This is a genomic window from Paenibacillus sp. JT31N11 (assembly GCF_056269285.1).
Genome location: NZ_JBWDNQ010000007.1, coordinates 230,687 through 346,029 on the forward strand (window position 1 = coordinate 230,687; position 115,343 = coordinate 346,029).

97 protein-coding genes, 3 pseudogenes and 1 riboswitch (2 of these 101 running past the window's edge) are annotated in these 115,343 nt (G+C 51.3%); of the genes and pseudogenes, 33 read left to right on the forward strand and 67 right to left on the reverse strand.

The genetic code is table 11. The features are described 5' to 3' along the window. The 4 genes from AC0YNV_RS23620 to AC0YNV_RS23635 all read right to left on the reverse strand — a co-directional run. Positions 1-617 carry the beginning of a sensor histidine kinase gene (locus AC0YNV_RS23620; RefSeq protein WP_475770204.1) on the reverse strand. It extends 1,195 nt beyond the left edge of the window, so the window shows 617 of its 1,812 coding nt (coding positions 1-617); its start codon is at positions 615-617; the stop codon falls past the left edge of the window. A gap of 231 nt (positions 618-848) precedes the next feature. Further along, positions 849-1,865 (reverse strand): LLM class flavin-dependent oxidoreductase, encoded by a 1,017-nt coding sequence (locus AC0YNV_RS23625; protein WP_475770205.1) that lies wholly within the window; start codon positions 1,863-1,865, stop codon positions 849-851. 95 nt (positions 1,866-1,960) lie between these two features. Then, the gene (locus AC0YNV_RS23630) at positions 1,961-2,884 is read right to left on the reverse strand and encodes a S66 peptidase family protein (protein WP_475770206.1); all 924 of its coding nucleotides are present in this window, start codon (positions 2,882-2,884) and stop codon (positions 1,961-1,963) included. Between the two features lie 144 nt (positions 2,885-3,028). Further along, a complete protein-coding gene (locus AC0YNV_RS23635) occupies positions 3,029-3,316 on the reverse strand; it encodes a DUF6509 family protein (protein WP_210038717.1) in 288 nt (95 codons plus the stop codon). A gap of 199 nt (positions 3,317-3,515) precedes the next feature. On the opposite strand from AC0YNV_RS23635, the gene AC0YNV_RS23640 reads away from it, so the two are divergent. Beyond that, the gene (locus tag AC0YNV_RS23640; protein ID WP_475770207.1) at positions 3,516-4,049 is read left to right on the forward strand and encodes a GrpB family protein; all 534 of its coding nucleotides are present in this window, start codon (positions 3,516-3,518) and stop codon (positions 4,047-4,049) included. 122 nt (positions 4,050-4,171) lie between these two features. Here the strand turns inward: AC0YNV_RS23640 and AC0YNV_RS23645 are convergent, their stop codons facing one another. Then, positions 4,172-5,005, reverse strand: coding sequence for a sugar phosphate isomerase/epimerase family protein (locus AC0YNV_RS23645; protein WP_475770208.1), 834 nt, complete (start codon positions 5,003-5,005; stop codon positions 4,172-4,174). 212 nt (positions 5,006-5,217) lie between these two features. On the opposite strand from AC0YNV_RS23645, the gene AC0YNV_RS23650 reads away from it, so the two are divergent. From AC0YNV_RS23650 to AC0YNV_RS23665, 4 genes are all read left to right on the forward strand, one after another. Further along, positions 5,218-6,258 carry a LacI family DNA-binding transcriptional regulator gene (locus AC0YNV_RS23650; protein ID WP_475770209.1) on the forward strand — a complete coding sequence of 347 codons (1,041 nt, stop codon included), beginning with the start codon at positions 5,218-5,220 and terminating at the stop codon, positions 6,256-6,258. A gap of 80 nt (positions 6,259-6,338) precedes the next feature. Continuing rightward, positions 6,339-7,037 (forward strand): SDR family oxidoreductase, encoded by a 699-nt coding sequence (locus tag AC0YNV_RS23655; RefSeq protein ID WP_475770210.1) that lies wholly within the window; start codon positions 6,339-6,341, stop codon positions 7,035-7,037. Positions 7,038-7,624: 587 nt separating this feature from the next. Continuing rightward, the gene (locus AC0YNV_RS23660) at positions 7,625-8,005 is read left to right on the forward strand and encodes an SRPBCC domain-containing protein (protein ID WP_475770211.1); all 381 of its coding nucleotides are present in this window, start codon (positions 7,625-7,627) and stop codon (positions 8,003-8,005) included. Positions 8,006-8,040: 35 nt separating this feature from the next. Continuing rightward, positions 8,041-8,463, forward strand: a complete 423-nt coding sequence (locus tag AC0YNV_RS23665) for a DoxX family protein (RefSeq protein ID WP_475770212.1) — start codon at positions 8,041-8,043, stop codon at positions 8,461-8,463. Positions 8,464-8,608: 145 nt separating this feature from the next. Here AC0YNV_RS23665 and AC0YNV_RS23670 read toward each other — a convergent pair. Both AC0YNV_RS23670 and AC0YNV_RS23675 read right to left on the reverse strand, forming a co-directional pair. Next, positions 8,609-9,504, reverse strand: a pseudogene (locus AC0YNV_RS23670) (aldo/keto reductase). Positions 9,505-9,848: 344 nt separating this feature from the next. Next, positions 9,849-10,634 carry an arylamine N-acetyltransferase family protein gene (locus AC0YNV_RS23675; RefSeq protein ID WP_475770213.1) on the reverse strand — a complete coding sequence of 262 codons (786 nt, stop codon included), beginning with the start codon at positions 10,632-10,634 and terminating at the stop codon, positions 9,849-9,851. A 253-nt stretch (positions 10,635-10,887) separates the two neighbouring features. Between AC0YNV_RS23675 and AC0YNV_RS23680 the strand changes: the two genes are divergently transcribed. From AC0YNV_RS23680 to AC0YNV_RS23690, 3 genes are all read left to right on the forward strand, one after another. Then, positions 10,888-12,141 (forward strand): ABC transporter substrate-binding protein, encoded by a 1,254-nt coding sequence (locus AC0YNV_RS23680; protein ID WP_475770214.1) that lies wholly within the window; start codon positions 10,888-10,890, stop codon positions 12,139-12,141. Positions 12,142-12,280: 139 nt separating this feature from the next. After that, a complete protein-coding gene (locus tag AC0YNV_RS23685) occupies positions 12,281-13,240 on the forward strand; it encodes a carbohydrate ABC transporter permease (RefSeq protein WP_475770215.1) in 960 nt (319 codons plus the stop codon). 29 nt (positions 13,241-13,269) lie between these two features. After that, on the forward strand, positions 13,270-14,097 hold the full coding sequence (locus AC0YNV_RS23690; protein ID WP_210038707.1) for a carbohydrate ABC transporter permease: 828 nt from the start codon (positions 13,270-13,272) through the stop codon (positions 14,095-14,097). 173 nt (positions 14,098-14,270) lie between these two features. On the opposite strand, the gene AC0YNV_RS23695 is transcribed toward AC0YNV_RS23690, so the two are convergent. The 8 genes from AC0YNV_RS23695 to AC0YNV_RS23730 all read right to left on the reverse strand — a co-directional run bounded on the left by AC0YNV_RS23695 (position 14,271) and on the right by AC0YNV_RS23730 (position 22,657). Beyond that, the gene (locus AC0YNV_RS23695; protein ID WP_475770216.1) at positions 14,271-15,278 is read right to left on the reverse strand and encodes a PHP domain-containing protein; all 1,008 of its coding nucleotides are present in this window, start codon (positions 15,276-15,278) and stop codon (positions 14,271-14,273) included. After that, positions 15,275-16,120 carry an alkaline phosphatase family protein gene (locus AC0YNV_RS23700; protein ID WP_475770217.1) on the reverse strand — a complete coding sequence of 282 codons (846 nt, stop codon included), beginning with the start codon at positions 16,118-16,120 and terminating at the stop codon, positions 15,275-15,277. Before AC0YNV_RS23700 ends, AC0YNV_RS23695 begins: the two co-directional genes overlap by 4 nt. Positions 16,121-16,124: 4 nt before the next feature. Then, positions 16,125-16,934, reverse strand: a complete 810-nt coding sequence (locus AC0YNV_RS23705; protein WP_475770218.1) for a DeoR/GlpR family DNA-binding transcription regulator — start codon at positions 16,932-16,934, stop codon at positions 16,125-16,127. A gap of 73 nt (positions 16,935-17,007) precedes the next feature. Beyond that, positions 17,008-18,075, reverse strand: a complete 1,068-nt coding sequence (locus tag AC0YNV_RS23710; protein WP_475770219.1) for an ABC transporter ATP-binding protein — start codon at positions 18,073-18,075, stop codon at positions 17,008-17,010. Continuing rightward, positions 18,072-18,998, reverse strand: a complete 927-nt coding sequence (locus AC0YNV_RS23715; protein ID WP_475770220.1) for an ABC transporter permease — start codon at positions 18,996-18,998, stop codon at positions 18,072-18,074. The genes AC0YNV_RS23710 and AC0YNV_RS23715 overlap by 4 nt, the downstream gene beginning before the upstream one ends. Before the next feature lie 42 nt (positions 18,999-19,040). Next, entirely contained in the window at positions 19,041-19,925 is an 885-nt protein-coding gene (locus tag AC0YNV_RS23720; protein WP_475770221.1) for an ABC transporter permease, read from the reverse strand. A 116-nt stretch (positions 19,926-20,041) separates the two neighbouring features. After that, positions 20,042-21,190, reverse strand: a complete 1,149-nt coding sequence (locus AC0YNV_RS23725) for an ABC transporter substrate-binding protein (protein WP_475770222.1) — start codon at positions 21,188-21,190, stop codon at positions 20,042-20,044. Positions 21,191-22,138: 948 nt separating this feature from the next. Then, positions 22,139-22,657: a CcdC protein domain-containing protein gene (locus tag AC0YNV_RS23730; protein WP_475770223.1), complete on the reverse strand. Its 519-nt coding sequence runs from the start codon at positions 22,655-22,657 to the stop codon at positions 22,139-22,141. Between the two features lie 214 nt (positions 22,658-22,871). On the opposite strand from AC0YNV_RS23730, the gene AC0YNV_RS23735 reads away from it, so the two are divergent. Together AC0YNV_RS23735 and AC0YNV_RS23740 are read left to right on the forward strand one after the other, a co-directional pair. Next, entirely contained in the window at positions 22,872-24,032 is a 1,161-nt protein-coding gene (locus AC0YNV_RS23735; RefSeq protein WP_475770224.1) for a sensor histidine kinase, read from the forward strand. Between the two features lie 17 nt (positions 24,033-24,049). Next, positions 24,050-24,721, forward strand: a complete 672-nt coding sequence (locus AC0YNV_RS23740; protein WP_475770225.1) for a response regulator — start codon at positions 24,050-24,052, stop codon at positions 24,719-24,721. 8 nt (positions 24,722-24,729) lie between these two features. Here AC0YNV_RS23740 and AC0YNV_RS23745 read toward each other — a convergent pair whose 3' ends face one another. The 8 genes from AC0YNV_RS23745 to AC0YNV_RS23780 all read right to left on the reverse strand — a co-directional run bounded on the left by AC0YNV_RS23745 (position 24,730) and on the right by AC0YNV_RS23780 (position 31,157). Continuing rightward, positions 24,730-25,587: an alpha/beta fold hydrolase gene (locus AC0YNV_RS23745; RefSeq protein WP_475770226.1), complete on the reverse strand. Its 858-nt coding sequence runs from the start codon at positions 25,585-25,587 to the stop codon at positions 24,730-24,732. 121 nt (positions 25,588-25,708) lie between these two features. Continuing rightward, positions 25,709-27,184: a multicopper oxidase family protein gene (locus AC0YNV_RS23750; protein WP_475770227.1), complete on the reverse strand. Its 1,476-nt coding sequence runs from the start codon at positions 27,182-27,184 to the stop codon at positions 25,709-25,711. Beyond that, positions 27,184-27,519, reverse strand: a complete 336-nt coding sequence (locus tag AC0YNV_RS23755) for a hypothetical protein (protein ID WP_475770228.1) — start codon at positions 27,517-27,519, stop codon at positions 27,184-27,186. Before AC0YNV_RS23755 ends, AC0YNV_RS23750 begins: the two co-directional genes overlap by 1 nt. Before the next feature lie 249 nt (positions 27,520-27,768). Beyond that, positions 27,769-28,290: a TetR/AcrR family transcriptional regulator gene (locus AC0YNV_RS23760; protein ID WP_475770229.1), complete on the reverse strand. Its 522-nt coding sequence runs from the start codon at positions 28,288-28,290 to the stop codon at positions 27,769-27,771. A 171-nt stretch (positions 28,291-28,461) separates the two neighbouring features. After that, on the reverse strand, positions 28,462-29,325 hold the full coding sequence (gene sigJ, locus AC0YNV_RS23765; RefSeq protein ID WP_475770230.1) for an RNA polymerase sigma factor SigJ: 864 nt from the start codon (positions 29,323-29,325) through the stop codon (positions 28,462-28,464). 3 nt (positions 29,326-29,328) lie between these two features. After that, positions 29,329-29,847: a hypothetical protein gene (locus tag AC0YNV_RS23770; protein WP_475770231.1), complete on the reverse strand. Its 519-nt coding sequence runs from the start codon at positions 29,845-29,847 to the stop codon at positions 29,329-29,331. Next, entirely contained in the window at positions 29,834-30,337 is a 504-nt protein-coding gene (locus AC0YNV_RS23775) for an FAD-dependent oxidoreductase (protein ID WP_475770232.1), read from the reverse strand. The genes AC0YNV_RS23770 and AC0YNV_RS23775 overlap by 14 nt, the downstream gene beginning before the upstream one ends. Positions 30,338-30,599: 262 nt before the next feature. Continuing rightward, entirely contained in the window at positions 30,600-31,157 is a 558-nt protein-coding gene (locus AC0YNV_RS23780; RefSeq protein ID WP_475770233.1) for a GNAT family N-acetyltransferase, read from the reverse strand. Between the two features lie 476 nt (positions 31,158-31,633). On the opposite strand from AC0YNV_RS23780, the gene AC0YNV_RS23785 reads away from it, so the two are divergent. Beyond that, the gene (locus AC0YNV_RS23785; RefSeq protein WP_475770234.1) at positions 31,634-35,317 is read left to right on the forward strand and encodes a glucuronyl esterase domain-containing protein; all 3,684 of its coding nucleotides are present in this window, start codon (positions 31,634-31,636) and stop codon (positions 35,315-35,317) included. A gap of 109 nt (positions 35,318-35,426) precedes the next feature. On the opposite strand, the gene AC0YNV_RS23790 is transcribed toward AC0YNV_RS23785, so the two are convergent. The 3 genes from AC0YNV_RS23790 to AC0YNV_RS23800 all read right to left on the reverse strand — a co-directional run bounded on the left by AC0YNV_RS23790 (position 35,427) and on the right by AC0YNV_RS23800 (position 38,111). After that, positions 35,427-36,314 carry a fructose bisphosphate aldolase gene (locus AC0YNV_RS23790; RefSeq protein ID WP_475770235.1) on the reverse strand — a complete coding sequence of 296 codons (888 nt, stop codon included), beginning with the start codon at positions 36,312-36,314 and terminating at the stop codon, positions 35,427-35,429. Between the two features lie 316 nt (positions 36,315-36,630). Beyond that, a complete protein-coding gene (locus AC0YNV_RS23795) occupies positions 36,631-37,122 on the reverse strand; it encodes a DinB family protein (RefSeq protein WP_475770236.1) in 492 nt (163 codons plus the stop codon). Positions 37,123-37,247: 125 nt separating this feature from the next. Then, complete coding sequence (locus AC0YNV_RS23800) at positions 37,248-38,111, reverse strand: NADPH-dependent F420 reductase (RefSeq protein WP_475770237.1); 864 nt, start codon at positions 38,109-38,111, stop codon at positions 37,248-37,250. Between the two features lie 209 nt (positions 38,112-38,320). Here AC0YNV_RS23800 and AC0YNV_RS23805 point away from each other — a divergent pair, with 209 nt between their 5' ends. After that, positions 38,321-38,932, forward strand: coding sequence for a TetR/AcrR family transcriptional regulator (locus AC0YNV_RS23805; protein ID WP_475770238.1), 612 nt, complete (start codon positions 38,321-38,323; stop codon positions 38,930-38,932). A gap of 144 nt (positions 38,933-39,076) precedes the next feature. Here the strand turns inward: AC0YNV_RS23805 and AC0YNV_RS23810 are convergent, their stop codons facing one another. The 12 genes and pseudogenes from AC0YNV_RS23810 to AC0YNV_RS23865 form a co-directional block, all read right to left on the reverse strand. Beyond that, positions 39,077-39,736, reverse strand: coding sequence for an SDR family NAD(P)-dependent oxidoreductase (locus AC0YNV_RS23810; RefSeq protein WP_475770239.1), 660 nt, complete (start codon positions 39,734-39,736; stop codon positions 39,077-39,079). A gap of 290 nt (positions 39,737-40,026) precedes the next feature. Then, positions 40,027-40,683, reverse strand: coding sequence for a formylglycine-generating enzyme family protein (locus tag AC0YNV_RS23815; RefSeq protein WP_475770343.1), 657 nt, complete (start codon positions 40,681-40,683; stop codon positions 40,027-40,029). A gap of 59 nt (positions 40,684-40,742) precedes the next feature. Next, positions 40,743-41,111 carry a DUF4180 domain-containing protein gene (locus AC0YNV_RS23820; protein ID WP_475770240.1) on the reverse strand — a complete coding sequence of 123 codons (369 nt, stop codon included), beginning with the start codon at positions 41,109-41,111 and terminating at the stop codon, positions 40,743-40,745. A 27-nt stretch (positions 41,112-41,138) separates the two neighbouring features. Continuing rightward, positions 41,139-41,792, reverse strand: a complete 654-nt coding sequence (locus AC0YNV_RS23825) for a TetR/AcrR family transcriptional regulator (protein ID WP_475770241.1) — start codon at positions 41,790-41,792, stop codon at positions 41,139-41,141. A 128-nt stretch (positions 41,793-41,920) separates the two neighbouring features. After that, positions 41,921-43,369 carry an MFS transporter gene (locus AC0YNV_RS23830; RefSeq protein WP_475770242.1) on the reverse strand — a complete coding sequence of 483 codons (1,449 nt, stop codon included), beginning with the start codon at positions 43,367-43,369 and terminating at the stop codon, positions 41,921-41,923. Beyond that, positions 43,366-44,427, reverse strand: coding sequence for a bifunctional transcriptional activator/DNA repair enzyme AdaA (locus AC0YNV_RS23835; RefSeq protein ID WP_475770243.1), 1,062 nt, complete (start codon positions 44,425-44,427; stop codon positions 43,366-43,368). Before AC0YNV_RS23835 ends, AC0YNV_RS23830 begins: the two co-directional genes overlap by 4 nt. Positions 44,428-44,533: 106 nt before the next feature. Next, positions 44,534-45,031: pseudogene (locus AC0YNV_RS23840) on the reverse strand (FtsX-like permease family protein); the annotation flags it as partial. A 235-nt stretch (positions 45,032-45,266) separates the two neighbouring features. Beyond that, positions 45,267-45,830, reverse strand: coding sequence for a TetR/AcrR family transcriptional regulator (locus AC0YNV_RS23845; RefSeq protein ID WP_475770244.1), 564 nt, complete (start codon positions 45,828-45,830; stop codon positions 45,267-45,269). A 167-nt stretch (positions 45,831-45,997) separates the two neighbouring features. Then, positions 45,998-47,077 (reverse strand): efflux RND transporter periplasmic adaptor subunit, encoded by a 1,080-nt coding sequence (locus AC0YNV_RS23850; RefSeq protein ID WP_475770245.1) that lies wholly within the window; start codon positions 47,075-47,077, stop codon positions 45,998-46,000. 29 nt (positions 47,078-47,106) lie between these two features. Further along, positions 47,107-48,465: an ABC transporter permease gene (locus AC0YNV_RS23855; RefSeq protein WP_475770246.1), complete on the reverse strand. Its 1,359-nt coding sequence runs from the start codon at positions 48,463-48,465 to the stop codon at positions 47,107-47,109. Next, complete coding sequence (locus tag AC0YNV_RS23860; protein WP_475770247.1) at positions 48,462-49,172, reverse strand: ABC transporter ATP-binding protein; 711 nt, start codon at positions 49,170-49,172, stop codon at positions 48,462-48,464. The genes AC0YNV_RS23855 and AC0YNV_RS23860 overlap by 4 nt, the downstream gene beginning before the upstream one ends. A 202-nt stretch (positions 49,173-49,374) precedes the next feature. Further along, a complete protein-coding gene (locus AC0YNV_RS23865; RefSeq protein WP_475770248.1) occupies positions 49,375-50,652 on the reverse strand; it encodes a phytoene desaturase family protein in 1,278 nt (425 codons plus the stop codon). 200 nt (positions 50,653-50,852) lie between these two features. On the opposite strand from AC0YNV_RS23865, the gene AC0YNV_RS23870 reads away from it, so the two are divergent. Both AC0YNV_RS23870 and AC0YNV_RS23875 read left to right on the forward strand, forming a co-directional pair. Beyond that, the gene (locus AC0YNV_RS23870) at positions 50,853-51,629 is read left to right on the forward strand and encodes an ArsR/SmtB family transcription factor (RefSeq protein WP_475770249.1); all 777 of its coding nucleotides are present in this window, start codon (positions 50,853-50,855) and stop codon (positions 51,627-51,629) included. A 60-nt stretch (positions 51,630-51,689) separates the two neighbouring features. Beyond that, positions 51,690-52,103, forward strand: a complete 414-nt coding sequence (locus AC0YNV_RS23875) for a VOC family protein (RefSeq protein WP_475770250.1) — start codon at positions 51,690-51,692, stop codon at positions 52,101-52,103. 78 nt (positions 52,104-52,181) lie between these two features. On the opposite strand, the gene AC0YNV_RS23880 is transcribed toward AC0YNV_RS23875, so the two are convergent. From AC0YNV_RS23880 to AC0YNV_RS23890, 3 genes are all read right to left on the reverse strand, one after another. After that, positions 52,182-52,799, reverse strand: coding sequence for a hypothetical protein (locus tag AC0YNV_RS23880; protein ID WP_475770251.1), 618 nt, complete (start codon positions 52,797-52,799; stop codon positions 52,182-52,184). Further along, entirely contained in the window at positions 52,792-54,405 is a 1,614-nt protein-coding gene (locus tag AC0YNV_RS23885) for a sensor histidine kinase (RefSeq protein WP_475770252.1), read from the reverse strand. The genes AC0YNV_RS23880 and AC0YNV_RS23885 overlap by 8 nt, the downstream gene beginning before the upstream one ends. 140 nt (positions 54,406-54,545) lie before the next feature. Next, entirely contained in the window at positions 54,546-55,226 is a 681-nt protein-coding gene (locus tag AC0YNV_RS23890) for a response regulator transcription factor (protein WP_475770253.1), read from the reverse strand. A 426-nt stretch (positions 55,227-55,652) separates the two neighbouring features. Between AC0YNV_RS23890 and AC0YNV_RS23895 the strand changes: the two genes are divergently transcribed. The 11 genes from AC0YNV_RS23895 to AC0YNV_RS23945 all read left to right on the forward strand — a co-directional run bounded on the left by AC0YNV_RS23895 (position 55,653) and on the right by AC0YNV_RS23945 (position 68,840). After that, a complete protein-coding gene (locus AC0YNV_RS23895; RefSeq protein WP_475770254.1) occupies positions 55,653-57,260 on the forward strand; it encodes a gamma-glutamyltransferase family protein in 1,608 nt (535 codons plus the stop codon). A 348-nt stretch (positions 57,261-57,608) separates the two neighbouring features. Further along, a complete protein-coding gene (locus tag AC0YNV_RS23900) occupies positions 57,609-58,922 on the forward strand; it encodes an extracellular solute-binding protein (protein ID WP_210038674.1) in 1,314 nt (437 codons plus the stop codon). A gap of 49 nt (positions 58,923-58,971) precedes the next feature. After that, positions 58,972-59,787, forward strand: a complete 816-nt coding sequence (locus AC0YNV_RS23905; protein ID WP_475770255.1) for a sugar phosphate isomerase/epimerase family protein — start codon at positions 58,972-58,974, stop codon at positions 59,785-59,787. Between the two features lie 3 nt (positions 59,788-59,790). Next, a complete protein-coding gene (locus AC0YNV_RS23910; RefSeq protein WP_475770256.1) occupies positions 59,791-60,924 on the forward strand; it encodes a Gfo/Idh/MocA family protein in 1,134 nt (377 codons plus the stop codon). 104 nt (positions 60,925-61,028) lie between these two features. Further along, the gene (locus AC0YNV_RS23915; protein WP_475770257.1) at positions 61,029-61,901 is read left to right on the forward strand and encodes a carbohydrate ABC transporter permease; all 873 of its coding nucleotides are present in this window, start codon (positions 61,029-61,031) and stop codon (positions 61,899-61,901) included. 32 nt (positions 61,902-61,933) lie between these two features. Next, the gene (locus AC0YNV_RS23920; RefSeq protein WP_475770258.1) at positions 61,934-62,761 is read left to right on the forward strand and encodes a carbohydrate ABC transporter permease; all 828 of its coding nucleotides are present in this window, start codon (positions 61,934-61,936) and stop codon (positions 62,759-62,761) included. A 218-nt stretch (positions 62,762-62,979) separates the two neighbouring features. Then, on the forward strand, positions 62,980-64,770 hold the full coding sequence (locus tag AC0YNV_RS23925) for a sensor histidine kinase (RefSeq protein ID WP_475770259.1): 1,791 nt from the start codon (positions 62,980-62,982) through the stop codon (positions 64,768-64,770). Beyond that, positions 64,767-66,362, forward strand: coding sequence for a response regulator (locus AC0YNV_RS23930; RefSeq protein ID WP_475770260.1), 1,596 nt, complete (start codon positions 64,767-64,769; stop codon positions 66,360-66,362). Before AC0YNV_RS23925 ends, AC0YNV_RS23930 begins: the two co-directional genes overlap by 4 nt. A 9-nt stretch (positions 66,363-66,371) precedes the next feature. Next, the gene (locus tag AC0YNV_RS23935) at positions 66,372-67,586 is read left to right on the forward strand and encodes an MFS transporter (protein ID WP_475770261.1); all 1,215 of its coding nucleotides are present in this window, start codon (positions 66,372-66,374) and stop codon (positions 67,584-67,586) included. A 92-nt stretch (positions 67,587-67,678) separates the two neighbouring features. Beyond that, positions 67,679-67,758: riboswitch (ZMP/ZTP riboswitch) on the forward strand. Between the two features lie 67 nt (positions 67,759-67,825). Further along, positions 67,826-68,374 (forward strand): DJ-1/PfpI family protein, encoded by a 549-nt coding sequence (locus tag AC0YNV_RS23940; RefSeq protein WP_475770262.1) that lies wholly within the window; start codon positions 67,826-67,828, stop codon positions 68,372-68,374. A 148-nt stretch (positions 68,375-68,522) separates the two neighbouring features. Continuing rightward, on the forward strand, positions 68,523-68,840 hold the full coding sequence (locus AC0YNV_RS23945) for an NIPSNAP family protein (protein WP_475770263.1): 318 nt from the start codon (positions 68,523-68,525) through the stop codon (positions 68,838-68,840). Between the two features lie 152 nt (positions 68,841-68,992). Here AC0YNV_RS23945 and AC0YNV_RS23950 read toward each other — a convergent pair whose 3' ends face one another. From AC0YNV_RS23950 to AC0YNV_RS23975, 6 genes are all read right to left on the reverse strand, one after another. Continuing rightward, positions 68,993-69,799: a hypothetical protein gene (locus tag AC0YNV_RS23950; protein WP_475770264.1), complete on the reverse strand. Its 807-nt coding sequence runs from the start codon at positions 69,797-69,799 to the stop codon at positions 68,993-68,995. 105 nt (positions 69,800-69,904) lie between these two features. Beyond that, positions 69,905-71,344 carry a sensor histidine kinase gene (locus AC0YNV_RS23955; RefSeq protein WP_475770265.1) on the reverse strand — a complete coding sequence of 480 codons (1,440 nt, stop codon included), beginning with the start codon at positions 71,342-71,344 and terminating at the stop codon, positions 69,905-69,907. Next, the gene (locus AC0YNV_RS23960; protein WP_475770266.1) at positions 71,341-72,000 is read right to left on the reverse strand and encodes a response regulator transcription factor; all 660 of its coding nucleotides are present in this window, start codon (positions 71,998-72,000) and stop codon (positions 71,341-71,343) included. Before AC0YNV_RS23960 ends, AC0YNV_RS23955 begins: the two co-directional genes overlap by 4 nt. A 215-nt stretch (positions 72,001-72,215) precedes the next feature. Then, entirely contained in the window at positions 72,216-73,409 is a 1,194-nt protein-coding gene (locus AC0YNV_RS23965) for a HupE/UreJ family protein (protein WP_475770267.1), read from the reverse strand. A gap of 77 nt (positions 73,410-73,486) precedes the next feature. Further along, entirely contained in the window at positions 73,487-77,080 is a 3,594-nt protein-coding gene (locus AC0YNV_RS23970) for an Ig-like domain-containing protein (protein WP_475770268.1), read from the reverse strand. Between the two features lie 159 nt (positions 77,081-77,239). Continuing rightward, positions 77,240-78,319, reverse strand: a complete 1,080-nt coding sequence (locus AC0YNV_RS23975) for a HupE/UreJ family protein (protein WP_475770269.1) — start codon at positions 78,317-78,319, stop codon at positions 77,240-77,242. Positions 78,320-78,499: 180 nt separating this feature from the next. Between AC0YNV_RS23975 and AC0YNV_RS23980 the strand changes: the two genes are divergently transcribed. Next, a complete protein-coding gene (locus AC0YNV_RS23980; RefSeq protein ID WP_475770270.1) occupies positions 78,500-79,696 on the forward strand; it encodes a YibE/F family protein in 1,197 nt (398 codons plus the stop codon). 218 nt (positions 79,697-79,914) lie between these two features. Here the strand turns inward: AC0YNV_RS23980 and AC0YNV_RS23985 are convergent, their stop codons facing one another. From AC0YNV_RS23985 to AC0YNV_RS23995, 3 genes are all read right to left on the reverse strand, one after another. Next, positions 79,915-80,244 (reverse strand): hypothetical protein, encoded by a 330-nt coding sequence (locus tag AC0YNV_RS23985; RefSeq protein ID WP_475770271.1) that lies wholly within the window; start codon positions 80,242-80,244, stop codon positions 79,915-79,917. Further along, a complete protein-coding gene (locus AC0YNV_RS23990) occupies positions 80,244-82,469 on the reverse strand; it encodes a PrsW family intramembrane metalloprotease (RefSeq protein ID WP_475770272.1) in 2,226 nt (741 codons plus the stop codon). The genes AC0YNV_RS23985 and AC0YNV_RS23990 overlap by 1 nt, the downstream gene beginning before the upstream one ends. 155 nt (positions 82,470-82,624) lie before the next feature. Continuing rightward, positions 82,625-83,086, reverse strand: coding sequence for a hypothetical protein (locus AC0YNV_RS23995; RefSeq protein ID WP_475770273.1), 462 nt, complete (start codon positions 83,084-83,086; stop codon positions 82,625-82,627). Between the two features lie 169 nt (positions 83,087-83,255). Here AC0YNV_RS23995 and AC0YNV_RS24000 point away from each other — a divergent pair, with 169 nt between their 5' ends. Continuing rightward, positions 83,256-83,606: a helix-turn-helix domain-containing protein gene (locus tag AC0YNV_RS24000; RefSeq protein ID WP_210038655.1), complete on the forward strand. Its 351-nt coding sequence runs from the start codon at positions 83,256-83,258 to the stop codon at positions 83,604-83,606. A gap of 145 nt (positions 83,607-83,751) precedes the next feature. On the opposite strand, the gene AC0YNV_RS24005 is transcribed toward AC0YNV_RS24000, so the two are convergent. The 6 genes from AC0YNV_RS24005 to AC0YNV_RS24030 form a co-directional block, all read right to left on the reverse strand. Continuing rightward, on the reverse strand, positions 83,752-84,792 hold the full coding sequence (locus AC0YNV_RS24005) for a LacI family DNA-binding transcriptional regulator (protein WP_475770274.1): 1,041 nt from the start codon (positions 84,790-84,792) through the stop codon (positions 83,752-83,754). 258 nt (positions 84,793-85,050) lie between these two features. Further along, on the reverse strand, positions 85,051-86,418 hold the full coding sequence (locus tag AC0YNV_RS24010) for an ABC transporter substrate-binding protein (protein ID WP_475770275.1): 1,368 nt from the start codon (positions 86,416-86,418) through the stop codon (positions 85,051-85,053). A 52-nt stretch (positions 86,419-86,470) separates the two neighbouring features. Further along, positions 86,471-87,313 carry a carbohydrate ABC transporter permease gene (locus AC0YNV_RS24015; protein ID WP_475770276.1) on the reverse strand — a complete coding sequence of 281 codons (843 nt, stop codon included), beginning with the start codon at positions 87,311-87,313 and terminating at the stop codon, positions 86,471-86,473. A 12-nt stretch (positions 87,314-87,325) separates the two neighbouring features. Further along, positions 87,326-88,219, reverse strand: a complete 894-nt coding sequence (locus tag AC0YNV_RS24020; protein WP_475770277.1) for a carbohydrate ABC transporter permease — start codon at positions 88,217-88,219, stop codon at positions 87,326-87,328. 8 nt (positions 88,220-88,227) lie between these two features. Beyond that, a complete protein-coding gene (locus AC0YNV_RS24025; RefSeq protein WP_210038650.1) occupies positions 88,228-89,328 on the reverse strand; it encodes a Gfo/Idh/MocA family protein in 1,101 nt (366 codons plus the stop codon). A 672-nt stretch (positions 89,329-90,000) separates the two neighbouring features. Continuing rightward, positions 90,001-91,461 (reverse strand): amidase family protein, encoded by a 1,461-nt coding sequence (locus AC0YNV_RS24030; protein ID WP_475770278.1) that lies wholly within the window; start codon positions 91,459-91,461, stop codon positions 90,001-90,003. A 206-nt stretch (positions 91,462-91,667) separates the two neighbouring features. Between AC0YNV_RS24030 and AC0YNV_RS24035 the strand changes: the two genes are divergently transcribed. Further along, positions 91,668-94,808: a hybrid sensor histidine kinase/response regulator gene (locus AC0YNV_RS24035; protein ID WP_475770279.1), complete on the forward strand. Its 3,141-nt coding sequence runs from the start codon at positions 91,668-91,670 to the stop codon at positions 94,806-94,808. 372 nt (positions 94,809-95,180) lie between these two features. Here the strand turns inward: AC0YNV_RS24035 and AC0YNV_RS24040 are convergent, their stop codons facing one another. Next, a complete protein-coding gene (locus tag AC0YNV_RS24040) occupies positions 95,181-95,471 on the reverse strand; it encodes an ATP-binding protein (protein ID WP_475770344.1) in 291 nt (96 codons plus the stop codon). Next, entirely contained in the window at positions 95,405-96,394 is a 990-nt protein-coding gene (locus AC0YNV_RS24045; RefSeq protein WP_475770280.1) for an AlbA family DNA-binding domain-containing protein, read from the reverse strand. Before AC0YNV_RS24045 ends, AC0YNV_RS24040 begins: the two co-directional genes overlap by 67 nt. 1,030 nt (positions 96,395-97,424) lie before the next feature. Here AC0YNV_RS24045 and AC0YNV_RS24050 point away from each other — a divergent pair. Next, the gene (locus AC0YNV_RS24050) at positions 97,425-98,222 is read left to right on the forward strand and encodes an SDR family oxidoreductase (protein ID WP_475770281.1); all 798 of its coding nucleotides are present in this window, start codon (positions 97,425-97,427) and stop codon (positions 98,220-98,222) included. Between the two features lie 244 nt (positions 98,223-98,466). On the opposite strand, the gene AC0YNV_RS24055 is transcribed toward AC0YNV_RS24050, so the two are convergent. The 3 genes and pseudogenes from AC0YNV_RS24055 to uxaC all read right to left on the reverse strand — a co-directional run bounded on the left by AC0YNV_RS24055 (position 98,467) and on the right by uxaC (position 106,290). Then, the gene (locus AC0YNV_RS24055; protein WP_475770282.1) at positions 98,467-104,172 is read right to left on the reverse strand and encodes a choice-of-anchor I family protein; all 5,706 of its coding nucleotides are present in this window, start codon (positions 104,170-104,172) and stop codon (positions 98,467-98,469) included. A gap of 387 nt (positions 104,173-104,559) precedes the next feature. After that, positions 104,560-104,757 (reverse strand): annotated as a pseudogene (locus AC0YNV_RS24060) (NAD(P)-dependent alcohol dehydrogenase); the annotation flags it as partial. Between the two features lie 132 nt (positions 104,758-104,889). Further along, positions 104,890-106,290: a glucuronate isomerase gene (gene uxaC, locus AC0YNV_RS24065; protein ID WP_475770283.1), complete on the reverse strand. Its 1,401-nt coding sequence runs from the start codon at positions 106,288-106,290 to the stop codon at positions 104,890-104,892. Between the two features lie 106 nt (positions 106,291-106,396). Here uxaC and AC0YNV_RS24070 point away from each other — a divergent pair, with 106 nt between their 5' ends. The 4 genes from AC0YNV_RS24070 to AC0YNV_RS24085 all read left to right on the forward strand — a co-directional run bounded on the left by AC0YNV_RS24070 (position 106,397) and on the right by AC0YNV_RS24085 (position 110,128). After that, the gene (locus AC0YNV_RS24070) at positions 106,397-107,077 is read left to right on the forward strand and encodes a GntR family transcriptional regulator (protein ID WP_210038639.1); all 681 of its coding nucleotides are present in this window, start codon (positions 106,397-106,399) and stop codon (positions 107,075-107,077) included. A gap of 19 nt (positions 107,078-107,096) precedes the next feature. After that, positions 107,097-108,191 (forward strand): mannonate dehydratase, encoded by a 1,095-nt coding sequence (gene uxuA / locus AC0YNV_RS24075; protein ID WP_475770284.1) that lies wholly within the window; start codon positions 107,097-107,099, stop codon positions 108,189-108,191. Continuing rightward, a complete protein-coding gene (locus AC0YNV_RS24080) occupies positions 108,188-109,042 on the forward strand; it encodes an SDR family oxidoreductase (RefSeq protein ID WP_475770285.1) in 855 nt (284 codons plus the stop codon). Before uxuA ends, AC0YNV_RS24080 begins: the two co-directional genes overlap by 4 nt. Before the next feature lie 216 nt (positions 109,043-109,258). After that, positions 109,259-110,128, forward strand: coding sequence for a 3'-5' exonuclease (locus AC0YNV_RS24085; RefSeq protein WP_210038636.1), 870 nt, complete (start codon positions 109,259-109,261; stop codon positions 110,126-110,128). A gap of 85 nt (positions 110,129-110,213) precedes the next feature. Here the strand turns inward: AC0YNV_RS24085 and AC0YNV_RS24090 are convergent, their stop codons facing one another. From AC0YNV_RS24090 to AC0YNV_RS24115, 6 genes are all read right to left on the reverse strand, one after another. After that, positions 110,214-110,639, reverse strand: a complete 426-nt coding sequence (locus AC0YNV_RS24090) for an HD domain-containing protein (RefSeq protein ID WP_475770286.1) — start codon at positions 110,637-110,639, stop codon at positions 110,214-110,216. 66 nt (positions 110,640-110,705) lie between these two features. Beyond that, positions 110,706-111,413: an AIM24 family protein gene (locus AC0YNV_RS24095; protein ID WP_379113482.1), complete on the reverse strand. Its 708-nt coding sequence runs from the start codon at positions 111,411-111,413 to the stop codon at positions 110,706-110,708. A 12-nt stretch (positions 111,414-111,425) separates the two neighbouring features. Further along, positions 111,426-111,875: an SH3 domain-containing protein gene (locus tag AC0YNV_RS24100; RefSeq protein ID WP_475770287.1), complete on the reverse strand. Its 450-nt coding sequence runs from the start codon at positions 111,873-111,875 to the stop codon at positions 111,426-111,428. Positions 111,876-112,233: 358 nt separating this feature from the next. Then, a complete protein-coding gene (locus tag AC0YNV_RS24105; protein ID WP_210038633.1) occupies positions 112,234-113,211 on the reverse strand; it encodes a 3'-5' exoribonuclease YhaM family protein in 978 nt (325 codons plus the stop codon). A 176-nt stretch (positions 113,212-113,387) separates the two neighbouring features. Continuing rightward, the gene (locus tag AC0YNV_RS24110) at positions 113,388-114,314 is read right to left on the reverse strand and encodes a sugar-binding transcriptional regulator (protein ID WP_475770345.1); all 927 of its coding nucleotides are present in this window, start codon (positions 114,312-114,314) and stop codon (positions 113,388-113,390) included. A gap of 205 nt (positions 114,315-114,519) precedes the next feature. Then, positions 114,520-115,343, reverse strand: partial view of an ABC transporter permease gene (locus AC0YNV_RS24115; RefSeq protein ID WP_210038632.1) — the 3' portion only. 133 nt of this gene lie beyond the right edge of the window; 824 of the gene's 957 nt are visible here — the last part of the coding sequence; its start codon lies beyond the right edge, outside the window — the gene reads right to left on this strand; its stop codon occupies positions 114,520-114,522.

The following is a 115,343-nucleotide window of genomic DNA, read 5'->3' on the forward strand; positions in this document are numbered from 1 at the left end:
AAGTCAATCGTTTCTCCCTTGTTGTATACATAGACAAGATTAGAGAGCAAAGGGGCGGCCGCACCCAGAATAAGGACCATAATCTGTTTCCGCACAATAGGCAAAGACCGCAGATACATCGGGATAAACAGCAGCATTCCGCACACCATGATGCCATAATTGTAAAATCCGTGCACCCGATACCAGGGTCCCATAGTCATGCTGTACATGGGAACGGCTTCATCCGCCCTCAGTATGTATCCTTTATAAAAGAAATGATGCCAGTCATCGGTCAAATGGAAGAGAAAGGTCGCTGAAGGGATGATAAAAAGCAATAATACGTATCGTCTCCGGAGCCGGGATGCCGCGCCGGTAAATTGAATGACCAGCAGGAGCCAAAATGTCGCGACAAACGGTATGCCCAAATATTCGAACTGGAGGGAAAGCTTCACGTCGCGCAGGTTTGTGCTCAAAACCTCGAACGCGTAGCCAAATGAGTAACACGATGCTCCCAGCATAAGGCAAATCATCGTTCGCGCAACCTGCAGATGGCGTTTCCGATAGGACAGAAACGACACGAACAGCATCAGCGCCGTTGCAAAAAAAAGCAATATCGACATCCATTGTCTTGTATCCACAAAAGCCGCTCCTTACATCACTTACATGGTTAACCAACCCTGCAGACGATTTATCCAGCCTATACTGCAAGGTTTCATCCAGAATCCGGACTCTTCCCTCTCAAATTCGACAGAGTGTGCTAAAAATCCTTGTTTTATGCGGTTTTCAGTCATTCATTATATGAGCTTATTTAAGCTTCAAAAAAAAGACAGCTGCATCACAGCTGCCTGCCTTCGTTTCTCACAATTATTTTACTCCGCAGCCGGCAGCCCAAACGCCTCCGCCAGCAGCTTGAACGACATCCGCTTGGCTTCATAATCATGGACGATGGTCGCGACCATAATTTCCTCGGTATCATATTCCCGGCCCAGGCGCAGCAGCTGCTCCTTCACCGTCTCCGGGGAGCCGACGACCACCCGCTTGCGGTTCTCACGCACCCGCATTCTCTCCACCTCGGAATACGGATAAGCCAGCGCTTTCTCCGGGGGCGCAATCCCGGCGCTGAACCGGCCCTGTTCGAGCAGCAGAAATTGATAATCGAAGCTCGACGCCAATCTCTGCGCTTCTTCGTCGGTTTTTGCGCAAACGACGAATATCGCCACCATCGCCGAAGGCTTGCCGCCTGGGAGGGCAGGCGTGAATGCTTCCTTATAATCCCTTACATAGGAGGCCCCGCCGCTCCCGTTAATAAACTGGGCGAAGGCGAAGGAGACGCCGCGCTCCGCGGCAAGCATGGCGCTGTCCCCGCTCGAGCCAAGCAGCCACACTTCAGGCGCCGAGCTTATCGCAGGGGATGCCGTCAACCCGGGAAACCTGTGATTCCCATGGTTGGCGACATTCAGATAATGCAGCAAATCTTCAATCTGCTGCGGATAACGGTCAATCGTGCCTGCATTACCTTCCTGCAGCGCTCTTGTGGCAATGGGCATGCCGCCTGGCGCGCGTCCCAGCCCCATATCGATGCGTCCCGGGTACAATGCTTCAAGAAGACGGAAATTCTCCGCCACTTTATACGCGCTGTAATGAGGCAGCATCACGCCGCCTGAGCCTACGCGAATCGTCGAGGTATTCGCTGCGATATGCGAGATGAATACTTCCGGGCTCGAATGCGCCAGACTTTCCGTATTATGATGCTCCGATACCCAGAATCGATGATAGCCCAGCCGTTCTGCCAGCTCTGCCAGCCTGACTGTCTGCTTCAAAGCCTCCGCCGCGTTGCTTCCCTCCGGTACCGGCGATTGATCCAATACGCTTAACCGCATTTTCATCACACCTTTTGGCTTATTTCGTAATCATGACAACCCGTACATTCATGATAACGAAAGGCGCAGCCAATCGCAAACGCCAGGCCCCCATTGCAGCATCAATACCGGACAGCCGGCTCCAGCAGTGTAACGGTCTGTGTATGGCTGTTAAGGTTTGCCACGACTCCAATCGGGACAGCGGCCTTGTAGCGTCCATGGCCGGAGGCCAGATTCGTGATAAGCGGTTTGCCCAGCGGCACCATCACCTCGTTGATCAAGTCCTCATAGGAAACACCGTAGGCGTCTGCGCATTCGTTGCATTCACCCATGAGGATAGCGGAGGCGTCGCTGAACTTTCCGGCAAGCTTCAGCTGCTCCACATAACGGTACACCCTGTTGATCGGCTCATGCGTCTCTTCAATAAAGAAAATCTTCCCCGCTGTATCGATCTCGTACGGCGTACCGAGCGAACCGATGAGAGACGTGATGTTCCCTCCTACGATCGGTCCCGTGGCACTGCCCGGCACCTTGCCCGTCAGCGGCATACCGGGCGGATTGACCAGAGGACGGGGAGCCGCAGTAGATGAGGTCGCAGTAAAAAACTGCTCGAAATTATAGGGCGGCGTATTCGCCCTGAAGTCAAGCAGCAGCAGGCTGTGGAGGGTTACGATATCCGCATACTGATATAACACGTTCAGCAGAATGGTAATGTCGCTGTATCCGCTGATAAGCTTCGGATTCGCTTTGATCACGGAATAATCCAGATACGGCAGAATTCCCTCCACGCCAACTCCGCCTCTGACAGGAAGAATCATCTTCACCCTGGGATTGGTGAACATGCTCATCAAATCCTCCGCGCGCTGCTGATCCGAGCCTGCCAGAAAGCCGTTCTCCGCATATACATACCGTCCCAGAAGTACTTGAAGCCCCATGCTCTGCAAATAGGCGATGCAGGCATTTATTCTCTCCGCAGCCAGCGGGCTTCCAAGCGTTACAATGCCGATCGTATCCCCCCGCTGAAGAGCTAACGGTTTAATGGCCATTCTCCCAAACCTCCATCCAAAACTTCCTCTGCTATTAGATTATGAATGGTGGCGGAACAGGTATGCGGTTATTGGGCAAAAAAAAGAAGGGCGTACAGGGCCCTTGCATCCCTATACCCTCTTCCTTCGCATTGCCAAGGCCGGTCAGGCCGGCAAATGCTCTTTGCAGAAAGCGGCGATCGCTTCCTCTTCATCCTCTTCCATCTCGAAATCGAGTATCAGATCGGATGTTCTCTCATGCAGTTCATATTTGAGAATACCCTCGCGGTTCTCGTCCACGATGTAAATGAGCTTTATATAGACGCCTTTATCGGAGTGCAGCTCGTCTTCCTCCGGCACATCCAGATCCAGCACAAACTCATAACGCTTTCCAGTCAATATCCCGAATGGATCCTTCACCAAATCCGCACTATATTCCGTAACCTTAAACATCTGATCATCCTCTCTGGCACATCTGGATCTTATTATACCTTACACTGGACGGAAAAAGATGCAGTTTTCACGTTATGCCCAAAAAATGCCGTGTTCATACAAGTCCAACGATAAACATTGTGGTATTATACTCCATGCGGATTTGTCCAGGCAGCAAGCGTGAGTTCCGCAATATTCAGGATGCTCAGGGGGATGAAAAATGGCGGAGGAAGTGATCATTGCCGACTATCAATCAGAGTGGGCGGAGCAGTTCGAATACGAGAAGGCAAGGCTGCAATCGGCGCTGCACGATAAGACGATTGTTATTGAGCATATAGGAAGCACCTCCGTTCAGGGGCTGCCGGCAAAGCCGATTCTGGATATTGCGGTTGGAGTAAGCAAATTGACGGAAGCGGATGATTTTATCGGCCCGTTATGCGCAACAGGCTACGAATATGTTCCCAAAGCGGACTTTCCAAACCGGAGATTCTTTAGAAAGGGAGAATGGCGGAAGGGCACGCATCATCTGCATGTTTATGAACTGCAGAGCGAGGAATGGAGCAATAATATACGGTTTCGCAATTACCTGAGAAGCAACCCGGAGAAAGCTCAGGAATATGCCCGGCTTAAGAAACAGCTCGCAGCTCTATACGCCGAGGACAGATCTACGTATACATTGTTAAAAGCACCCTTCATTAACTCGGTTATCGAAATGGCAAAAAACAAAGGCCATGATTTGTTCCCGAAACTGTAGCGGAAACCGCTGAATTCCTCCGGCTGCAGCACAAATATTTCAGCATGAAGAGGGCCTGCCGGCGGCAGGCCCTCCGTTCGCTCCGTGATAATATTCCGGTTATCATTTCTCTAACGTATTCCTCACAACGGGATATGCAGCTCCGAGGCGGTCTTGCGTATGTAATCCGCGGCCTGTTGATATTCCTCATTGGTAGACAGATGCTCGATGATCAAGGTGGTATCTGGGTGCAGCTTGTTCAATTCACTCAGGAATATCCGGTAATCGAGCATCCCGCGGCCCGGTATGACCTCATCCAGATGAACGGTCAGCTTGCCGTGCAGCAGAATGTCCTTGGCGTGGCAATTACGGATATAAGGCCCAAGCCTGGCAAAAAAGTCACGGATCATCTCGCCATTCCGGTAGTAGGTCCGGGGACTGCTGACAATGTTGACGGGGTCAAAGTGGACGCCAAAGCCTTTGCGGTCAATCGCCTTGATCAGAGCAAGATAAGTGTCGGCAGAGTCGGGGAATACCCACGGCATCATTTCCAATGCGAATACGGTACGCTCCGGCTTGACCGCATCGATGATTTCGCGTGTCGTCTCCACAATGAGATCAAAGGTCTCGTCGCTGAAATTGTCCGGATCCGGCCCATCCCATTGTTCCCCGCGGGAACCGGCGATATTGACGCAGCATTGGGCGCCAATCCGCTCCGCGAGCTCCAGCCGCTTGATACAGTAGGCGACGGCACTGCGCCTTGTTTCCTCGTTCCGGCTGATCGGATTGCTCCAGGCTCCAACCTCCGAGATCAGAATATCATGCTCCCGCGCCGCCTTCAGATAGTCTTCGAGCTCGCCGATATCGTCTTCCCCGTTAATCGGGCAGGTTGTTGCGCGAAACCCCGCTTGCCGCAATGCGGCTGACCAACTCTCCGGATTCTTGTCTTCTAGAAACACCTGGCCTCCAAGCCTCATTACAATCCCTTCCTTTCTTTCATACGATTGTCGCTAGCAGGAAATACTTGATGTTGCGGACAGTATATCATAGACACGCGTTTATACAAGTCCGGTTTTGCAGCACCGCCGAAAAATGGACAGTTGAGGGGTTTAATAGATTGACAGCGATTTCAAATATTGTGTATGATTGACCCATAAACACGTGTTTACGAAAGAGGCTGAAGGACATTGTGAAAAAGGCGGATATAAACAGCGTTGAGATCGCCCGTTTGGCTGGCGTATCCAGAAGCACGGTCAGCAGAGTCATCAACAATTACGCCAACGTTCCGCCGAAGACGCGTGAGAAAGTCATGAAAGTGATCCAGCAGTATAATTATTTCCCCAATGCTTCCGCTCAGGTACTTGCCGGCAAACGCGCGCGCACCATCGGGCTGTTCCTGATTGCGCCTGGGCATGTATCAAGCGACATGCTGGTGAACAGAATGATCGTAAGTGTCATTGAAGATGTCTCCGCTTACGGTTATTACGTGCTGACGCATATCATTCGTGACGCAAGCGACCAGGAAACGGTCAGGAATGTGAAGGAGATCTTCTTCCAGCGCCGGATTGACGGGGGGATCTTCATTGGCGCCGCCAATCGTGAGCCATTCATCGAAGAGCTTATTGCCGAAGGCTTCATCGTCGGCGTTGTGGATCAGCAGCAGCCGGAAATTCCCCAATCCAACCGGATAGTCGCCAATTTCAACAATGATTCCGGCATGAAGCAGGCAGTCGCTTATTTGACAGGACTCGGGCATACCAGGATTGGCGTTATTAATGGTGATATGAACCGTCTATCAGGCCCTACAAAATACGAGGGCTTCCTGAAAGCCATGCAGCTATGCGGTTTGCAGGTCAATCAGGATTGGGTGCTGGATGGCAGCTTTCATGAAGAAAGCGGATATGAGGCGATCTATTCCTTTCTCCGCAAGAATGGGGAACGGCCGACAGCCATCATAGCGGCCAACGACAGCGTAGCTTTCGGAGCGATCCGGGCATTGAAGGAGCATGGTCTGCAGGTGCCGGAGGATATATCCGTCATTGGCTTCGATGATCATGCGCTCAGCGAGAAGCATCATCCGCCGCTTACGACGATCAGGGTCGATTTCAGCGACATGCTGAAGCAGCTGACCTCCATCCTCATCGGCAAGATCGAGCAGCCAACCGACGATGTGAAACAAATCACACTCGAATGCAGCCTTGTAGTCCGGGATTCATGCCGGAGGGTGTGAATTTTTTCAATTCCATAAACACGCGTTCACCTATCATTCAGACCTGTATGCTTACCAACCATTCGAAGGAGGATATAACAATGAATTTGCTTATAACAGGCGCCAATCGTGGATTGGGCTACGAGATTGCCGCTGAAGCGCTGGAGCGGGGACATGCTGTAATAGCAGGAGTGCGAAGCCCCGGTCAGGAAAATGACAAGTTGTCGGCACTTGCCGACAAGTACGGAGAACAGCTTACCGTCGCCGAGCTGGATGTAACCGACGAGGCAGGCATCGCAGCACTTGCTGCCCGGATGCAGCAGGAGGGCAGGACGCTTGGAGCGATCGTCAATAACGCGGCGATTCTGGTAGCCCGCAACACGCAAATTGAGAACCTGGATATGGACGATGTGGTGAATACATTTGAGATCAATCTTTACGGTCCGATGCGTGTAGTCAAGCATTTCCTGCCGCTTCTGACGGAGAAGGATGCTGCGATCATTAATATTTCCTCCGAAGCGGGCAGCATCACGAATGCCTATCCGGGCGATTATCCTTATGCGATTTCCAAAACCGCGCTGAATATGTTCTCGCAGCAGCTGCTTTCCTATGTGAAAGGCCGCGGCATTCAGGTGCTCAGCATCCACCCCGGCTGGATGCGGACGGATATGGGCGGAGCATCGGCCCCGAACGATCCGGGCAACAGCGCCCGCGGCATCGTGGATCAGATCGAACGCAAAATCGTTCCGGAGAGCCGCTTCAATTTCGTTGATTTCTCCGGTAAAGAAATGCCTATTTAAAGGCGCGGGCGACCATTCATCGAATGGTTCTTCTGAGGCGGCGCACGCTTGTATGCCCATCTTTCGAGGAATCCAGAACTTTATGCGCATCTCTTCGAGATGCACGATTGTCTGGAAATAACCTGCCTGCCCAAAGCGGCTGGAGGTATAGCATTCGCGCCATATCCCTAATAATCATTCCATCCGCCGTCTCCCTTAAGGAGGCGGTTTTTTTTATGGAACGAAAACCAGCCATCAAAAACATGATGCAAAGACGCACCAAAATAAGTTTTTAATATTCCTTGACAGGAATATTCCTATTAAGGTATATTCAACTCATGAATTCAAGCTTTATTGCCCTGACCGAACCGAAACACGTCCTGGACGAGAGACTTGCCCGTGCGGACGATTCTTGAAGGACCTGCAAAGAAAGGATGTGATACATGGCGATATGCAGTAGTCCTGCAGGAAGTTTATTACACAACGAAATTGGAGGAATGGAATTATGTCAGCAAACCATGCAGCAAGCAATACTCCAGCATCAATAGAAGGCCGGGAACTTATTGCCATCGTGTTTTTCAAGCACCGCACGAGCTGGTTTTTAGAACATGGACGGATCCCGGGCATCTGCCGCAATGGTGGGGACCAGCGGACTTTACCATAACCATTCTGGCCTAGACATAAGACCAGGCGGCGTATGGAGCTATATTATGCATGGCCTCGACGGGGTCGATTACGATAATAAAATTACTTATATTGAGGTTGTCAGACCAGAGCGTCTTATATATTCCCATGGCGGCGATGGAGATGACGAGCAATTTCGCGTCACGGTGACGTTCGCCGAGCAGGGCAATAAGACCCGTCTGACCATGCGGTCCCTCTTCAAGTCGGCAGAAGAGCTGGATACTGTGGTAAAAGAATACGGAGCTGTTGAAGGGGCCAAACAAACGCTGGATCGCTTCGAGGAGCAACTGGCAAAACTTATGTAATTGTGAACTTAAAACCAGAAAGGAATGAATTTAATATGAAAAGAAATACATTGATCTATTGGATTTTTACCGGCCCTTTGGCAGCCTTAATGCTTGTTGGATCCATTCCTGACATCATGTCCGTCCCCGATGCCGTTGAATTATTCGATCATCTGGGCTATCCCCACTACCTGCTGCCCTTTCTCGGAATCGCCAAGCTGCTGGGTGTCGCAGCCATCCTGATTCCCGGATTTCCGCGAATCAAGGAATGGGCTTATGCCGGTTTGGTTTTTGATCTTGGAGGGGCCATGTATTCCAGCATTTCCGTGGGCGACCCTGCAGGCAGCTGGTTGCCCGTCATTATCGGATTCCTGTTCATAGCCGGTTCTTATGTGTTCTATCATAAAAGATCAAAAGCAGCAGCTTCGATTCGTTCCCATTCCGCTTATTCTTCTGAAAATGCCCCAATCCAGATCTGAAGAAAATAAAAACCAAACAGCCGGTACGCGCCGTTACTCAAGTTGGCGCGCACTGGCTGTTTCGGATGATGAACACAGTCCGGCATTCTTTCTTAATCCGGGTTAACCCTGGCTTACCAATCCGCTCCGGCAGCCATCTTCCGATTTAACCTTGGCCTACCCAATCCGCTCCGGCAATTTCCTTCCAGCGCGTACGAATGGCCTCGTACTGCTGCCGGGGAAGAGCCCCTTCTCAAGCAGCTTGGCATTCTCCAGCCACCGCCCGGGGTTGGCCGTGCCGACAATTGCGGCATGAACGCCGGGAATGGACAGCGTGAAGCGCAGGGCCGTTCCCACCGATTCACTCAGGCCGCCGTCCAGGAAATCGTAGTTCAATTCCTGCAGCCGCCTCCAATATTCGTGCGGATATTCATCTTCCGGCAGCTTGCCTGTTTTCCAGGCCGCATTGGCAATCGGACGTTTGACGACAACGCCCATGCCCCGCTTGGCCGCTTCCGGCAAGGTCAGCTCGATCGCTTCCTGATCCGCGATGCTGATGGATGTTTCCAGTGAGTCAAACGCCCCGCTTTGCACCGCGTACAGGGCGGCCGAAGAGTCCCCGCTGTACCCGATAAAACGGGTTTTACCCTTTTCCTTGGCCCGCTTCAGCACATCAATCACATCGCCTTGCCGCAGAATATCTTCCGAGCAGCTGTGGAGATGAATGACGTCGACATAGTCCGTCTGCAGCCTGCTCAGGCTGCGGTCAATGCTTTGCTCCAGCAGGGCGGGGTCCCAATCGGGCAAATCAATACCGGACGAATGCCCGCATTTGGTAAACAGATAATAATCGTCACGGCGGTGCCCCACCGTCTTGCCGATCAATTCCTCGCTGATCGCATAACATTCCGCGGTATCGATCAGATTCAGGCCCGCATCCAGCGCGCTTCCAAGCAGCTTGTCCGCCTGTTCCCCGGTAATGCCCTGAAAGCCGATCTCCGCTCCCCCCAAGCCCAGGATGCTCACATTCATTCCGGTACGTCCATACTGTCGTTTCTCCATGTCGTCCATGCCTCGCTTTCCCAATTTCCCAGAATTCACAAGAATCATTACCCTTGGTTTGACTTGTTTCAGCATCAATTCATAACCTGGATTACCCGTCCTGAAGCCCAATGTAACAGAAGTAACGGCTCCGCCCTTCTTGCGGCAGAGTAAATTTCTTCCCTCAGACCTTATAGAAATGGGTAAATGTGAAACTCATACATTCTATAACGTGTAAGAAGAAACGGCTTCGCCGTCCTTTGGCGGCATCGTTAGTTTCTTCCCTCAAACCTTATAGAAATTTATAGGCGTGAAAACTTATAAATTCTATAAGGTCAAAAAGACTGCCTGAGCGGCCTTCCCTGCTAAGGGGCGGCAATTCCGAAATACGTAAGCAGCGCCTCATTATAATCGTCTTCCGAAGCTGGCGTAAAAGCATGAACCCCATCCGCAGTAAAGATACGGAATTCCTGCCCTGCGATCGTGTTTCGCCCCTCGCGGGTGCGCATCGCCACCATGGCGTTCCTGGTGAAAATAGAATCCGGGGCGTTCTCGCACCAGTAGGTTGCCATAATAAAATCCTTGGGCAGCTGCGGCTCGTCGGTAAATGAATACAGCCAGCTCCACCCGCCCCGCTTCCATTCGCTGAGCACCCAGCCATAATAGGCATCCCGCTCCAGACGATAGCTTTCTTCTCCTTGCGGCTGCTCCAGCAGCTCCTGCATTTGGATGGGACGGCGCGGCACGATGCCCCCCACGCCGACATCGCACAGGTAGGAGATGCCTTCGGCCTCCACCTTCAGCACATGATGGCGCCGTTTGGGCGGGGCATCGGTCTCATCGCGCCAAAACCGCGCGAACAGGTCGGTAACGGGATATCCCAGCTCCCGCAGCAGCCAGCCGAACAGCGCGTTGAGCTCGAAGCAGTATCCGCCCCGGCGGCGCACAACGATTTTGTCGAAGAGCGCCGGGATTTCCAGCGACAGCGGAATTCGCTTCAAAATATCAAGATTCTCATAGGGGACCGCATGAAGATGCCGCTCCTGCAGTTCGGCCAGCGCCGCGGCGCTTCCGTCAAGATTGCCTTCATAGCCGATCCGCTTCAGGTAAGCGGTTACTTCAGGATGAAGAGGGGCTTGGTCGGTCGTCATCGCATGAACTCCTTCGCCAGTGATTGCGGTTCGCCACAATGGGCTGATCCGGTGAGCTTCCTGATATTACTATACCATATGAACAGGCAATTGGATCGCTTCCAATCCTTTTCATATGTAATTAACTTCCATATAATAATGCGTTTCAATCGTGTTATCTTTGTTTATTACATAAGGAAGTATAGCTTTTTTCGTACTTTTTACATTCAGGAGCTTACAAAAGTATTTACAAACGAAGAAGGGGGCGGCGTAAGTGGCAAAAAAACGGATTGCCTTATTATTATTCATTATTGTCCTGACCGTGTGTGGGTGTTCCGCTGGAAATTCTTCAAGTGAAAAGACAACGCTTACACTATGGTACTGGAACCGCGGCCTGGATGATAAGCTCATTGCATCCCTTGAGACGCAATTCCCGACCCTGCAGATCAATGCGCAAAAAATCGGCGGCGATTTCAAATCCAAGCTGAAAACAACGCTTGCAGCCGGATCAGGCGGGCCTGATATCGTCGCTTTCAATGACTGGGTGACGGAAATGTTCCCGAATTCGGACCGCTTCTATAATTTGTATGATCTCGGCGCCAAAGAAATTGAGCCGGACTATCTGGATTGGAAATGGCAGCTCGGGGTTTCGCCTGAAGGAAAAATGATAGCGCTTCCTATCGATACAGGACCTACAGCTTTATTTTACCGCGCCGATCTGTTCGAGAAGGCCGGACTGCCTAGCGACCCCAAGGAGGTCAGCGATGCGCTGGGAACCTGGGAGGCATATTTCGCGGCGGGAGAGAAGCTCCAGTCTGCGCTGGGAGATGACGTCAAGCTGACGGATAATATCGGCAGCATCTATACCCAGGTGAACGCCCAGAGCGATAAGATCTACTTCAACAAGGATGAAACCTTCATCGGGGAAGATTCCTCTTCTTCCATGAAGAAAGCCTGGGATCTTGCTGTGAAGGCATCCCAAATGGGACTCCTGGCCAATGCCAACGGCAGCACCTCCGAATGGAACGCCGCCATGAACAACGGTAAAATCGCTTCTTTTGTCGGCGCGGTCTGGAACAAGGAAGTTCTGATGCAAGCCGCACCCGACACGGCCGGCAAATGGCGGGTGGCGCGGGCGCCAGGCGGAGACGGCAACAATGGCGGCTCCTTCCTGTCCATCATGAGAACAAGCAAGCATCCAAAGGAAGCCTTCGAGGTCATCAAATGGCTGCAGAATCCCGAGAATCAAGTGAAATCCTTCACCGATGTCAACCTGTTTCCGTCGGCTGTCAAGGCGCTTGATGCGAAGGAGCTGCTGCAAAAAGAAGATTTCTTCGGGGGACAGGCAACCGGTGAAATTTTTACCGAGTCGGCAAGGAATGTCAAGCCTGCTTACTTCGGTTCTAAATACGCGAATCTTAACGGGATCGTAAGCCGCCAGCTGCAGTCCGTTGCGCTTCAGGGGAAGAACCCCGATGAAGCATGGAAGGCTGCATTGGCCCGGGTTAAAAAGGAGCTGCTGCGCTAAAGGCACCAAGCCGGCCGCTTCAGCCATGCCGCTTCCGTCCATCTATGGCATTACAGCGTTGAGGCCATGCCGCCCGCAAAGGTTGAAAGCAGCCAAAATGAAATAACTGTACGCCATCTACTATAAGGAGGTTAAGCTTATGGCCGAACCAACCAGACTGCAAACATCGACGAAGCCCGCCCTACATGCAAGAGTGCGGGAACCCAAACGCGGACTCGCCTCTGAAATATGGAAGCACCGCAAAGAATATTTAGCCATTTCGCCATTTTACCTGTTGTTTGCCATATTCGGGCTGTTCCCGATTGCCTTCTCCATGTATCTCTCGTTTCAACGATGGGACGGAATCGGGGAGATGACCTTCAACGGCCTGAACAATTACCGGTTCATGCTCTCGGACCCGGAATTCTGGAAAGCCGTGGGCAATACATTGCTAATCTGGGTGTATTCCACCATACCGATGCTGTTCTCGGCGCTTGTCGTCGCTTTCCTGCTGAATGCGTCATTCGTAAAATTCCGCACCTTCTTCCGGATCGGTTATTTTCTGCCGAACGTAACGTCGCTGGTAGCGGTAGCGATTATTTTCAGCACCCTGTTCTCCAACAATTATGGCCTGTTGAACTACATTCTCTCCCTGTTCGGCCTTCATTCCGTGGAATGGCTGAACGAAACATGGGGGATTCAGCTGGCAGTTTCCCTGATGGTAGTATGGCGCTGGGTCGGCTATAATGCCGTCATCTATCTGGCCGGACTGCAAAGCATCCCGACGGTGCTGTATGAGGCAGCCAAAATTGACGGAGCCTCAGGCGTCCAGTCCTTCTTCCGGATTACGGTTCCCATTCTGCGGCCAATTATTCTGTTCACTGTCATTACCTCGACCATCGGCGGCATGCAGATCTTTACAGAGTCCCAGGTGCTCGTCGGCAATGACGGCGGCGTGAGCGGCGGCGGGCTTACCATCGTGCTGTATTTGTACCGCGAGGCTTTCATCAACAACTACTTTGGCTATGGAGCCGCAGTGGGCTGGGGAATGTTCGTGCTGATCGCGTTGTTCTCGATCGTGAACTGGAAGCTGGTTCAGGGCAAGTCGGCCAATAATTAACGATTATATGATAAATGGGGTGATGGCATATGCCAACAGCAAAATGGAAATCGACTCTGCTGCATCTGGGACTGATTGCAGGATTAATCGTTTCAATCTTTCCTTTCTACTGGCTTCTGGTGATGTCCACACGCACGACAGCGGAAATATACAGCTATCCTCCGAAATTATGGTTCGGCGGCGAGCTGTTTGACAATATATCGCGGGTTATGGCCAATATTGATTTTTTTGGCGCTTTTCTGAATACACTGTTCGTCGCTTCTGTCTGTACGGTGCTGGTATTGTTCTTCGATTCACTGGCCGGCATCACGTTTGCCAAATATCATTTTCCGGGCAAAAAGTGGCTGTTTATCCTGCTGCTGGCCACCATGATGGCGCCTGCCCAGCTGTCGCTCGTTCCATCCTTCGTCATTATGGCCAAGTTTGGATGGGTGGGGTCCTTCAAGGCTCTTATTATTCCCGGCATGGTGAATGCCTTCGGGATTTTCTGGATCAGGCAGTATGCCGAGGAATCCATTCCGTCGGAGCTGCTGGATGCCGGACGGATTGACGGCTGCGGATTCTTCCGCCTGTATTGGAATCTGTCCCTGCCGATTCTGCGTCCCGCATTATCCTTTCTCGGCGCGTTCACGTTTATCGGCGTATGGAATGACTATCTCTGGCCGCTCATTATCATCACCGACGAGAGCAAATTCACGCTTCAGATTGCCCTCTCGTCCTTAAACGGCATCTATATGACCGATTACTCCATGGTCATCGCAGGTACGCTGCTTGCGGTGCTGCCGCTGATTCTGCTATTTCTGTTTATCAGCAAGCAGTTTATATCCGATATCGCCGCTGGCGCCATCAAAAGCTGACCCGGACCTGCCGGGCTTTATCTACAGCCTTGAACGATAACGAAAAAGCACCTTCTTTCCCACGTCAATCGTGGTTTTAAGAAGGTGCTTTCGTATGTTTATTGAGTTGGCTTCTAAGAGCCTGGCCTTATGGAAAAGCCCCCCATTTCATTTTCAGCTCAAAAAAAGCCTGCTTACAATTCAGATAAATAGCGCTTCCCGCCCTTGAACCAGGCGGCCTCGCGGTAGCCGGTCCGCTTCGCCAGCTCGACCGCTTCGTCAATCAAAGTGCCCAGATCGTCGGGATAATGCGCATCCGACGAGAATGTGACCGGCACGCCATACTCAAACATTGCGGCAAGCAGCAGCGGGCTTGGACAAATCTCCTTCACCGGATACCGGTACGCCAGACCCGTGTTCACTTCAGTTGCGACACCCGCCTCCTTGAAGGCTCGCGCCGTCTCCCGGTAAAGCTCCCCCAGCAGTCCCTCATCCGGCCTGTAGCCGAATACCTTGATATTGTCGGGGTGGCCGATCATATCGAACAGCCCGCTGCGGGCCGCACGCTGGACCAGCGAGAAATGCCTGGCATACAGCAATTCCAGATTCTCGTCCTCAAACCGTGAAGCCGTCTCCGGATTGTCAAAGCCCCAGCCGTCAATGAAATGGACGGAACCGATGACATAATCGACATCCAGCATCTCCAGCAGTCCTGCCAGCTCGGCTTCCCCGCCGGGAAAATAATCCGCCTCCACGCCAACCGACAGCGCGTCATCGCTGCCGGCGGCGTCCTTGGCTGCCTCAATAAACGCAGTCGCCGAGGTCACACATACCCGGTCCAGCCATTCCCGCTGCAGTCTGCCGAGCGGCGAATCGTCGACACGGATATGCTTGAGGTAATAGGGCTTGAACTCCTCGAACCGGTACAGATGATCAACCAGTCCGAACTTCCCGATTCCTCTTCGCCGTCCCTCCGCCAGGTACCGTTTAATCCAGTCCTGGTGGAACGGCCCCTGCTCAATGCGCCGTCCCAGCTGGGCGCTCACGCTATTGATCCATGACAGGGAGTGGAGAGGGGACCGCCCCGTCTCCTGTTCCCTTCCGATCTCATCCGACGTTGCAGAAAGCGCCCTCGCCGTCCGCTCCAGCCAGCGCAGCGAATACGGGCCTTCCTCCAGGTGAAAATGAAAGTCTACTTTCATTCCGTTCTGCCTGCAGCCGCTTGATTCAATGAACAGCCCGGCAGCTCAATCGGCCTCATCGCTGCAGAACAAGGAATACCGAGAAGTCCGCACACCAGCGGCGCGACCGCCAGCTGGGGAATGGGGTCTTCGTATACGCCCGGGGTAAACTCCGGTCCTATGGCGTAGAAGGGCACATCCCGTTCTCCCTGGCCGGTCCCCCCGTGCTGTCCGAATTCGTTCATGCCGTGATCGGCTGTGACGATGATGCGGTATTTATTTTCCAGCCAAACGGGGAGCAGTCCGGCGAGAACCGCATCCGCCGCTCCGGTAATTTGCCGGTATTCGGCGGAACCGGCCCCATGCTTATGGCCGATGTCGTCGATTCCCATCGGATGGACATAGAGAAAATCCGGGGCATACGCCCGGCGAAGGTATTCGGCATCGGCAAACAGATGCGTATCCGGGTACGTATCGTCAAAATAAAACATCCCGTATTGGATCGGAGATGTTCCGTCCAGCTGAATCCGGTCGGTCATCGGATTGAACGGGGCGCGGTTGTACAGCTCGCTGACCCAATGGTAAGCCGCCGCCGCGGTTGTGAGTCCCTGTTCAGCCGCAAGCTGAAACACGCTGCGCTGATTCGACAGCCTCACCGTATGATTGGCTGTAATACCGTTCTCCACGGGCGGCGTCCCCGTGAGCAGCACCTCATACAGCGGCCTCGACAGACTCGGCAGCTCCGAGCTGACGCGGTAGCAGGCGGCACGGCCCTTCTCCACCAGATGCTCCATATATCCCATGACGGCGCGCGCCGTATCATAGCGCAAGCCGTCAAGCACAACCATAATCACTTTCTGCATGGCGTTATTCCTCCTTCATGTATTCGGACGCTGCCGCAATCCACTGCACGCCGGATTGATCAACGGCATCCTTCCATTCATCCGGACATTCCACATTGCAGATGATAGCCTCAATCCCGTCAAAAGGCATGATTCGCGCGAAAGTCGTTACGCCCAGCTTCGAATGATCGGCCAGGACGACAACCCTCTGCGCGCAGCGGGCGAACAGCTGCGACATGGACGCTTCGTTTGCGTCGTAATCGGTTATGCCGTCGACGAGCGATACGCCGCCGACCGACATGAACGCGAGGTCCACCCGGAACTGCTCCATCATCCGTTCGCATAAGGGACCGCTGATCGACTGCTGCTCCGGGTTGAGCTCACCGCCGAGCAATGTCACCTTGCCGCGGAACCGGCCCTGGTTCAGCGAGTCCGAGAGGACGGCAGCGACAGCGACGGAATTGGTAATGACTTTGAGCTGCTGCTTGTCCTGAATCGCCATAGCCAGCTCCATAGCCGTTGTGCCAACATCAATCACAATGGTGCTTCCATCCTCGATCCAGTCTGCGGCAGCCCGGCCGATCGCCCGTTTCTCCTCCGCATTCTGGCTCTTCCGCAGCGCATACGGCGGTTCCGAGGGGCTGTAACCGGAATGCCTGACGGCCCCGCCGTAAACCCTTCGAAGCTGGCCTTCCCTCTCCAGCACATCCAGATCGCGCCGGATCGTCTCCGAAGACACCAAGAACCGGTTCGCAAGCGGAAGCACATTCACTTTTCCCTCACGGTCAAGGATTTGCAGAATAAATTCTTTTCTCTGTTCCGATGAAACTGACAATTGCAACTCACCTCAATACTATTCGCTTACCTTTCATGACAGCCATTGCCGCTTGCGGCGGCATTCTATGCGCCTATCCTTCCAGCGGGACGCACGCGTCCCGGTCGACTGTGAGGCGGACCCGGCTGCCCGGCGCAAAACGGCGGCTCGCCGGCGCATTCAACTCGTCGGTCGTGATGCTCAAATTCCCCACTCTGACCGTGTAGCGCAGCAGTGCGCCAAGTGCCGTGCATTCCGATACGGTGCCATTCATCCGGTACGAGTCCGTGCCGGCGTCCGTTGCATTGTCCGCACCCCCATCTTCCGCTGAGGCCATCCGTACCGCTTCCGGCCGGATGGCGAAGGCTGCCAGTTCGAAGCGTCCGGCTGAAGAAATCGCCGCTCCCCCGATACCCGCCATTTCATCTGCGGTCAGCACGTTGTAGTTGCCGATAAAACGGGCGACAAACGCCGTTTTGGGCCTCGTATATATTTCCTCGGGGGTTCCGTTTTGTTCGATCCGGCCCTGATTCATAATGCAGATCCGGTCGGACATCGTAAGCGCCTCTTCCTGGTCATGCGTCACGAACAGCGTCGTCATGCCCAGCTCCTGCTGAATGCGGCGGATTTCCAGCCGCAGCATTTTCCGGATTTTCGCATCGAGTGCGCTGAGCGGCTCATCCATCATCATCAGCTTCGGCTGAACGGCAAGGGACCGGACCAGCGCCACCCGCTGCTGCTGGCCTCCGGACAGCCTCTGCGGATACTGTCCGCTTTTCTCCGACATGTCGATGATCTCGAGCATTTTCTTGACCGTCCGCTCGATTTCGGCGCGCGGCATGCCCTTCATTTTCAGCCCGAAGGCAACATTCTCGTAGACCGTCATGTTGGGGAACAGCGCATAGGCTTGAAAAACCATCCCGACATTCCTTTTCTTCGGCGCCATGTTCGTAAGATCGACCCCGTCCAGCCGGACGGTGCCTTCGTCAATTCCGGTCAAGCCGGCCACGCAGCGAAGGAGCGTGCTCTTGCCGCAGCCGCTGGGACCGAGCAGCGTGACGAATTCGCCCTTCTCCACTCCCAGCGACAATGCATCCAGCACCGGCGCTGCGCCGGCGGTTCCGAAAAACTTCGATACGCCTTCAAATTCGACATAGCTCATCTAAGTTCCTGTCCTCCCTGCAAGTTGATTCCGCCCGCAGCGGTTCCCGGGTCCGAATGCCTGCCCTTCTTGGTCCCGGCTGCCGCCGGCTTGTCGTCGTCCGCACCGGAAGGCGCGTTCAGCACCCGCTTGCCCAGTTTGAGCATCACGCCTGAAATAATGGCAACCAGTACGAAATACGTAATGGATACCGCGCTCGACAGATGTCCGCTCTCCCCCTGCCGCCGGTACAAATAAATCTGGATCGTTTCGTATTGTCCGCCGACCAGCAGGTTCGCCAGCACGAATTCGCCGAACAGCACCGCAAACGAAAGCAGCAGCGATACGGTAAGGCCCGGCATAACGTTCGGCAGCAGCACATAACGGAACGTCTGCCAGCGTCCGGCGCCCAGCAGCATCGCCGCGTCCTGGAGCATGACGGCGTTGACCGAACGCAGGCTGTTGCGGATTCCCTGGTACATGAAGGGCAGAACCACGACGAAATAGGCGCCGCACAGGAGCCAGATCGTGCCCGAGATGGCCAGCGGACCGGACGAATAGAGACGAATCAGCCCGACCGCGGCAACTACGCCCGGCACCGCATAGGGGATGAGGGCCAGGATATTCAGCACCTTCTCCCATTTCGGAAACTCAAGTACGACAATGATAACTGTAGGCACCATGACCGCGGTGCTCACTATCAGGCTAATCCCGCATACGACGATCGAACGGACGAACGCATCCGTGAACCGGCTGTCGTGCAGCAGGTCCTCAAACCACTTCAGCGTCCATGATTCGGGCAAAATCGTCGTCTGCCAATTCCCTGCCAGCGCATACAACAACGTCGCCAGCAGCGGAAGAACCAGATAGATGATGAGAATCGTCCAGATGATGCGATGAAAACGGTTAGCGCGCCGCTGCCCCCGCGGCATATTCCTGTTCAAGGTTAATGCCCCTTTCCGCCAAGCTTATTCGCATGCCGTGGTTTATACATTCGTAAGCTCCTTGCGCAGGCTGCGCATCAGCCGCGCATTGACCGCCAGCGCCGCCATCATCATCAGACCGAGCAGCACCGCAAGCGCGCTTCCCAGCTGCGGCTTCGTGACGACATCGCCGGCTACAAGAGATCCGATCCGGATCGCCAGCAGATTAAAGTTGCCGCCAACCAGGGCATACGCCGTCGCATAAGCGCCCATCGAATTGGCGAACAGGATAATAAATGTGCCGGCAAGGCCGGGGAGGATAACCGGAAGCCCGATTTTCCGCCAAAACGTGAAGGTGCCCGCCCCGAGCAGGGCTGAAGCGTCCTTCCACTGCTCCTGGATGCCGAAATAGACAGGATAAAGCAGCAGCGTGGCCAGCGGAATTTGGAAATAAACGTAAACCAGCATCAGGCCGGTCCAGGAATAAAGATCGGGACTGAAAGCATCAAGCCCCCATGAATTCAGAAGAATCGTGAAAATCCCGTTATTTCCAAGCAAAATGATATAAGCAAATGCCAGCGGAACGCCGGCAAAGTTGGAGGACATGTTGGAGATCGTGAGCAGTCTCTCCCGTGCCGCCGTGGACAGTTTCGTAAGGGAATAAGCGGCGAACAGGGACACGATAAGACCAATGACGCTCGATCCGAGCGAGATCGTGACGCTGTTCGTGATCGCTTTCAGATAATACGGACTGGTCAGCGCCGTCGCATATTGGGATAATGTATAATGCGTTTCGTCATCGGACAGCAGGCTGGTCATGATCAGATAGATAAGAGGCAGCAATTCAAACATGACGATCAGCACCACGAACGGGATGAGCGCGAGCACGACGGGATTGAAGCGGTACCGCCGGGCAGCTTTCTTCTTGAGCGTCAACTGTTGGCTCATAATCTTTCCCTTCCTTATGATAGCTCGGTTGTTGTCTGCCGGCTGCGCGCGGCAGCCGGATACGGACGGCGCAGCCCTGCGCCGCCTGCATCCATGTCCACGTGAGCCGGTCCGGATTAACTCATATGGATCAGTACGTTATCCTGCCACAGCTGCGGCAGCGTCTTCGCCGTCTCGTCCCAGGCCTGATAATCCGCAATCGGCTTGGCGTTCTTATACTGCTCCAGCGGAATCAGCTTGGCGGCTACGTCGTCCGGAAGCTTGACGCTGTCGCGGATCGGACGGGCAAAGCCTTTGGCCAGGTTGATTTGGCCGGCGTCGCTGAGAATATACTCGCGTGTCAGCTTCGCCGCATTCGGGTGCGGCGCGTATTTGTTAATAATGGTCGCATAGCCGCTCACGACGCTGCCTTCCGAAGGGATAACCACTTCGAATTGATCCGGGTTGATTTGATCGCGGTAGCCAAGAGCGTTGAAATCCCACATCAATCCAACCGGAATTTCACCTTTTTCCATATTGGCTGTCGTAACATCGGCGCTGCTGATCCGGTTCTGCTCGGCCAGCTTCTTGAAGAAGTCGACGCCCGGCTGGATATTCTTCTCGTCGCCGCCCATTGCGATGGCTGCGGCAAGTACGGACATTTGCGCTTGCGCGGCTTTGGTAACGTCGCCGACCGCTATTTTATAATCCCCTTTGAGCAGGTCATCCCAGCTTTTTGGCACGTCCTTCACGAGGTTCTTGTTGACCATGAATGCGATGGTGCCCTGATACCCGACTACCCAGTTGCCGTCTGCGTCCTTCGCCCAGGCAGGAAGCTCGTCCCAGTAGGAGGTTTTGTAAGGCTGTGTTACGCCTTTCTCAGCCGCAACCGGTCCAAACGCGATGCCTACATCGCCGATATCGGCGGTAGCCTTGTCCTTCTCCGCTTCAAACTTGGCAATTTCCTCGGCGCTCGACATATCCGTATCGGTATGCTTCAGGCCGTAGTTGGTGTTCATATCCGCCCAGGTGTCTTTCCAGTTCGCCCAGGAGTCCGGCATGCCGACACTGACGACTTCGCCTTCTTCTTTCGCTTTGGCTTCCAGATCGGCCGCCGATAATTCCGGCGCTGCCTCCGAATTGACATTCGTCTGCGCATTTCCGCCGTTTCCGGCTGCCGCCGCATTGGCGCTGCCGTTATCCTTCGCCTTCGTGCATGCTGCCAGACTCACCGTCAATAGAATGATGGCCAGGAGCATAATCCCTCTTGTTAGCTGCTTCTGCATGGTTTCTTGTCCCTCTCCTTTTGTGGTTTGTTGCGGTTTCTTGTTGATTTATTTCTGTTTTCACTTTAACAGCCCTATGTTATCGGTTCTTCAACGCTGCGTGTTTCATTTGTAAAGGCTGGGGAAAACAGGTCGGGTTTGCATACAGCCCGTACACAAAACCACATTCGCTTCCCGCAGGCTCCAATTCTCTTTTTTGACGCTTAAGCGTCCGAACATATCGACTACTGCTGCTATCCCCGAACATATCGACTGCTGCTTCAACGAAGAGCCTCAATGATCCTGGCAAGTCCTATGGAATCGCCTAGCAAGGAAATTCCTGCTTATGCACTTTCACGAAGTCTCCACTGGCTCTCCAACAAGGAAATACCTCGCTGCAGTCACCCTCAGCATGCCGTTCATCATCCATGTGCAGATCCAATAAGGATTTTCCTGCTTGCAAGCATCCAAATTGAATCCCATTCATCTATAACAAGGAAAAACCCCACTGCACTTGCAACGGGACAGGGTAATGAATGGGACAGCTCTATGCGCATAAGACGCGAGAGCTTCTGATTCCGAGGAAGTTGGAGTGAGAGTATGGTCCATGCTGGAAGCTTGCAGATCAGACTGCATTTCAGAGCGAATGAGCCTGCCAAGGTGAGGAAGTGACAGCAGCGCGGACTATCTTTAACGAAGACCGGAATCGGAGAACACGATAGCAGAGGTGAGGAAGTGACAGCGCGAACGGCCTATGACAAAGACGCGAATCAGAGAAAATCACGATAGCAGTAAATTTTAATGCAGGAAAGGGCTGCCTTCCATGTTGTGGAGGCAGCCCTTTTGCCATAACTACTGTCGTTTTGCTGTTCTTTTGTGCAGAGCTCTTGCCCCATCCCTTGTAGGGTTGCCAGATACGCATCGTTTCTTTCAGAAACGCCCAGTGGCTGACGGGGACATTCGAAAGCCTTACACTCCCGACACTCTCAATTCTTGCCTGGATAATAAAATGATATTGCAGGTGACATAATAAGCGAACATAATGAGCATCAGCCCCGATGTCCAGGAACTGCCCATATCTTTCAGCCGGTCGGATAATTGAAGGCTCTGCTCGAGATTGCCGGACTGCATCATATCGTATATGCGATAAATCAAACGCCCAAAAAAAAGAATGGTTACGGTTCCGCCAATCCAGGAGCTGGGACGGTACCGCCAATTTCCGTCCCGCCGCTCGAAGCGGGTCTTGGCCGCTCCGTAACAAGCCAGAGCAATACCCAGCGCAATTCCGATCATATTCGAAATCAGGCTTACGGTGTCGAAGGCTCCTTCAACAAAGAAAAGCAGCCCGACCACGCCCAAAATAACGGTCATGATCCGCACTTTTCCCAGGTTCAGCTGCTGCCATCCAAACGTTCGGCGGACGCGCAGGAAAATCCGGTAAACAATAAAAACGCCTAAGAGCAAAGAAATAATGACTTGCCCACTCATGAACATTGCCTCCTTTATAAATTCCCGTCGATTGATGCTAATGATACCCCCTAATAGCGCTTGCGAACGACCAACTACAGATAGAACATAAACATGCATCCCTATATCTGCCGATAGATATTCGCTTAAAGACAACCGGGATTGTTGTATTCTGCCGATGGCCCGGTCTAAAATGAAGGGGTATGCAGCGAAAGGAACAAGGGAGGGGACAAATGTGGATTACCGCTCCTATGGAAAACCGTTTGCCAGCGCCGCGGTCATTTTTTTTCTTATGAATACAAACCGGATGTTTGAGGCTCCCCTTCCCCAAATCGGGATTCATCTCGTGATATGGGCGACCTTCTCCGGCATTCTGTTCGTTCCGAAAACATGGTGGACGATAACGCGGGCAGTGATAGCCGCAAGTATGCTCGTAATCGAGTGCGCGATCGGGATCATTTGGTTCCAGGAGATGAAGCTGCTTTATTTTATCGCTATCCTCCTGTTTGCCGCAGCGCTTCGCCAGTCTGTTCTCAAAGGCCAGAATACGGCGATTGCGGTCATGTTCATAACGGCGACGTTGTATATCCGGTTTGGCCATGCGGACTTGTTCAATCTCGTTTCTTTTATTCTCCTTGCCATCGTGCTTTATTTTTTTATCCGCAGCCGGATCCAGAGAAATGAAATCCATGAAATGAACAAACGGCATCTGGAAGAGCTGCAGGACGCCTATGAACAGCTGCAGGACGCTTCGGCTACTGCTTTGCAGAACGCAATCTTGGAAGAGCGGACCCATATCGCCCGTGAAATTCACGATGCCGTGGGACACAGTTTGACGTCATTGATCGTACAAATGCAGGCTTTACGCTATATGATGAAGGAAGATCCCGTCCAAGCGGGACAATCGCTGGAAGGAATGCTGGGCGTAGCCCGCCAGGGACTGCAGGACATACGGTCTTCCGTACACGCCCTTGCCGGCAACCGCACGATTCCCGGGATTGCGGCTCTGAAATCGCTGCTTTCGCGAATGGAGGCTGCGGCCTCCATCGCTTACCGGTTTCATACCGATTTGCAAGACGAGGATGTGAGCGCCGAAGTATATGAGACTCTATTCCCGGTACTGCAGGAATCGATCACCAACGTTATGCGGCATTCCCGCGCAACGCTGCTGGAGGTCGGGCTGGGCAGGGATGGGGACAGTATCGTGATGCGCATCCGCGATAACGGCGTGCTTGCGGACGATTACAAAATCAGCGAAGGATTTGGCTTGCGGGTCATGAAAGCAAGGCTGGAGGAGAAAGGCGGAAGCCTCAGCTACAGGATTGCCGAACAGGACGGCTTTGAAATTACAGCAACCATCCCAAGCGTTGATACGGGCGGGCAAATTGAATCTTAAACAGGAGGTCCGGATTTATGCCGCTCAACGGAAAAATTCAAGTTCTGCTCGCCGACGATCAGACGATGATCCGGCAAGGATTCGGCTACATCATCGGCTTGCAGGCCGATATGATGCTCGTAGGGGAGGCTGCTGACGGCGTAGAAGCGGTTGAGCTGGCCCTGCGGCTTCGTCCGGATGTCATTCTGATGGATGTTCAGATGCCCCGCATGTCGGGCATTGAAGCGGTGAAGGAGATTATGAAGCGGGTACCGGAAGCAAAGACCGTCATTTTAACCACATTTGACGACCAGGAGTATATTTATCAGGGGATTCGGGCGGGAGCGGTCGGGTATTTGCTGAAGGACGCGGAGGTTGAAGAGATGCTGGAGGCGGTCCGGTCCGCATTCAGAGGCGAAGCCGTGTACAAGACCGGACAGGCAGCCGTCGCTCTGCAGAGAGTGGCCGCACCCGGTTTTCCGGCAACCGGTGGTGACTCGAAACTCCCTCTATTGGAGCCATTGACGGACCGGGAGCAGGAGATTTTACAGGAGATGGCTTACGGGCTGCGCAATGACCAAATCGCGCAAAAGCTGTTCATTGCCGAGGGTACGGTAAAATCGCATGTACATCGTATTTTACAAAAATTCGGATGCGAGGATCGAACGCAGGCAGTGGTCTTTGCGCTCCGCAGCGGGATGGTAGAGTGACAGACTCACTATATGCGTCCAAAGAAGAAGCTTTTGATTAACTCTGAAACATGCCGGCTTTGTTCCTCCAGCACAAAATGCCCTCCGCATAAAAGACAGGTTTCAATATGATGAAGTTCTCTGCTAAAGGCATAGGCGCCTTCCAACGTAAAGATAAAATCGTTTTTACCCCAGGCTATCAGCGCAGGGGGCTGATAGGTCCGCAAATATTGCTGCCAAGCAGGGTATTCCTCTACGTTCTTTCTGTAATCGTAGCCCAGCTCCAGCTGGATTTCACTGTTTCCCGGGCGGTCCAGAAAAAACTGGTCCATCGAGTACCCGTCGGGGCTGATCAGATACGGCTGGCATACTCCGGTCAGATACTGCTTTTTTGTAAAATCAAAGGTCACCAGTTCGGAAAATGCCGCTTCGGTTGCCGGGTTTCTGTCCGCCCAAAGGGCTTTGAAGAGATCGAACGGCTGCCCCAGCCCCCTCACATCGGCCACTGCATTCTGAATGACAAATCCGAGAATACGTTGAGGACTGCGGACAGCCAGCCTGAACCCGACAGGCCCTCCATAATCATGAACATACAAGATATAGCGGGAAATACCGAGCTTGGCGATTAGCTTTTCCATCACAAGAGACAGGTTTTCGAAGGTGTAAGGATAGTCTTGGGCCGCAGGCATGCTGCTGTTTCCAAAGCCGGGGTAATCCGGGGCAATGACATGAAACCGGTCTTCCAGAAGAGGAATCAGATCCCTGAACATATGGGAGGAGCTTGGGAATCCGTGAAGCAGGATAATCGCCGGATTGCCCGGATGCCCGGCTTCACGAAAAAATATATCCAATCCGTCGATCTTTATTTTTTTGTACAGCACCATCATGTCAACATCCTTTCCGATGCTTCCATTTTCCGCCATAACAAAAATATATGTGGCTCAAGAGTCTTTAAGTATCTTCTTGTTTCGTCGGCAGCGGCGGCGGCATATCGACAGGCGGGCCGCCCTACAGATCAGGCAAATTTCCGGATTTGGTTCCTACCCGGTATGAAGTCGTGACACCCTCGTAATTGAGCATCATGCTCATGCCCATAGAGGCATGCATCAAATTATGGCAGTGCGCCATCCATAGTCCAGGATTATTGGCCAGCACATACAGCTCATAAGTCTCATCTTTCTTCGTTAGGATGGTGTCCAGAAAGACGGGGCTTCCTCTCAGGGGCTCACCGTTCCGGCTCAATACGCGAAAGGTATGACCATGAATATGAAAAGGGTGGCCGCCTCCTCCTTCGTTTGTGAGCGTGATCTTGATCCGCTCTCCTTCTTTCACCGTCATAGGCGGAATTTCGTGAAAGGACTTGCCGTTGATTGTATTAACGAATAAGTTCTGTCCGAGCCTCAGATCGAAGGTTTGATCAAAGGTCGGCTGATCAACAGGATCATCTTCTGAGGCTGTTCCATAATCAAGGAAGTCGATAAAAATATTGTTCGCCGAATGGACAGGTTCTGCTCCTTCGCCGATCGTAATCTTCAAGCCTTCCTCCGTGAGGCTTCTGACCACGGCTGTACCTTGCTCCGGAATCTTCAGCAGCAAATCATACCGCTGACCAGCTCCCATCTGGAAATTCGTATGATCGAGCAGCCCCGGTTCATGGATATCGTTGCCATCCATCGCAATGATCCGATACGGCGCCCCTTCGACAGCCATCTCCATCGTATCGTTGGCGCCATTGGTCAGCCTCACCCTGAAGGTATCGCCCGGTTTGCCGGATACCTCAAGTCCCTTCGTCCTGCCGTTAATGACGAAGCTCGAATCCAGCTTCTGCATGAGGCCGGCAATATCCTGTGCTGCGGCAGCCTTGGCCTGCTTGGGCTCCACAATGAACTGTCCCAGAAGTCCTTTTTCCGCCTGAATCGAGCTCATCTGGTGGGAATGGTACCAGTAGGTGCCAGGTTGGGATGCAATAAATTCATAAGTGAACTCCTCCCCGGGCAGCACCGCATTTTGCGTGACACCCGCTACTCCGTCTTGCGAGCAAGGGACAACCACACCATGCCAATGAATCGTTACACCCTCTTCAATGTCCTTGTTATGAAGCGTCACCATAACCCGGTCGCCTTCGGTTACCCGAAGCTCTGGGCCCGGCGATGAGCCATTGAATGTCCATGCCTCTACAGTCTTTCCATTATCCAGCTTCAACGCGGTTTGAGCGGCGGTCATCTCAAACGTACGAACCAGCGCCAGAGTATCTGCGGCTCTAATCGCATCGCAGGGAGTGACGGATGTTGCTGAAGTTTCCATCTGATGGCTGGCATGCGACATGGCATCCATAGCATGCATATGGTCGGCCATATTGATCTCCTCCGGTTTTTGAAGCCGGATTTGCCAGAAATACAGGGCGGCGGCAGCCCCGATCAGGATGACCGGCGCGAGCAGCAGTCCCATCCACAATTTACGCTTTTTGCTTGTTGTTCCAGCCATTATGCGCTCACCTTCTTTACTTCCGTCCGGTGCACAAGGATAACAATGAGCGCGCCGACGATTGCAAGCACTGCCGCTCCGAGGAATACCCGGGCGAATCCTCCGGTCAGCGCCTGAAGATTGCTGCTGCCCTCAGACAACAGTCCATTCGTTCTGGATGCCGCAGCCGCAGCCAGGACGGCCAGCCCGATCGCTCCACCGATTTGCTGGCTCGTATTGACCAGTCCGCCGGCCAGCCCTGCTTCGTTCTCCGTCACGCCGTGTACGGCAAGCTCTGTCCCTGCGACAAAAACGCCGCCAAGCCCTGCGCCAATGACAAGCGTCGGCCCGAGCAATGTGGAGCAAAGCCGCTCCTTGCCCGGCTTCTCTCCATAATCTTCACTCCTGCTGCATTTTTCATATTTGCTTCTCTCCTTTTTATTTGTTATTGATTAGCCAATTACTATTGTTTAAAATTTTTTCCGGTTCTGCTTCAGATCAAGCTTTAATTCGTTCTTGGCAACGCTTGTTGGAACAAGCAATACGTGCTGCCTTTTGTTTTGTTATTGATTGATCAATTACAGTCCTATAAAAAAATTTATATCTTATCTCTTTACCATCAAATCCGGCATATCCATGGCCATCGATACATTGCACAGCATGCCTCTTGCGAGAAAATCTGAAGTTCGGTCCCGCGCATCTTCAAACCCGGCTTGGATAAAGGCATTCTCCACGAGCTCTTTCACCTGGCCCATGCCCGTTCTCATTGCCTCCCGAATCGGTGTTTCCCGAATCGTCTGCCCCTGCATCTGAAGCAAAATTTCATTGCGGTGGGATTCCATGATCTCCTCGTAGGCCCGTGTAAGACCGATTTCCAATTGCTTGGGGGTTTCTTTGTCAATGACAATCTGGAATGCTTTTATAATTCGTTCCCATGAAACCTCCAGAGCCTCCACCAGCAGGGATTCCTTCGTAAAGAAACGATAAACGTAGGGCTGCGAGATCGACGCTCGCTCTGCGACCTGTGCTGTAGTTGCGCGGTAATAACCAATTTCAGCAAAGACCTCAATCGCGGCGGAGACAATATCTGTACGGCGGTTAGCAGAAGCTGCTGATCCTTTCGCCATGATGATGACATCCTTTCTCCAAAAGCAATTTACATTATTGATTGACCAATCACTAACTTGAATTCATCATAACCGATCTTTTTTTAGTTTGCAACTCTTATTTTGAAATGGCTAACAACCCTCCGCCAGGAGCTAAATTTAACTTCACTATTATTTTTCCGCTGCCCTGCTTTATAAATGTCTTAGTTTCTCTGGATTTGCTACAGCATAGATCGATTGGATTTTATTATGATTGAATGCAAACGAATACACATGTTGAATATCACCATCGAAGAGGATTCGAATCCCCGGTAATCCATTAACGTTAAGGAAAGAGTACGTAAATTTGCCTTCATACATCTTGAGCAGATTGAAATGCAGGTTGATGACTCGATCAAACCCGACTATAGGAACTTGCGCCGCTCTTGCTTTGCCGCCACCGTCTGAATAAAAAACCGCATTTTCACTTACCAGTTCAAGCAATTTATTCGCATTCCCCTGTAAAAGATAATTTACAAAATCCTTGACTTTCTTCTCTGCAATCGGGATCGGCAGATTCTGTTCAGGATCAAAATGAATACTTTTTTTGGCGCGATGGAATATTTGTCGGCAATTCTCACTGCTTTTCCCGACCATTTCAGCAATTTCGTCAAACGGGTAGTGAAAAATCTCACGTAGCAGAAAGACCGCTCTTTCCACAGCATTGAGCTGCTGCAAGAGCAGCAGGTACGCCGTGGATATTGATTCGCGTCGTAAATAAGCATCGGAGGGGTCGGCCTCCGGGACCCCTTGGTCAATCAAAGGCTCCGGGAGCCAAGGCCCAATGTACATCTCCCGTTTTTTTGCCGATGAACGCAACAGGTCAAGGCAACGATTCGTTACGATTTTATACAGGAACGCTCTTTCATTATGAATAGTATTGGAATCGGGCAATTGATCATAACTTAGAAAGGCTTCCTGCACAATGTCTTCTGCGTCCATGACACTTCCCAGCATTCGATAAGCCAAAGAAATAAGAGGAGCTTTGTAGACTTTATACAATGCTTCTGTGCTCATATATTACCAACCATCTTTCTCCTTGCCCTCAAGGGAGAGTAAATGTTGTACGGCTCTTTTCGCGCTCGCTGTCGCGGCATCGACCAATAATTCACCTTGCGATGCCCATTCTCCTGCCACATATAACCCCTTGATTTCCGGGACGGCGGGGCCGGGGTTTTCCTGGCGTTTCATATGCATAAAATCATGGCAAACCGTGATCTTGGGGAGATATTGACGGACAATCAATTCGTCCCTCCAGCCCGGCTGTATAAGCTCCAGGGCTTGTTCCAGCTCCTCTTGATCTTTTTCCGGACAGGTCTCCTGCCCTTGATACTTGATCATGGAAATGACCTGAGCACCATCCTCGCTTAGATAGGCCGCACGCGACTGGTTGGAGAGAAAGACCGTTTGATCAATTCCATAAACAACTTGTTGTTTCGGTTTTGCGAGACGCCGCAAAGCTACATCCAGACAAGCAGCCGTGATTTCTATCGCTTGTTCTTTCCAAGTATGAAGAGCGGTTGCTTCAGCATCGGGCACGAGTTGGTGAGTGACCGCCGGTGGAGAGGTGACGAACGCCTTGAAGGGTATTTTGAAGCTGTTTGATGACTGGACCCGCGGCTTGTAAATCAGGCGCCACCACATAACTGGCCGTACGCGTCAGAGCGTAGAATAAATTCCGTACCTTGGGATCCTGTAAATTTCCTTCAATCCATTCACGGAGGCTGATTTGATCATATCGATGGGCATCCAGTTTTCCTAATTTCGTGAGCCAGGAGGCAAGCTCCATTTTACCCTTCCAGGACAAAAGAGAGGTAGTGAGCAAGGATTTAACACCCATAGGTAAAGTAAGCAATTTCCCTAAATCACGGAACGTCGCAAGAGCATCCCCATGGTATAAGGCATGATCGCCTAAATTAAAATAGGCTCCTTTTTTCTTATTGGAAATGGCCCGGCCGCCCAAGCGATCCTGTTTTTCGATGACTGCCGTTTTCTTTCCTGCTATTGCGGCATAGATTGCCGCTGTCAAACCGGCAACTCCTCCACCTACAACTGCTACATCGTATTGTCGCATCGTGAATCACCCTTTCGGTTTTTTCACCTGTATGACGGGCAATGGAGGCGGAGTGTGACAGAAATAATAAAAATTTTATGCCCCGGGATATGCTTTCTTTCCGTATTTTCATTCCATTGTGAGGCGATTCCTGCTCAAAGTTTCAATAAAAAAAGGGTTATTCTTCAACCCGTTGGTGCAACCGGTTAAAAGGATAACCCCCGATGTTAATATAGTCTCAGGAATTAACACCATACTCTTCTTTCAAAATAGAATAATGAGCGCTGTCGGCAAATACGCCATTCGCCACATGGTTTCTCCGAAGAGTCCCCTCATAAGTCATCCCTAAACGAATCATTACTTTTCCGGAAGCGGGATTATTAACGTCATGCATCGCAAATACCCGCTCCAGGCCCAGCACATCGAAGGCTAATGCCAATATTAATTGGCCCGCTTCTGTCATGTAGCCTTTGCCCCAATGATGCCTGTTTAACGTAAAACCCAATTCGCCGCTTTGGTTGGCTTCGTGGACTCTGAACTCAATCGTTCCGATCATTTTATCGCTATCTTTTAACACGATTGCATATTTTCCAAGCGCTTCTTTCACAAAATAGTTCGCTATCACCTGTTTCGTTTTGTTCAAATCCTGATGCTGCGCATAAATGAAGCGTGTCGTTTCTTTATCGGATGTATATTCGAACATATCTTCAGCATCCTTAAGCGAAACCGGACGCAACAGAATGCGCTCGCTTTCCATCCGGCTATGTGTAACTAATAACAGTGTTGCATTTTCCATATAAGCTCTCCAATCTGACCTTCTCATGTTCTATTCGTTTCATTATACCAGATGCCGGATGCGACCCCTGTCCCTTTTATTATCTGTAAAATTTGATAGCGAAGTGCCGACAAAAAAGAATTCTGTCCGTCCAGCAGCCTGCTTATGATGAATATAACCTCACAAGAGAGCAGCAGCGCGGATATCAAGAGATCAGTTCTACGAAATGCAATGAACCTCACTCCAGTCAGGTGGTGACCCGGAAAAAGGCAAATACAAACGAAAGCTGCTCCACTATTTATCAAGCCGGGACTTCGAATCGATACCCGTTGCAGACATGGACGTCTGCGGGAAAGAGTTTCTTGCAAGCGCTTTCTCTGTCTTAATAACTGGTCGCATAGCTGATGAAGACAATATTTTCGGCTCTCATGGTACCAAAAATCAGACGAGGAACCTCTGAATCAGGAGCTTCTCTTGGCAAACAAGGAGAATGAACTATGGATAAACGAATAATCTCGTTTCTTGTCGCCCTTTTGATGCTCTTCGGGTCGATAGGAACGGTCGCTGCGGCATCAAACTTCGCGCCGGATCCGGCCGGTCCGATGCCATCGGAGCAGTTGAGCGCCCAGTTTACCGCCCAGAATGTAACCGTGGATGGCGTACGGGATCAAGCGTACAACGCGGCTGAACCGTCACGGATCGGGCACGGGAAGAACGCGGCGGCAAACGCCGACGTGGTCACCGCTACATACGGCGAGCTTCGCTCCGTTTGGGACGGGCCGGTGCTGTACCTGCTCGTCGAGGTGCACGACGCAACGAAGTCGCGCAGCGCTTCAACGGATACGGAACTGCAGCAAAACAATGCCAACAACCCTGCGCTTCGCGACAGCGTGGTGTTCGGCCTGGACTTCTGGAATGACAAGGTTGACAAATTCCAGGACGACGATGGTTTATTCACCATCAGCTCCAACGGCAATCTGACCTACCAGCTCAACGCGGGCGTCAACAATCACTCCTCCGTCCACGCGTACCCGCAGAACCGCGAGTATTCGAATCGGATTAAGAGCTATGCCGCCTCCGAAACGACAGACGGCTACATTGTCGAGCTGGCGCTGCAGATTGAAGGATCGGCGCTTCAGAACGGAACCTCATTCGGTGTTGAAGTCGCGATCAGCGATTCTCCCGCCGAAGGCGTAAGCCGTGCCGGCTACGTATTCTGGAGCCATAACAACAATGCTTATGCGGCACTGAGCCAGGACCATTCGGTTGACTGGGGAACCGTTACGCTTGCCGGCTGGAACGGCACGGCGCCCTTCAAATTCAGCGACTGGCAGCTGAGAGACACCATCCGTTGGGTGGAATCCAATTCGCTGGTCAAGGGCGTATGGATCCCCGAGACGGAAAATGAATTGTATGCAGCGCTGGCGGCTGCAAAAGGAATTGTCGGTTCCAGCAATCAATCGATGGTCAATTCCGTGGCCAAGCGGCTGCAGAACGCTATAGCCGCGCTGCGTTGGGCCGACAAGAAATATCCCGATCCGATGGATCTGCCTGCCCAATTCACGCTGCCCGACCCTTGGACCTTCTTTGACGGACACAAGGTCACAAGTACCGGCGACTGGTTCGGCGATGGCGGCCGCCGCGAGGAGATCCTGGACATGGCCCAGTTCTACGAGTACGGTTATATGCCCGCTCCGCCGGATAAGATGTCGATTACCAATGTTGCGGCGGTTCCAGCTGGACAAGGTCGTCCCGCTGGGCTTGGCATTACCGTTTCCATCACGTATGGAACGATTACGGCTCCGATGACCTTTACGCTGTATCCTCCCACGGAGGAAGCAAAGCAAGCCTCCGGTCATGTTGGTCCGGTGCCGGTTGTCTTGAGCTTCGGCGGATACATCGCCCAGTACGGCGACGCCGGTTTCGCAGTTCTGGCCGTTCCGGCCAACGTCACAACGGATGACCGCAATAACCCTTGGGGGCCTCGCAGCGGCACTTTCCGCACGTTCTTCCCGTACACCCGCGACGGCGATATGCAAGAGATCAGCAATGAGATGGGCGCTGCCTGGGGCTCCTCCCGCGCCATCGACGCCCTGGAGCTTCTGTCCGCATCTGGCAGCACATACGGCGAGGGTGTCGGCTCGCTGATTGCTCCGGATAAGCTTGCGGTGACAGGCCATTCCATAAACGGCAAGTATGCCTTTGTTTCCGCTCTGTTTGACGAGCGCATTGACGTGTGCATTCCAAGCGCAGCCGGCGCAACAGGCCCATCCCCTTACCGCTATGTCTACATCGGGCATGAGTACAGCTGGGGCAAAGCAAGCGGCACCGAGATGATGGGCGATTCCATCCGTCACAACCCGGGCCGTACCACCGAGCTTTTCCGCCGCTTCCTTACGCCTGGCCGCTTCTATGAGCGCCTGGACGGCGCCTGGGGCTACGGCGAGCGCCTGCCCTTCGACCAGCATGAGCTGGTAGCCACTTTGGCGCCAAGAGCCATCGTGCTTCATAACACAATTAACGACTACGGCGATGGCGCGGAAAGCGATCCGTTGGGTCTGGAGACCGCCAAGTTCGTATATAACACGCTGGGCTATGATGCCGACGATCTGGTGAAGTTCAACATCCGCCCGCTCGCTCCCGGTGACGGACATTCCGAAGACGCCCCTCAGAGACAGAGAACAGCGGAGTATCTGAATCACTATTTCTATGACAAGGAAATGCCGGCGGAAACCGCTGAATACCTGAGCGACGATCCGTTCGATAATGAAGGCAAAAGAGCGGAGAACGCATACAACCGTTATTTCGGGGGTTATGAAACGATCGCGCCGTGGAAGGATTATGCATTCCCGGTCACGCCTTCTGTGACGACGAGCAGGCTTCCGGGCGGAACAACGGTTACGGCATACAGCCAGACCCTGGCAGCAGCAGGCGACACGCCTATCGCATGGTCGCTGGACAGCGGCGCCCTGCCGGACGGGCTTTCTCTTGACGCCGCCACCGGCAGCATTGCCGGAACACCGACCGCTGCGGGCACGTTCAGCTTCATCGTCAAGGCGCAAAATGCCGGCGGCAGCGCGACACAAACGCTGAGCATCGTCATCTCTGCACCGGAGTCACAGCCGCCGTTCTACTGGCCGTCAACACCGGTTACAGAAGTGCCATCCATCAGCGAGAGCGATGGGAATATCACGGTCAAAGGTAATAGCGCGGAGCTTACGATTCCCAAGCTTAACCTGGAGGCTGCCGCCGACAGCAAAGCTTCAAAGTCCATCACCGTCGAAATGGCCGCCGGTACCGTTACTTTCCCGGAGGAGGCAGTCGCTGAAATAGCCAAGCAGGCCGGAGGCCAAGACGTGAAGCTGAGCATGTCTGTGACGAAGCCGGATGAGAAAGGCGATGTAACCGTCTCGCTGACTTTGAAGAACTCTGACGGCAAGCAGATTACCCAGTTCGCCGCCAGTCCCGTCACGGTAAGCGTTCCGTATACACTGGCTGACGGCCGCCATCCAGACGCTGTAATTGCCAAGAACAAAGGAGACAACGCTTTCCTTCGCGGTCACTATGACCCGGACACGAAGAAGATGATCTTTACGACAAAGCACTTCTCCGATTTCCTTGTCACCTACAACCTCGTCGAGTTCAGCGATGTTCCGAAAACAAGCAAGCTGTACGATTCCGTTGTATTCCTGGCCGCACGCGGCATCACGCAGGGAGTGGGCGGCAGCAGGTTTGATCTTGACTCGACGCTGACCCGCAAGGAAATGCTGGTATCCCTGATGCGTATCATGGACATAGCGCCAGACAAGACATGGACGGATAATTTCAAGGACGCGGGTAAAGACTATGCTGCCGGATACCTCGCAGCAGCCAAGCGTCTTGGCATTTCCAAGGGCAATAATGCTGCGGGTACCACCTTCGGGGGCAATTTGCACGTGAATGTATCGGAATTCTATCAATTCCTGTACAATGCGCTGCAAAATGATCTGCCCGCCAAGGATCCGAAGGCACCGGCTCTGACGAGCTATTCGGATTACGCCGACATCCCTGCCTGGGCGATGGACGCGACCAAAGTTTTTGCAGGAGCCGGCGCCGCGCTGCATGAGAACCAAATCACGCCGAGAGCGCTCCTCAGCCGCAGCGGCATGGCGGAGCTGTTCTACAAGTTCCTGAAAAAATAAAACGAAATTTCACCATGCAGGTAAGCTGCCGCAATCCGCTCCAACACAAAAACACGCCTTGATCGGCGTGTTTTTGTGTTGGATAAGAATCTGGTTAATTTGAAAATTTTCAGGTGATGGATGCTTTATAAATGGACGCGATCGATTGGGACAGCATCGCGTTGAATTCTTCGTCCGTTTGCTGGGCTGTCAGCCCCTCCGACAAGGCACGTGAGAAGCTGGCGATCAGGCCGTGATTATGCGTCAATTTCTCATTGGCCTCAACTTGATCGTATCCGCCCGACAAAGCTACAACCCTTGCAACCTGGGGATGTTCGATAAGATCGCTGTAGAAGTTATCCTCCGTCGGTATGGAGAGCTTCAGCATCACTTTTACGTTCTTATCGAGAGCCGACAATTGCTTGAGGATCTCGTCTTTCAGGATTTGCTCCGATTTCTGCTTGTCCGCACTGTGAATATCGACCTCAGGTTCGATAATGGGCACCAGCCCCATCGCCAAAATTTGTTTGCCGATCTCGAACTGCTGCTCCACAACTTGTCTGATGCCTTCCGGATTGGCTTCCTTAATGACCGAGCGCATTTTGGTCCCGAAAATATGCTTTTCGTTCGCACGCTTCAGGAGATTGTTCAAATCCGGTATCGGCTTCATGAGTTGGACGCCGTTTGCAGGTTCGGCCAGCCCTTTGTCGACCTTCAGAAAAGGGACGATGCCTTTCTTCTGCCACAGATAATCCGCGGTAAATTGGCCGTCAATCTCACGGTCCATCGTGTTTTCAAACAGAATCGCACCCAAAATGCGTTCCGAATCAAATGCCGGACTCTTAATGATGCGCGTTCTCATCTCGTGGACCACTGCATACATGGCTTCTTCGCCGGAATAGCTGTCTTCCTTGATGCCATACTGCAGCAGTGCCTTCGGGGTGCTCCCGCCGCTTTGGTCCAGTGCAGCGATAAATCCTTTTCCCGTGGAAATACGATTCAATTGTTCCAGATTCATTGTTGCCGCTCCCTCCAATTCATGGATTCATACAAACATGCTTGATGCTTAAAGCAGTTGAAGTTCTTTATATTGTACAATAATTGCGAAGCCTAAGCACGGCAAAACAGACTAAGCTACAAAATCTTGATAAATTCCGCATGCCGGTTAAATGTGACAATCTGCGCCGGAGGTATTTTATACGTTCTTATATTTAAACAAAAACCGCATCCGATGGACGCGGTTTGAATTGTTATGTCGCGGAACCTTGGACTGAAGTACCGGCCCTATTAAATTATTGCATAAGATCAACCTTTATTGCTTGACCGGAGATCTGTTAATTCTCGTCTGCGCTGGGACCGTAAATGGCAGGGAGCGGGACCTCAAGCATCCGGAGATAAACCGTGAGTTGTCCCCTATGGTGGTACCAATGATTGAACATTAATGTACGCGCCATTTCGACTCGGGGCATCTCCAGGACCGGGTTGCCTTCACGGGTGAGCTTCCATGTCTCCAAAAGTCCTGCTTCTCCCCATGTGAGAAGCTTGTTTTCAGCGATCATCACATATTCATCAAATACCGAGAGGATCTCGTTCAGCGATGCTGCCTCAGGAAATGATGCAAATGTCGGAACTTCGCGTACCTGTTCATTCAGAAATTCGGCCACGCCTCCGGGCAAGCCTGCGATATGCAAAGCCAACTGACCCAATGACATCGATCTTTCATGCGGCTTCCAGGAAAGCTTGTCTGACGGCACACGTTCCAGCAATCTCCTGGTTGATTCGGCCTCCTGCTTCAACTCAGCAATCAATCCATCGTTTTGTTTCATTAGAACTCCTCCTCTGTATGCTTGCTACACATACAGTACCATGAAACAAAACAACACATTTCTTCTTGATTGCTAATATCGCAGCCATCCGTTGACCGGAGTATCCATTTCTACATAGGATTCACTTATTCCAGCCGTTTATATTCAAAAACGAAATCCAGAATTTCATTTGCCGGTTTGCTGCCAGCCGCAAATTGAGTGTACAGAGCCTTGGCCGCTTCCGCTTCCGTCCAATTGTTCGATTCCATCAGAGTAAGAACGGCCTCGCCGATTCTTTTGTGAAAAGCATTCTGCATCTCATACGCGGCCGTGAGCTCTTCCTCACTTAGATGGATGGCTTTGAAGTCATAACCGCGTTCAGTGGTCGCTTCGGATAGCGCTTGACGCAGGCCCGGCACATCAAGATCGACACAATAGGCAGGCGTTCCGGGTTGTTGGCGCCATGACTCGTCCAACCCGCCGGCATCGACCGCATCAAACCCTGCCTCTTCCACCAGTTTGAATACGACTGCCTTAGCAGCATGATCATCGCCGGCTACGGGCATTGCCAGACGTCCCGGGGTACCCGCCGGCAGCCCTTTTGTCAGATTGTACCAAGGAGTCGCATTGAATGCTTTAATGACCGGTTGTTTGATTTGCTTTTCCACCCAGCGGCTTTCAGTCAGGCCCCTTTCAATTGGCTCAATCAAGCCATCGCGCAATAAGGGATAATAATTGCCGGTATCGATCACGACAGCGCCTGAAGCGGCCTCATCGAGAAATCCTGCTGGCAGACTGGGAATGCTTTTCGGCGGAATTGATATAATAACAGCTTCAGCGGCTTGTGCAACCTCTATAATCGCAGCCGGCTTTGCGCCTGTCTCCTTGGCTATTTCCTGAAGGACTTGAGCGTTGCTGGCGTTAGTGATTGAGACCTCATGTCCCAGCCTGGTAAAAACTCTGGCGAGGCTGCTTCCAATATACCCTGCTCCGATAATGGCAATTTTCATTTTTGCACATCCTTCTTTCCGTATGATTTGGTGTATTTGTCACAGTCATTCGTAAAATGTGACTGCAGTCAGTATACTCCGGTCACTTTTGTTTTGTCAAACGCTCCGCCCGCGGATTCTTTGACTTGCCTGAAACACATGCATTATAGTTGTAGTTGGAAAATAGACAAACTGGCTTTATGACCTCAACGCTTCTAAGGAGGGATTGAATGAAGGCAACAGAGACGAGCCGACAGCTTAAGGGGAAAGAAACACAGAAGAGGATTTTTGCTGTGGCTAAGGAGCTTATCATAACTAAAGGGTATAATAATGTTACGGTTGACGAAATATGCGAGAAATGCAGCCTTTCAAAAGGCGCGTTTTATATTCATTACAAGTCAAAAGAGGACATCGTCAGAAAATTGTACCGTGACGATATTACGGAATATATGAACGAGAATTTCAGGAAGTTTACGCTTGAGCATAAGGATGCCAGTCCAATAGACAAGCTAAAAACGTTTATGATGTGTACCTTGCGCTTTCCGTCAGTCGTAGGGGAAGAGCTTACCAAGCTTTCTTTTATTGTCAATCTGTCACCAAAATCACCGGAGCAATCCTCATTTTTTGCGGATTGTTTAGAGCCGGAGCTGCTTATGGGAATTATTGATGAAGGCGTATCTGGTTCGGTGTTCAGAAACGATTTATCCACAGAAGAGATCGTGAATTATGTATACTCTTATTTAACGGGAGCCTTGATCACCTGGTGCTTATCAAACTTCGCATATGATATTGTCACGACGGGGGAGAAATCAGTGGGGGTCTTCATAAAAGGTCTTCAATGACGAACGCGCTTTACGTATGGCAAAAAAAAACCGTTCTTTCGCAGATGGTTGGGTGGTACCTCCATTTAACCAAAGAACGGTTTCTTTTTGTTTTTATAAAATAAAGAACGAGGGACTGTCCTTTCATTCTCACGGCGAAGATTGTTATTCCTTAAATATAATTTCCTTTTGGTCCCTGGCGTTATATAAATTCCAAAAAACATCCGCAATGCGATCCGGATCGTAAAAGGTTCCTCTTTTAACATGATCGGCTATCAAAACCTGCCCTACATAAATTCCGTGCGGCGACAGCGTATCAGCCAGCGAAAGCGCGAGCGAACGAGTCGCAGCTTTGCCTAAGGATAAAGAAGCGTAATCCGGATTCGGATCAATCGCTATTGCTCCTCCCGTGAAAAAGAGAGTCCCTTGCTTACGCTCGATCATTTCCGGAATCACCTGTTGAGCGCTCGTTAATGCACCTACCGTGTTCACTTTAAAGTCATTGATCAGTTGCTGCTCGGTTAACGAAAGGGGGTCCCCCGGCACAATATTGGCTGCATTATAGACAAGGACGTCAGTCGCTCCATATTCGGACTTGATTTGTGCAAATGCCTGTTTCAAGGAATCCGGATCGGAAGCATCCGCGGAGATGCCGTAAGACTCAATATTTTGTTCATGAAGTTCTTGTAGATTGGGTTCCAGCGATTGTTGAGTTCTTGAGACAAGAACCACCCGAAATCCATTGCCGCCAAATTTTTTCCCTATACCGAGGCTTACTCCGGGGCCCGCACCAACTATCACAAGCAATGGATTGCTGTTCATCATCCCATCTCCTTCTTACGATTAGTGATGAAACATAAAATATATAGTATATAATTATTTGAAAGTATATTAAAACACACGGGAATAGTCAACAATTACTGTAGAAAACGACAGCTTCGCCTCTTATTGCTTCATTCAGCAAGTTCATCTGATGCAAGGTGAAACGGCTGTCTCCGTCCTTATGGCGGGGCGCGTTTCATTCCGGAGAAATATAGAGAAAGTATGGCGAAATGATATACTTTCCTATATTTCAAAAAAATCCCCGAAACCTTATTGGTTCCGAGGACATTTTTTTATAGAGCCTGGGGGAGGGACCTGGCAAGGCGGAAGCCGAGATCATCAATGCGAAATGTGGGGTGACTGCGGCGGCGGCACGTCGCTCCACAGCCCCTGGCCTCTTCCGCCCAGCTGCCGCCGCGGAACACTCTGTAGGAGCCATATACTTTCACATCGTATAGATCCCAGCACCACTCCCAAACATTTCCCAACATATCATGGAGGCCCCACGCATTCGGCAGCTTTTTACCTGTCTCATGCGCCATGCCCGCGGAGTTTTCACGATACCAGGCTATCTCGTCAAGCTCGCCGTACCGGTACCCGGTTGTTCCCCCTTTACACGCATACTGCCATTCCGCTTCCGTAGGAAGACGGTAACCATCCGCCTCCCAGCTGCAGACGACACTCTCACCATCATCAATTACCGAGTAACATTCCTTCAGACCCGACTGCCGGGATAGCAAATTACAAAAGAGAACGGCATCGTTAAAAGAAACATCCACAACCGGAACTAGAGAATCGTCATTACGTCCAACTGACTTTTGCACGATCGACTCATATAACGCTTTCGTAACAGGAACCGGTGCAAGCCAAAAAGAATTCACCTGGGCCGTCCATACCGCCTTTATTCGATCGTCCCTTAATTCAAGTTCACCTGCAGGAATTTGCACCATTGGATATTCAGTATCACGACGCCGCGCGTTTGACACCTGTCTTCCTCCTGTCCCATCTGCTACCTCAACTTGCTTAACTTTTCAATCGCTTGCTGCTCGGTCGGCAGGAAAAAGAAATCGTTGCCGTTGTTGCATTCATAGATGAAATCCTTAAGGCTTTGACTTGAATACCCGGAAAAATCTCCAATAATGGCAAACTTCACCCGATAATTGATGAACTTCTGAAGTATTTCACCTGCAAGGCGTGTTTTCAAATCGAAAAAGCTTTCGTTTAGCAGGGATTTGTTTATAACGATACGATCAGTGCCTGCTTCATATTGTACGGTTGCCATCAAATCCAATGCTGACTGTACATCCTCTATTACGATCTCGCTGCTGCTCACGACGGCAATCGTTCCCGCACCTGTTTCTACCTTCGTTATATTCATAAACATCCTCCTAATAAAGAAATATACTCAAACATTGGTGAGCCTTCTCACATAATCATCCCCGATGGCTCGATTATCTTCGCCATTGATGGGCGGAATGTCCGCTACTCGAAAGAAGCTTAGACCTACTGCCATCGCCAGCAGCCCATATGCAGCGTTTTGGGAATTTTCTACAGACATATGCCCCATCTTGTTGCCGTAATCAAAAATTTTTGCTATGCCATCGAAATCAGCCCGATAGCTCTTGGATGCGACTTCCTGCAAATTGCGATCCAACACGGCTTTTGAGAAAAATTGCAGAAAGAGCCTTCCTTGATCTTCATACGGGATAAACATCTTGTCAATTCCATCAAGCCGCGAAACATTAATCTTCTTCTCCTTGTCATCACGGTATGGCGGCAGTATATGTTTCAGCGTAACGTCAATCATTTCCCCGGCTGTCATGGTGTTTTCAATTTCTGATTCTATCTTCAGCCCATAATAGGCCAAGAACGATTGGAAGGCTTCGATCGTCAGATTATCCTTATTCTTAAAATAATAAGTGACAACACCCTTCGAGCAGTCCGCATACTCGGCAACCTTATCCAGAGTCATGCCATCGATTCCGTAAATGCTAATGCAGGTTAACGTGGCGTTTATGACATCTGCTCGGCGCTTTGGTTCCATTCCTAGTTTGGGCATGATTTCACCTTATCCAATTTATTTATACTGAATGGTCAGAATAAATAAATTGTACATAATGATTGACCCTGTTGTCAATGAGCAGCTCAAAACAGGTTGCTGCTGCGACGTTTGGGATTTATGCTACTTTATGCTTGCTGATTCACTTTTGCGGCCTTGCGCTGCGGTCGCAGTAATAATAGCCCAAGCACGACTGCAAGTGCCAGGAACAGCGCGAAGAATCGGAAACCGATGTTAGAAGCTCGGATCAAAGCATCTTTCGACTGATTCAGCCCAGAACCATCTGTCCCAGATAACAGCCGGGATGCAGCATCGGTCTTGGCGACCAACTGAACAACAGCAAACGCGAGCGCTTGGCTGATAGCCCGGCACATGTTGTATACGGTCCAAAACATACCTGATGCTGAACCCGCTTGTTCTTGCGGAGCAGCAGACAATACGGCCTTTGCAAGCGATGGCCAGGAAAGCCCGGTAGCTGCGGAAATGATCAATAGCGGAGCAATGACAGCTATATTCGAAAGCTCAGGGCCGAGCTGCCCAAGCATCAGGAGCGCGAGACCGATCAGAAACGATCCAAGCAAAATCATTCTTGCGGGGCCAACGCGATCGGCAAGCCTACCTCCGAATAGAGCAGTGAAAAGCTGGGGTACTGATAGCGGAATCAACAATAAACCCGACTCCAATGGACTGAGATTTAGTCCCCCTTGCAAATACAGCGTGAGCAGAATGGTGACGGCAAAATAACCGATACAGTAGTTCATGGTAATTCCGAGCCCGATCGAGTAATCCCTAAGTGCGAGAAGACCCAGATCAAACAAAGGATGCTGAACCCTCTTCTCAATAAAAACGAAGGCAACCCATAGAATCAGCGCTGCTGCGAGTAGTCCGAACGTTCTTCCCGAGGCCCATCCCCATGTTTGGCCCTCAGACAAGACGATGAGGAATAGGGTTAAACCTGTTCCGTACGTCAACACGCCTGGCCAGTCAGGCTTCGTTTTTACGCTCAACTTATCGTCCTTTAAAATTAGAATACCGGCGACCAAACCAACGATACCGATCGGTACGACCGAGTAGAACATGGAACGCCAACCAAATTCGCCAATTAGCAGCCCCCCGGCAACAGGACCGATGAGTGAGCCCGTCACCCATGCGATGTTGTTAATTCCAAGAGCAACCCCAAGTTCATTAGGCGGAAATGATCGTATCAAGATCGGAGTGGAGGCCGCCATCGCCATAGCAGCTCCGGTACCTTGAAGAAGGCGGGCCGCGATCAGAACTGCGCCGGAGTCTGCCATACCGCATAAAGCAGTAGCTAACGTGAACAAAGCGATCCCCCATAGAAAAATGCGTTTGGTTCCGAACATATCAGACCATCGGCCGGAAGGAAGGAGGAATACTGTACTCGTTATGTAAAACGAGGTAATCGTCCACATCCCTGTCCCAATCGAAAGCTGCAGATCCTCCATGAGCGGAGGCAGACCGTTGACCACAATCGTAGCGTCTAGATTCGTAATAAATGACACAAGTGTGACAACTAATAAAATGGACCATTTACCCGATTGCTTGTTGTTCATCATTTTATTTCCATTACTCTCCCATTCATCTCGTGGTTAAGCAGCCATTGTTTTCGAGATATACCTCCCCCATAACCACCCAATTCGCCGTTCAAGTTGATAACACGGTGACAAGGAATCACTATCGCCACCTGGTTGGCTCCATTTGCTTGGGCTACGGCTAGATAAGCACTTGGCTTTCCAATTGCCGCGGCAATGTCGGCATATGAGGTTGTGCGACCCGGAGGAATTTTCTGCAGCTGTCTCCACACCTTCATTTGAAAGGGCGATCCCAGCAGTTTTACCGGCGTATTGAAATCTGTTAAATTGCCTTCGAAATAATCTCTGAGCTCCCTTTCGATTGAATTGATCGGCGGTGTACTGCCCGGAATAATCGCTGATTTTGTCCTCCTCCTTAGGCGCTCTATCTCGCGCTCCAATCCTCTGCGATCCATGAATTCAAGCAAATATAATGTTTGTTCGTCAGCTATTGCGATCATCGGACCAAGCCGCGTATCCAACCATGAGGCTTTCAAAATCTTTTGACCGCCTAATTGAGCAGGTACTGCGCCCATAATGCGCGAGAACGCATCCCTAAAGCCGCTGCCAGATTCATACCCTACGGACAACTGTGCTTCGATGACTGCACTGCCTGCCCGGATATGCTTCAAGGCCATTCCCATTCGCCGCGCTCTTGCATACTCAACAAAAGTCATTCCGAACCTCTTCTTGAATTGGCGCCGCGCAGTTGAAGCATCCACGGATAATTTTCGAAAGTCTTCTTCCGTCCAGCGATGTTCCGGATTTTCTTCCACTGCGCTGACTAGCTTGCTAACCAACTCTGAGACATGGCCCGGATAAGACAGCGGACGGCAGCGCTGGCAGGGGCGGAATGATGCCAACAGGGCTTCCTTGGCCGTCTCATAAAATTCACAGTTTTCATATTTGGGTTTTCTTGCCGGACATGTAGGTCGGCAGAATACGCCGGTTGTCTTGACTCCTACAAAGAAAATGCCTTCGTACTCGGATTTTTTATCGATTAACGCCTGGTAATATTCGCGTTTCCTGTCGGCCGGCAGCATGCTGCTCCTCCTTTTTTCATGCAGTTTTGATTTGGTTGATTTCTTTACAATTATGATTATATCGTTTCCGAAAAATAGTTCCGCCGAAAATCGGGCATTGATTCTCTTATTCAATACTTTTTAATGATTCAATCATATTTATTTTGGATACTTTCCTCCTAAGCAGTAAGTTAGACAACATAGTTAGCAAGAATGAAAGAACAACAGCTATCAATATGGTAATAATACTTAATTGATTCGGGATTTGTTGATGGATACTGGACAGCGCCTTGATAATAAATGTAATAACATAGTCGCTTATCGGTAAGGCTGCAATTACCGCAAACAGGATTAATATGATGTTTTCAAAAAATATAAGTTTATTTATTTTATTTTTTTGATAGCCTAATACCTTAAGTGTTGCAAGCTCACGGTTCCTTTCATAAATGTGTGGAATAAAACGACGGATTCGAATACTGTGTAGCTATTTTTAAAACCTTCATATCTACAGATTTATTTTCAAGCTCCGGCGCTGTGAACTTTATTTTGATTTACATCCCCTTCTGAAATAAGACTTGGGTACTAGCACGCCGTTATTTTCTAATGGTATCCTATTGTCATTCTCGCGATTCTTGGCAGATTAACACCCTTCAAAAAATCAAAAAGCACCGGGAAATCCCGATGCTACAAGGTTTTAGTTTGGTGGAGCCTTAGGGGGATATCGATCTCTGCCAGCGACGCGCTCTCCCGGCCGATTCTACAGCCCAGATCTATTCTTCTTTTTACACGCGCCAGCACTATGCCGCTCTGACCGGACCTGCCCCGCTCGACTGCCCTGCACATCCGGCCCCGCTTTCCATCTACACCCTAATCGCCTTCCACGACGCCTCCAGCGTCTGCTGCGCCTCAAGCTCCGTCAGCGGATATTTCTCCACCAGATAACCCTTGACGATGGCGGAAATAATGCCGTGGATGAGCTGGTGGCACATATGGGGAGCCATCTCCTTGATGATCCCCTGCTTCTGCCCTTCGACGATGACGTCCTGCACAGCACGCGAAGAGCCGGCATCGTCCATATTGCGCAGATCGGCCGAGATATAGGGCGAATAGGAATAGTTGTCGATAAACAGAAATTCCTTGGGGAAATCGATCCCGAAGCGAAGCCTGTTCAACTGGAGGCATTTGAACCTCTCATACAGACTCAGCCCCGGATCGTAACCGGCCAGAAGGCAGTTGCCCATATGCAATCGCGCCTCTTTATATACTTCATTGACCAATTCTTCCTTGCTGCCAAAATAGTTGAAGACGGTGCCTGAGCCTACATTGGCCTTCTTCAATATTTTGGCGAAGGTGACGGACTGCAGCCCTTCTTCATCGATCAGATCCAGCGTAGCTTTCATAATATCCTGGCGTTTGCTCATCATACACACCTCATTAAACTCCACTTTAGTGTCGCCCGGGAGCGATGTCAAGTCTATGAATTCTCCCGCCTGTTGTCAGTCTTATCCGACCCGCTTACCCTTTACTCCCCGGAACGGAAAGCCTGGGTAATGCTGCCGTCCCGACTGCTGCATTGCCCCTGCAAGCTGTGTTAATTCAGGACAACGGTATCGCCAACCTTCAAGCCTTCCAGCACCTCCGTATTCTCCGGTGTTTCCATGCCGATCTTGATATCCTTGCGCTCGTACATGCCATTTCCCTTGTCCAGCATAACATAGTAGGCATCCTGCTCACGCATGACCGCAATGGTCGGTACGACAGTGACCTTTTCCTTGCGCGTGATTTCAATTTCGCCATTCAGGCTGAGGCCCGCAATCAGATACTCGCTGGGCTCAAGCGCAATCACCACCTCGAACTGGGCGGCCTGGTCGATATTGTTCTGATCCGTCCCGGTCTTGGCGAATTTGGATACCTTCAATACGCTGCCCGAGAGCTTCAGCTCCTTCTTGGCTGTCATTCTAACGACAACCGGCATCCCCGGCTTGATGCTGAAGATATCCTGCTCGCCAACAAGCGCAATCAGCTGAAGCTTGTTCAAATCGACGATTTTGCCCACATATTGATTATCGGTTACCATCTGCGGATGGGCGCTGGCGCTGTCATACAGAAAAATACCCGAGGCGGGAGAGCGGTACTTGGCCTCGCTCAGCTTGGCCTTCTGCTGCGCAAGCTCCTTGAGCTTGATTCCGCTCGTCACCTCGCTTAGCTCCTGGTTTAGTCTGGCGACTTCCTTGGCTGCAAGCTCCCGTGCCCTTGCCGTTTCGTCGCCAAGCGCTACCGCCTCCTGATCCAGCTTGTCCATGTAGGTGTTAAGCTCGGATTCGAGCTTCGATTTATGTATTTCCGCTTCCTGCTGCTCGATCTCGTTCTGCAGCTGTGTCTGGTCCAATTGAAAGAGGACATCCCCCTGCTTCACCTGCTGACCGTCCTCCACCTTCCACTCCGTAACCCTGGAGCCAAATGGAGCATAGACAAACGTCTCCTGCTCATACATCGATTTCCCTTTTACTTCAACCGTATTGACGAGCGTTTCCGTGCTTACCTTGAAGGTGATGGCCTGCTTGTCCGCCATTTCCTCGATTCTGGGCGCTGGCTTGGATACGGTATAGAGAGCGTAGCTGATGCCAATGAGAATGATCCCGATAATCAGCCATTTTATTTTTTTCTTCATGCGAGCTTCTCTTCTCCCTTCATATACAGCTAATCTCGCCGGATGGCGGTCAGGGCATCTGTGCGCGACGCGCTGATCGCCGGATAAATGCCGGATAATACGCCTGTCATAATGGCAAACAGCATACCAATGGGAATGGTCGTCAGCGGGATAAAAATAATGACCTGCTCCTGCTCGGGAGCAACCGCATTAATGATGCCGTTGATCCCCCATACAATCCAGTAGGAGAACAATACACCCAGCAGGCCTCCGAGAAATCCCAGCAGGGCCGCCTCCACGATGAACATATTGCGGATTTGTCCCAAATTCGCGCCAAGCACCTTCATAATGCCGATCTGCCGCCGCCTTTGATAGGTCGACATCGTCATGGCCACCACGATCGAGATGGAGGCGATAATGAGAATAAACACGCCGCCGCCCAATGCGACGCCCTTGATGATGCTGAACTGCTGGGCGATCCGCTCTTTCTGCTGCAAATTGGTTTGTGTTGACAGGGTGAGCTTCTGGATTTGTTTTTCTACCTGCTCGGTGTATGCTTGATCGTCCACTTTGACGAGTATGGAATTATAGACATTTGCCTGCGCAAGCTGACTTTGGCCGGGATATAGCTCCTGCATGAGCATTTGCGCGGTGTCCAGCGATATGTAGGCCTTCTTGTCATAGGAGGCGGACTCCTCGCTCACCCCGCTTGCTTTCTTCAGGACCCCTGCCACACGGAAAGGCGAGCTGACCGTTGTTTTCTCCGGCTCCTGAAGATTGCGGAACTGGACCTGCCTTTGATAAAGCGAAGAGGGCGTCTGGTTCAATTTATTGTATTGCTCCGTCAGCTTGCTGTCGTAGGGATTCTTCTGCATCTGCTCCAGCACGCTCTGCCGCGCGGCTTCGTCGACGAGTCCGAGTGTCGCGCCGTAACTGAGGATAACGGTCCCCTGCAGATCGGAAGGAGCGCCCTGCATGAGCGGTTTATCGAATTCCGGCAGCAAATTCAGATCCGTCCCGATGATTTCAATATAGGAATTGCGGTTATCCACCGTTTGCATTTGAAAGCTGTTCAGCTGCTGGAATGGCGCCGCGGCTTTCACATGCGGGATATTCCGGATAATTTCCAGCTTCTGCTCCGTCAGCTTCCCCCGCTCCAGGCTCTGCTCAACCGCTGTTTCCTGACTGCCTGGAGAGGATACGCCGCCGTTTTCCGTCACCGTAATCTCATCCATTTTGAAGAAGCTGTTCATTTCCTGCTCGATATAGGTCTGTGCCGATTCGCCCACGCTTAATGCGACGACAATGGCCGCGCAGCCGATGGAAATCCCCGCCGCGCACAGCGCCGTGACCACTTTCCGGCGTTTGACCTGATCCCACGACAAGCGCGTAATGTCGCGAATTCTCAACTTCTGTTCCCCCCTGCCCACACTGTACTGGCCGCATCCGTCTCGGTAACGAGAAATCCGTCCCGAAGCGCAATAATATGCTGCGTTTGCTGTGCAACCTCCCGTTCATGCGTCACGATAATAAAGGTCGTCTTCATCGTTTCATTGAGCTGCTTCAGAATCGCGATAATTTCCTCCTCTGTCCGGGTATCCAGATTGCCCGTAGGCTCATCCGCGAAGATGACCGAGGGCTCCGTTATCAGGGAACGGGCAATACTGACGCGCTGCTGCTGTCCGCCTGACAGCTGCGAAGGAAACATATCCGCCTTCTCCGGAATGCCCACCTGCTCAAGCAGATCCAGCGCCCGCTGCTTGCGCACGGAGGGGCGGATCGATTGAAACACAAGCGGCAGCTCCACGTTCTCGCGGACCGTCAGATTGGCAATCAGCTCATATGCCTGAAAAATAAAACCGATATGCTCCCGCCGGAACTCCGCCAGCTTGTTCTCCCCCATGGTTACAATGTTGTGGCCGGCAATATGGATCGTACCTTCCGTCGGCTTCATCAGACCCGCCATCAAATTCAGCAGGGTGGATTTGCCGGAGCCCGAGCTTCCCAGGAGCGCGATCATCTCGCCCTGCTTGACTTCGAAGCTGATATGCTGAAGCACCGGGGTGATTTCGCCGCCGTTCTTAAAAGAATGAGACAAGTTTTCAACACGCAGCATACATTCCGATCCTTCCCTTTGTTATATTGGGCCGCCCTATATAATGGTAAATCTTCTATATATACGATTAACGACTCCAAATAGCTTTATATGGAAACAATTCTTCAGAAAGGTAAAAGAAAAAGACATCCGGCGGCAGATGTCTTCCTGGCGATGCTGGTCTATTTTGATGATGAAATGATTCCGCTCCTTCGCATGCCCGTTACATCGCTGCATTCATACCGCTCAGCGCCTGCTGCGCGGCGAGCCTGGCGCTGGACATTGCCGCATCGGCGAGCCGGTCATTCCTGCCGACCCAGTCGCCGGCGACGAACAGCCCGCGGACTTCCGGAACGGCGGGACTTGCCGCCGGCCCCTCTCCATTATGATGAATCGTGCGCGCATCATGCGCTACGAGAAGGCCGGGCAAGTATCTGGAGGCTGCCATTTCCTCCTCCCATCCGGGCTGCAGCAGGTCAAGAAGGCCGGTCAACTGCTTCTTGTCGGCCCCCGGCTCTGCCTCGCTGCGGGTATTTTTGTATTTCATGAGATGCAGGACATAAGAGCCGTTATCGCTCAATCTAACCGAAGCCGAATGATTGGAATAATAGAGCGGCTGATCCATGCCGACAGCGAAGAGATGCTCCGGTCTCGGCACACGCCGCAGCGCCACATCCAGACACGCGGCATAGATCGGACGGGACTGCGCCTTCCAGGATCCGAGCGACATATGCTCCGACCCTTCAACCATCCGGCAGGCTTCATCCGGACCAACGGCGGCAATAACAGCGGAGACTTCAACCGGCATTCCATCTGACAGCACGATGGAGCGAACTTTCCCGCTTCCGACTGCAATTTGCTCCGTTTTGTGCCCGGTGGCGATCACGGCACCCGCTTGAACGGCCAGCTCCCGCAGCTTATCCGCAACGGTCTGCCAACCGCCTTCCACATACTTGACGCCTTGCGATGCAAGCTGCGACTGCCTTATGGCATAGCCCGCACTTAGCAGATGCAGATCACCGCAGAACGCCGCCTGCCGGCACATGGCACTGAACAGAAGCCGGACACGCTCGTGGCGAAGATTGGTTTCCACCCACTCCTGAAGGCTGATCCCGCGAAGTGAAGCGGTATCGATTTGGCGCAAACCGCCCGTGAGCCGGGTCCATTCCGCATTTTCTTCGGGTGAAAAGTGCTGCGGAATTTGCATAATCTCCCCCTTCAGAATTCCCAGCATCCTGCCTGCGGCCGTATAACCTGTCTTCGGCCGGCAGCCGAGCTCCTCCAATATCCCCAGCGCCGCTCCTCCCTCGTACATGGCATGAGGACCGAAGTTAAAGAGCGCTCCGTTCTTGTTGACCGTTTGGGCAAGGTCTCCCGTCCGGCCCGCTTTCTCCAGCACGATAACAGATTTGCCCGCTCTTGCCAGAAAAACGGCAGCAGTCAGTCCTGCCAACCCTCCGCCGACTACCGCGGCATCATATTTGTTCCTGTACGGATTCATCAATTAAATACCTCCGATTCCCCACCCCGTAACGCGTGCGCAGTAAGCACAAAGAGTTGTCGCTTTTACCGGGGCATGATATAATGTGACCATAAAGTCACCTTTATATTATGTTACCATTAAGTAACATGTCAATACCACGATAAGAATTATATGCGCTTTTCCCGGATAACGGATCCGGATCGAATAATCTATAGGGGGTGTGCCGGCTGGTAAACGATATATTTAAAGCGCTGGCCGACCCAAGTCGGCGCACACTGCTGGATCTGCTGCAGGAATCGGATGGACGCACATTAAGCGAGCTGTGCACGCATCTGGACATGTCCAGGTTCGGCGTCATGAAGCATCTTAATCTGCTGGAGGAAGCAGGCCTTATTACGACAAGGAAGGTCAGCAGAGAGAAATTGCATTATCTGAATCCCGTGCCGATCAGGCAAATTTATGAACGATGGGTCAGCAAATATGCCGAGCCCTGGGCTTTACAACTAACCGCCATGAAATCTGAACTGGAGCGTGAACCTGTTATGGAGCATAAGCCACGTCACATTAACCGCATTGCTATCCGGTCGACTCCCGAAAAGGTATGGCAAGCCCTTACCGACCCGTCTATGACATCTAAATATTGGTATAATGGCTTTATCCGGTCCGACTGGGGAATCGACTCTCCTTATGAGATTCTGAGCCCGGAAGGACAGGTTCAGGCTAAAGGAACCATCATCGCCTTTGACCCTCCCCGCAGGCTTGTCATGTCCTGGCAGCTGCTCGCATTGGCCGAGACTGCAGAGGAAATTCCCTCCTGCCTCACATGGGAGATCGAGCCTCATGACGAGATGGAAGGGGTCACACTTGTAACCGTCACACATGACGAATTCGAGCTGTCGCCCCATACTTCCCGGATACTTGAAGGCGGGTTGCCTGTTGTTCTGTCGGGTATGAAGACATTGCTGGAGACCGGAACCTCCCTGTCAGGGAGTTAATGGCGGGCCTGCCAGGAAATCGGAACGGCGAAATCAAAAATTTGAGCAGGGGGAATGGATATGAGTCATTCAGGCCGGGAAGAACGGCAGAAGGCGGCTGGGCAAAGTCCGATCAGGAACAAGGTCGGTAGTGTTTTTGTGCCGGTCCGGGATATTAAGCGGTCGCGGGATTGGTACTGCCGCTTGCTGGGGCTGTCTCCGGGAGATTGCGAAATCATGAACGGCCATCTCTGCCCGCTGCCGATGGAGGGAACGGGTCTTATCCTGGACACGATGCCGATGTGGGGCGGGAAGGAACCCGGAGGCGCCCCAAATACAAAGACGCCGGCGTTTATGCTGGTGACCCGTGACCTGCAGGCTTCCTATTCTTTTGCCCAAGAAAATAACATTAACCTGGTCACGGATATCCAGCAGGATCACTGGTTCGTCATCAAAGACCCCGACGATAACCTGTTGATGGTTTGCCGGGAATAACATAGATAGAAAAGAGCAATCCCATTGGGACTGCTCTGTTTTCAAACCCGTTCAACACTTGCTGCCTCTGCTGAGGCATTAATTCAAGGTTATTTTCTTTTTCCAGGTTAACTCCTGGCCTTGATCATCCTTGAACAGGAAGCTTACCTCGCCTTCCTCGCCCTTCATCGTATCCGGATAGAAGAAGCCGGAGAATTGTCCGTCTCCGCTGATGTAGAACCCGTCTTCCCCGTTTTGCCCGTGTTCAATGGCTTCCGCTATTGTATTGGTAATCTGGGTCTTCTCGGAAACCCACTGAATTTGACTCATCGAGTACCCTTCCGGGAGCTTGTTCACCACAAAATCGAAACTGTTTCCCTCAATCGGCTTGGGAGTCTGATCGATAATAATTAAAATTTCCTTGTCGGAATCTGCTGCACTGCCATCAGCGGCGGCATTGTTTGGGGAATTCGCCGCAGCGCCCTCATTAGAGGCGGCATTGTCCAGGGAATTCGCAGCATTGCCGTCCTGAGCCGCGGTATTGTCTGGAGAATTCGCCGCATCGCCGTTCTGGCCGGCGGTATTTCCTTGATTGGTTTCAGCCGGGTTCGCGTTTTCAGTATCCGATAATCCGTTGTTTGATTTTGCACCGCACGCGCTGATCAGAATCAGCGCAACCAGAGCAGTAATAAGATAGATGATTTTCTTGTTATTCATGGTGTTCTCCTCTGCTTTCATTTAATGTAAAAGAAAATGCGACGCCTTGACTCGTGTTGACCGCACCATACTCGCTTCCGTGAAGCTCGAGAATATGCTTGACGATCGCAAGTCCCAGACCAGTCCCTCCGGATTTACGGTCCCGTGAACGCTCGGCCCGGTAGAAGTGATCCCATATCCGGCCCATATCCGCCTCTGCAATGGGCGGTCCGGTATTTTCGATAACTGTAGTTACCTTTCCCGGAGAAGTCCGCCTGATGTCAATTGTAATGACACTGTTCTCCACCGCATGCCGAATGGCGTTGCTCAATAAATTCATGACTACCTGTTCGATTCGTCTGGGGTCTGCCGCGACTAACGGTACCTCCTCATCCTCCTGGCTTAACCTGACCTGCAGTCGCTTGCTCTCCAATTGCCCGGAAAACGAATCAGCCGCCTTATGGACAAGGCTTGTCATCGACAGGCTTCCCGGCTGCAGCCGAACGGCCTTGACTTCAAATTTGGAAAGCTCCAGCATATCCAGAATTAAAGCGTTCATCCGATCCGTTTCATTGACGATGAGAGCAAGATAACGGTCTCTTTTATCGCTCGCCACCCCGTCCTGCAGCCCCTCGGCAAATCCTTTAACGATGCCGAGCGGCGTCTTCAGCTCATGCGAGATGTTCGCGATCAGCTCTTTGCGAAGCTGCTCGGACCGCTCCTTGTCTTGGATATCCTCCTGCAGCTTCTCATTCGCATGGGTAAGCTCCTTCAGAGCTGCATCCAAATTCCGGGATAACGCAGTCATATCGCGCGAAAGATCCCCGAATTCATCCTTTGAACGGATTTCAGGCTGTGCGGTAAAATCCAGTTTCGCAAGACGCGCCGCCGAGCGGCTCAGCATCACTAACGGACGGGAGACAATTCGGGAATAAATCAGGGACAGAATGATTACAAGGATTAGAATGACAGGCGCGATATAAATAAAATATTGCTTCAGTGTCTCGACCGCTTCCCCGACAGGCTGCAGCGAGGTCATGACGAATAAATAACGATCCCCGCTCTTACCCTCGGGCAGCTCCCGGATCAGAACCGCGTAACTGACGCCGCTCCATTCATCTGTCCATTCCACTTGAACAGGGGAACCATCCTGCAGCAGGGAACCGTATTGTTCCGACTGCTCTCTCCAGTCCTCAAGCGCATCGTCGATAAGGGAATCCTGATAGAGAGGGTTGTACGACCGCTGCTCGGGGAGCATCAAATCCGTTATTCTCCCTTTCACACGCATCAAACCCTGTTCAAGCTCCGAATTCTTCTGTTGGATGACCACGGGCTGCATGACGGTATCCGCCTCATCCATGAAAATCCCGTCGACCACCAGCGTATCGCCGATTTGCATCCCTTGCGGGATGGAATTGATTGTCATTCCATCCTGCGGGATAGGAATGGTAACCGTCTTGCTGCCCACTTGCAGCTTCAGAAAATAGGGATTGATAGCTGTCCGTTCAAACCGGTCATTCAAGATTGCCGTGCTGGTATCATTATGGTTCATAAAGGCGCCGAGCAGCCGCGACACCTGCTGTCCGCCCGCTTCCGCCTGTTCGAATTGATCCGCGAATTGATTCATATTCCTCTCTAACGCATGGATCTTGGACGACCGGTAAAACCGCTCGAAAAACAATCCTTCCGCCAGCATAACCAGGGAAAAAACAATTAAAATCAGAACAGATGTGACAATGAAAAGTTTAAGGACTACGCCGCGCCTTCTCATGCTTCCATGTCAAATTTATAGCCTGCACGAATGACGGTGCCGATATACCGGCCTTCGTCTCCGAGCTTGGCTCTTAATTTTTTGATATGGGTGTCGACTGTGCGCAAATCCCCCAGGTAATCGTAACCCCATACCGAATCCAGAATATACTCGCGGGGCAGGACCTTGCCGTAGTGCCTGGTGAGAAAGAGGAGCAGATCGTACTCCTTCGGCGACAGATTGATCGTATTGCCCGCAACAGATACCGTATGCGCCATTCTGTTCACCAATAAATCCCCATAGACCAGCATGTCCCCTTCGCGTCCGATCGTTCCTTCGGTTCTTTTCATTAATGCAGTAGCGCGGGCTACCAGTACCCTTGGACTCAAGGGCTTCGTCACATATTCATCGGCGCCAAGCTCATACCCCATAACCTGGTCATCGTCCTCCGCCCTTGCCGTGATCATGATGATCGGCACGTCCGATTTCTCGCGAATGCGCCGGCATACCGACCATCCGTCCATTTCCGGCATCATGATGTCCAGAACAATCAGATCAACGGAGGTCCGTTCAAAAATTTCCAGCGCGAGTCTTCCGTTCTCCGCCTCATGCACTTCCCATTGTTCCTTTATGAAATAATCCGTTATAAATTCACGCATAAGCATATCATCTTCTACTAACAATATACTTCGTTTCATTGCTGTACACTCCATATCTGCCTGCAATCTTGTGTATCTTAATTTAAGCTGCAGCATGCATTCTTATACCGTCATGTTATCACAAGCTTATACCGGACACGGCGTTCTTCCTGCTCTCTTCATCATGCGAGCCACACCTCCATTTGTAACCTCACGACCAAGTATAGAAGACATCTGTGTACAACGTGTGTAGGTTTGGAGCAATATAGCGAAAAAAGAATAGGCCTCAAACCCGTTTAATATTTTGGGATATTATCATATTTGCGTAGGATATCGGTTCTGAATGACACGGATTATAATAAACACATTAACCTTACGTAAAGAAGAATGGGCTAAGTCGTTCTATTGAACAAAAAATAAAGCGCATACATCAGCTTGAAGAACCTTATTCAGTTGATTGAAGCAGCAGAGGAGGAGAGATGCAGCATGAATTATGACGCCTTATGGAATCCTTACCCCTCCAGAAGGATGGTAACCTACGCAAAAAAAGGAATGGTCGCCACCACCCAGCCGCTTGCCGCACAGGCGGGCCTCGATATGCTTAAAGCGGGGGGCAACGCGGTGGATGCGGCCATCGCCGCAGCCGCATGCCTGACTGTCGTCGAGCCGAATTCCAACAGCATCGGAGGCGACTCCTTCGCCATCGTCTGGATCGACGGCAAGCTGCACGGCTTGAACGCCAGCGGCCCGTCTCCCGAATCGATCTCAATCGATAAAGTCCGAGCCGCCGGATATGACAAAATCCCGGCCTACGGCATGCTGCCGGTTACCGTTCCCGGAACGCCGGCGGCCTGGGCCGCTTTGTCGGAACGGTTCGGCCGTCTTCCGCTCGGGGAAGTGCTGAAGCCGGCGATCGAATACGCGGAGAACGGCTTCCCGGTATCTCCGACAATAGCGAAATACTGGAAGCTGGGCTATGACAATATCAGCGCCTTGAACAATGAAGTGCATGAGCCGTGGATGGACACGTTCGCGCCCGACGGCCGCGCACCCGATGCAGGCGAGATTTGGCGCTCAGCGGATCATGCCCGTACACTGCGCTCGATTGCCGAGACCCGGGCGGAATCGTTCTATCGCGGAGAACTGGCGGAACAGATCGATGCTTTCTTCCGCAAGCATGGCGGATTCCTGAGCAAAGAGGATTTGGCCCAATACAGACCGGAGTGGGTAGATCCGATCAGCGTAAATTACCGGGGCTACGATATCTGGGAAATCCCCCCGAACGGACAAGGTCTCGTCGCTCTGATCGCGCTTAACATTCTCAAAGGCATGGATTTTGACGCGAAGGATACGGTAGCCACCTACCACAAGCAGATTGAGGCTGTGAAGCTGGCTTATGTGGACGGTCTGAAATATATTACGGACCCCCGCAGCATGAAGGTCACCGTCCAGGAACTGCTCTCCGAGGCTTATGCTGAGCAGCGGAGATCATTGATCGGGATGGAAGCTTTGCTTCCATTGGCCGGCGAGCCGCCTAAGGGAGGCACGGTTTATTTGGCAGCGGCGGATGGCGAGGGCAATATGGTCTCGTTCATCCAGAGCCATTCCGGCGACTTCGGCTCCGGAATTGTTATTCCCGGGACGGGAATTTGCATGCAGAACCGGGGTGCCGGATTTTCCATGGACCCTGACCACGCTAACGCCCTTGCGCCCCGGAAGAAGACCTACCATACGATAATTCCGGGTTTTATCACGAAGGACGGAATGCCGGTCGGCCCCTTCGGCGTGATGTGCGGATCGATCCAGCCGCAAGCGCATGTGCAGGTCGTGATGAACGCCATCGATTTTCATCTTAATCCGCAGGCAACGCTGGATGCGCCGAGATGGCGCTGGATTAAAGAAAAGATAATCGAAGTGGAACCGCAGTTCCCCGATCACATCGCCCAGGCTCTGGCCAGAAGAGGACATGTGGTGCAGCGTGCGCTGGATTCGGGCATGTTCGGACGGGGACAGATCATCTGGCGGGATTCCGCAACCGGCGTATTGGCTGGCGGCACGGAACCAAGGGCGGACGGAGAAGTGGCCGCGTGGTGAGTCCGGCTTTTATCCCGCCGCGCAGTATCCCGGTGCGTACGGGCCCTGCATAACGGCGGCCGGCCGCATATTTCTTCTGTCGGCAGCAGCATTTTGCCCCCTTGTATAATCGGTGGTACCCTGCCCTGCTTCCCGCCAAAATGCGCAATAGCAGGGCTTTTCATTATTTTCAACCCGACGGCTGTCCAATCGCGATATACCCGAAAAACAAGTATCATGTCCTGTATCTGCATTAAAAATTTGGATGTTATCATAATTCGCCGGGATAGTAAGAGCAAATGAGCTCATTATATAATATTCCCGTAAGGTTAATGTCAACAAAAATAACATAAGATGAGGGGAATGTGTATGGGTACAGGTTTTTTTCGGAAATCACTTCTTGCTGTTGCTTCTGTTGCACTGATTGTCATTACAGCTTGCGGGAACAACAACACCGCCACGGAGAACGGTCAGCCTCAGACGGCATCCGATGAGAAGGTTACGCTCACCATGGAGGACAACTGGTCGAGTCCCAATGTGGACAATGAGCTGTACAAGGAGCGGATCAAGAAATTTCAGGAGCTGAATCCGAACATCACAATCGAAGCGCAGGATATCCCTTCCGCACAGTACCGTACCAAGCTGCGCACGGAAGCGGCCGGAAACAGCATGCCCGACATGTTCATCCTGTTTCCCGGCATCGATATGGACCCTTACATCGACGCCGATGTGCTGATGCCCATTGATGAAATCATGGACAACTGGAAAGACGTCCTTCCCGCTCAGGCGTTGGCCGGTTATAACGTAGATGGCAAGCAGTACGCCATCCCGACGAAAATGACCTTTGTCGATATCATCTACTACCATAAAGATATGCTGGCGAAGGTTGGCTACAATGAATTTCCGACGACCTATGCCGACTTTCTTGACCTGGTGAAGAAGCTGAAAGCGTCAGGCGTCACGCCGATGGGTATCGGCAACAAGAACAGATGGCCGCTGCAGTCCACTTTCATGTCGGCTGTCGGAGACCGCGTTGCCGGCACCGATTTCCTCACCAAGGTCAAGCAGGGCGAAGCTAAATTCACAGATCCCGACTATGTCAAGGCACTGGGCATTCTCGATGAGCTGAACAAGGCCGAAGCGTTCAATTCCGATGTGAACACGATGGACGAAGTGCAGGTGCAGGATTATTTCCTGCAGAAGAAATCCGCCATGACCATGACAAGCTCGACGATCGATACCAAATTCCGCGTCAGCAATACGGAAAACCCGGATAACATCGGCATTGCGCTGTTCCCTTCCATCGAAGGCGGCAAAGGCTCGGCAGGCAAAAGTGCCGGAGTCGTCCAATACGGTATCGGGCTGAGCAAAGAATTAAGCGGAGCGAAGAAAGATGCGGCGCTCAAATTCCTGCAGTACTTCTACGCCCCTGAATTGTACCAGAACCTGATGAGCAAAGGCATTGTCGTTCCGGCTACGGTGGAAATGCCTGCGGATACGAGCAAATATTTGAAGGAAATGATCGAGCTGACCAAGAACGGCGATGCCCTTGTGTTCGACAGCGTAATGCCGGCAACGATCAAGGATGTGATCGAGAACGACCTTCAAGCCATCACAATGAAGCAGAAAACGCCGGAACAGGTCGCTCAGGATATGCAAGAGGCCATGGATAAGATCAAATAATTCGGGCGGAGCGTATATCCCGTCTGGTCAGGGAATGGAGGAATGGCAAGTGAAAGCTTCCCTTGGAGGATTCTCCTTCTACCAGCTGTTCAGCGAAGGCGAAATGGACATCTTCGGCTATCTGGAGACGGTCAAGCACCGCTACAGGCTGGAAGCTGTGGATCTGTGGAACGCTTTCTTCACAGATCGCAGCGTTCCGCTCTGGAAGCTCGCAAGCGATGACCATCTCCGCAAAATCAAACGATCGCTTGACGAGAAGCAGCTGACCGTCGCCAACCTGATCGTGGACCGGGCCCACTTGTGGGACCCGGATCCCGATGTCAGGCAGCAGCTTCACCGCAATGCGCTGGCGCATCTGCATGCTGCGCATCTCTTGGGAGCCCGGACGGTTCGGATCGATGCCAACCGGGGACCCGGCGAGATGACGGAGGAGCAGTTCGTGTATACGGTTCTACGCTATCGGGAATATGCACAGCTCGCCGCCGATTACGGGTTTACGGTTGGCCCCGAGAATCATACGGGCGTATCGCTCGATCCCAGGTGGATGAAGCGGATCGCTGAAGCTGTCGATCACCCGGGATATGGTATTCTGCTTCACATCGGACGATGGAATGACACCGGTGAACAGGGAAACCGGCTTGTTGCCCCTTGGGTAAACCACGTACATCTGGATGCCCGGACGCTTGCTTCCCCAGGAGCGGAAGATGCCGTCAAGGCGCTGGCAGACAGCGGATATGAAGGATATTGGGCGGTCGAATATAACGCCCCGTCCGATCCGTACATCGAGATTGAATGGGCATTGGCCTCAATGAAAAGACTGCTGGCGGCGGTAAACCGGACTGCCGGGCAGAAATTGGAGGCGTAAACATTGGAAAATGCAAAAATCAGAATCGGCGTTATAGGCGTAGGGATCATCGGCAAGCAGCATCTGGACAACTATTCCCGCATTGAAGGCGCGCAGGTGGTTGCCGTATGCGACATCAACGAACGGGAAGCCCGGGAGACTGCGGAGAAATACGGGGTTCCCGATGTTTACACGGATTATAAAGAGCTGCTGGCGCGGGATGATATCGATGCGGTAGATGTATGTCTGCATAATAACTTTCATGCGCCGCTGACGATCGCAGCGCTCCAGGCCGGCAAGCATGTTTATTGCGAGAAACCGATCGCCGGTTCTTATCACGACGGTAAATGGATGGTGGATGCCGCCCGCGAGTCCGGAAAGATGCTGCATATCCAGCTGGGCATGCTGTACAAGAAGGAAACGAAGGCCGCGAAGGCACTGATCGACGACGGACAATTGGGCAAGCTGTTTCATGCCCGGTCGAGCGGCTTCAGGCGCCGGGGCCGCCCTTTTGTAGACGGCTTCGGCACCGCCCATTTCACGAGGAAGGAAAGCGCAGGCGGCGGCGCCCTTCTGGATATGGGCGTATACCATATCGCCCAAATGCTGTATTTGCTCGGGAACCCGCCGCTCGCACGGGTCACCGGCAAATTAATTCAAGAGATGGATATGGATCCGCAAAGAGGCGCGCAAAGCGGATTCGACGTGGAAGAGCTCGCGCTTGGCTTCGTCACCTTTCAAGGCGGCGTGACACTGGATATTTTCGAAGCCTGGGCCGTTCATCTTGGCGGCGTTGAAGGCAGCAGCATTATCGGCTCACGGGGCGGCATCCGGCTTCCCGCCTATCATTCGGCGGAGCAAACCTCCGAATTCAGCTATCATACGACCGTTGCCGATATGGATCTGGACAGCCGGATCGACTTGAACCGGATGGATACCCGCTGGCACCGGATGAGAGAGAATGAAGATGCGTACGATTCCTCCCAGCAGCACTGGATTGCTGCCCTGCAGGGCCGTGTCAGCCTTCTGCCGACGGGCGAAATCGCGCTTTCGACCATGCTGATCAGCGAAGGCCTGTACCTCTCCGACGCGTTAGGCCGCGAGATGACGGCAGATGAAATCGCTGCGGGCTCGAAGTCTCTCGCAATCTGGATATAACTGAAAGACGGATCAGGGATTTATTGTATAAAGGCGGCTGAGGCTTGTCCCCGGCCGCCCTTCATCCCCCTTATAAGAAAACCCACAGCAAAGGAGGGCCAACTATGACGATAACGAAGCGGATGGCGCTCACTATTTTTATCGGGATGCTCCCCGCCCTGATTATTTATATCGGCTTCGCGATGGTTCCTATTGCGATGTCCTTCTACTATTCCTTCTTCAATTGGGACGGTCTGTCCGACATGACCTTCGCGGGCTGGGACAATTACACCTCCATATTGGAGGACGATATCTTCTGGAAAGGCGTCAAAAACAATCTGTTCATGATGGTCAGCGGAATCGTGGGCCAGCTGCCCCTGGGGCTGTTTTTCGCTCTGCTGCTGAACCGCTCTTTGAGAGGCCTCAAAATATACCGGTCCGCTTTGTTTCTCCCCGTCATCATCTCGGCGGTTATTGTTTCGATGATCTGGAATATGGTCTACAGCACGGAATCGGGGCTAATGAACGGCATTCTCGGCCTGCTCCATCTGGATTCCTGGAAACAAAACTGGCTGGGCAGCGAGCGCTGGGGCATGCTGTCCGTAAGCATCACCTATCTCTGGCAAAACTACGGCTTCTACATGGTAATTTTTCTGGCCGGCCTGCAAAATATTCCCGAAGAGATCCGGGAAGCGTCCGCTATGGACGGAGCGACCGGCTGGAGACGGTTCTGGCATATCACCCTGCCGATGCTGAAGGAAACGATCTGGGTGACTCTGATCTTCTCGATCAGCAACAGCTTCCGGGTATTCGATCTCATCTACGTGATGACTGCCGGCGGGCCTGCCCATAATACCGAAGTCATGACGATTTACATGTATACCAACGCCTTCAACAATATGAATTTCGGGCTCGGAAGCGCCGTTTCCATCCTGATTCTACTATTCAGCCTGATCGCTATTTATGCGGCCAAATTGACAACCAGCCGAAACGATTAAGCACCGCAAGCCGCGTAAAAGGAGGAGCAGCCATGCAAACATCACGGGGCAAGAAAACCATCATTCATCTGTTTTTAGCGGTGCTCTGCATCATTAATATCATTCCGATCGTCTGGATGGTTGTCGGTTCGTTCAAGACCGAGGAGGACTTCGCAACCAACCCGATGGGACTGCCCAAGTATTGGAACTTCAGCAATTATACCGAAGCCTGGAAAGTGGCGCATCTTGGCACTTATTTCTGGAACAGTGTACTCGTGACGGCGGGAGCGATTGTGCTTACCGTGCTTCTGGGGGCGCTGACCTCTTTCTTCCTGTCCAGATTCCGATTCCGGGTGCGGGGATGGCTTTACAGCCTGTTCATTATCGGGATGACGATTCCCATCCACACCACGCTCGTCCCTATTTTTATTCTGATGAAAAAGGTTGGGCTGCTCAATACCCATCTCTCTCTCATTCTCCCGTATACGGCGTTTCACCTGTCGATTACGATCTTCATTCTTGTGGGTTTTATGAAAATATTCCCGAAGGATATCGAGGAATCCGCCATTATGGACGGGGCCGGCATCTACCGGATCTTCTGGTCGATCATCCTGCCGATGACCAAGCCTGCGCTGGCCACGGTTATTATCATTAATTTCATTTATAATTGGAATGAATTCCTGTTTGCTCTCGTTCTGATCAATAAAGCGGCTCTGAAGACGCTGCCTCTGGGCCTCGCCAATTTCGCCGGCACGGAGACCCGGTTCCAGACGCTTCAGATGGCGGCCTTGAGCATGGCGTTGATCCCGCTTCTCGTCTTTTACCTGGCCATGGAGAAGCAGCTTGTGCAGGGTATGACGGCGGGCGCCGTCAAAGGATAACACACCGGCGCTCATCCGCTTCCGGAGGGATCGGATCTTCGCAGGGCGCCGTTTCACCGTTTCTCCGGATTCAAATGCCGCCTCCCGCACTCTTCTCCTTGCAGAAATTGGCCGCTTGTTATGTCAGCTTTCCTCCCAGGATTCCTTTATAATAGAAGGAACAGGACTTCCGATAGAGTACTCAGGAGTATGCAGACACCCGGGGGGAATGAAACCATATGAAATCAGGCGCAATCCGATTCCTCAATATCAGCTTGCGAAAAAAATCAGTGGCGATCTTCATTATGCTGGTCACCCTGCCCTCTCTGCTGATCGGCTATGTGATTCTGAGCCGGTATGAGACGATACTGCGGCAGCAGTTCATCGACTCGATGGAGAAGAACCTGAATACCATCGAGATGAATCTGACGGAGAAAATCAAGGCGATTGAAGATATCTCGGACTATATGATTTATCAGGAAAATTTCCGCAGCTTTCTGGAGGCCAAGCCCACTCCCGGCAATATGGAGCAAATCTACAAGGACAAAACGGCGATCGAAGGCTTCTTCGCGTTCCAGATCATGTCCAAGCAGTACATCAAATCGATTTCGCTGCAGGGCGTAGGCGGCAACGAGCTGCAGATGGGCGAACCGGTCAAAGGCCTCGAGCAGCCATGGAGCGACTTGGCGAAAGCCAACCGGGGCGGAATCGTATGGACGGATTCCTATTCGCTGGAGAGCGGCTGGACCGGCAGCAAACGGGTCATCTCCATGTTCCGCGTTATTAATTCCTTCGAGAAGCCGTCCAACCAGGTCGGCCAGGTGATCGTGCGTCTGAACGAAACGGAATTCACCGATTTATTGACAACGCCGGTTCCCAAGGATCAGGGCTCGATATTTATCGTCCGCCCCGACGGCAGCGTCCTGCTGCATCCGGACGAGAAGCTGGTCGGCCATCCTTACCCGGACAGCAGCATGCTTCAGGAAATCGTGAACAAGCGGAGCAGCGTGTTCGCCTTGCAGGAGGAAGGCACCTCCTATGTCGTATTTAACCAGCATATGAAATCCACGGGCTGGAATATTGTCGCGATGGTCAAGGATGAGACGATCGTGGAGAAAACCAAGGCCATCAAAGCATCCTTGCAGATTTTGATTCTTGTGATCCTGATTCTCGGCCTGCTTGCCTTAATCGGCTTCGAGCTGGCGATCATCCGTCCGATCCTCGAGCTGAAGAAAGAGACGCACCGGCTCAAGCACGGAGACTTCTCGGCCCAGGTCGAGGTGCGTTCACGCGATGAGATCGGCGAGCTCGGCAGGCAGTTCAACAATATGGTCACCACGATTAAAGATCTCATCGACAAGAAATATAAGCTGGAGATCCGGCAGAAGGAATCCGATCTGCGGATCCTGCAGAGCCAGATGGATCCGCATTTTCTGTACAACACGCTCGATACGATCCGCTGGACGGCGCGTCTGGAGCAGGCGCCTGAGACCAGTCAATTAATCGAGACCTTGTCCCGGTTTTTCCGGATGGGCATGGACAGCGGGAAGCATCATACGACGCTCGCCGGTGAAATGGAATTTGTCCGGGCCTATCTGAATTTGCAGCAGAAGCGGATGGGCAGCAAGCTGCGGTTCTCCCTCTTTATGGAAGCATCCTTAGAGGACGCAGTGGTGCTCAAGAAGGTTATTCAACCTCTGGTGGAGAATAGCATCAAGCACGGCTTCAAACGGCAGGCCGGAAAAATCGACGTTCGCGCCTATCAGGACGGAGCGGATTTGATTATCGACGTGACCGACTCGGGGATCGGGTTTTCCAAGGAAAAAAGACTTCTGATTCACCGGGCTCTGGAGGAGAGGACCGGCGATGAAAGCGTGCTGGATCACGCCATCAGCAACATTCATGAACGGATTCAGCTTGTGAACGGCAGCGGCTACGGAGTTGAGCTTCCCATGGAGCAGTCCATTACGGGAGCATGCGTAAGGTTAAGAATACCTCTTTGGATGAACGAAAAGGAGGAGGAAGCATGACCATTCGAATGCTAATCGTTGATGATGAACCGATCATTTGCCAAGGCCTGAGACAAACCATTCCTTGGGATTCGATCGGCGTGGAAGTGGCGGGAGAAGCCTATGACGGCGTAGAGGCCCTGCAATTCGTATCGGGGCAGCCTGTCGATCTGGTGCTCACGGATATTAACATGGATGGAATGGACGGACTTGAATTAGCCAAGGAGCTGAAGGAAAGATGGCCGCAGATCCGCATCATTATCGTCAGCGGCTATGATGATTTTGAATATGCGCGCCGCGCCCTGCGTCTTGGGATCGAGGATTATTTGCTGAAGCCCGTCAACATTGATGAGCTGATGGCGATGGTCCAGAGAATCGGCATGGAAATCTCGCTTGATGCGGAGCGGGAAAAAAAGCGCGAGCGCGAAAGCTGGTTAAAGTGGATGATCCAGCTTGTTCAAGGCGGAGCCGCTATACGGAAGGACGCCGATACGCCGCCATTGGCCGCATACGGCCAGTCGTCCTACCGGTTTATCGCCAGCCAGCTGGAGGATTATGCCGAATGGACCAGCCATTCGTCGGAGGAGTCGCAGCAATCCGCGCGGATCGGTTGGGAAAGTACCGTTCATGCGGCGCTGAAACCCTTCGATCAGGAAGTCATTTCCTTCTTCCATCATCCGAACCTGCTGCTTTCGCTGTGCATCGGCTCCCGCCAGGTGAGCCCGCTGGATTTGTCTGCCGCCTTATCGGCAGCGCAGAACATGGCACCGCCGGTCCCCCGCCTTTATTTTGGCGTGTCGCCGGCTTTTTCCCAATTGGACGAGGCTTATGCCCGCAGTATAGAGGCCACCACGGCCCTGCAGCTTGCTGCAGTTCCGGAATGCCCCTCCATCCAGTTTCATAATGAAGAGCAAATTTCCGGGCGGAGCCCTCTGCCGTTCTCTCCGTTCGAGCTGGAGAAGCAGCTGGTCCACGTGCTCTTTCATGGAGGCTATGAGGAACTGGATGACATCATCGGGAGCATCATGCAGCAGTTTCGCGAGAGGGGCTATCTGCTGAAGGAAATATTGCAGGCTTTCAAGGAATTGAGCATTATCCTGCATCGCAGACTGCATACGAACGGCATGGATTTGTCGGAGCGCACCGATCCGTTCAATTCGGGCGAAATCGATCTGTTGACGCACAACTCCTACCGCGCCATGGAATCGCTGCTCCGCAAAGAGCTTTGGTCCCTGCATGCGATGATTCATTCCTCCCTGGCCAACAAGAACCACTGGATCGCCGAACGCGTCAACAAGCATATTGATTCCAGCTACCATACGGATTTGAAGGCCTCTGAGCTGGCCGCCCTGCTCAAAATAACGCCGAATTATTTCAGCATCCTGTTCAAACAAAATTTCGGCAAAGGGTTCGCGGAGTATCTGAATGAGGTACGCATCGAACGGGCCAAAGCAAGTCTGGTCGGAACCGACGAGCGGGTATTCGAGATCGCCGAGAAAGTCGGCTACAAGGAGTACAAATACTTCTGCTCGATCTTCAAATCGCATACCGGAATCACGCCGACGCAGTACCGGAAGCTTGCCAAAACAGGTTCGTCAGCGGGAAAGGATTGAGCGCTCTACATGTCACACCCATCATTGACCAACATACGTTCCCTGGGCTTTATAAAAGCGTTCAACTTTTTCATCTATGGGGCGATCTCCGTCTACAGCACTTTTTTTCCGCTTTATTTGAAGGAAACCGGCATGTCCAACTTTACGGTTGGCCTGCTGCTCGCCGGAGGCCCGTTCATCTCCCTCCTCTCCAACCCCTTCTGGGGATATTGGAGCGACCGGCTGGAGAATGCCAGGCGCGTTCTGCTCATGCTGCTGATCGGCAATGCCGTGGTCATGCAGATCGTCTTTTCTCTGAACGCGGGCTATCTTATCTTTACGTTCATGCTGCTCTATTTTTTCTTCCAGAGCCCGTTGTTCTCGCAAAGCAACAGCCTCAATCTCGATGTGGCCGACAAGACAGGCCTTAAGTTCGGCAGCTTCCGTCTGTGGGGTTCCCTCGGGTGGGCCGTTATGGCGGTGGCGACAGGACCGGTCATCGAGCGACTTGGCATTCATCAGCTGTGGATCGTGTACGGGGTGATGATGCTCATCTCCATCGCCCTGGCCTTGAAGCTGCCCCGCGGAGGCAAAACGGGCAGCCGTAAAGGAGCCCCGGTCGGTTATGGTCAAATATGGGCCAACAAACCGTTTATCATGTTCCTTGTCATCGGCGTTCTCATTTCGATTCCAAACTCCATGAACAACACATTTGTTTCGATCTATATCTCCGATCTGGGAGGCAAAAACTCTCTGATCGGCTGGTCCGCTTTTCTGTCATCCATCTTCGAGATTCCGGTTTACCTGCTATTTGACCGGTATTTGCGCAAAAGTCAACGAACGATGATTTTCTGTCTGGCCGTTGTCAGTCTGCTTTACGCGCTGCGCTGGTTTCTGATGTCGGTGGCGGAAACCCCTTATCAGATCATCTTCATTCAGGCCCTGCACTGTCTTACTTTTGCAGGTTATTATTATGTAGGCACGCAATTGACCGCCCTGCTCGTTCCGAAGGAATACCGGGCCTCGGGTCAAGCGGTATACGCCCTCAGCTGGGGAGGGCTGTCCGGGATCGTAGCGGGCGTCACCGGGGGCTGGATATTCCAGAATCTTGGCGCGCATGCGATGTACCGGATAAGCGCCGGGACGGCTTTGCTGGGCGTGGCGGGTTTTGCTCTCATGTACATGTTCATCATGAAAACCAGCCGCAAGAACCTGGAGGCACAGGGCTATAGCAGTGAAGGATGAAGGCTGAAGGCTAAACAAACCAGGCGGAGATTTATCTCCTTTTATCTCCTTGAACTTTCCAGCAGAAGAATGTAAGATTATAACACTAGCATGAAACGGTGCGTTACTGGCGTAAACATGGATAACCATGAGGGAGCGCACCGACAAACAGCCGTACGCCTGGGCAAAGTACTTGATTCTCTTCAGATCGGGTGCTTTTTTTGTTTTATACCAGACAAACGAGAGGCCGGTGTACGGGAATGAAGATGGCATTTATTTTATTTGACGGAATGACGACGCTGGATTTTAGCGGTTTTTACGAAGCTGTAACCTGGTTGGGCATTTTGGGAGTCAAAGAAGCGGTGTCATGGGATTTTTGTTCGACGAAGGCGGAAATCACGGATGATCGGGGATTAACCATAAAAATCCCGCATGTCTATCCGGATCTCTCCGGATATGATCTGATTTTTATCCCCGGCGGATTTTCTACAAGGCAGCTTAGGCATGACCCCGATTTTGTCTCGTGGGTGAAAACTGCACGCGATGTGGAGATTAAGGCGTCTGGTTTCTTGACTGATAAACGGGCTACGACGAACCCTTCTGCATATGACCTGCTTGCCCCTTATTGCTCAGAGGTCGTAAAGTCCCGCGTTGTCAGGGATGGCAATGTGTTCACGGGCGGCGGCGTCTCCGCATCCCTTGATCTTGGCTTGTTCCTCGTCGATTCATTAAGCACTCCGGAGGTCGCCCGGCAGGTTCAGGAAAAAATGGATTATCCCTATTATCGCCCCGGCCGGATGAGTGAATAGCAGACGGAATAGCCGGAATATCCGCAGCGGCCATTGCTTTTGACCGCAAAATGCGGGAATATATCAGATATGCCCCCTGTTGGCAGCGTCTTCACAGCGGGCAGGATCTAACAGGAAAGCAATCATTTTACCTAGGGAGGATATTAACTTGCTGTACGAACTGCGTATCTATTCCGTTCATGCCGGGAAGATGGAAGCCATGAATGCCCGTTTCGCCAACCACACCCTTGGAATTTTCAAACGCCTTGGAATGAAGGTTTATGACTTCTGGGTCGATCAGGAAGGACACTCCAAGCTGTATTACATCATGGAATACAACGATATGGACGAGCGGAACCGCCAGTGGGATGTATTCGGCCAGGATCCGGAATGGCTGGAAGTGAAACAGAAGTCGGAAGCGGACGGGCCGATTGTCGAACAAGTGGAAAAAGTCTTCATGCAGCGTGCGGGATATTTCCAGCGCTAAGCGGGGATGTTCCCTTGAACAACAAGAGAAACTGTGCATTTCTGCATGTGTATCAGGCCTTCGTGAAGCTGTTTCCCCTCCATCTGCCGCTCGCGTCTGGCGCACTTAAAATCAGCCTGTTGAGAAGGTTCCCAACAGGCTGTTTAGTTATATTATTTTCCATTAATAGCAGTTTGAGTCTGAAAGGGAGTCAGCGGAATTCCATCCGTATTGAATATAGAGCCGTCATCAGCCACATAGTTTAATTCGCTCGTATCTGTGCTAAAGAGCTTGAACTGTCCTGTTGAATCCTCGTAGAGCTCTTCCTTTACCGGGAGGCCGGTATCCTGATCGAGAAACTCAATGAGCTGCATATTGGCCTGCGTCGTGTCACTGATATAGGACTGATAGCTTTGCATAACCTTATTCAGGATTTTCCCGTCCGGTGCTTGCTCGGAGCCGACGGATGTCCAACTGCTGTCCTTGTAAAAGTCCTTTAGGGCACTAAAATTCAGGTTACCTAGATCGTATTTTTTAAATATATCCGGTTTGTCGGCCCTCTTAATTATTTTCCCGTTCACCGGATTCCCGCTCAGATCCCTTTGAACAATAATCAGATCGTTGCCGCCGTTGACATAGTAGGTGCTCTGATAGCGCAGCAGCTGATGATCTGCCGAATATTCCTTGGTATCCGACCTGTTATCCTTGGTTTCCGGGTTGTACCAACGTTCGGTCGTGATATTTTGGCTGCCGTCGGTTCTCGAGTATACGTCCTTGCTGTATTGGATCGTTCCCTGTGCGGCGACCGGTGCATCCGACGCATCCGCAGGCGCTGGCACTGAAATCAACGCACCCTTCTGAACCGCGTCACTGTTGTTTGCCGCAAATGCGGTAATGGTGCCAAGGCTTCCGATGATAAGAGCCGACGCCAGGACGGTCCCGACTATTTTTTTGTTTTTACCTGCTGCCTGAAATTTCATGTTTTTTACCTCCGCTATTGGTTTTTGTAGGCAGGAATGCGCGAGTTCCAGCTTACATCTCCATTGTAGAAAAACAATCTCTCATAAGTATCGGTAAGTTGTAAATTAGTTGCATACCCCCGGAAGTAAGATCCTCACAATAGTGCCCTCATTCAGACAGCTTCTGATCTCGATCCTTCCCTCATGGAGCCTGACGATCTCCGCGCATATGGCAAGCCCCAACCCCGCGCTGTTGTTTGTCCGCGAATGGGCTTTATCCACCATGAAAAACGGCTCGAACACCTTCGGTATATCCTGTTCCGGTATGCCAATCCCCACGTCCTCTACCTCTATTGCATAGTGGACTTCCTCCGTCATGAACCCTCTGAAATAAATGATGCCCCCGGCTCCTGAAGCTTTTATCGCATTGTCGATTAAGTTGGTGAAGAGGATTTTGATCAGGTCTCTTTCAATAAGCAGCTTTGCAGGCTCAACCGATAGTGAAAGTTCAATATTTGATTGTTCCAGATGTGGTTTTAGAATCTGCTCCGTCTCCTCAAAAATCGGCATTATCTCTTCCATGTCCATGACCTTCTTTTTATTGCCGACGAGAACCAGGTCCATAAGCTTGAACGACAGACTTTCAAGCCGTTTTCCTTCGCTGTAAATATAGTTTAAGGCCATGTAAAAAACTTCTTCGTTATATTTAGTCGTTCTCAAAAAGTCTGCATAGCCTATAATCGAGGTAAGCGGCGTCTTCAATTCATGCGTCAGATAGTGAATAAAATGTTCCCTGTTCTTGGCGGCATCCTCCAGTTCCTCGACTTTTTCTTCTACGGCAACGGCCATCTGGTTAAAATTCTCCGAAAGCAAGCCAATCTCATCATTCGATAAAACGCCGACACGGTGTGAATAGTGGCCGGAAGCTATAGTCTGTGCGGACTTTGTGAGCATGCGGACCGAGCGTGTGAGAAACCAAATCAGCACATAAAGGCCAGCGGCCAAAATAACGGTAATGACAATGTTGATCTTTACAAAATTTCTGATCTGAGCCGTCTTATCCTGATAAATGCCTGTAATATCCCGAATGTAGGCGAGCTTAAAATCGTCCCCGCTCAATTGGAGCCCGCTTGTAACGAATAAATAGCTCTTCTGGCCAACATCCCGGATGATATAGGTTCTGCTTGCGGAATCCCGTATCTCAAGCTCATTCCTCGGGCCGGCTACGATTTGGGTGAAATCGGTAAAAACCGTTTGATTCTGTTCATCCCATACTTCAATGGACACGTTGTCGGTGTCAAAAGACTTCAGATATTTTTGAGTGTTATTTTTAATAAAATCATCTGCATTGTTTTTTGCCAAATGTAACAGCTGATTCAAACTATTAATATACGACCAGTCCGTCTCAATCTGAACGTGCAGAATATGCTGCTCCGACAAGGTTCTGTCGATCTCTCTCATCAAATTCTGATTGAAATTATGCTCGATAAGATAAAATGAAGAGGCGTTGAACAGCAGCTCAAACAGGAGGAAGGTGCCAAAAAAAACCTTCTGCCAGAGTCTCATTCATGAGCCTCCAGCCTGTAACCGTACTTGTAGACGGTTTTAATCCGCTCTTCCCATCTCAGTTTTTTTCGAATCTTCTGGACATGAATGTCGACAGTCCTCGTCTCGCCCATGTAATCGTAGCCCCAGACAAGCTCAAGGATTTTTTCTCGGGACAGGGCTTTGTTCCGGTTGTTGATAAGAAGAAGGAGCAGCTCGTATTCCTTCATTGTAAGTTCGATAACGGTGCCGTCTCGCTTTATCGTGCGCTCCTCCAGGTAGATGTCAAGGCCCGCGCATGTTATCTGATATGCTTTGCTTCCATACCGGCGAAGCACGACTTCTATTCTGGCCAACAGCTCCATTGCTTCAAAGGGCTTTACAATGTAATCGTCCGCCCCCATCTTGAGTCCTCTTACTTTATCAGCAAGGCTGTTCCGCGCAGTCAGAAATATGACCGGAACTCCGCTGCGGCTGAACCGGGGCATCAGCTCGTAACCCTCCATGTCGGGAAGGGAGATGTCCAGTAAAATTAATTGCGGAGAAAAACCCGAGAGAACGCTTTGAGCATCTTGTCCGTTATAGGCTTGTTTGCACTCGTAGCCCGCAACCTCCAGATTCAGTTTAATGAGGTCGGAAATGGCCTGATCGTCTTCTATAATCAATATGTTCTCCAATATGCTGCGCCTCCGCTCTATCCGCTGAATATACACTCTAGTTGTTGCAGAAGTTTGTGAGAGTTGTAAAAAAGTATGCAAAAAAATACACCCCTTGGAATAGATGTCGAATGAACCGGAGAGTTATTCAACGTCTGTCCTATGAGGTGCATTTCATATTACCTGGGCGGGTTATTGCAATGCCCCTTTGCCTGCCGTTAGGAGGCTGGGCTGATTCATCCAAGAAATACCCGTTGAACGAGCCAGATTCCGCCCAGCATGAACGCAAGCGACGAGCCGGCAATAACGGTCCGCCTTGAAAATTTCCAGCGGTGCAGCATCATAAGCAGCGGCAGCAGAATGGCGACCAGCGTTACCTGAACGGCTTCAATGCCGAGGTTGAAGCTGATCAGATCCACAGCCAGCTGTCTTCGCGGAAGATCCATTTCCTTCAGAATATCGGCAAAGCCCATTCCATGAATCAAGCCGAAGAAGAACGTCAGCACCCAGCGGTGACTGACCTGTTTGCGGATAATATTATCTAACGCGACAAAGCAGATGCTGAGCGCAATCGCAGGCTCGACAATGCTTGGAGATACATTAATAATTCCCAATACCGTAAGCGTCAGCGTAATGCTGTGAGCGATCGTAAATGCAGTGATCATGGCCGCATATTGCTTGAACTTCTGCCTTGCGATGAGCAGTGAAAACAGGAACAGGAGATGATCGTATCCGGATAATATATGGTTAATCCCCAGTGTAAAGAATGAATACCAGCCTGACATGACTTCCGATGGGCCAGATTCCTCTTCCTGCGGCTTGTCCGTTTGCCCGCTGCCGCTGTTTTGCTGGACCAGCGCATCCTGCTGCAGACCTGCATAGTCTTTCTCGGTCAACTGCATGCTCCAATCCCGGTATTTGCCGGATAGAGCCGATGTGCTTTTTTGGCTGCCGTAGTTAATCGTAACTAAATTAACATAGTTGGTGACGGAATCGTTCACGTACAGATTATCTGTCAAGGAAATGGGCTCGGATGCGGTTGCGGGCGGAAAGACAACCTTCAGGATCGCATTGGCGGCACTCCCTTTTTGTTCCATATCAAAGCTTTCTATTTGGGTCCAATCTTTGATTTCATTGTTAATTTGCAGCTTTAAATTTTCCTTGTACAATACCGTAAGCCCGTCTTTAATTGCAGCAAATTCTTCCTCTTCAAGCTTGCCGTTCTTATTCGTATCCCCGCCGGCCAGCTCGATCACAGACAGCTCATCCAGGGCATAGGTCATTTCGATATTCGATTTGGTCAAATTCAACGTCGTGTAGCCGGCGCTGTATGCGTGGGCATCCACCTGGTGTTCAATGGGTATCAGAAGAAGGGCCAACACGGCCACAATGCAAATGGAAAATCGCACAGCGGTGTTTATACGGAACATTGTATATCCTCCCTGTAAAGATAACAGGACGCCGTTCATAAGAACGGCATCCTTGTTAACCTATTACGATAAGACGCTTATTTGCTCAAAAGATTAAAGATGACTTGAGCGGCTTCACCGCGTGTAGTGATTCCAGCAGGCTGGAATACGCCTTCTTCGCGTCCGCCAACCAGGCCAAGCGCCGCTGCTTCTTTAATATAAGCTGCTGCCCATGACGAGAATTTAGCTTGATCCTTAAAGCTGATGCTTCCGTCTACCGACGGTTTGCCATGCAGCTTCTCGTATCCGCGCATAAGCATCGTTACCATTTCCTCACGCGTAATTTTTGCGTTGGCTCCGAATTGCGTTGCGCTCGTTCCTTGAACGATTCCCGCTTTCACGGCTGCGGCAACTGCATCCGCATACCAGTCTCCGCTTTTCACGTCTGTGAATTTCACAGTGCTTTGCTCTGTAAGCTCCAAGGCTCTTACCAGCATCGCTGTGAACTCGGCGCGTGTCACGCTGCGTTGAGGTTCAAACGTCGTGCCGCTCGTACCGTTGAGAATTTGTTTCGATACCAGGTCGTTAATTGCTGCTGCTGCCCAATATCCGGCAGGAACGTCTTTAAATTGATTCGTCGTGCTACCATTGCCGCCAGTTGAAGGCGTTCCGGTTGAAGGTGTTCCAGTCGACGGTGTATCAGTCGACGGTGTTCCGGTCGATGGTGTATCTGTCGATGGTGTTCCGGTCGATGGCGTATCTGTCGATGGTGTACCTGTTGATGGTGTGCCGGTTGACGGTGTACCTGTCGATGGTGTTCCGGTTGATGGTGTACCTGTCGACGGTGTACCGGTTGACGGTGTACCTGTCGATGGTGTTCCTGTCGAACCGAATACAGTGATCTTGCTTGTTGCTTTGAAGCTGCCATCAGCCGTCGTCACTGTGATTGTAGCCGCTCCTGATGCTTTGGCAGTCACTTTACCATTTGAATCTACAGCAGCAACCGAAGTGCTGCTTGATGTCCAGCTCACCGCTTTGTTCGCTGCATCCTCGGGTTTTACAGTTGCAGTCAGTTGAGCCGAAGCTCCTTCCTGCAAATCAAGAGCAGTTTTGTCCAGTTCAACTCCGGTTACAGGAACGGTGGTGGTTTCAGCCGTTACTTTAACCGCGCTTGTTGCTTCGAAACTGCCGTTTGTTGTCGTTACCTTGATCGTGGCTGTTCCTGCCGATACTGCCGTTACTTTACCCGTCGAATCTACCGTGGCAACCGATGCGTTGCTTGTGCTCCAGCTCACCGATTTGTTCGTAGCGTTCGTTGGTTGTACCGTTGCGGTCAGGTTTGCTGTGTCGCCTTCTGTTAAATTCAGCGTGGTTTTATCCAGCACAACTCCGGTTACCGGAACGGTTGTAGTTCCAGCGGTTACTGTCACCGCGCTTGTTGCTTCGAAACTGCCATTCGTTGTCGTTACCTTAATCGTGGCTGTTCCTGCCGATACTGCCGTTACTTTACCCGTCAAATCTACCGTGGCAACCGATGCGTTGCTTGTGCTCCAGCTCACCGATTTGTTCGTAGCATTCGTTGGTTGTACCGTTGCGGTCAGGTTTGCTGTGTCACCTTCCGTTAGATTGAGCGTGGTTTTATCCAGCACAACTCCGGTTACCGGAACGGTTGTAGTTCCAGCGGTTACTGTCACCGCGCTTGTTGCTTCGAAACTGCCGTTTGTTGTCGTTACCTTAATCGTGGCTGTTCCTGCTGATACTGCCGTTACTTTACCCGTCGAATCTACCGTGGCAACCGATGCGTTGCTTGTGCTCCAGCTCACCGATTTGTTCGTAGCGTTCGTTGGTTGTACCGTTGCAGTCAGGTTTGCTGTGTCACCTTCTGTTAAATTGAGCGTGGTTTTATCCAGCACAACTCCGGTGGTTGGAACTCCGACCGTAACATCAGCCTTACTCACTTCCACAGTGGATGCTACCTCACTATGTTTGTTTAGGGTAGTAAGAGCAGACTCTCCAAGATCTAAAGTTGCTGTTACAGGATTTTGCTTATCTACAAGCTCAAAAGAAAGCTTGATGATATCCTTATACGTGTCATAGACTTCAAAGCGGATTGCTTCATCAAGTTCAGCCTTGATGTTTACCACTCCAGGGCTCACTTCTGTAGCGGCGAAATCACCAGTATCTGGTGTTACCAGTTCCGCACCTACATACTTGATTTTTGTGCTGTCGTAATTGAATGTAGTATCCAGTTTCTGTACTGCGGTAGCATTGCTCATTGCGTAGTAATAATCAACATTTGCAGTTGCATCGTCTTGTTGATTTGCTTTAGCGTACACTTTTACTTTCTCTGGCTCTTTAACCAAACCATAAGTATCAAGCTTTTCCAATGTATCCGACCGGAAAGTGTCAACCGTAATGCTGGTCGGGGTAACGCTGATGGAGGAGAAGGTTGGTGTATGAAGCTGCATTCTGACTTCGGAATATACTTCCGGTGTTGTTTGCAATTCATAATACTTACTTCCGCTCGCCGAGTTCGCTGTAATGTAGGTTGAACCCGTAGGGTTAACATCTCTTCCTTGACTGTCGACAAGCTGTCTTCCTTGAAGATTGTCACCATTCATAACAAATGTTCTAACATAAGAGTGATCATGACCCATAAAGATCATGTCTACATCCAGTTTATCGAAGAATGGAAACAGAGCTTGTCTTAAGCCGGTAATTGCTGTCTCCGTTGAGTGTGGACCAGCTCCATAGATATCATGGTGAAACGTTACGATTCTCCATTTGGTGTCTGGAACTGCAGCCACTGTGTCTTCCATGAATTTGCCATGCTCGGCACCGTTCATATTGTTGGTATTCAATACCATGAACAAGGTATCGCCATAGGTGTAGTAGTAATCACCGCTAGCATTGGTCGCGCCCAGCGTTGATTCATTAGGAACATTAAAGTGATATTTGTAATTCACATTGGTGTCGTGGTTACCAACAGCTGTTGCCATAGGCAGGTTTCTAAGAACCGCAGGACTTTCAAATGCGTCATACTGCGCTTCGCTGCTGTTAGTTTCAATTTGGTCCCCTGCAGACATGATAAAGCTGAAGTTGGGGAATTTGCTGACCGCTTGGTTCAGCGTATTTAACCATCCGGCCGTATCATTGGGCAGACTGCCCGAAGCGCCAAGTTGTGGATCTCCTACAAACATGATGGTGTAGTTTGTAGGATCTTGAGTGGCATAATCGTAAACCGGGCTCCAGTTGGCATCGTTGCCGTCACCTACACGGTATACATATTGAGTTTTTGGAGCGAGGTTGATAGCCGTTGCCTTATTGGAATAATAGACTACTCCTGTAACTGTCGCTGCTGTAGTTGCCGTTCCTGTTACTGTCACAGCGTTGGCAGTAGGAAAGTCAGTTCCAGTCATATCTGATTTCCTGGCCATCTGAACAATACTGGCAGCCGGTTGACCGGGTGTATACCACGTAAAATTCAGTTTTGTCTCATCTGCACCAGTATTAAGCGCAATGTCCTTGACAGAGTAAGGGACTGCATCAGCTTGGACGACGTTTACCGGACTAAGCTTGTTATTAAAGCCCGGGATTCTCGACGGGAGCAGAGATATGACAAGCAGCAATGACAGAGCCATTATACTAATCTTGTATACTCTTTGCTCCTTCTGACTGAATCTCTTCAACATTAAAAAAATCACCTCTTAAATAATGTTTGCCCGGGATGTCTCCCCCATAAGAGCAACTGCATCAATATAGCCTAAGTTTGTAAAATGAAATGTTCAATTACATGAAAATTGTGTAAATGTGGCAACATTTTGACTTAACCTCGTTTGCAGGAATTGATTTTACAAATAGGCTTTCATAATGAACCAGACCAATCCAAAAAGCGCAATTGCTGTAAGGATTCCCGGAATTACCCGTTGGAGCTTGCGTAAATAATAGATTACGAGATAAAGGATCAGCGCAATAATTATCAAACCGACTTCAATACCCGCATTATAGGCTACTAGAGAAGAGACAGAATGTCCGCCGTCCTCTTTCATCCCTGACAATACCCCAGCAAACCCGAACCCGTGGATTAAACCAAAAAGGCCAGCCAGCCATATATGATACTTCATATTCTTGTTGAACAGGGTGTTCAATGCCACATATAGAACACTCAGAGGGATGACAGATTCGACGAAGCTGTCAGGCAATGACACAACGTGCAAGCCAGCCAAGATCAGGGTTAAAGAATGCGCTGCGGCAAACACAGCCACAACCGCAAGGGTCTGCTTTATCGTTTTGCTTCCTATAATAAGAGCCAATAGGAGCAAAATAGCTTCAACAGCGGTTAACCAATGCTCCAGACCAATCATGAAAAAATGCTGGATCGCATATTGGAAGCTCATTTGACCTACTTGAAGCTCCCGGAGTTCGTTCACGATCACGGCTTCCTGCTTCAAATTTCCAAGGTTTATCGACACATAGTTAACATGCCATTGATCACTTTCAAAAACCAGATCATAATCCAAAACAAAAGCCTTCGGGATATTCCTTACCGGGTACGACAGCTCCGCTTCGGCAAATGGTTGAACCTCGTTCTCCTTCTCTATGTGAGAAAGCTTGGTCAGCTTTCCCTTAAGCGGCAAATCATCTGCATATAATTGGATTTTGGAAAGCATATAAGCTTCTACTGATTCCCGCGAATTATTGACGAAACGGTCCAAAACTTCTGGAGCTGTTGAGGCTATATCAGGATCATCCGGAGCCGTCGCTGCTCTCAGATCGTACATATCTATCTTCAATACATATTTAATGGCGCCATTTTCAAATGTAATATCCGAATAGGCTAAGCTGTTATTGTCATGGGCCAATGTAACCTGCGCCCACAAACCAAACAGAGCTAACGATGCTGCAACCAACAGAATCCATCTTGTCATCATCTTCATGTCCTCCTGAATAACTCTCTTAAGAAAATCACACCTCTTAAATACTATCATCTAAATCTAATCAACTGAAAAGAGATGCATTGTGTTGTTTATGTAAAGCAAGTCCAAAGAACAGGCTTTATTGGTATAATCAATCGTACTGATTTGGGTCACAAACTTCATGGAGGTTAAGATATGTTTGCATCAAAAAAAGTCAGAGTCATTCTTTTCATTGCTATATTGCTGCTCATATCCGGATCAATGTATGCTTTCAATCAATCTCCCGAGCCAAAGTATAATGATCAAGGCAGTTCATCTAACAAAAAATATGAAAAAGCAAAAGTATTGAAGATTGTCAGCGAAAATTTACAAAAGGATCCGGAAAGAGGAAATTTCTATACCGGTTCCCAGGAGATAGAGCTTAAAATTCTGTCCGGTGAGCATAAAGGTGAAGTTCATACCATTACAAACAATGTGAGTGTATATCTAAACGTTATTGCTAAAAAAGGGCAGACCCTGATTGTAAACATTGACACTGCTGACCCCACGTACTATTTGATAACGGTTTACAGTTATTATCGGGCACCTATTATGTATGGGATGGCTTTGCTGTTCTTCGGGGTTTTGTGGTGGATTGGCGGAAAGAAAGGCTTGATGTCGGTTCTGGGCATCATATTCACTTTTGCTTGCGTAGTATATTTATTTATCCCGATGTTATATAGAGGCTATTCTCCGGTTCTTGCATCCGTGTTGGTCGTTATCCTTGCCACTTGTATCACATTGCTGTTATTGAACGGTTGGAGTTCGAGATCGTTGGCAGCTATATTAGGCACCATTAGCGGAGTGGCGATTTCGGGGATTATTGCTTATATTGCCGGAAATTTAGCCCATATTTCAGGCTATAATACCGCAGAGGTCGAAGTCTTGGTCGTCGTTGCCGATGAGACCGGACTCCAACTCGGAGGGCTGCTGTTCGCAGGAATACTACTCTCCTCCCTTGGCGCCATTATTGATGTAGGCATCTCCATTGCCGCATCCATTTATGAAGTTTATACGACGGATCCTAAGCTGAGCAAGCAAGCATTGTTTAAATCAGGTATTAATGTGGGCCGCGACATGATGGGCACAATGGCGAATACTTTGATCCTTGCCCTTACAGGAACGACCCTCGCTTCGCTCATGATCTTATATGCGATTAAAGCGCCCCTTACCCAGTTGCTTAATATGAATATGGTAACCATAGAAGTGATTCAAGGAATAACCGGTTGCTTTGGCGTTGTATTGACCGTACCCATTGTCGCTTTTATTTCCTCAAGAATTATTCCTAATTTCGAGAAGAAGACTGCTATCAATCAGGAGTTAGGAAAATCGCCAGTAACCCGTGTCTCTTGAAGTATGAGACTGGAACAGAGCGGCTGTTTCAGCCCGTTATTTCCCGTGCGGGGTTTCAAAAGCTATTCTAAATTCAAAAAAGAAGCGTTGGCACCATACTGGCCAACGCTTCTTCATTATTTTACTATTGAAAAGATTTACTTATGAAACACTTCTCCCAATTTCTGGGTATTTGCTCTTTTGAATATCTGTTCCGCAGTCACCTGTCATCCCCTAACTCACCCAATAAACACAACGGCCCCATCCCGCTCCAGCGCCTTCGGCAGCTCTGCCGCAAGACGTTCAATCCGGACAAGGATTTGTCCGCGGCGCTCTCCGCTCAGCTCCTGCTCGGCCCACTGCTTCAAGCGCTCCAGCTCATCCTGCACGGCAGGCAGGTCCTCTTTGGTAATATCTATGCCGGATGAGAAGACAGGCACCCACTGCAGCCCGAGCGCCTTCACGGCAGGCTCCCAGCATTCCTGGAAAAAAGCCTCGGTAGCGACCGGCACGTTAAAGAAACGCTCGAATTCATTTTCAGGCTCAGGTATAAAAGCGCTAATGGACATTATGGTTTCCCCCTAAACAGAACATTGAATGTATGATCCGGAAATTCCGTCCTCAGCTGGTTCAGACTGTTCTCCACGGCGCTTCTGAGCGCAGGCGTATCGCCATCCAGCCGGAAAACGAATTGACGGATCGATTTGATCTCCTCAAGTGACGGCACCTCCGCTGAACCATGGGCAGTGGGACGGGTAGCGACCGCTTTGGTTTGCATATTCAATATGCGGTTGCGGGTCTTCGCCAGGATTTGTTTATCGGCGAACTGCTGCGGCGTCTGGGCCGGCAGGCCGGTCCTTGGATTGATAATATCCAGCCCCTTGGCTGTCTTGTCTTCAATGAAAATACCCTTATCCAAATCGATTCCATCGAACTCGCCGACCGGGTTGCCCCGTTGGTCGACAATTTCGACCTCATGATACGATTTCCCTGCCGCTGCGGTTGTATCGTCCTTCTCTTCGTCGGATTTATTTTCACCGTTGCCTTTATCCTGCTCAGGATCATCGGTTTTATGGCCTCCGGTACCGTCTTTCTTCGGAGGTTGTTCCGGTTCATGCCCGTCAGGCTTCCGCCGCTTGAGCTTGTCGAGGATGCGTTGTATCGGCTTGCGCCCTTTCTTCGCCGCCCATTCGAGGGCTTTGCCAAACGGTATCCGGCTGAGCAGGATGGCCAGACCTGCGGCGATGGCATTCTCCGGCGTCAGCAGCCGCTTGGGATCGCGGATATCGCTGGCAATCTCATGTCCGCTACCGGCAATGCCGGGGATCGTCAGCGCAATGCCGAGCGCCGGCCAGAACTCGAAGAACAGCAGGGACAGCGCAAGCGCCCCCAGTATAATCGCGCCTTTCTCGAATCCACTCAGACGGTCCCACCAGTTCTGCAGGGAATCGAACAGACAGGCGAAGCAGGCATCACCCGAGCCTCCCGAAGCATACGCCTCCATTCCTGCCCACAACCCCGCTGCAAGCAGCACCACTGCAAGCCCCGCCGCCGCTCCGAGGAATATTTTCATCCGTTCCCGGACCCGGTCTTCTCTGCCTGACGCTTCCTCATTACCATAGCGTAAAATAAAGCCAAGCTCCCGCCGCTCTCGGTAAAATCCCATCAAATAGGCAAACCTGCCGTTCCTGCGGAAGAGCGCTTCGCCCATATTCCATATTTCGGAGAATGGGTTGATGATGGACTCCCGCGCAAGCAGCGGGAGCTTGCTCCGTACCTGGTTAAGCGTCCAATAATCGGCGACCAGCGAACCTGCCAGCATCAGCAGAAATACGTCCTTCGTCTTATAGCCGCTGCCAGTCCAATCGTGGATATGCAGCAACCAGGCGGGCAGCCCGTTTTGTCCATTATAGGCGGCATGATCCAGGATCGCCCATAGCAGAAGCAGCCCGGGAAACACGAAAATCCACTTGTTCAGCCGGGTCCGGAGACGGTAGGCAATGCCGCAGCCGAGAGCGATCATGGCCGTATGTACGGGATGGCTGACCGTCATCATGGATGGCAGGAAGCTCTCCTCGAAGCGTCCCGGAAACAGCGTCCAGAAATCCCAATGGATCGTCTCCCCGCCGAACATGGTATAGCTGTAGCCGTAAGTGTCCGAGATGATCCCGGAGTTGGCCCAGCGGCGGGACAGCTCCTCCACAAGCTGAAACCCCGTGCCGGATGCGGCTCCAATCAGCGTATAATCGCTCAGGCTGAGGGCCGAGGCACGCCGCGAGAATAGCAAAAAGACTCCCAGTGGAATCAGCTTCCACGCTTCCTCCACGACCGGTGTCAGAACCGCCATCGACCAGGTGTCCGAGGTTCGCCCTCCGATAACCGCATGAACAGCATTGACCGTAAGGGCCGTAAACGGCACCACGAAGAGGGCACCCGCCATTACGAACGCAGCAGCCGGTTTCCATGGCAGCGTTTTGCCCCGGCACAAGACCCAGAACTGCAGCAGTACATAAAAAGACCATAAATACTGGACCGTCATCTTGCGGGATTCTTCGAAAAAAATCAGGCTGAGCAGAAGCACGGCCAGCGAAATCCACGAAAAAACCGTATACGCCGTACGGATCAAGGGATACCTCGCGATCCAGCCTTTACATAACCGGTAAACCGCCTCCAGCCAATCCCGGATTCCGGTGCGGATTTGCCAGATGGTATTCGTTATACTCTCCTCCCTTCGCAGCAGCTTATGCCCACTATTGTATGCTTTTTTGCAATACGGCCAAGCCAATATGAGCAAATACTAATGATTACCCCAATTGAATGGAAGGTAAAAGAAAGGCAGCAAAAAATAAGACCTCATTCCTGATTGGAATGTGGCCTCTCGTTCTTTAGCCGGATAGTATCATCCGTCAAGCCCAGGGTTCCCCGCCCAGGACTTGCTTCAGCTCAGGCTTAACCGTGTCGATACTCTGCAAAAACCAGGCTGTACGGCTCAGCGCCCGCAGCAGCTGCATCTGGCGACAGCCGCAGCAGGTACACATCGATTTGCTCCAATACAGCTCTCGCCTGCTCCTGCGATAGCTGATGGGTCAATCCATGACCGGGCAGATAGCCGAATTTAGAAAGCAGCTCAATATTCACGTTTACGCCTGTGAGGATTTGGACATGACTGATCAGAACATCGTCGAGAGACGGCGAAGCAGCAGCCGGGAGCTTCCCGTCCACCTTCAGGCAGTAAGCCCGCAGCATGGCATTAACAGCCATCACCGCAACCGTCAGGCTTTGCTCCGCCATTCCGTTATTCCAGAAAATGAGCGCGCTCTCCATATATCGCCGGGAGGTGTCATGCCAGTATTGAGGATTCAACAACAAGCTGTGGGACAATACGGACGATTCATCCAGTCGCTCTGCCATGCCAGCCTCTTTTCGAAATCGGAAAAAGTAAGATTATTCCGTCATGTCCTGTCATTATACATCATTTTATTACCGTATAGTAGTTGTTTACCCAAAAAACTTATTATCGGTATGTTATGAAGCTTTCTATATTTCACTACACTTTTAGCAGAAGAGAGGTGTAGTCATTATGTCGGAAACCCTTAAGCTGGTAGGCGCGAGAATCCGGGACATTCGAAAATCCAAAGGATTATCCCAGGAGGCTCTGGCCGAATTGGCCGGGTTTAATTCCAGCTATATCGGGTTTATTGAAAGAGCGGAACGAAATATCTCCATTCTTAATCTCGAGAAAATCGCAGTGGCGCTCCATGTTGGCGTTTCTGATTTATTCTCCTATGTCCGGGAATACGAGGATCTTGCGGAAAGCGAGTCCCGCCTCAAGGAGATTTTATCCATGCTGAAAAATCGCGATTCGCGCGATCTCAATACGGCCAAAAATGTACTGCTGGAGATTTTCGAGCGTTATGATCATAAAGGCTGAGGCGTAGCGGATACCGCCATCCTTTGGCGCATTTGACGAAAAGCTTATCCTTCCTGCAACGTTAGAAACGACAAATCCCCCCGCCCTGTCGATCATGGGCTGAGGGGATTTTCTTATTTGTTTGCTCTTTGTTCGAATGCCATTTCTACCGGGCATCACGTTCTATTTTGCTTCTCGTGGAATGCCTGAGCATCATTTTGTAGGGGATAATCATTTTGACCGGAAGGGGATATTGATTTTCCATATAATCCAGCAGCAGCTTGGCGGCAAACATGCCCATTTCAAGCTTGGGCACATGAATGGTCGATAAAGGCGGCGAGGTGAATTCCGAAATTTCAATATTATCGACGCCAAAAAAAGCGATATCATCCGGAATTTTGAGCTCGCGTTCCGTGGCGGCGCGCATCGCGGCAATGGCCATCATATCGCTCGCGGCAAAAATAGCGGTCGGCGTATGCGCGCTATTCTCAAACGCCTGCTTCGTCAGCTCATAGCTCAAGGAAACATCCCATTTCACATCGATAACCCAGTTATCGTGGACCGTCAGACCCGCCTCCTGCATCGCGCTCCGATAGCCGAGGAAACGCTTCTCATCGCGGAAATTATCGTCGAGCTCCGCTCCCCCGATATACGCAATTTGCCGGTGGCCCTGCTCAATCAGATGGTTGACGGCTTCCTTCGCTGCGGCGGCGCGGTCGTAGCTGACAACCGGCACATCCTTATCCGATATATCCACCCCGACAATATTCCGCACATTGGCCTTGATCCATTGATAAGCCTCTCCGTCGATACGCTCGACCACAAGCATGCCGTCGATCCGATGCTCCTTCACAAGCGACTTCAGCTGCTCGATATCCGACTGCTTCTCAATGCTGTATACAAATTCAAGACGCATTCCCGCTTCGGTAAGCGCCTTCTCAATTCCTTCCAAAATAACCGAGAAATACGGATTATTATACTTGTTCTGAGGCATCGCCACAACGCAGCCAATATGATACGTGCCTTTGGGCTCATTTTTCTTTACCTTGGCTGGCCGGGATGTTTTGTAACCAATTTGTTCAGCGGTTTCCCATATTTTTTTGCGTGTCTCATCGCTGACCGAACGGTTCGTATCGTTCTTCATAACCCGCGAAACGGTTGAAATGGATACACCTACCCGCTCCGCGATATCTTTCAGTTTAGCCATTCTCCCATTCCTCTTTTCACAAAACCATATCTAATAGAACCGAGCCCGGACTTTGTTGGGGCAATTATTAGTCGCCCAACAAAAATTTGCGGCAAATCTAATTTTATAGTTCTTGCCGTAGTAAGTCAAGAAATTAAAGGGCCGTCCCAAGTGAAAATACGGTTAATGCCGTCTTCCATACGGAAAAATACAGGACAAGCGCGATCACGCTTGTCCTGTATTTGGCTTATACGAATGCCTGGTTTCAACGCTGCTGCACTATTGCAGTTTCGAAGCCAAATCCTTAAGCGCCGCCTGAAGGTCGCCTTCGCCCGAGAGCGGAAGCTTCAGGGCTTGCTCGCCGTAAGTCCATACAAGATCGGTTTTCTTGGTGGTGAATGGCGAAACAATGCCATACTGTTGAGCATCGAGGAAGATTTTGTTGGCTTCACCTACGGTTTGAACATAAGCATCCGCTGCCGCTTTGTTGGCCGGAATGGAATAGCCCTGTTTTGCAAGCTCAGTCTGTCCGTCAGGACCGGCAAGCCAGGCAAGCAATTTGTAGGCAGCCTCTTCATGCTTGGTGCTCGAGCTGATCGCAAGTCCGGCGGGCTGAACAACGGTTTGGTTTGTCTTGAATTTAGGCAAATACGAGATGCCGTAATCGATTTTGGCTTCCTGGTAGTTGGTGGTGTTCCAGCTGCCGCCCGGATTCATCGCGACCTTGCCGGTCGTGAGCGTCAGGTTTACATCGCCGCCCATTCCTTCGATTTGGGCAGGTGTGGTGTTGATCTTCTTGTTCTTGGTCAGATCGATGAAGAAATTCAATACTTCCTGGGCTTCAGGCGTATCAAGCGCAAGCGTATCGTCGTCATTGACCAGCTTGGCTCCATTCGACCACAATTCAGGCTCCAGGAACCAGTCCATGGAGGAGCCGGGGGACAAGGACAAGCCCCACTGCACGATGTTTTTGGCGTCAAAGCCGGGGTCGTCAGCGCTTTTGCCGTTTTTGTCCAGCGTCATCTTGGTCGCGATATCGACAATCTCATCCCAGGTCGGCTCCAGGGTAGGAACAGCCGCACCCTTCGGATTTGTTTTGGGATCCGCGAACAGCGCCTTGTTGTAGTACCATACAATAACGTTGGCATCAATCGGGAGCGATACCTGCTTGTCCTGATACTTATGCAGGCCAAGCAGGCTGTCATCGATATTGCTAAGATCGAATGAGTTCTCGGACAGCAGGCCGTCCAATTCTTTGAAAATTCCGAGGTCAGCATATTTATCAATATACGCATAGCTTGTTTTCAAGACATCCGGAAGCGTTCCGCCCGCAGCGTTGGCCGTCAGACCATCCCAATAGCTGGCCCAGTCCTTGCCTTCGAGCTTGACGGTGATGTTCGGATTGGCTGCCGTGAATTTATCCAGCAGCTCCTGCGTACGCTGCAGCTCCTCGGCTGTTCCCCACTGGGAGTAAGTGATCGTTACGGGCTCATCGGATGGGGCATTGCTGCTCCCGCCCGTTTCAGGATTATTGGCCGAATTTGTTTCGCCGCCGGTGTTATTGCTTTTTCCGCATCCCGTTATGATAATTGCCATCGTTAACACCAGAATCATGGCGCTGAACAACCATTTGCTCTTCGTTTTCATAGTCAGTTCCCCTTTAACATAATGTAGAAAACAAGCAGAAGCCTAACAGGAGCTATCCCTTGGAGCCCGTAAGCACCACCCCCTCAACGATATACCGTTGCGCGAAGAAGTAGAGCAGGCCGATCGGGATGATGCTTATGAAGGCTCCGGCGGCGAGCGCCGGGAAATCCTGGCTGGTCTGTCCGATCAAGAGCTGCAGCCCCACACTGAGCGTGAACATTTCGCTGTTCTTGATATACAGGAACGGACCGAGAAAATCGAGCCAGGAGTTGACGAAAGCGAAGATGATCGTCGTAATGATGATCGGTTTGGATAAGGGCATGATGACTCTGGCATAGACAGTCCATCGATTGCCGCCGTCGAGATAAGTCGCCTCATCCAGCTCCTGCGGTATCGTCAGGAAAAACTGCCGGAACAAGAAAATATAATACGCTCCCCCCAGCCAGGCGGGGACGATCAGCGGCAGCCAGGTATCGATCCAGCCCAGCTTCGCGAATAAAACATACGAAGGAATCATCATGATGGAAGGCGGAATCATCAAGGTGATCAGTACAATCGGAAACAGCCTGTCCCGGTATTTTGTCCGGAATCTTGAGAATCCATAAGCGACTATGGAACTGGAGATGACAGCCCCCGCCGCGACGAAGATCGATATTGTGAACGAATTCTGAATCCACTTCCACATCAAGGGCTGTATGGCGAATAATCGCTCGAACGCTTCGAAGGTAAACTGCTCCGGCAGCAGTGCGGGAGGAACCTTGTACGTCTCGGCTTTGGTCTTCATCATGGTTGAGAGCATCCAGGCCAGAGGCCCCGCAAACAGCAGGAAGACCGCGCACAACAGGAAGTATTTTAAAGCGGTTCCAGCAGCGCCGCTCTTGTGTCTACCATTCATAGTTGTTCCCCCCTATTTCTCACCCTCGTAATAAACAAACCGGTTGGATAATTTCATCAGCACCAAGGTGACCAATGCGATAACGGCAAACAGGAAAATAGACTGCGACATCGCCATGCTGAACTTCAGATCCGTAAAGGCCGATTTATAAATGTTGTACACGAACGTGTACGAAGCGTAATTTGGTCCGCCCTTGGACAGCAGCAGGGCCTCTGTAAACATTTGAAAATTGTACATGGTCTGAATAATGATGACGAACAGAATGGACGGGCTGATCATGGGAAGCGTAATGGCGAAAAACTTGCGCACTCTGTCCGCTCCGTCAATTTCGGCCGCTTCATACAGATGACTCGGAACATTCTTGAGCGCCGCCAGGAAAATCAGCACGCCGCTTCCGGATATCCATACCTGCAGCAAAATGATGACCGGTTTAATCGTATGCTCTCCGCCAAGCCAATCGATCTTGTCAATTCCAAGAAGGCCAAGCCCGGCATTGAGTATGCCGAATTCCGAGTTGAACACCAGCCTCCAGATAATGACCGTCGCCACGATCGGCACAAGCGTAGGCAGGTAATAAAATGTACGGAATATGGCAATACCTTTAACGTTGAAATTAAGCAGCATCGCCAGCAGCAGCATGCCCGCCGTCACAATCGGCACACCCAGCACGACGAAATACAGCGTATTAAAGAGACTTTTCATAAAGATCGGATCGTCGATCATATGAACGAAATTATCGAAGCCGATAAAATTGTAATGGACCGCGCCAGGAAGCTTGGCATCCGTGAACGCATAGAAGATTGAGGTTCCGAACGGAATCAGGAAAAAGGTGATGAAGCCGATAATCCACGGCATAATAAACAAGAAAAATAACAATGTGTCATATTTCCTCAACCTATTCATCATGACACCCCTTAATTGGATAGCTCATCCAAATATACATACCGTTCTTCCAGTATGGATTTCTCTGCGGCCAAGGCAATCATCAAGGCGTTTCTGCCCACTTGCCCTGTCGCAAACGGCTGCTTGCCCTCTGTGATGCATTTGATAAAATCAATCCGCTGGGTCTGGCCGCCGGTATGGCCGCCCATGATGGAGTCCGAGGTCACATCCATATCCAGATGCTCTCTTGTAAAATCCGCTCCGCCCACGATGTCGATCGCCTTGTCGTTCCTCGCCACCATCTGTCCGCCATTCTCTCCGATCAGGCCGATCTCAAGCCCTTCACCCATCAGATTTCTTGGTTTCAAATACATGCAGAGGCCTAAATTCGCTTTGCTTCCGTTATCGTAATCCACCGTAATGAATGCATGATCGACAATGGACGTATCGGAAATCGTCTTGGCGGGATAATGGCTGTAGGAGTTGGTGATCAGATTCTCCTGTCCCTGCTTCATGACATGCTGCCCGCCTGACGCGAATACGCGGACGGGGTTAGCCTTGATCATCCAGTTGAAAATATCGAAATGATGGCAATCCTTCTCGACGATGGCTCCGCCCGACTTGCTCTTGTCATAGAACCAGTCCGTCGGTGGAAAAGGATCGCGGAATTCCTTGCACCACATCAGCTTCACATCGCCAAGGCGTCCATTCTCCACTTCCTTCGCCATCCGGCGGTACAGGTTGGAGTAGCGGTAGACGAGACCGATCTGCAGGATCCGCTCATGCTTCTCTGCAGCTTCAATGATCGCATCGCAATCCTCCAGCGTATGAGCGACAGGCTTTTCCAGGAAAACATGCTTGCCCGCCTCCAGAAAGGCGACCGCCACCTCTCTGTGCTTATAGTTAGGGACGCTGATGACGACCGCATCCAGATCCTCTTTATCCAGCAGCTCGCGGTAATCCGTGCAGATGACCGGCTTGCTGTTCGCAAGCTCCGCCAGCGTTCGGGCTACATTCGCTTCGTTCATATCGCATATGTACCGGACCTCGCATTCGTCCAGCAGATCAAAGCCGATGCAGTGGTGCGAGCCCATATCTCCGACACCAATAAATGCCATTCTTATCTTTCCCATGCGTGCACACTCCGTTGTCATGAATTTTGCGCCAATTTATACTGCTAGTTTGATGTCAGGTAAGCTAACCAACTCTTAAGCATGTTATGATAGTAATGCAAATTTACGTTATTGTCAAACATTTTTGGCTATAAATTATTTATATTTGCGGCAATTTTCTTGATAACGGCCTTCTAAGCGCAGTAAAGCCCTGATTATGACTATTTTTTGTCCCCTACAAAATGAAGGCGATTTCAACTGAGTAGTCCCGAAAAACAAACATGCATTTATTTGCCGCAAATTGTTTTGCATGTCATTCTCTTGTCAGATTAGGGTGCGCTTCGGGTAAAAGCTTAAAATAGCAGGCTGGGCTTTCATGCAAGCATAGCTGGCAAAGCAAACAGGGCTATCCTTCAGCCGGATGAACGGCTTTTTGGAATAACCCTGTGCATCTATGAGTCTGGTGAAAAAGATGGATTTCGCATGCGAAACTATTTTCCGATATACGTGTGGGATGTTATAAGCGGGCTAACCGCTTGCCACTTGTTGAAACAACTGCTGCAGCAGCCTGATTAATTTGAACGATAACAAATGACAGGCAGTACATACGCCTATCCATTTCCCTTATTTCGGGGGAGAGGAAACTACCTGTACCGTCACACTGGGCAGCAAAGTTTCTTCTTCTTAACCTCATTATTCGATAAAGCTCTTCAATGAAGGCGCTTTGCGGAACTTCGTATGCTGCTCGAAAGCATAAGCCAGCCTGATCAGCACCGGCTCCTCATAGGCCCGTGCCGAGAAAGTGACCCCGAACGGCGGACCTGCCTGCGTGTAGCCGGCCGGAACGACGATTGACGGATATCCCGCGCGGGAAGTGATTCTGGAGCCGAAATCAGCGGGAAACAGCAGCGCGTCCAATTGATGCTCCCGCATCGTCGCATCGATCCCCTCATCCTTGCAGAGCCTGAGGTCTGTCGTACGATCCCGGATGTACCGGGCTTCGGTCAAGGTGCCCGAGGTCGTGTATTCCGTATCGATAAGCGTCTTCTGACCGTATTTCAACGTTTCCATAGGGTGTTGATTATTGAATTCGATAATATCCTTCAACGTGCGCATCGGAGCGTGAGGGCCAAGCTTGGCCAGATACGCATTTAGAGAAGCTTTGAATTCATTGAGAATCACCGTGGAATAGACGATGCTCCTCGCCGTCTTAATATCCGCCGGATCCACGATAACCGCACCCAAATCCTTCATAATCTCCACCGCACTGTTGAAGATACCGAGCTGCTCGTCCGTCAATTCCTCAAAATAATAATCCCGGGGAATGCCGATTCTCGCGCCTTTCAGCCCGTCTTTATCCAGAAAAGCCGTATAATCCGCGTGCTGCCTGCCAATCCCCCCGCCCATTGCCGCATCCTCTGCATCGAATCCGATAATTCCCTGCAGCAGCAGTACGGCGTCCTTCACCGTTCGGGCCATAGGCCCGGCGGTATCCTGAGAATTGGACAATGGAAGTATTCCGGTTCGGCTGATCAGCCCCACGGTGGGTTTGATCCCGACCGTTGAGCTCAGATTGCCTGGATTCAGAATCGAACCGGACGTCTCCGTCCCGATCGACGCCGCGCAGAAATTCGCCGCTACCGCAACACCCGAGCCGGCGCTGGAGCCGCCGGTCGGCGTGGAGATATTGTAGGGATTGAGCACTTGACCGCCGCGCGAGCTGTAACCGGACGGCATCCCTTCTGTCATCATATTGGCGAACTCCGTCATGTTGGCTTTGCCCAGTATGATGGCTCCCGCTTCCCGGAGCTTCTTCACGATGAAGGCATCCTCCGCGGCATAGGAATTCGCCAGGGCAAGCGAGCCGGCGCTCGTATGCATTTTGTCCCCTGTATTGATGTTATCCTTCAATAAGATGGGAATGCCATGCAGCGGCCCGCGGGATTCGCCTCTTAGCCGCTCCGCATCCAGGGCATCCGCGATGAACAGGGCGTCGGGATTAATCTCCAGCACGGAATTCAGCGTCAAGCCATTCTTGTCATGATCCGCGATCCTGTTCATGTAGAGAAGCACCAGCTGCCTTGAGGTCAACTCACCGGATGCCAGCGCCGCCTGAATATCCGCAACGGTCGCTTCAATGATCTCAAATCCCATTTTCGTCACCCTCTCCTGCCAATAACAAATTGGCCTTCTGCTATCATTATATCCGCTCCTGATAATATTTCCCTGACAACCTCCGTCAGCTTCCGGCATTGTTTCAGGATCCGGACAGAAGAAGCCATCATTCCCATTTTGTGATTGAACGAAACGTAATCCGCTGGAAAAGGAAATGCAGCTGTCATGTCGAATTTAAACGAACTATGATGAAGAATCGACGCAAGCCTATGCTGAAATTTGCAGCTGTTATCCTTCTATCTCTCGCCGTTCTTATTGGCCTGAGATTGCTGTGGTCCTACGCGCTCAGCACGCCGGAGCATCCCCGCGCGGAACAAGGCGTGCTAGATTTGCGCGGCTGGGACTTCGGGAATTCCAGTCCAATCACGCTGGACGGCGAATGGGAGTTTTACCCTGATGCCTTAATCACACATACAGACCCTCAGCGCCAATTCGACGGCAAGCGCTCATTCGTGCAGGTGCCGGGCGATTGGAGCGAGGCTTTTCCTCAAGACGGCCACTCGTCGTTCGGCTACGGAACGTACAGGCTGCGTATTCTGGTCGATCCCCTGGATCAGCCTTATGAAATCTCGGTTCCGGAAATCCAGACCTCGTCCCAGGTGGAGATCAATGGCCAGGAGGCGACAGAATTCGGCAAGCTGGCGGCGCGGGCAGAAGACTACAAGCCGATGGGAGTCGCTAATTACACCGTATCTTACGAGGCTGGCAATCAGGAAAGCATCGAACTGCTTATACGGGCAGCCAACTTCGATAACCCGACTCATGGAGGGATCGTCAGATCCATCCGCTTCGGCTCGCAGGCCGCTATAGACTCAGAGCACTGGTACTCCATCGGATTCCAGCTTGTGACCTTTGTCATTTTGCTGCTGCATGGTTTGTATGCCCTCATTCTGTTTGTGTTCAACATCCGCCAGAAGGCATTTCTCGTTTTTTTCATGATGCTTGTCACCGTTGGTATTTCCATTATCGCCGACCATGATTTGCTGCTGCTCACCTGGTTCCCTGTTAATTACACTTGGGCTTTGAAAATCAGGCTGCTCTCGTATATGTGGCTCTCCTTCTACCTGCTGCTGATGGGCAGGAGTTTCTCCGGGAATACCGGAAGGGGCAAGCTGTTCTATGCGTACATAACCGTACTTGGCCTTTATTCGGCGAGTCTTGTACCCATGTCTGCACCGTACGTTTATTACACAACCGATGCCAGAATATTTGCCGTCCTTTATATTTTTCCAGTGGTCTGGTTCTTCTGCCTGATCGGACGCATGGTAATCCATAATCATAAGGACGCCGTGTTTCTCCTGTTCGCCGCGGCCAGCATCTTATCCAGTGTCATCTGGGGTTCAATCGTCCATGAAGGCACGTCCAACAGCATTTATTACCCGATCGATATCATTGCCGCCATTGTCGGGTTCTCGGCCTACTGGTTCAAGCGGTATTTCCGCAATACTGCGGAGAACATCAAGCTTAATGAGCAATTGCAGGCGGCGAACAAGCTCAAGGATCAGTTTCTTGCCAATACGTCGCATGAGCTGCGAACCCCGCTGCATGGCATTATCAACATCGCCCAGACCGTCATAACCAACGAGAAGCATGCCATAGGCGAAAAAAGCTTCAGGGATATGGAACTGCTCGTTACCATCAGCCGCCGGATGTCGCGGATGCTTAACGATCTGCTGGACGTCGTCCGGCTGCAGGATAAGCAGATCGTCATCGAGCCGGAGCCGCTCTGCATCCAGTCGGTCACTTCCGGCGTCATCGACATGCTCGAATTCATGACCGAGGGCACGCCCGTCCGGTTGAAGCTGGACATTCCGGAATCCATGCCTTTCGTTCTGGCCGATGAGAGCAGACTTATACAAATTCTGTTCAATCTGCTGCATAACGCGATCAAATACACCGATGAAGGAATGATTTCCATAACGTCCGAGGTGATAGACGGCCAGGCTATAATCCATGTCAGCGACACCGGGTCCGGCATGGATGAGGAGACCCAGGAACGTATATTTCTGCCCTACGAGCAGGGACAGCAGGGAATAAGCGGCGGCGGCATCGGGCTTGGCTTAAGTATTTGCAGGCAGCTTGTTGAGCTGCTTGGCGGAGAGCTGACGGTCCGGTCCACCCCCGGAGAAGGCTCCGTGTTCAGCTTCACGCTTCCATTGGCCGCGAATTCGAATATCGCGTCTTCCCGGCAAAGGTCCGTTCAAGGAAATATCGAGTATGAGGAAGCGGCCGTCCGGCTGCTCATCCCGGAAGCTGCAGCGTCGGCAGAATCAGCCGTCATGAAGGACGCGCTTCCTGCTGCGCTGCGTACCTCCGCTGCCGGGAATCTGAACATTCTCGTGGTGGATGACGATCCGGTCAACCTGAAGGTGCTGGTCCGCATCTTCTCCTCGGATCCTTATCATATCCGGACCGTTATGTCCGGCCAGGAAGCACTGGACCTGCTCGGAACCGAGCAGTGGGACCTGCTGATCGCCGACGTCATGATGCCGCATATGTCCGGCTATGAGCTGACGCGCACTGTACGGGAGCGCTTCACGATATCGGAGCTGCCGATTCTGCTCCTGACCGCGCGCAACCAGCCGGAGGACATCTATGCCGGCTTCCTGTCGGGAGCCAACGATTACGTTGCCAAGCCCGTTGATTCGCTGGAGCTCAAATACCGCGTCTGGTCGCTCACGACATTGAAGCAGTCGATCAATGAGAGTCTGCGTATGGAGGCCGCGTACCTGCAGGCGCAGATTCATCCTCATTTTCTGTTCAATACATTGAATTCAATCATGGCCTTAAGCGAAATCGACACCGAGAAAATGCGCAGGCTTGGAGATGCCTTTATCTCGTATTTGCGGATCGGCATTGACTCTCTGAATGCAGAGCAGCTGGTCATGCTTTCCCATGAGCTGGAGCTTGTCCGCGCTTATCTGTATATCGAGCAGGAGCGTTTCGGAGAGAAATTGTCCGTAGTGTGGGAGGTTGAGCCGGATATTGACCTGCTCCTGCCGCCGCTCACGGTGCAGCCATTGGTCGAGAATGCCGTCCAGCATGGACTGCGCCGAAGCAGCCGAAACGGCACCGTGCACATCCGGATCACCCGCCAGGCGGGCTCCGTACTCTTCGAGATCAAGGATGACGGCAGGGGCATGGACGAAGAAGAGGTCAATAGGCTGCTTGATCACGATAGAAGGCCTAAGGGCGGGATCGGGCTGTTGAATACAAACCGGCGGTTGACCCAGCGGTATGGTCAGGGGTTGGAGATTCAGAGCCAGTTAGGTTTGGGGACGACGGTGTCGTTTGTGATTCCGGAACGTGGGACGGAAGACCTGTAGAAAACCGGACTGCGCAGGGGGGGCGTCTTACGGTATGCGCATGTGGTGCAAGGTATCGCTTCTGTTGGTTATGTGATTGTCGGGGGGATAGAGTTTATTGTCATTTCACCTTAGATGAACAAAGGCAGCCCTTCTCTAAAAGGGCTGCCTTTGTTAAATTATAAATTCTTTTCAAAAAAATATGCTCTTATCAAATATCACCCTACTCTTTTAATTTATATTTAAAATCAAAAGTTCTAGCTTTTGCATTCAAAGGCTCTAGAATATCTTGCTTTCTTAATTTTTGAAAAGCCTTCTTAACTTTATTTACATCTTCCTCACCACTAATATTGCGAACATCCTTATTTGTTATAAAAACCCCTGGATTATCTTTTAAATAACTTCAAGGGTGGCCAATCTTTGATGTTTTATAGTTACTAATAGAGCATTGTCCAATTCTTTAATCTCTGGAGCCACCAATCCAACTTTTCTAAGTTCATTTCTCGCAGTATCCAAGCCCTCACCTATATCATGGTTTAAAGGGTTAGGTAAATTATGTAATAATCTTACAATAGTGGGATTACGAGAATATCTTTCATCATAAATATTTTCAACTGTCATAAATCCTGGTAGTTTACCAGGACTTTGAATTTCAATTCTATTATCGTAAATTTTGATGTGTATATCATATCATCGTTCAAGCTATAATCCCTATGAATCACAGCATTCACTACTATTTCCTTAATTGCCTCTGTAGGATAAGTAAGTTTTTTAAGTCTTCCAGCAACATAATAACTAGAATCTGAAAGTATTTCACTTATCTTTTCCAAAATATCATGTACTTGATTTTCAACTGTTCCTTTAATTGTTTCTGGTTTTCCATCTAGTTGTTCTCTCTTGTATTCTGTTCCAGAAGTTCTCAACCGATAGATTTTTATTGCGCATCTAGTATCAAGTGTCGCTTGTGGCTCTTCATCAAATAATAAAACACCTGCTGCATTAGGAAAAAATTGATCATCCTTTTTAGATAAAAGTCTCTGTTTTCTAAGAAATGATCTACGATCCAGATTGGATTCAATTCTATTCATGTAGTCAATAAGATGAGGGCTATCTTCAATATCTTCGATGTCAATATAATCAATCGGTTGTTTTTCATACGAATAAGCTCCCTTAGTATAACTAAGGGATGTTATCCGTTCTCCCTTTATTTCTTTTTTTTGTGCATTTATACGAATAAAACACTTCCCTTGTGCAGTATAGTGTATTTTGGGACTCTTAGGAATTGATATATGAAGAACCAGACCTAAGTCACCAAAATCAATAAATTCGATTAATACATTTTCCACAGATGGTTGCGTTTCTTCAAGTAAGGTATGAATTATGTCATTAGCATCTTCCTGCTTATCAAATCCAATTATTCTTTCTCCTGACACTTTTTCGTCTTCCATACCTACATATAAATCTCCACCGTCGGTGTTAGCAAATGATACAAAAGTTTCCTGTAACGTTGAAGGCCTTATTCTATAACTCTTAACATCATTAAAGTGATCCTCTTTTAGAGAAAGTAATCTTTTTCTTTCACCTTTCTCGTGAATTCTTTTTATCATATACCCTCCAAAACTAATAAAGTTTTTGTTATTCTGACCCTAATTACTTCCATAAATATATCCTAATTTAATATAACAGCCCTTCTCTTAAAAGTCATTCCGATTTTAGAAATTCTTGTAATAAATTGTCGATTCTTTGTGCATCCAATATTCAACCCCTGTTGAGCAAAGTCAAACGATATTACTCACACCTTACTTTTCTCGCCAGCGAAAGTGCCGATCGGCAGACGTCGAGAAAACAATCAAGCTGCTTGCCAAAATCATTACGCTCGTTATACCCGGAATTCGGATCGGACAAGCGGCGTTACAATGCTATTCAATACTTATTATTTTGCCTGACAGGAAGCCCCGTCCAGCTCCCCCAGCAGCAGCATGAAGCACTTCCTGCTGTTTGTATTATTATAGGGAAAATGAAGCATAATGGATAACATGGTATTAGATTACATATAAACCAGTTACTCGTCTATTCCCAGAACATACGAAGCTCCGCTGCCGGTTTTTCCGATGGTGACGTGGGCGATCTCCTCGCAGTTGAGGCTTTCTGACTTGACCACGCAGTCATTGTTGATGTTCTGCGTCGGTTCGATAAATAACAAGAAATTATTAAATACTTCATTGTTCGGGCGCTTTTCCGTCTCCAGATATGATTTGACCGCGCCATCATATTCGACAATAAGCGCCTATGACAATTTTCCGGTAAAGCTGATCAGGATGCTGTGCGGGAGTGCTGAAAATGCTGGACTTTAAACTTATCTGTGAGCATTGCTGGTATTCAATCTCTTTAACTGTGCACGAAGGCGCAGGTCTTTATGCCTTATAGCAAATTCGCTTATTTTCGCCAGCAAATATCTGCAAAAATCACTTCTTTCTTATTTGACAATTTTCGTAATTTCCCTTTCGGGAAGGATCCTCACTGATTATTAATCGCTGGTTAAGCACCGGCCCCCCCGGCGTTCAACTGGTTCAAGCATTTGCCCCATGTGTAAACAAAAGTAAATCAATCCGCAAGAAGCAAAGGAGATCTGTACTTATGACAATTGAACAACGTTTGCAGGGAAAAGTAGCTGTTATTACTGGCGGAGGCTCCGGTATCGGCAAAGGTGCGGCCTTGAAGCTCGCCAAGCATGGCGCCGTGGTCTGCATGCTGGACCGGACTCGGGAGAACGCCAATAAAGTCAAGAAACAGATCGAATCGATGGGCGGCCGGGCGGAGGTATTTGAGACGGATGTTTCCGTACCCGAGATGGTGGAGAAAGGGATGCGGCAGGCGGCGGAGAAGTTCGGCAAAATCGATATTGTATTCGCCAATGCCGGCATTAACGGCAAATGGGCGGCGCTGGAGGAGCTCAGCGTGGACGATTGGGATCAGACTCTCTCGATCAATCTCCGGGGCACCTTTCTGACCTTGAAATACGCTGTGCCCTACCTGAAGAAAAACGGCGGCGGCAGCATCATTATTACCAGCTCCGTCAATGGCAACCGGATCTTCTCCAACACTGGCGCAACCGCCTACAGCTCCAGCAAAGCGGGCCAGGTGGCCATGATGAAGATGACCGCGCTTGAGCTTGGCCCATCCCGCATTCGCGTCAACGCGATCTGCCCGGGGGCTATCGACACGAATATTAACGACAATACCGATATCTCGCCTACGCTGGATGATGTCAAGATGGAGGTGGAGTTCCCTGAAGGCAGCCAGCCGCTGGAAGGTCATGCAGGGAGCATTGAGCAGTGCGGGGATCTGGTGCTGTTCCTGGCCTCGGACGAGTCTTCCCATATCAGCGGTACGGAGATTTATATCGACGGGGCGGAATCGCTGATTCGGGGATAGTGATAATTAATTGAGTACCGTGTAGAGGCTGATGTGAGATCGGTCGGCAAGGTTATCTGCTGCTGAACAGGTTGTTGCTAATGCCGGAATTGAAGGTTGGATGAGACGGGTAGCAGTGGTAAGTGAGAAAGCGGGATAACCCGTCTTTCTCAGACGAAAAAGGGATACCGCGGCACAGCCGCAGTATCCCTTTTCCCATATTAACCCTATAAGCTCCGTCCGGCATCAGCCGGACCGGAATCACTTAGTCGATGAAATTCAATTCTTTCAGCGTCCGCTCCAAAATCAGTGCCGCTTCAGCGCGGGTTGCTTTGTTTGCAGGAGCGAAAGCGCCTTTCGTGTCGCCTTGCATGATGCCTTTGTCCGCGAGCAGCGCCGCTTGTGCAGACGCCCAATCCGGAATGGAGGCGCCATCGGTGAACTTGCTCAGCGAAGCCGCATTGCCTGCAGCATTGGCTTTATCGACCATTTCCATTGCGCGGGCGATCATTACGGCCATCTCTGCACGGGTAATATTCGCAGTTGGCGCGAATTTGCCCGGCTCCATGCCGTTGACCAGTCCGGCTTTAACCGCCGCTTCTGTCGCTCCTGCATACCATGCATCCGAAGCAACATCCTCGAACGCAGCCGAGCCTTTGCCCATTGTCAGCCCCAGGCTGCGAACGAGCAGGGAAGTGAATTCCGCTCTGGTGATGGCGTTGTTTGGTGCAAAATGAGTGTCGTCCATACCTTTGACAATCAGCTTGGACGCCATGTCCTCAATCTCATTCTTGGCCCAGTGTCCATTCAAATCAGCGAAGCTCTTGCTGTATTTGATGACGGTGTAGGTGCTGTTGCCCGGACGTTTCATTTCAACCGCCGGTTTGCCGTTCAGCGTCGTTCCGACATTCGGTACGAATACGAGCTCGCCGCTAACCGGGTCAACCATAACAGCCGTTCCGCCCTTCAAATCCGTTGAGGCCGGCAGATAAATGATGCGGGATACATAGGTGGTGCCAAAATCGTTCCGCTCTTCTTCTTCATTGCCCGTAACCAGTACAACCTCGAATTCCAGAGAAGTGCTGTTGACCAGCTGCGCTCCCATGGAATTTGCTTTACTGGTCAGCGCGGCAAGGGCAGCATCGCTTAATGGTGCAATGGATACGCGGACGCTCACATTGCCGAGCGCGCCGGCTTCGGACAGATTAAGAACATTCAGCGGCAGGTTATAGGCTGCTGCTCCTGTCTCAATTCTGATCGTCATTTGTCCGGCTTTGTCGTTCCCAACATTCAGCGCTTCCGCAGGCAGCGTAATTTCCGTTGCTCCGCTCAGATCCTGCATGTTGATGACCAGCTCCGCCTGCTTGCCTGTTCCTGCTGCCGTGAATGCAGCCGTAAGGGCAGCTTGCAGATCCTCTGCCTTAACCGTTACCTGATTGATCGCTTGACCTGCTTCATTCGTTCCTTTGGTCACCTGCAGGGCAGCTTTAGGCAATTCAGTCGTTCCTGCAGCCGGCTCTTCCGTTACAGGAGGTGTTGGTGGCGGGTAATAACCTCCGTTTCCTTCTGTCGGCTTCGCCTGCTCCGTAATACGGCCATCGACCACTGGGGAGATGGTTCCGCCAAGCGAAGTCATGTACTGGATGAAGATTTCATAATCCGGATAGCCCAGATCCTCATGATACGCGCCTTCTTCAATCGCTTTGGCGAAGGATGCATATCCGTCTCCTCCAAGAGCGACAAAGCTGTTCGTTGCCAAACGGTACGTTTTCGTCAGATCAACCGCGGTGTAGCCCGATTCTGTCTTGATTTGCAAATCAAAAACCTTGCTTCCTGCGGCCTGGCTCGGATCCCATTTGAAGCGCATGCCCGCCACCTGCGGGAATTTGCCCGGCAGATCGCCCAGCTTCGCGCCGCTGACTCCATTCTCCAGCCCGTCCTTCAGTTCTTGGCCCGTTACATCAAGCACATACAAGGTGTTGCCGAAAGGCATAACCGTACGCAAATCGCCCATCGTAATATCGCCGAGTTTAATTGAAGTACGGATACCGCCGCCGTTCATGATGGCCACATCGGCATTTTTGAGTTCTTTCGCCCGGGCCAGCATGCCGTCTGCAATGAAGTTCCCCAGATTGGTTTCCTTCGCGCGGACATCATTGCGTTCGCCGTTCAAAACGACAGTCGTCTTGCCGATAACCTGCTTCTTCAGATCTTCAAGATCCGCATTGTAAGGAGCGAGCATGTTTTTGGCAGCCTCGTCCTCCGTTACGGTTGCGTCAACTGTCATCAGACCGCCTTTAAGCAGATTTTCACCCGTCATGACTACGCCCTGATCATCAAAAGCCAGATCGACGCGGCCAAGGAATTTGCCCCACTCGTTCGCCTGCACGATAACCGTTGGCGCTGCATGCTCACCTTGTACGACAACTGGTTTATCCAACTGCGTATGGGTATGTCCGCCAACGATCAAATCGATGCCCTCGACAGCCTGAGCCAGATCTCTGTCACGGTTGTAGCCCAGATGGGACAAGGCGAAGATAACATCAATGCCTTGCTCTTTAAGAGCGGCAACCGTATCCCTGGCAGACTTGGTTGCATCGTTGAACACAACATCCTTGCCGGGACTTGAGGTTTCCTTGGTGTCCTCGGTTGTTAAGCCGAATACGCCAACCTTATGACCGCTCACATTCAGAATGATATAAGGATATACGCCTGCGTTATCCGTTGATTTCTTTGCGCTGGCGTCAATCGTTGCCGGCGCTTTGAGGAGTGGACTGATGTTGGCATCCTTGCTGAAATCAATATTCGATGTGAGCAGCGGGAAATTGGCTTTGCTCACGAAATCCTTCAGAGTATCTGTGCCGGCATCAAATTCATGATTGCCGAAGGTCATGGCGTCATAGCCCATGTAATTCATGAAGGACAGATCCGCTTGACCAAACCATTTGGTGAAATACAGATCGCCGGAGAATACATCGCCCGCGTCGAACAGCAGGCTGTCGCCGCCTTCACTGCGCACCTGGTTCACAAGCGTTGCGCGTCTGGCAACGTCCGCCAGATGGGCATGCGTATCGTTCGTATGCATAACGGTCAGGTTCCAGAAACCGTCGCTCACCGTCACTGTCGCTTCGGCAACGCCGTAACCGTCAGCGCTAAGCGCGGTAATGACGGCCGTGCCTTCTTTGGAGCCCGGTTTTACAAATCCGTTCGCATCCACTTCCGCAATGCTTGAATTAGAGGAGGTCCAGGTTACCGTCGACGCGCTATCGCCGACTGGCGTTACAGCAGCAGTCAGCTGCGTGCCTTCTCCGCCCGGCACAAATGTAAGCTCGGACTTGTCCAGCGTTACCTTGGTCACGTTCAATTGAAGAACAGCCACCGTTCCGCCTACTTCATTCGCGACCAGCAGAAGCGGAAGATCTGTAGGGCTTTCCGTAGCCGGAATGAATTCCAGACCTTCAGGGCCGGCATCCGTTTCGATCCCCTTGGAGAAGTCGCGCGTATTGAGGTAATTGGCGAAAACAGGCTTCGTCGGGTCCGTCACATCGTAGGTCATGATGCCGCCGACGCGCTCAAGTCCCACGAAGGCGAAGGCTTTGCTGCCCACTTGGCCAACAGACACATACTCCGGTTCAGGACCTTTTTTAGGGCTTCTGTCATCCATATCGGTCTTGCTGTTGCTTGCGTTGAAATTATCCGGAACGCGCTGTCCGGTGATTTTCTCGAAATCGCTGCCGCTGTCAAAGACTTGCATCATGTTAGTTGTATCCCAGATGGAGAACGAACGTCCACCATACAAATAAACACCGTCATTGCCCATGTCGCTGACGACTTCAACGTCATCGTATTTGTCTTCTCCATCGAGGAATTTTGCTGCGGCTGAGTCAGGATTCAGACCGTCTTTGATATCCTCAATTTTCGTTACATTTGTTCTGGTTAGCTCATCAGCGTCGACTGGCCATTCTGTGGCATCCCCTTCATTCGCTGTGAACAGGTATTGCTTGCCGTTCGCACTGTAGGTGGCAATGCCGTCAGGCATATACATGCCCGAGAAAGGCACGTTCTCCAGGTTGATCTCGCCATCCTCCACCAAATCCAGAGCGTTCTTGGGATCATTAAGATTCTTAAGTCCCAGACCTTTAATGGAATCGACCGTTTTACCGGCGATGTCTATCGTTGCAATGGCGTTGCCTTCCTGCAAGGAGACATAGGCTTTGGTCTCGTCCGCCGAGAGTGCGATATATTCCGGCTCCAGATCGAAGATTGCATCTTCTTTTGTTCCGCTGCCGGTGATTTGGCCGTCTGGGCCGGATTCGCCCCGAATGTGCACGTTGTTGTCAATCACTGCCGGGTTGTTGAACCCCACTTGCGTCGACACACCCGTTGTTGTGTCCACAATCGTCACGCTGCCATTCGGATCGTCAGGTGCATTGCGGGGTTCAGCTTCATCCGCCGTCATCAGGTATTTACCGTTGGTTGTATACTTCACCATATCCGGCTGTACGCCCGCTGGGTAGCTGGTCAGCAAATTCCCGTCATAATCAAGCACAAGAATCTTGCCCGGCTTCATGGAATCAGCTTCCTGAATCGCTACCGCCACACGCTTGGTCGCGGTGTTTACATCTACACTGGTCAAATCGCCATATTCGAACCCATCTACTTCCGAGAGATTCTTGACGAGAACCGATTTCTCTTTTGTCAGTTCCTCATCGTTCGTAAGGGCCACAATATCCAGGCTTGGCGGCGTACTGGAGCCGTTGACGACATACATTTTGCCATTGTCTTTATTATATTTCACAATCTCGGCTACGCCGCCGTCTTCGTTCGATTCTCCAACTTGGTATTCGCCGATCTTCTCAACGCTCAGCTTGTCCTCAATTGCAGGAGCCGGAGCCGCATTAACCACAAGCGGGAGTTCTTTCTCGATGGTAACCGGCGATTCTGCGCTGTCAGTTACCTTGATCGTTACCGAAGCCGTACCCGCTTCGCCAGGCGTACCCGTAATGCTGCCATTCGAAGGGTTGATGCTCAGGCCGGAAGGTAATCCGGCCGCAGCGTAATGATAAGGGATCGTGCCTCCATATACAGCTGTCGTTACGGAATACGCTGTATACGGCGAACCGGCATTTGCTTCCGGAAGTGATAACGCCGTGAATACGAGCGGTGATATGCCCCAGGCATTATCGGCGCTGCTGCGCGGGCCTTTGGCCGTGATGGTTGCTTCATTAGCTTTATCATAATTAACCTGCTCGAAATCGATGTTGTTGTGATCCGAGTCGGTAAAGTTAATCCGGCGGAGGGCAATTTTCTTGGACGTTCCTCCCGCATCTCCGCTTGGATGCTCCATTTCAAAGCCATCAATCTGGCTGTTGGAATCATTGCTTCCCGTCCCTATCATATCCACATAACCGGAGGGCTTTGCTTCAAAAGGATTCTTGGCAGTAAGCGGAGAATTATCGCTCATGAGAGCAACCTTCATGCCCTTATTGTTAAGAAAACGGTCAAACATCAAATCTTGTTTATCGGTAATATCAAGCTTCGCCTCAGCAGAGCCTGTGTTCTTGGCTTTAATCAAATAAGAAGAATGTGCCGGAATCGCACCCGTAAGATCAAGCACTTCCCAATTGCCTGTTATGCCGCCAGCCGTGTCGCTTTTATCGGTGGTGCCAGAAATTCCATTATCGGCATACTGCAGCGACCAGCCCTCCAGGGAAACAGGACTGTTTGTCGGATTATAAAGCTCGACAAAACCATTTGAAACCACGATTTCGTCATCCAATTCACGCCCGCCGCCATAAATCTGATTGATAATGACGTGAGGCACAGTAACATCATAAGTACCTGCTGCAGTATAAGGCGTCCCTACGATCGGACCTTCTGCAGCCATGGCAGCGGCGCCAGCGAATACGGAACCGGCAAGCATTTCGGCTGCTAGCAGTAGCGAAAGTAATTTCTTCCCTCTTTGTTTCAAAAGACTATCACTCCCCATTTATATTTAATAATCCCATTTATTGTAGTAGTCTTTTGTTAACGCAGCCGCCCTTCTTTTTTTAAGGTTTTGTAAAAATACATGAAAGATGAAGTTGATAGAATAATAAGGAGCAGGCAAAACTAAGAAGGAGTTGTTATCATCATCCGGCGGCAGCATTAGCTTCTTCATCAAAAATATCAAAAAAAGGTAGGATATATTTTATACTCCCATGTATTTCAAGAAGCAGCGGTTATCGCCATCCGGCGGCGCAGCAGGCTTCTTCCCTCAGACCTTTTTGTAAAGGTCAAACTTATAAATGCTATCTAGCGCACAAAAAACGCCAGGATGCTCACCCTGACGTTTCTTCCGGATCTATCCTATTGGCTATTACTCGTTGGGATAAACCATAACCTTCAAGCTGCCGCTCTTGTTATGTATCGCACGCTCCATCGCATCCCGCGCCTCTGCAAGCGGATAGCGGTCCGTAATAAGCGATTTGGCGTCGATCATGCCGGATGCGAGAAATCCGATCCCCATCGGGTATGTATTCGCATAGCGGAACACGCCGTAAATATCAATCTCATTGTGGCGGTTTAGTTCGTTTCTTCCCTTAGACCTAATAGACATATGTACAGACGTGAAACTCATACATGCTATAAAGTCAACAAAACCGGCCCCTGGCATATGTGATGCCTCAAGGCCGGTTGAACGAAAGTCTTATTGGATGCGAATATATCTATCGGCATTATTGAAGCAGATATCCTGGACCAGCTTCCCGATAAAAGCATAATCGCGCGGCAGCTCGCCGTCTTCGATCCATGTGCCAAGCAGGTTGCACAGCACCCTGCGGAAATATTCATGTCTCGTGAACGACAGGAAGCTTCTGGAGTCGGTCAGCATGCCCACGAAAGTACTGATCAGCCCGACATTCGAAAGCACCTTCATCTGCTGGAGCATGCCGTCCTTCTGGTCATGATACCACCAGCCTGAGCCGAGCTGGATTTTGCCCCTTACGCCAGGCGACTGAAAGTTGCCGATAGCGGAAGCAATCGCTTCGTACTGCGCGGAATACAGCGTATAGACAATCGTTTGCGGCAGCTCGCCGCTGCTATCAAGCTTACCCAGAAACCCGTTAAGCGACCTTGCCAGCTGAAAATCCAGTATCGAATCGTAGCCGGTATCCTTGCCAAGCTGCGCGAACATTCTGGCATTATTATTGCGTATCGCTCCGATATGAAGCTGCATCGTCCAGCCATGCTGGTTATACAACCGACCAAGCTGTACAAGCGTGTAGGTCTGGTATTGAATAACTTCATCCTGCGATACCGCCTCGCCCTGCAAAGCCCTCTGGAAGATCGCCGCCGCTTCACGCTCGTCAGGCAGCGTAAACGGAAGCATCTCGAAGCCATGATCCGACATGCGGCAGCCATGACTATGAAAATAATCGACCCTTGAAGCGACTGCTTCCAGGAACTGATCATACTGCGTAATCGGAAGATGTGTAACCCCGCTCAGCCGGTTCACGTAATCCGCAAATCCGCTGTCCCCAACATTCAGAATACGGTCAGGACGGAAGGTTGGCGCAACAGCCGTTTCAATCGCGCTATCGCTGCGGATCTGCTGATGATCCGCCAGCTCGTCGATGGGATCATCGGTGGTGCAGACGACTCTGACATCGAACCGTTTCAGAATCCCGTTCGCCCGCATATCCTCATCCTGCAGACGCTCATTGCACCGGTTCCAGATATCGCGAGCATTATCGCCCGTCAGCAGCTCGTCTATGCCGAAATAACGGCTGAGCTCCAGATGCGTCCAGTGGTAAAGCGGATTGCCGACAGTATCCGGCACCGAACGGGCCCAGACCATGAATTTGTCCTCGTCTGGAGCATCTCCGGTAATGAGGCGTTCCTCCACGCCCAGCCAGCGGAGCGCTCTCCACTTGTAATGATCGCCTCCGAGCCAGATCTCGGCCATATTGCGGTATTTCTTATTGACAGCGATTTCATTCGGACTCAAATGACTGTGAAAATCATAAATCGGCATATCCTTTGCATAATCGTGGTACAGCGTCTTTGCGCTCTTGCTCTGAAGCAGCCAATCCTCATGAATAAATGACATCGTAGACCTCCTAAAGTTAATATCCGCATTAAAGAATCCGCTTCCATACTACCATACTTGTATGGTAGTATGGAAGCATTAACTTACAATCCAGGGAGGTGAACCCATGACTTTTACGATGAAGCCTCAAACTACCTCCACCCGCGATGCCGTAAGCCATGCGCTGAGGGAGCAAATTATGATGCTGGAGCTTGTTCCCGGCACCGGTATTTCGGAGAAGGAAATTTCCCTTAAATTCAATGTCAGCCGGACGCCGATTCGTGAAAGCTTCGTGCGTCTGGCCCAGGAGGGACTGCTGGAGATCCTCCCCCAGCGCGGCACCTTCGTCTCGCTGATCGATCTTGAGCTTGTGGAGGAAGCGCGGTTTATGCGCGAGCAGCTGGAGCGCGCCGTCATCCGGCTGGCCTGCTCGGACAGCTTTCCGGATGAACAGCTGAAGGCGCTGCAGAAGAATCTCACCAAGCAGCAGGCCTGTATCGACAAGCAGGATTACCGCACCATGTTCGAGCTTGACGAGGCCTTTCACCGCACCATCTTCGAAGGCTGCAGGAAAAGCAACACCTGGGCGGTTATCCAGCAAATCAACATCCATTTGAACCGCAGCCGCATGCTGCGTTTGGCTGCCGACCATCACTGGGATCACCTCTACGAGCAGCATCTGCATATGGTAGAGGCCATCCAGGAGCATGATGCCGACCGGGCCGAGAGGATCATGAAGGATCACTTGAGTCTCACAATTGCCGATCAGGCGCTGCTGAAAGAGAAATTCCCATCCTATTTCAAATGAACGGAGGCTAATCTGTACGATGAAAATGGTATTCCGCTGGTTCGGCGAAGGCAATGATACCGTCCCGCTCCATTATATCAAGCAAATTCCGGGGACAGAGGGCATTGTATGGGCGCTGCATGACGTCCCTGCAGGTGAAGAATGGCCCATGGAAGGCATTATGAAGGTCAAGGAGGCAGCCGATGCGGCCGGTCTGCATATCAAGGTCGTGGAGAGCGTTAATATTCACGAGGATATCAAACTCGGATTGCCGAGCCGCGATATGTATATCGCGAATTATAAGAAAACCATCGCCAAGCTGGCACAGGTCGGCGTTGAGGTGATTTGCTACAACTTCATGCCGATATTTGATTGGCTGCGCACCGATCTGCACAAGCAGACGGCTGACGGCTCTACGGCGCTGTTCTATGAGAAAAGCAGGATCGACAACATCAACCCCTTCGAGTTGGTCAAGCGGATCAATGAGAATTCGGCCTTTACCATGCCGGGCTGGGAGCCAGAGCGGCTGCAGTATTTGACAGGATTGTTCGAAGCCTACAGGTACGTAACAGAGGAGAACCTGTGGGATAACGCCAAGTACTTCCTGGACGAAATCATACCTTTCGCCGCCGAGCATAACATCCGGATGGCCATTCACCCGGATGATCCGCCGTGGCCGATCTTTGGACTGCCGCGAATTATTACAAGCCGGGACAATCTGCGCCGCTACCTTAAGCTGCACGACAGCTACTATAATGGCTTGACACTGTGCAGCGGTTCGCTTGGGGCCAATCCGGACAATGATATCATCGCCATGATCCACGAATTTGCCGACCGTATTCCGTTCGCGCATATCCGCAACGTGCGCGTATTCGAGAACGGCGATTTCATCGAAACCTCGCACCGCACCCAGGATGGGACCGTGGATATTGCAGGTGTGGTGCAGGCCTATCACGAAAATAATTATGAGGGCTACTGCCGTCCTGATCACGGCCGGCACCTCTGGGACGAGCAATGCAGACCCGGTTACGGTCTGTACGACCGTGCGCTCGGCATCATGTATCTATGGGGCTTATGGGACGCATACGTCAAGAGCGCTTCCAGCCAAAAACAGGAAAAGGAGATCTACTCATGAACCAATTACCTATTCACCCCTCCCTGCAGGGAAAAGTCGTCGTCGTAACAGGCGGAGCCGGCGTATTATGCCGGGTTCTGGCGCTTGAGCTGGGCCGTCAGGGAGCGCGGGTTGCCGTGCTGAACCGGACGCTGTCAAGCGGGGAAGCCGTTGCCGCGGAGATTGCGGCCGCCGGAGGGGAAGCGATCGCCCTCTCCTGCGATGTGACCGACAGCGACAGCGTCCGGCAGGCCGCCGAGGCTGTACAGCAGCAGCTGGGATCATGCGATATTCTGATCAACGGCGCAGGCGGCAATCAGCCGGCGGCCATCACGACGAATGAGCTGTTTAATCCCGAGGACGTGGACGCACCCGGCGTGACTTCTTTCTTTGACTTGAGCGTAACGGGTTTCCGCAGCGTGCTTGATCTGAATTTTATCGGCAGCCTCATTCCGACACAAGCCTTCGCCCGCCAGATGCTTGGCAAGCAGGGTGCGACGGTTATCAATATCTCATCCATGAGCGCATTCTCGCCGATGACCAAGGTTCCCGCCTACAGCGCCGCCAAAGCGGCAATCAACAACTTTACCGAGTGGCTGGCGGTCCATCTGGCGGAATCCGGCATCCGCGTGAATGCGATCGCCCCCGGCTTCTTCCTGACCAAGCAGAATGAGAAGCTGCTCACGAATGAGGACGGTTCATTGACTCCCCGCTCCCACAAAATCATCTCCCATACGCCGATGCGCCGCTTCGGCAAGCCCGAGGATCTGCTCGGCACGCTGCTCTGGCTGACGGATGAAAGCATGTCCGGCTTTATTACCGGAACTACCATTCCTGTCGACGGCGGATTCATGGCTTATTCCGGAGTATGATCCATTTCAACGAATGCCATAATTTCACTCATCATAAATGTAATGGCCGATTCATCTGCTGATGGATCAGCCATTACCGAAACGGGCGCTTGCCGCCCGTTTTTCTTTTTGCCTGCCTCCCCGCCCGATTCTCGACGGAGGCATCCAAACATGCTATTGTGGAGTAAGCACGCATAAGTTCCTTGAGGAGCGAAAGACACAAGCTGTCAAGGGATTATGCGCTCAATAAAATCGGAGGCGAGCATTACGGACTACATTATTTTGGATATTGAATTCAACGGGCGGAAATTCGCCAGCGACAAGCCGATGGAGGTAATCGAAATCGGCGCGGTGCGGCTTACTGCGGATTACCGGCAGGTGGATGAATTTTCTGCGCTGATCAAGCCCGTCTACTTCTCCAAGCTGAACAGCTTTATCAAGGGAAAGACCGGCATTCCCCAAGAAGATATCGATGCGGCCTCAGGCTTCCGGACGGTAATTGCCGACTTTATCCGCTGGCTGGACCGCAGCGAAACGTATATGCTCCTTACCTGGGGCGGCGAGGATTTGAAACGGATTATATACGATACGCGCATGCACAAGCTGGATGATTCCTATTGGATGAAGGCGCTGGCCTTCGATCTGCTGAAGGGTTTCCTGAGAGATCAGAAGCTCACCAATGACGTCAGCGTCGAAGCCGCGCTGGCACAGCTGGGCATTACCCCCGAAGGCTCGGCGCACCGCGCCCTTGATGATGCCCGTATGACCGCAGAGGTATTCCGGGCGGTTGCCCCAAGGCTGGACTTCTCCCAGGCCCAGCACTTCAAGGATGTCTATTCCAATGCCAAGGAACGGCGTATGGTCAAGAACGCGGTCCGCACCATGCAAGCGCAGCGGGTGGTTCCCCAATGGGAGCTGATCGTCGAGCATTTTCTGAAAGACAAGGTAACCTTGACCGATCCGCGTAAGGCTGCCGAGCTCGAGGCCTATTTTGGTACCGTGGTTGAAAGTCAGCAGCCTCAGAAGCAGAAACCCGCAGCTCCAGCCGGTGAGACCAACCCGCCTTCCGCCGAATCCTCCAGCAATGATGCTGGCAAGCAAGAATAATCAACGGCTCCAGGCATGATAAAGCACACCAGATCCCGACTGTTGTTACTCAGCAACAGTTTTTTGGCGTTTTATGAGGGATATTCTATTCACTCTGATTCAGCGCAACAAGTGCGCGGCGGTATTTGTCCAGCCGATCGTGATCCTCCTGCGTCGGCGAAGCAATCCGGCCCAGATTCATATTATCGCTAATATCCAGGATCTTGACTCTCGAAGCCAACGGATTCACCCTTATCCGATCGATAAAGGCATCATAGGTTTCGCCATCTCTTCTGGTCAGGCAATCCACAGCCTGAACGATCTCGTCCGGGAAGCCCTCCCCGGCAAGATGAGTTAGCGTATAAACAGTATCCTCCACCAGATCATGCAGCACAGCCACGATCCGCTCATCCTCCCCCTTTGCCGACTGCATCACCCGAAGCGGATGCAGAATATAAGGCTCTCCGCCCTTGTCCGTTTGGCCGTCATGCCCCTGTGCGGCAAGAATGATCGCTTTGGTCAGAATATCCATAGCCGTTCCCTCCTTATGTAAAGCGAGCTGAAGGTACGATCATCAATAAGCTTCGTAACCTCCAAATTACTTGAACCAAATGCCGCCGAACGGAACAATTTCCCGCAGCAGCCGCTTGACCAGACTATCCTGGCCGATGAACTGCTCCAGGCCCGCATCCGGCCAGCCGACCTGCAGCAGAACCTTGCCGGTTCCGGTCATTTTCCACTGGTAGCTCATATGCTGGCTGGCCAAATGGTTGCCGTACACGCTTAGATCGATCCCGACATGGCTTGGAAAAGCGATCAATGCGCGGCTGTCGATAAAAGAAGGCGTAACCGGATCCAGCTCCATCTCGATCACGGGGCCGCAGGAAATAAGTCCGATTGCGCCATGGCCTTGAAACTTCATGCGCATAATATCTTTGGTGGCCACGACATTCTTGAAGCTCTGCAGCACGCTCTTCATCTCGATGCCTTCTGTATAAAACAACAGATGGCGAAAATCAAACAGCAAGCTGCTGTCGCCGTCAAGCTCCATGCAGTGCAGCATATAACCGCCCGGCAAGCCGAGAATAAGGCTGGACGGCCCGGACAGCTTTGATTTGATGAGCTTCTTCTTCCGGTAAATTCCCTGCATATTCATAAACTTGTCTTCACGCTGACGCGAGAGGCCCTGAAACGCCGCAATCTGCTGGGGGTGAAGCACATGAACGGCATCCCCTTCGCGGAGCTGCAGTTCTACCGCTGATTGCTGGCTGGCAGCCGCGCCCCCCATACGAGATATGATTTCCATCCGCGCCCCCTCTTAAGCTTGTCTGCTTCGCAGCAGCAGCCGCAGCAATCTGCCCGAGAGGAAGTAGAGCGCCAGCAAGCCGATACCGGAATAAATAAAGAGCCATATGCGTCTGGATTTGGCGGTCCGCGCTTCTTCCGAAGCCTGAAGGGAAATAACGGCCTGCGAGAGCTCGTCATTGCGTTTGGCGAGATTCTCATTCTGCTCCATCAGCTTCACATTCTCCTCATGCAGCCGTTCCTCCGCCTGGCGGTACTGCTCGATGGTTTCCTGTGACTGTTTCGTAACCTCATCGAGCTGCGTCTTCGTGCTGTCATACTGCTCGCGCAGCTCATCCACCTCGTCCGGCAGCTGAAAAATCCCTTTCACATTCTCCATAAAGCCGGCATACGCAACATTCGAGACAGCGCATGCCAGCAGAACGGCACAGCATAGCGACAAGCCCCATTTCACAATGCCCACACGGAAGACCTCCCTTCCAACGCTTTCGCAAAACCATGACAAGCGAAACAGCAATACCGTCTATCAATCTCACAATCTCTCAGATAAACTTGTAAAATCTGACTATAGTCTATTACGCATATACAGCTGTATTTGTTTCAGACCCACCCAAAATTCGACAGCATGCGAAATGGCGGTTTTACAAAACATTACCCTTTATGCCCGATTTCGCCACCCGCCAGATGAAAAACAGGTCAAGAAAAAACGGTTAATGCCTGTCCTTTGACGACAGATCAAGGTTCTTCGCTGCTATAAGGTCAAAAAAAAGATGAAACCTGCCCGGATACACCGGACTTGTTTCACCTTTAGACAAGAAATATCAGGATTCCAGCACAGCACGCGGAATGTTCGTCCGATAGACGGCTTTATTCTCCAGCCCTCTGATCATCGGCGTCCATGGCTCCGTCTCCGGCGTCGTATCGAGCGCATCCTCAACCATCTGCAGCTTGGCATCCAGAGCGTCGATATGGTGGAGCGCAACCGCCTCTGCCGTCTGGGGCTGAACGGGACTGCCCCACTCTCCCAGATTGTGATGGGACAGGACCAGATGCTGGAGAGCCAGAACGCGGTCGGAGTCGAGCGCAATTCCCTTCAGGATAGCCGCTTCCGTAATCCAGCTGGATGCCATCGAGATATGGCCCATAAGCTTCCCCCGTACGCTGTAATCGGAGACGATGCCAAGCTGCGCAATCATCTCCTCGGGCTTGGCGATATCATGCAGAATGATGCCGGCGAGCAGCAGATCGGGATTCAGGAACGGGCGCTGCTTGCAGATAAACTCTCCTAATTCGAGCATTCGAACCATATGATAGGCAAGTCCGGCGAAATAGGCGTGATGATGCGTCTTGGCCGCCGGATAATGCATCAGTTTCTCTTCCACTTTGGCAATACAGAAGGCGACAATGGTTTTGATCTCCGGGTCCCCGATGCTCTCCATAGCCTGCTTGATGGTATAAACCAGATCAATCGGCCGGATCGGCGCCGAACGGATAAAATCGGTGATATTCACGCCGTCATCAGGCTCTGTTTTGCGGATGCGCGAGATCTTGATCTGCAGCCTCTCCCGGTACGTCAGAACGGTGCCCTGCACCTTGACCAGCCCCATCGGGAAGAAGGTTTCCTTGTCCGTGCCGGTGACATCCCAGTACTTGGCCGGCATTTGGCCGCTGGAGTCGCAAAGCACAATATCAAAATAATCCTTGGGGGGCGTGCCGTTCGTCTGCTTGACCTCCAGCTCCTTCAGCAAATAGAAGCCGACAAACTCGTCTTGCGAATTCAGTTCTTTAATAAGCGTCATATCAGGCAAGTCCTCCTAAAGCTTCCTTCGGCTGCTTCGCCTTGTCCCTGGCTTTACGTATGGCAGAATAAGAGACAAGAGAGCATCCGTAGGAATGGTTAGGGTTATTATACTATGAAAGTCTATCCAGCCGGGGAAAAAAGTGCTGCAGCCGCCTTCCCATTCCGCATTGCGGCTCAGGCAGAACCGTCCCGTTCCAGCAAATGCTTCGCCGTGAAGATATCGGTTATGAGAATATTGGCATATTTGCCGCGCAGCGCTCCGTATATGCCGTCCACTTTGCTTGGACCGCCTGCGACAAGAATCGATTTCTCCTTGATCTGGAGCTGCTCCAGGTCGATTCCGATCGTCCGCTCATTCAGTTCCTCCGAGCAGAGTGTGCCTGCCTGATCAATATAACGGGAACATATATCGCCTGCGCCCTTCTCTCCGATCAGACGAAGGTCAGACTCGGTAAAATAATTGGCCTGGATCAGCACCGAATCCTCGGTTGGCGCGCCAACCGTGACGATGGCGATATTCGCCTGCTTGCCCAGCTCCAGTATATTGCGGATATGCCGGTCCTGCTCAATGGTCTGCTTCACCACGGGGTGGTCGACAATAGCAGGCAGCGGAATAAAATACGGGGCCGTATGAAAGGCCTGGCCGAACAGGCTGACGATTTCATACGCATAGGTCTGGGTCTGCGAATGGCTGACGCCTCCGTTCAATTGAACAACCTTCACATTCCGTACATGCTTGTCCTTCAGATTGAGCGCGACCTCATACAGCGTTGTGCCCCATGTAGTGCCGATCACATCCCCGTCCTTGATGATGGAATCCAGATATTCCGCCGCTGCTTCCCCCAGATATTTCTTGACGATGGCATCATCATAACGCGGTACGGACACAAGCACCGCCTTCTCGACGCCGAAGGATTTCTCCAGCTGCCTGGCCATAGAATCATGGCTTTCCAGCGGGTCCACAATGCGGATCTGCACAAGCCCCTCTTCCTTGGCCTGCTGCAGGAAGCGGCTTACGGTCGGCCGGGAAACTCCGAACTGCCGGGCTATTTCCTGCTGGCTGTAGTCCAATTGATAGTACATTCTCGCCGCATCAAGCATTTTGCCCCTTTTATCCTGCAATCGTTCTTCAGTCACTGCACCTCAACTCTTCCTCTATTGTTCTCTACAGAAGACCGGTGAACAGGCCTTGCTCGCCTAAGTGGAGCTGTCTTTTTGACCGCTGCTGCTTCCACCTGCTCCGCCAGTCCATCACCGGCCGCTATTCTTTATTTTCGCCTCCATTGGCACCGCTTGGCGCCGCCCGTTACCGCTTGGCCGAATCAAACACCTCGCCCGCGGCCTTCGGAGCCTGCGAGGACTTGGAGAACAGCACCAGGGCGATCAATGTCACCACATAAGGGAATACTTTCAGAATGACAGGCGGGAATACGGACAAGGCCGGTATAACCTGCGACACATTCGCTACCGTGCTGGCAAAACCGAAGAACAGCGCAGCCGCAAGGATGCCGAGCGGACGCCACTGCCCGAATATTAAAGCCGCCAGGGACAAGAAGCCAAGCCCCGCAACCGTTCCGGTGAACTCGCCTGCGATTGTCACCAGCAGGACCGCTCCGCCAAGTCCCGAGAATGCGCCCGAGATCATCACGCCCATATAGCGAATCCTTCTCACGTTGATGCCTGCAGCCTCCGCGGCCTGCGGATATTCCCCGCAGGCTCTGAGCCTGAGCCCAAACGCCGTTTTCTTCAATACAAAACCGCCGAGCAGAACCAGCAGCAGGATCAGCCAGGTGGTGGGATAGGTCTTGGTAAACAACAAATCGCCGATAACCGGTATTTTGGACAACAGGGGCACATTAAACGGCTGGAATCCGCTTGTAATGCGGATATTGCCGCTTCCGGTTATATTCCTGGCGAGGAAAACCGTGAGCGCCCCGGCGATCATATTGATGGCTGTTCCGCTGATGACCTGATTCGCGCTCAGGTGAATGCTGGCGAAGGCATGCAGCAGAGAGAACAGCACACCGGCCGCCAGTGCCGCAGCCAGACCCACCCAGATCGCGGCAACCGGATGATCCGGCCATGCGGTCTGCAGCTTGAAAATCACGAAGGCGCCCATAAACGAGCCGA

Coding starts and splice junctions, on each gene's coding strand:
- AC0YNV_RS23725 (WP_475770222.1), bottom strand. CDS start 21,190: ATGCAGAAGCAGCTAACAAGAGGGATTATGCTCCTGGCCATCATTCTA.
- AC0YNV_RS23815 (WP_475770343.1), bottom strand. CDS start 40,683: ATGGTGCAAATTCCTGCAGGTGAACTTGAATTAAGGGACGATCGAATA.
- AC0YNV_RS24070 (WP_210038639.1), top strand. CDS start 106,397: ATGACTTTTACGATGAAGCCTCAAACTACCTCCACCCGCGATGCCGTA.
- AC0YNV_RS24095 (WP_379113482.1), bottom strand. CDS start 111,413: ATGGAAATCATATCTCGTATGGGGGGCGCGGCTGCCAGCCAGCAATCA.
- AC0YNV_RS23890 (WP_475770253.1), bottom strand. CDS start 55,226: ATGAAACGAAGTATATTGTTAGTAGAAGATGATATGCTTATGCGTGAA.
- AC0YNV_RS23660 (WP_475770211.1), top strand. CDS start 7,625: ATGGACGGATCCCGGGCATCTGCCGCAATGGTGGGGACCAGCGGACTT.
- AC0YNV_RS23655 (WP_475770210.1), top strand. CDS start 6,339: ATGAATTTGCTTATAACAGGCGCCAATCGTGGATTGGGCTACGAGATT.
- AC0YNV_RS23845 (WP_475770244.1), bottom strand. CDS start 45,830: ATGATGAGCAAACGCCAGGATATTATGAAAGCTACGCTGGATCTGATC.
- AC0YNV_RS23685 (WP_475770215.1), top strand. CDS start 12,281: ATGGCCGAACCAACCAGACTGCAAACATCGACGAAGCCCGCCCTACAT.
- AC0YNV_RS23925 (WP_475770259.1), top strand. CDS start 62,980: ATGAAATCAGGCGCAATCCGATTCCTCAATATCAGCTTGCGAAAAAAA.
- AC0YNV_RS23915 (WP_475770257.1), top strand. CDS start 61,029: ATGACGATAACGAAGCGGATGGCGCTCACTATTTTTATCGGGATGCTC.
- AC0YNV_RS23625 (WP_475770205.1), bottom strand. CDS start 1,865: ATGAAAATGCGGTTAAGCGTATTGGATCAATCGCCGGTACCGGAGGGA.
- AC0YNV_RS23730 (WP_475770223.1), bottom strand. CDS start 22,657: ATGAGTGGGCAAGTCATTATTTCTTTGCTCTTAGGCGTTTTTATTGTT.
- uxaC (WP_475770283.1), bottom strand. CDS start 106,290: ATGTCATTTATTCATGAGGATTGGCTGCTTCAGAGCAAGAGCGCAAAG.
- AC0YNV_RS23710 (WP_475770219.1), bottom strand. CDS start 18,075: ATGAGCTATGTCGAATTTGAAGGCGTATCGAAGTTTTTCGGAACCGCC.
- AC0YNV_RS23720 (WP_475770221.1), bottom strand. CDS start 19,925: ATGAGCCAACAGTTGACGCTCAAGAAGAAAGCTGCCCGGCGGTACCGC.
- AC0YNV_RS24000 (WP_210038655.1), top strand. CDS start 83,256: ATGTCGGAAACCCTTAAGCTGGTAGGCGCGAGAATCCGGGACATTCGA.
- AC0YNV_RS24050 (WP_475770281.1), top strand. CDS start 97,425: ATGACAATTGAACAACGTTTGCAGGGAAAAGTAGCTGTTATTACTGGC.
- AC0YNV_RS24090 (WP_475770286.1), bottom strand. CDS start 110,639: ATGGATATTCTGACCAAAGCGATCATTCTTGCCGCACAGGGGCATGAC.
- AC0YNV_RS24045 (WP_475770280.1), bottom strand. CDS start 96,394: ATGATAAAAAGAATTCACGAGAAAGGTGAAAGAAAAAGATTACTTTCT.
- AC0YNV_RS23700 (WP_475770217.1), bottom strand. CDS start 16,120: ATGCAGAAAGTGATTATGGTTGTGCTTGACGGCTTGCGCTATGATACG.
- AC0YNV_RS23820 (WP_475770240.1), bottom strand. CDS start 41,111: ATGAATATAACGAAGGTAGAAACAGGTGCGGGAACGATTGCCGTCGTG.
- AC0YNV_RS23865 (WP_475770248.1), bottom strand. CDS start 50,652: ATGAATCCGTACAGGAACAAATATGATGCCGCGGTAGTCGGCGGAGGG.
- AC0YNV_RS23860 (WP_475770247.1), bottom strand. CDS start 49,172: ATGCTGCGTGTTGAAAACTTGTCTCATTCTTTTAAGAACGGCGGCGAA.
- AC0YNV_RS23895 (WP_475770254.1), top strand. CDS start 55,653: ATGAATTATGACGCCTTATGGAATCCTTACCCCTCCAGAAGGATGGTA.
- AC0YNV_RS23980 (WP_475770270.1), top strand. CDS start 78,500: ATGTTTGCATCAAAAAAAGTCAGAGTCATTCTTTTCATTGCTATATTG.
- AC0YNV_RS23740 (WP_475770225.1), top strand. CDS start 24,050: ATGCCGCTCAACGGAAAAATTCAAGTTCTGCTCGCCGACGATCAGACG.
- AC0YNV_RS23935 (WP_475770261.1), top strand. CDS start 66,372: ATGTCACACCCATCATTGACCAACATACGTTCCCTGGGCTTTATAAAA.
- AC0YNV_RS23875 (WP_475770250.1), top strand. CDS start 51,690: ATGAGTCATTCAGGCCGGGAAGAACGGCAGAAGGCGGCTGGGCAAAGT.
- AC0YNV_RS23645 (WP_475770208.1), bottom strand. CDS start 5,005: ATGAGGCTTGGAGGCCAGGTGTTTCTAGAAGACAAGAATCCGGAGAGT.
- AC0YNV_RS23900 (WP_210038674.1), top strand. CDS start 57,609: ATGGGTACAGGTTTTTTTCGGAAATCACTTCTTGCTGTTGCTTCTGTT.
- AC0YNV_RS23835 (WP_475770243.1), bottom strand. CDS start 44,427: ATGCTGCCGGCCGACAGGAAACGCGAATATTACCAGGCGTTAATCGAT.
- AC0YNV_RS23750 (WP_475770227.1), bottom strand. CDS start 27,184: ATGGCTGGAACAACAAGCAAAAAGCGTAAATTGTGGATGGGACTGCTG.
- uxuA (WP_475770284.1), top strand. CDS start 107,097: ATGAAAATGGTATTCCGCTGGTTCGGCGAAGGCAATGATACCGTCCCG.
- AC0YNV_RS23995 (WP_475770273.1), bottom strand. CDS start 83,086: ATGGCAGAGCGACTGGATGAATCGTCCGTATTGTCCCACAGCTTGTTG.
- AC0YNV_RS24030 (WP_475770278.1), bottom strand. CDS start 91,461: ATGGGATTTGAGATCATTGAAGCGACCGTTGCGGATATTCAGGCGGCG.
- AC0YNV_RS23800 (WP_475770237.1), bottom strand. CDS start 38,111: ATGAAAATTGCCATTATCGGAGCAGGGTATATTGGAAGCAGCCTCGCC.
- AC0YNV_RS23885 (WP_475770252.1), bottom strand. CDS start 54,405: ATGAATCAATTCGCGGATCAATTCGAACAGGCGGAAGCGGGCGGACAG.
- AC0YNV_RS23975 (WP_475770269.1), bottom strand. CDS start 78,319: ATGATGACAAGATGGATTCTGTTGGTTGCAGCATCGTTAGCTCTGTTT.
- AC0YNV_RS23850 (WP_475770245.1), bottom strand. CDS start 47,077: ATGAAGAAAAAAATAAAATGGCTGATTATCGGGATCATTCTCATTGGC.
- AC0YNV_RS24005 (WP_475770274.1), bottom strand. CDS start 84,792: ATGGCTAAACTGAAAGATATCGCGGAGCGGGTAGGTGTATCCATTTCA.
- AC0YNV_RS23780 (WP_475770233.1), bottom strand. CDS start 31,157: ATGGAAAATGCAACACTGTTATTAGTTACACATAGCCGGATGGAAAGC.
- AC0YNV_RS23985 (WP_475770271.1), bottom strand. CDS start 80,244: ATGTCCATTAGCGCTTTTATACCTGAGCCTGAAAATGAATTCGAGCGT.
- AC0YNV_RS24015 (WP_475770276.1), bottom strand. CDS start 87,313: ATGAATGGTAGACACAAGAGCGGCGCTGCTGGAACCGCTTTAAAATAC.
- AC0YNV_RS23665 (WP_475770212.1), top strand. CDS start 8,041: ATGAAAAGAAATACATTGATCTATTGGATTTTTACCGGCCCTTTGGCA.
- AC0YNV_RS23635 (WP_210038717.1), bottom strand. CDS start 3,316: ATGTTTAAGGTTACGGAATATAGTGCGGATTTGGTGAAGGATCCATTC.
- AC0YNV_RS23695 (WP_475770216.1), bottom strand. CDS start 15,278: ATGAAAGTAGACTTTCATTTTCACCTGGAGGAAGGCCCGTATTCGCTG.
- AC0YNV_RS23690 (WP_210038707.1), top strand. CDS start 13,270: ATGCCAACAGCAAAATGGAAATCGACTCTGCTGCATCTGGGACTGATT.
- AC0YNV_RS24035 (WP_475770279.1), top strand. CDS start 91,668: ATGATGAAGAATCGACGCAAGCCTATGCTGAAATTTGCAGCTGTTATC.
- AC0YNV_RS23810 (WP_475770239.1), bottom strand. CDS start 39,736: ATGATGAACAGCAATCCATTGCTTGTGATAGTTGGTGCGGGCCCCGGA.
- AC0YNV_RS23760 (WP_475770229.1), bottom strand. CDS start 28,290: ATGGCGAAAGGATCAGCAGCTTCTGCTAACCGCCGTACAGATATTGTC.
- AC0YNV_RS23795 (WP_475770236.1), bottom strand. CDS start 37,122: ATGAAACAAAACGATGGATTGATTGCTGAGTTGAAGCAGGAGGCCGAA.
- AC0YNV_RS23965 (WP_475770267.1), bottom strand. CDS start 73,409: ATGTTCCGTATAAACACCGCTGTGCGATTTTCCATTTGCATTGTGGCC.
- AC0YNV_RS23640 (WP_475770207.1), top strand. CDS start 3,516: ATGGCGGAGGAAGTGATCATTGCCGACTATCAATCAGAGTGGGCGGAG.
- AC0YNV_RS24080 (WP_475770285.1), top strand. CDS start 108,188: ATGAACCAATTACCTATTCACCCCTCCCTGCAGGGAAAAGTCGTCGTC.
- AC0YNV_RS23825 (WP_475770241.1), bottom strand. CDS start 41,792: ATGCCCAAACTAGGAATGGAACCAAAGCGCCGAGCAGATGTCATAAAC.
- AC0YNV_RS23970 (WP_475770268.1), bottom strand. CDS start 77,080: ATGTTGAAGAGATTCAGTCAGAAGGAGCAAAGAGTATACAAGATTAGT.
- AC0YNV_RS24010 (WP_475770275.1), bottom strand. CDS start 86,418: ATGAAAACGAAGAGCAAATGGTTGTTCAGCGCCATGATTCTGGTGTTA.
- AC0YNV_RS23955 (WP_475770265.1), bottom strand. CDS start 71,344: ATGAGACTCTGGCAGAAGGTTTTTTTTGGCACCTTCCTCCTGTTTGAG.
- AC0YNV_RS23675 (WP_475770213.1), bottom strand. CDS start 10,634: ATGACGACCGACCAAGCCCCTCTTCATCCTGAAGTAACCGCTTACCTG.
- AC0YNV_RS23785 (WP_475770234.1), top strand. CDS start 31,634: ATGGATAAACGAATAATCTCGTTTCTTGTCGCCCTTTTGATGCTCTTC.
- AC0YNV_RS24020 (WP_475770277.1), bottom strand. CDS start 88,219: ATGATGAATAGGTTGAGGAAATATGACACATTGTTATTTTTCTTGTTT.
- AC0YNV_RS23630 (WP_475770206.1), bottom strand. CDS start 2,884: ATGGCCATTAAACCGTTAGCTCTTCAGCGGGGGGATACGATCGGCATT.
- AC0YNV_RS23830 (WP_475770242.1), bottom strand. CDS start 43,369: ATGATGAACAACAAGCAATCGGGTAAATGGTCCATTTTATTAGTTGTC.
- AC0YNV_RS23745 (WP_475770226.1), bottom strand. CDS start 25,587: ATGATGGTGCTGTACAAAAAAATAAAGATCGACGGATTGGATATATTT.
- AC0YNV_RS24085 (WP_210038636.1), top strand. CDS start 109,259: ATGCGCTCAATAAAATCGGAGGCGAGCATTACGGACTACATTATTTTG.
- AC0YNV_RS24110 (WP_475770345.1), bottom strand. CDS start 114,314: ATGCTTGATGCGGCGAGAATGTACTATCAATTGGACTACAGCCAGCAG.
- AC0YNV_RS23940 (WP_475770262.1), top strand. CDS start 67,826: ATGAAGATGGCATTTATTTTATTTGACGGAATGACGACGCTGGATTTT.
- AC0YNV_RS24025 (WP_210038650.1), bottom strand. CDS start 89,328: ATGGGAAAGATAAGAATGGCATTTATTGGTGTCGGAGATATGGGCTCG.
- AC0YNV_RS23805 (WP_475770238.1), top strand. CDS start 38,321: ATGAAGGCAACAGAGACGAGCCGACAGCTTAAGGGGAAAGAAACACAG.
- AC0YNV_RS24105 (WP_210038633.1), bottom strand. CDS start 113,211: ATGACGCTTATTAAAGAACTGAATTCGCAAGACGAGTTTGTCGGCTTC.
- sigJ (WP_475770230.1), bottom strand. CDS start 29,325: ATGAGCACAGAAGCATTGTATAAAGTCTACAAAGCTCCTCTTATTTCT.
- AC0YNV_RS23880 (WP_475770251.1), bottom strand. CDS start 52,799: ATGAATAACAAGAAAATCATCTATCTTATTACTGCTCTGGTTGCGCTG.
- AC0YNV_RS23790 (WP_475770235.1), bottom strand. CDS start 36,314: ATGAATCTGGAACAATTGAATCGTATTTCCACGGGAAAAGGATTTATC.
- AC0YNV_RS23930 (WP_475770260.1), top strand. CDS start 64,767: ATGACCATTCGAATGCTAATCGTTGATGATGAACCGATCATTTGCCAA.
- AC0YNV_RS23950 (WP_475770264.1), bottom strand. CDS start 69,799: ATGAAATTTCAGGCAGCAGGTAAAAACAAAAAAATAGTCGGGACCGTC.
- AC0YNV_RS23920 (WP_475770258.1), top strand. CDS start 61,934: ATGCAAACATCACGGGGCAAGAAAACCATCATTCATCTGTTTTTAGCG.